Below are 106,507 nucleotides of genomic sequence, written 5' to 3'. Positions count from 1 at the left end.
GGCTCGATCGCACCTTTGCCGGCCGGGCCAGGCCATGAAGCTCGTCTTCGCCAACAGCGCCTGGGTCAACGCCGCCGAGCGGCTGATCCTGCGCGGCGGCACCTGGCAACGCGTCAGGCTGCGTGTCCGCTACGGGCTGTTCTTTCACCCCGCCGCCGGACCGGTGCTGGTCGACACCGGCTACACGCCGGAAGCGCTGAGCGGCGAGCGGCGCGGCCGGACGCTTCGGCTCTACGGCGCGCTGCTGAAACCTCAGCTCAATGCCGACGAGCAGGTTCTGTCGGTGCTGCGCCGTTTCGGCCTGTCGCCTGACGATATCCGCACAGTCATCGTCACCCATTTTCACGCCGACCACATTTCCGGCCTGTCGCTGTTCCGCAACGCGCGTTTCATCGCCAGCGACACCGCCTGGGCGCGGGTCAAGGCGCGCACGCCGGGCCAGAATTTGCACCATGGCGTCTTCACCGAATTGTTTCCCGCCGACTTCAAGTCGCGGCTCGACGGACTATCCGGCAAGCCGCGCATCGAGCCTCGCGGCGACATGCCGGGCGGCACGGATCTCTTCGGCGAGGGCAGCGTGATCGCTGTCGATCTTCCAGGCCACGCCGATGGCCAGTTCGGCCTGTTGTTCAATCGCCTCGAGCGACCGCTGCTCTATGCCGTCGACGTGCAATGGCTGCTCGCCGCTTTGATCGAGAACCGCACGCCCGGTTTCCCGGCCACCCTGATCGCCGAGGATGCGGCGGCGATCGAGCCGACCAGCGCCATGCTGCGCCGCTTCCTCAGCACGGGCGGCGAGGTGATGCTCTGCCATGATCCCGCGCCGACGCCTTATGACCTCGCGCCGGAGGTCTCATGAACGGGCTGGCGGAGGCGGCAGGGTCTTTCGCCCTGACACGCTGGGTGTCGCGCAAGAGCCGCGCGGATTTCGAGCGCTGGCAGGCAGGCGCCTTGCGCCGCTTCCTCGACCGCGACCTACCGCGCGCGCCCTTTTACGGCAAGGCGCCGGCCTGCCTCACCGACCTGCCGGTCACCGACAAGGCGCTGCTGATGGCGCGCTTCGATGAATTCAACATCCACGGCCTCACCGCCGCGCAAGCCTGGGCGACGCTGGCGCATGACGGCCGCGCCGGCGCGCTCACCGTCGGCGCCAGCGCAGGCACCTCCGGCAATCGCGGCCTGTTCGTGATTTCGGAAGCGGAGAAATACCGCTGGCTGGGAACGATCCTCGCCAAGGCGGCGCCCGACCTTGTCTGGCGCGGCATGCGCGTCGCCGTCATCCTGCCGCAGAACACTGGGCTTTACGACAGCGCCCGCACATCGCACCTGATCAAGCTTGCCTTCTTCGACCTAACGAAAGGGCCGGAAAGCTGGCGCGGTGAACTGGAGGCCTTCGACCCGACGGTCGTCATCGCGCCGCCAAAGATCCTGCGGCATTTTGCGGCCGAAGACTTCAGGCTCCGGCCCAAGCGCGTTTTTTCCGCCGCCGAGACGCTGGATCCGGTCGACCGTCCGGTTATCGAGAATTTCTTCCGGCTGCCGCTCGATCAGATCTATATGGCGACCGAAGGCCTGTTCGCGGTGACCTGCAGACAGCGCGGCCTGCATCTTGCCGAAGACTCCGTCTTCTTCGAATTCGAGCCGGCGGGCGAGGGGCTGGTGACGCCGCTGGTGACGGCCTTTCGCCGACGGACACAGATCATGGCCCGTTACAGGATGAACGACCTGTTGCGCTTGTCCAAAGAACCTTGTCGGTGTGGTTCGCCGCTGCGCTGCGTCGATGAGATCGTCGGCCGCATGGACGATGCTTTCCGATTCACGTCGCCGGACGGCCCGATCCTGGTCACGCCCGATGTGCTGCGCAATGCGGTGCTCAAAGCCGATCGCCGCATCGACGATTTCCGCCTCGTCCAGACCGGGCCGGAGAGCATCGAGTTCAGGCTTGCGCCGACGCTCCCGACCGATGCGGCGGTGGCCGCGCATCAGGCGGTTCGCGCGCTCCTGGAAATGCGAAAGGCCGCCGCCACCGTGACGCTCGTCCGCGCGCCCCTGCCGTTGGAAACAGGCCGCAAGCTGCGCCGCGTCGAATGCCGCCTGGAGCCGGCGCGATGACGGGCGCGGCGACGATGGAAAGGCCCGTGCAGCAGGCCGACCGCGTCGAGAACAAGCCGGCGAAGGTCGCGGCTTTCGTAAGCCTCTTCAACGAGGTGCCGGTGCGCGATCTCATCGCCAACCTCAAGACCAAGGTGGAGACCTTCGAAATTGCCGGCCGCGTTTTTCCGCTGACGCTGAACGACGCCGATGATGCGCCCAACTGCTATATCTGCTGCCCGACCAGCGCCTATATCGACTACGCGATCGACGAGACACGCAACTTCGCCGCCCACCCGCTGTTGCGGCGCGCGCTCAACGCGTTGATCAGGGCCTGCGCGCCCCTGGTCAGGGCAAGCGGCCTCGACCATCAGGCGCAGGTCAACAACTGGCTCTATTCGACCAATCCGATGCCGCTGCTCGACCGGCCGACAGTCGCGTCGCTGCGCTCGGCCTTGACCGCGCGTTTCCCCGATCGCGCCATCGTCATCCGTTCGTTGAACGACATCGCCGATCCGGCGACGATTGCCGTCTTGAAGGCCGAGGGGTTCCGCATGCTGGCGGCGCGTCAAATCTACATCTTCGCCGACCGCAGCGCCGCGCCCGCCATGACGCGCGACATGAAGCGCGATCGCGCCCGCCTGCGCGCGACACCGTTCGAGCGGGTCGGAAACGGCGATTTCAGCGAGGCTGACTATGCCCGCGCCGAGCAGCTCTACGATATGCTCTACCTCGACAAATACACGCCGCTCAATCCGCACTACACGGCCCGTTATATCGCCGAGATGCACCGGCGCGGCATCATCAGCCTGGCGGGATTGCGGCGGCCCGGCGGCGAGCTGGTCGCCGTCACCGGCTTGTTCGAAAACGGCCGCACGTTGACCCAGCCGATCGTCGGCTACGACACCAGCCTGCCGGTGGCCGACGGGCTTTACCGCATGATGATGGCGGTGGCGCAGGATCACGCCACGGCGCGCGGCCTGTTCTTCAACATGAGCGCGGGCGCCGCCGGTTTCAAACGCCGGCGCGGCGCGGTCGCGGCGATCGAATACAACGCCGTCTATGCCGGGCATCTCCCGCTTCGCCGGCGCATGGCGATCCGTCTCATGGAGACGGTGCTGGCGCTGATCGGCATTCCCCTGCTCAGGAGGTTCGAACTGTGAGTGAGGGCCGGCGGGAAGCCTATTGGCAGGCGGTGGCGCTGTCCGCCGATATCGGCAAGCGGCCGAAGCGTATTCTTTTCGACGGCGAGCCCCTGGTGCTGTTCCGCTCGACGCAAGGTGTCGCCGCGTTGTTCGACCGCTGCCCGCACCGGCTGGTCGAGCTGTCGACCGGCAAGGTGGTCGGCGGCGAGATCGAATGCCCTTATCACGGCTGGCGTTATGACGGCGAGGGACGCTGCACGGCGATCCCCGGCCATGTCGGCGCCATGCCGCATTACCGGGTCCGCCGCTACGCCGCGATCGAGCGCGACGGGGTGGTCTTCATCTCGTCCGGCACGCCCAAGGACGAGCCTTACCTGCATTGCATGCAAGGCAAGGATATCATCCTGCGGCGGGTGCGCTCGTCGACCCAGTCGACGGTGATCGATGCGGCGGAAAACATCCTCGACGCCACCCATACCCATTTCACCCATAAGGGCCTGCTGCGCGGCCTCACCTCGAAACGCCATCTGGTGCGGGTCGAGGTGACGGGCGGCGAGGGCTGGGTCGAGGCGAGCTACACCGGCGAGGAACGCCAGCAGGGCCTGATCAGTCGGCTGCTGGAAGGCGAGCGCGCCAAGACCATTGGCCGCTTCCGCCATCCCGGCATCGCCGAGCTTGAATATTGGGGCAAGGACGGGCTGGTTCTGGCCACCACCTTCCATCTGCGCCAGGCCGACGAGCGCACCGTCGAGGGTGTCGGCTGGTTGATCGGCCGGCGCCAGGGCCTGCTCGGCGAGCTGAAGGCGCTTGCCTTCAAACCATTATTCAATGTCGCACTTCAGCAAGACCGCCGGGTGCTGAAATCGGCGAGCGACAATGCCCGTTTCGTGCCGCAGGCCGTGCCAGTGATCGGGCCCCTGGATTTCCTGCGTCGCGATATCGCCGCGATCATGGAGGGGAAGATGCCGCCGGCGGCGAGCGGGCCGAAAGTGCATGAGATCGAGCTGTGAATTAAAGTTCACGCATCTTGATCTGAGCGTCTGCGTGAATTATAGTTCACACATGATCGAGGTCCGGCAGACGGCCGATTTCACCAACTGGCTGGACGGACTTCGCGACGCTGCGGCTCGCCTGCGCATCGCTGCCCGCATTCGTCGGGTCGAAATCGGCAACATCGGTGATGTCAAATATTTCGATGGCATCGGCGAACTTCGGATCGACCATGGCCCAGGTTACCGGCTCTACTTTGTGAAGATCGGAAACGCCGTGATCATCCTGCTCTGTGGCGGCGACAAGTCCAGCCAAAGGCGCGACATCGCCAAGGCGAAACAAATGGCAAAGGAGATATGACGATGCCTCTCGAAACCACTCGCTTCGACATCCTCGATTACCTGAAAACCCCGGAGGATCGCTTGGCCTACATCGAGGCTGCCTTCGAGGATGGTGATCCTGCGCTCATCACGCATGCGTTGGGCGATGTAGCGCGCTCCATAGGCATGACGGCTGTGGCGAAAGAAGCTGGCGTCACGCGTGAGGCGCTCTACAAGGCATTGAGCGAAAAGGGCGACCCTCGCCTCAGCACACTGCTGGGTGTCACCAAGGCGCTTGGTCTGCAACTTGACGTGAAACCTATCGGCCCTGGCTCGCTCGGGGCATGAGCATATCAGCCCGGCCCGTTCCACTCGATATCCCGCGTCGACGCCGCCTGCAGGCTGATCCGCTCACGCCACGCCATCCCGGCGATCTCCGCCAGCGCCGGCCATTGCGCCCTGACCGGGGCTGAATCGCCCGGCCAATCGAGCAGTTCCTGGCCTTCGCGTATCGCCTTGCGGAAGCGGGCGAGCCCACCTGAACGAAGCGCCACCGGCAATCCATAGATCCACATCGCGAGCCGCACCGTTTGCGGCAATGTGACGTCCGGCCTGACTTCCGGACCGTCGCCAAGCACAGCAGCGGCAAACCGCGCCGGATCGCGGAAGAAATGCAGGCCGCTGACCGCCCGCGGATTGCATTCGAGCGGCAGCACGCGGCCCCCCGGCTCGCGCATCAGGTCGAAGGAGATCTGCCCGGTCCAGGTCGTGCCCGCGACGATGCGCTCGACCAGATCGCGTGCAGCCTCGTCCTCGACCCGCTCGAAGAAGATGCCGGCGCCCTTGCCGGCGCGATAGGGAGAACGGTAGAGCGTCAGCGCCTTGAGCCGTCCCTCGCGCGCCACCGCATAGGCGCTGATCTCCTCGCCCTCGACGAAACGCTGCGCCACCCAGGGCATGGCAGGGGAGGGCGCGATCGCATCGAGGAAATCCGGTGTCGGTCGCAGCAGGACATGGCTGGCGAAGCGCGACCAGACCGGCTTGAACACCAGGTCGCGCGAGTGGCCGCGCACCGACTCCAGATCGTCGCGGGAATTGAGAAGCGTCGTCTCCGGCACCGCCAGGCCAAGCTGTTCGGCCAGCCGGATGAAGCTGTGCTTGTTGTGAACCTGCGCCAGCAACCTGATGTCGGGGGCGAACAATTTTGCCGGCATGGTCCTGCCGCGCCAGGCCAGCGCAAGGTGAAAGACTTCCTCGCAGGTCGGGATGACCAGTTGGACGTTTTCGGCTCTTGTCAGCGCTTCCACCGCATTCGCATAGGCCTGCGGCTCGAAGCGCGGCGGCGGCAGTCGATGATAGCGCGCGCAGGCCCTGCTCGCCGCCGCGACCGGCCGCGCCGGCGTGTCGGCCAGGATCACCCCGCGCCCGGCGCCGTGGACAAGGCGCGCCAGATGCAGCGCCGCCGGCGCGCGCGCGCCGGTTATCAGGATCGTTCCGTCAGCCCCCGGCATCGGTCACGCGGTCGTTTCAGCCGCGACGACCGTTGCGCGAAATCGCCGTGCTTGGCAATCGCGCTACTTCAAGTCGAGCTGCGTCCGCGACTACAGCCCCGCCTTGAATCGTTTCACCTTCTTGCTGGCATAGTCGCCATTGCGCAGGTCCGATTTGCCGCGGCGGTCCCTGAACTCATACCAGTCTCCGCTCGGAGATCTACGCTGGTAGATCACCTTGCCGGCCTGGCGATGCTCGAAGCAGCTCAAGGAGGTCTTGGCGCCCCATGAACCGCGCCAGGTAGCCCGGAAACACAGTTTGCCGCTGCCGGGCATGAACCAGATACCCTCGCCGTCGCTAGGCTTGTCCTCAGTGGACCAGGCCGTAAACTGCCGCTTGCTAACCGCAAAAAACGCGGCGCCATGGTTGCCCCAACGCCAGGAACGGTTCTTGTAGAGCTGATAGATGCCTTCTTCGGAGACGGCGGTGGCCTTCGCCGCCTTGTCGCCGATCCTGTTCGCGGCCTTGGCCATTGCGGCGTCCTGCAGGCCGATAACAAAAACGGAGCAGACCAGCGCCGCTCCGACAAACTTCCCCACTGCGCTTTTCACGATTTTACTCCGCCAACTGATTTACGCATACGCTTCACGCGCCGCCGAGCAGCTCGGCGGCAACCCCACTTCAACACCTTTAGCCGGAGCCCGTCCCGGTCTGGCCGGGACGAGCATGATCACGTCTCTTATGGCAAGACGTGCTGGGTCACCCGCCAGTCGGGCAGGCCATAGCCGCCCAGCCACGGCCAGACTTCCTTCTGGTTGAAGTAGACGACCGAGGTAAGGGCCGGAAACTCCGCATAGGACTTGCGCGAGTCGTCGGCCCATTTCGACACGTAGTCCTGCTTTCCGACATAGCCGAGTTCAGCCACGATAACCGGCTTGTTGAATTTCGCGACACGGTCATAGCCTGGCTTCAGCGTCTCTTCAAACGTCCGGTCGCGGCCGACCTCGTCATTGTCCTTCTTCTGCAGGCCGAACACCGAAAGGCCGATGACGTCGACATAGTTGTCGCCGGGATAGTATTTTTCCAGGCCTTCGACGCCCTTGGGCGACCACATGTATTTTGCCGCCGGCGCGGCCTTGCGGCAGACGTCCACCTCGCGCTTGTAGGCGGCGATCCAGTCCTTCGGCGCCCAGTTTGCCCAGGTGAAGCGGCCGTTGGTGTCTTCCATTTCCTGCGCCCAGCGGATGGTGACCGGGCTCTTCATCTGTCCGACGAGGTTGCAGATCGCCTGCATGTTGGCGTCGTACTTGCCGCTCAATATGCCATTCTTCAGCTCGGGCGGCGTGATGCGCCAGTCCTTCGACCATGTCCAAGGCTCGATGGTGATCAGCAGCGAACGGCCGCGCTGCTGGGCGTAGGCGTCGGCCAGCGGCAGTGTCGACAGGTCGACGTCTTCCCAAGGCAGGAACAGTTCCTCGATGCTGGCCGACTTGTCATTGCTGAAATCGCCATAAGGATCGTAGGAGCCGAACGCCGACGCGGCCGAGCTCGTCTTGATCGGATCCGTTCCCGTCTGCGAACCCGCCGACGCTGGCAAGGCCACGCTGAGAATAAGCGCCGACACAAGCGCGGTTGCTGTAGAGAGTTTCATACCCGCCTCCGATGGGCTTCAATGTCCCGCTGGACCTTGAAGCTTGCCACAACGTGCCGACTGAAGCCGGCACGCAAACCCAATATCGGTTTGCCGACGTGATGCGGGTTTTCTGAGCGACTAGAACTGGCACGTTCTACGCTGTGCCGTCCGTTATTGTGGTCTCTCCAACCTCTATAGCTGGATCTTGAGACGAGGTCGCCGCGATACTCACAAATTCGCGTCAACATTACGATATTAACCCTCTCTCATATGAGAGCCTATGCTCGGCGAGAGTCAAGCGCAATTAACCGTTACTTAACCTTATAGCTGCCGGTATGGTTAACGGAAGGTGGCTCGCGCTGGCCCCGTGCGTTTCACCTCAGCCGGGCGTTGCGGCCGCGCGCCGACCGTGAAGGTCGCGGAAGCCGCGGTTGGTTAACCAGTTTCCAATAAGCTTGGTTAACGAAAACCTAATTCTGTTGACACTGCATTAGCTCAAGCTGATTCTGTAGCGGGGATGAATGCGTTCGACCGGCTCAGCCGGGCGGACAGGGCGTGGGTAGTATGGGCGTATCTGGGGATGCCGGCGTTGTCGGCGGCAAAACGACGTCAATGGGCAAGGCTGGCGCGGTTTCGACCGGCCACGGCCCCAAGGGTCCTTATCTCGTGCCGGTGCTCACGCCGCGCCAGCAATTGATCTTGCGGCTTGGCCTTGCTTCCTGGTTCGTCGCGCTGGCTTTCTTCTGGTCCTGGTGGCTGCGGCCCGAGCATATCGATCATGTCGGGCCCTTTGCCTTCGCCACAATCGTGCTGGCCTGGCTGACCTTGATGCCGATGTATTTCCTGCTCAACGTCCATGCCTCGAGGAAGTCGTCGAAGCTGCACATGATCCCGAAGCATTCGCGCGTCGCCATGGTGGTCACCAAGGCGCCGTCGGAGCCTTTCGCCGTGGTGCAGCGCACATTGGAAGCGATGCTGGCGCAGGACTATCCGCACGACACCTGGCTTGCCGACGAGGATCCGACCGAGGCGACGGTTCGCTGGTGCGACGCGCATGGCGTGCTGATTTCGACCAGGCGCGGCCGCGAGGACTATCACCGCAAGACCTGGCCGCGCCGGACCCGCTGCAAGGAAGGCAATCTGGCCTTCTTTTACGACCACTACGGTTACGAGCGCTACGACTTCGTCGCCCAGATGGACGCCGATCACGTGCCGACGCCGACCTATCTGAGGGAAATCCTTTATCCCTTCGCCGATCCCGCCGTCGGCTATGTCTCGGCGCCCAGTATCTGCGACAACAATGCCAACGAAAGCTGGGCCGCGCGCGGCCGGCTGTTTGTGGAAGGTATGCTCCACGGCCCCCTGCAATCCGGCTACACCAGCAACGGCGCCCCGCTCTGCATCGGTTCGCATTATGCCGTGCGCACCATTGCGTTGCGGCAAGCTGGTGGGCTGGGTCCTGAACTGGCCGAGGACCATTCAACCTCGATGCTGATCAACGCCGCCGGATGGCGCGGCGTCCATGCCATCGATGCAATCGCGAATGGCGACGGTCCGCAGACTTTCGCCGATCTGATTACTCAGGAATTCCAATGGTCGCGTAGCTTGACGACCATCCTGCTTGAATACACGCCGACATATCTGTCCAAGCTCAGCCCGAGGCTCAGACGGCAGTTCGTATTCTGCCAGCTCTGGTATCCCATGTTCGCCTTGTTCGCGATGGCGACATATATCATGCCGATCTACGCGCTTTTGTCGGGCGACAATTTTGCCAACGTGGCGTATCCGGAATTCCTTTTCTACTATATGCCAAGCGCGGCCATCCCGATTGCTCTGGTGATCTTTCTAAAGAGGTTAGGTCTCTCGCGTCCATTCTCGGCGAAGGCTGTCAGTTGGGAAGGGACACTCTTCCATCTGTTCGCGCGCTGGCCCTGGGTGATGGCAGGAACGCTGGCATCGGTTCGCGATTATCTGACCAAGTCATTCGTCGATTTCCGCGTCACTCCAAAAGGCAGCGGCCCAAAACACCTTCTGCCCGCCCGCGTCATCGTGCCATACGCCCTGCTTGCGGTTGGTGCTTCGTTGCCGGTTCTTCTTGTGGAGCATCCTTCGAGGGCCCTCGGTTTCTACTGGTTGGCCGCGTTCAATGCGACGATCTACGGATTGCTGGTCGTGGTGATAGTTGGCAAGCATCTGACAGAGAACAAGATTTCGCTGCGGCAAAACGTAGGCAAGTTTGCCCTGCAAGGATCGCTCGCCGCCGTCGCCGTATTAATCCCGCTGGCGGGATTTTACGATCGCGGGCTGCAAGGCATATATGGACTGCAGCAGGGCGCCGGCCTACACATCGTCAAGGTCACGTATCCGGTTTCCGGTGCAGGCCGCGGCGAGCTCGGAAGCCAAAGGTTCCGCTTTGATCCCGGTTGGGGTGAATGAAGCCTCAAGAGTCGAATGAATGGTCGAATGGAATGCCCGGAGACAGCTGTCGTTCATAGTTCAAATCCTATTCGGCGGACTCGCTTCTTTGGTGGTCGTCGTCGCGCGCGAATGCGTGTGATTAGTCTGGACGCGACGACGCTAAGCCCTGGCAAGCGGGCATCTCCTGCTCACCATCATGCCTAATCCCGAGTATAGGCCGCAGATAGACTCGCTGCGAGCGGTTGCTGTATTCGCCGTCATGTACTCGCACTTCTGGGATGAAGCCTCACCCTGGGGGCATTATGGTGTTCGGCTGTTTTTTGTTATCAGCGGTTACCTGATCACGGGTATCTTGATCCGATCGAAAGAAGTGGCCCGATCGCAGGGCGCTCTCGGAGTCATCCTGGTCTTCTATCTGCGGCGGGCCCTGAGGATTTTTCCGGCATATTACGTGATGCTGACCTTGGCGGCCGCCTTCTTGCCCGAAATCCGGACATCGTTGCCCTGGCACGCTGCCTACCTCTCCAATGTCTTGTTTGCGCTAAACGGTAACTGGGACCCCTGGCAGCTCGCCCATCTGTGGAGTTTGAGCGTCGAGGAGCAGTTTTATTTGTTTTGGCCGCTGCTGATCGTACTGAGCCCTCGTCAAACACTAATCCCGACGCTGATTGGGGTCATCCTTGCGGCAGTCGCCTTTCGGGCAGCCATCATGTTCTATCTTCCGGAAGGGCCGGCCCGTTACGTGCTGACGCCGGCCGCGTTTGACGCTTTGGGCGCCGGCGCCCTTCTCGCGGCGATCGAAGCTTCCAATCGACTGACCGATGTGCTGCGGTGGAGACTGGCGATAGCAAGCGTCGCGGCCATCGCCATCGTGGCGGTTTCATTCACGCTGCAGGCGGCCATGTTCAACTTCGTCCTCGGCGACTTCCTGACGGTCGTACCTTTGGTCGCTGTCGTGTGTTGGGCGAGCGCAGGTGCCAAGGGCCTGATCAAGCGACTGGCAGAGAACTCCGTTTTGCGATATCTGGGCCGTATCAGCTACGGGATCTATCTTTATCATTTCCCCGCACTGGCCGTCGTCTTCCTGTTCTGCGAATCCTTCGAGACGCAGTTTCCTCCGCTCGGTCCGATCCGGTTCGTGATTGCGGGCCTGGTCACGGTCGCGGCTGCCGCGACCTCCTGGCACTTGTTGGAACAACCGTTGAGCCGCCTGAAGGCGAGACTGTCCTACACAGCTACGCTGGCCAGAAATTGACCGTCGGCTTGGGCGGAAAGAGCGGCTGCCGAAATAAACGTTCGCATTTTAATAATAGTCGATAGAGTCGCGAAAGACCGCGCTCATCATCTCGTTTGCACGAATTTTAATAAGTCCCCTCTAATATTGAGCCATGATGTGAATGGCGGCGAGCCGTTCGCGTGGCGCGGAAGCCAAGCAAAGAGGGAATATATCCGCGCGAAAACAACGCTTATTTCGTGGCAGGGGACGACAATGAACGATTTCATGAAGGAAGCAGCGGCCGTAGGCAAGAGATATGCTTGCGCCATTGCCGCTCTTGCACTGGTCTCGATCGGGTCCGGTTGCCAGAGCATGGACACGATGAAGACCAGCTCGATCAGCATCGACCCGGCAGCCCACACCACCACAAAGAAGATGCAATATGTCATGAAGCATCGGCTGCATCGCGTTCACCGCAAGTCGCTGACGCAGACGTCCAGCGTGACGCGCGTGAGGGAAGAGGCTTATGCCACCTTCGTCCGGCCGCAGCCTGCTCGTGTGCCACGGCCCGTCAAGATTTCCTACAGCATGGGCAGCGTCGGTCCGCTGCTTGGCCATTCGCCGTGGATCTGCGGCCCGAGTGGCTTCGGCCAGCGCTCGGCCTGCCGGGCGCGCTAACCCACCCAATCCGTCGCCGGGGGGCGTGATCGCGGGGCAAGAGGGTATTTGCGTGCTGACGGCACGCTGCCTCTTGCCCTTCGGTTGCTCGCCCGTTGCGGTTCCGGCCGACGGACGCCGGCGGGATTACTTCCGACGCGCCTTCGGCTTTTCGACAACAGCCGCCTTGCTCGGCCAGTGCCAGCCGTCACCCTCGCCATGCGCGGGCTGCGGCCGCGCCACGTAGGCGAGCGCGCCGTTGGCCTCGAGATAGACGCGTGACAGCATCTCGGCCAGCACGCCCGACGTCACCGCCTGCAGCCCGGCGATCACCAGGAAGAAGCCGGTGATCAGCATCGGCCTGGTGCCGATATCCTGCCCCCAGAAAACCTTGATCGCGAAGAGATAGGCCAGGATCAGCGAGCCGAGCACTCCGAGCACGATGCCGATGCCGCCGAAGAAATGGCCGGGCCGCGTGCGATAGCGCAGGAAGAAGAACATGAAGACGAGGTCCAGCACCACACGGAAGGTACGTGAGATACCGTATTTCGACTGGCCGTGGATGCGGGCGTGATGGGTCACCACTTCCTCGGCTATGCGTCGCGGCGTCGTCACCGTCGCGAGCCACGCCGGGATGAAGCGGTGCATCTCGCCATAGAGCCGCACGCTGCGGATGACGCTGCCGCGGAACACTTTCAGGCTGCAGCCATAGTCCTTGAGCTTAACGCCGGTGACCCGCGCGATCAGCCTGTTGGCGATGCGGGACGGCAGGCGGCGCAACCAGAACCCTTCCTTGCGGTCCTTGCGCCAGCCGGCGACGAGGTCGAGATCCTCGGTCAGCAAGCGATAGACCATGCGCGGAATGTCGAAGGGGTCGTTCTGCAGATCGCCGTCGAGCGTCGCGATGACATCGCCGCGCGCGGCGTCGAGGCCAGCCTGCATGGCGGCGGTCTGCTTGTAGTTGCGCACCAGCTCCACGCCATGCACATACGGCCCGTACTGCGCCGCCAGCCGGCGGATCTCGGCGGGGGTGGCGTCGGTGCTGCCGTCGTCGACCAGCACCACCTCCCATGGCTGGCTGTAATTCTCCATCGCCTGATGGATGCGCACAAGCAGCGGCTCGACATTGTCGGCCTCGTTATACATCGGGATGACGATGGAAAGCTTGTGCTCGGGCATGACGGCGCCCTCGGGCAATCCCGATGCGGGGATGGGAAGCACGTTCATGGCGGTCATTTCCTTGCCGGTCCCGCCGCCGGGGTTTCCGGCAGCGTCGATTTCGAGGGGAACAGCCAGGCGATCGCACCGGTTGCGACCGCCGAGCACAGGATGAAGAGATGCAGCGCGAGCGCCGCCTGCAAGCCGTCCTTCATGGCAATGCCGGAATAGAGCAGCGCCGCGGCGGCGCCCGCCTCATAGGTGCCGAAGCCGGCGACGCCCTGCACTGGCAGGATGGCGGCTGCCTCCGCGCCGACGGCGCCGGGAAAGGCGGTCTGGAACGAGGTGTTGAGCAGCATGGCGAGCAGCCAGCCCTGCACGCCGAGCTTCAGCGCCCAGTTGGCGATCGTCCACCACCAGCCATAGCGCGAGCGCCCCGTCGCCTCAGTGAAGATGTCGCGCAATTTGCCGAGCTTGGAGACGATCCTGCCGCCGGCTGTCCAGTTGTGCGGCGCGCGGGCCCAGCGCGGCAGGTACCAGGCGGCGGCGATCAGCGCCGCAATGCCGGCGGCCCGCAGCGCCAGATGGAGGCCCGGCCAAACGAGGCAGGCCAGCACGCCGACGACGAAAGCGTCCTGCAGCCTGAACCAGAGAAGAGAGGCGCTGGCGCGCACGATCGACACGCCGAACACCTGACGCAACAGGATCGGAAAGGCCGTCTCGCCGCCGCGGAAGGGAACGACGTTGATCATGGCATTGTGGATCAGGATGATACGCAGCGCGGCGCCGAAGCGGCCGTTCACATCGTCGCGGAACTCGTCGCAGACGCGCAGCGCCCTGAGCACATAGGTGACGAACAGCGCTGCCGCGACCGCCACGAAGGCGCCGGGCGTGATGGAGGCGAAGGCATCGCCAACCATCTTCCAGCGCTGATCGCTGGCAAGCCATGCCAGCAGCGCCAGTGTGACGATTATCGATATCGCTCGCTTCAACCAATTCTCCGATGGCGCCACCGCCGCGTTGGAGCGGCTTATCCGGTGGTTCGACAATTCACGCCTTTATCCGCGGGTCGCTTCGCCGACGCGGCTCGACGGGCGCGCCGTCACGGGCGGGTGATCCTATAGACCAGCATCGTATCCGAATCCACAAGCTTGGTCGCAGTCTTGTCGAGGTGGTCGATCACTGCGTCATGAGGTTCGACGAACCATTGCCAGCGGCAACAGTCTCGGCTTGCCGCCGGCCGTCGCGCCTCGCAACTCACTTGTTTCTGCGCTGTCTAACATGTGGAGCAGCCCCCTGCCGAAGCTATTCTGGCGACATCCAATCGCCCAGGCAAGGTCAGACTATACAACATTGTAATATCCCTGGTTAACTAACGGCTTGTAGTGATCACTTGGGCCTCGACTCAGTTGACATCGGGCCGCGCGCGGCTGTTAATAGGCTCAAGGGCGCTGATCGCGCCGCCATTGGGCCGACAGGCCCGGGCATCGTGACGGCTCGCGGCAGGCCCCGAAGAAACATCTTCCAGATCATGGTTCATCGGCCCCGCCGTGTCGGGGTCGAGAGGGGGTATTGATATGTGCACGCGCATCGGAACGACAGCTGAAGCCACTTCGGCATCCGAACGGAGTCGACTTGAGTTGAGCAGGGCCGATCGGCTTGCCAGAGGCGGCTGGCTGGTTCCGCTCCTGGTCGCCTGCGGCCAGCTTGCTTTTAGCGGCGCCGCCGGCGCGGCTCCGGCGAAGACCGGTGCGGCCGTCGAGGCCGCTGCCAAGCCCGACATTGCTCCGACGGCTTTCGAGCTGCAGCTTCTCTACGCCGACCGCACCTGGAACTGGAAGAACGGCGCCGCCTATTTCGGAATGGACAGGCGCCTGCATGCCTGGACGAAGGGGGAAGATTCGCCGGCCGTCGGCGAAGGCCGCTGGCTGGTAACGGAAAAGGGCAAGATGTGCATGGAACTTGCCTGGCGGTCCAAGACCTACTCCACCAAGCCGCAGCGTACCTGCTACAGCCATCGTGTCGACAAGGGCAACATCGAGCAGCGCAAGGATCCCGATGGCACGTGGTATGATTTCAAGCACGCCAAGGACGATCCCGCCGACGAGCACCAGAAGTTCGAGGCGGGCAACACCAAGGGTGCTCAATTTGAAGCTGCCCGCAAATTGATCGACACCAAGAGCTGACGCAGCGTCAATGCTCGGCCAATTTTGGGCCGAGCAAGCGTGACGCTGGATCTGGAAAGTGGAGGCTCGCTGAGCCGGCCTTAGCCGAACTCAGCGAGCCCGCGCCCCGACACATTACTCACAGGGCCGACCGCCGGCCTTGCGGGCCGGCGTTTCTGATTGACGTTCGCGCCGCGCGGCGCGCGCAATGCGCGCGGCATGGCGGCCGAAGCGCCGGAATCGCGCAAGGCCGGACCGAGCCCGAAAAAGGGTGCGGCCGTCCTGACGATAGTGTCGATGTCGGAAAGTTGCGCCACGAAGCCCAGCTGTTCGCGGGCAAGGCCGGGGTCGGCGAAAAGCCCGGCCGGATCGCCGGGGCGTCGCGCCTTGTACATGACCGGGACCGGCCGCGATGTGATCCGCTCGACCGCCTCCATGATCTGCCTGATCGAGACCCCGCGGCCGGTGCCAAGGTTGACAGCAAGGCTTTTGCCGCCGGCCTCCAGATGCATGAGGGCCTTGAGATGCGCCCGGGCGAGGTCGCCGACATGGATGTAGTCGCGCACGCAGGTGCCGTCCGCTGTCTCGTAGTCGGTGCCGAAAACCTCGATCGCCTCGATCATGCCGGACGCCGCCATCAACACCCTGGGAATGAGATGGGTTTCCGGCGTGTGCCATTCGCCAAGCTCGCCGTCGGGGTCGGCGCCGCAGGCGTTGAAGTAGCGCAGGATCGCGTATTTCATCCCATAGGCCGCGGCATGGTCCTTGATGATCTGTTCGCCCATCAGCTTGCTGCGGCCGTAAGGGCTGATCGGGTTCTGCGACGAGGTCTCGCGCACGGGCAGCGCCTCGGGCATGCCATAGGTCGCGCAGCTGGAGGAGAAGATGATGTTGCCGATGCCGTTCGCCCGCGCGGCCTCGAGCACGGCGATCGTGCCGGCGACATTGACCGAATAATAGTCCGCCGGGTCACTGACCGACTCGCCGACATAGGCGAGCGCGGCGAAGTGGACGACCGCCTGCGGCCTGTGGCTGGCGATGGCCCGCTCGAGCGCGCCGCGGTCGCGGATATCGCCGACCACCAGCGGCCCCCAGGCCACCGCTTTCTCGTTGCCGCGGCTGAGATTGTCGTAGACCACCGGCAGGTAGCCGGCCGCCGCCAGCTGCTTGCAGGTGTGGCCGCCGATGAAGCCGGCGCCGCCCGTCACCAGGATGGGGCGGGCACTCATAGCGCCAAAGCCCCGCCGGAGGACAGATGGTCGCCGCGTGAGGTCCCGGGCTGCCGGCGGCCCAGCAGGGCTTCGAAATAGGCCGTGGTGTGGGACAATCCTTCGCTGAGCGCGATTCTCGGCTCCCAGCCGAGATGCTGCCTGGCGAAGGAAATGTCGGGTTTGCGCTGCCGGGGATCGTCGACGGGCAGCGGCCTGTGCACGATCCGCGAGCGGGAATTGGTGTAATCGAGGACGAATTCGGCCAGTTCCATGACGGTGAACTCGCCGGGGTTTCCGAGGTTGACCGGATGGTTCGGCCCCGCGGGCGACCGCATCAGCCGCATAAACCCTTCGATCAAGTCTTCGACATAGCAGAAGGAGCGCGTCTGGGTGCCGTTGCCATAGACGGTGATATCGTCCCCGCGCAGTGCCTGGACGATGAAATTGGACACCACGCGACCGTCATCGGGCCGCATGCGCGGCCCATAGGTGTTGAAGATGCGCGCCACCCGGATATCGAGGCCGTAGGTTCTCGCATAGTCAAAGAACAGCGTTTCGGCCGAGCGCTTGCCTTCATCGTAGCAGGCGCGCGGGCCATGCGTGTTGACGTTGCCGAAATAGCCTTCGGGCTGCGGATGAACCAGCGGGTCGCCATAAACCTCGGAGGTCGAGGCCTGGAATATCTTGGCGTTGTGGCGCCGGGCAAGTTCCAGAAGGTTGATTGCCCCGAGCACGCTGGTCTTGAACGTGTGGATGGGATCGGCCTGGTAGTGAGGCGGGGACGCCGGGCAGGCGAGGTTGTAGATCTCGTCGACGGCGATATCCATCGGCAAGGCATCGACAACGTCGTGGCTGATGCAGGTGAAGGCGGCGTCGCGCGCGATACCGGCTAGGTTGTATCTTTTGCCGGTGTGGAAATTGTCCAGGGCGATGACTTCATAGCCGTCCGCAAGCAGCCGCTCGCACAAATGAGAACCCAGGAATCCCGCTCCGCCGGTGACCAGGGCCCGGCCGCGATCGATGCTTTTTCGACCCGATCGAACCGGCTTCAGAACTTTGATGACCCTATTCATGCCAACCTCGTACGCACACACACTACCGTTCCGGGACGGGCATTGCCCGACCAGGTCACAACGGCGATTCCTCCGCAGAGGCAGAACCGCCTGCACTGATGTGCGTCATACTTTTCTGAGTTCGCGAGGCTGTCGCTCTACGGCTTGTCTTCGCCGCATAAGCGTCCCTTCCGCCCCTAAGTCGCGATCCACGAGTCGGTTGCCACCACCGCAGACTGCTCGCCCAAATTGCACACCCAACGCATACGAAGATATACCTGTGTCGGGGGTAGTCAACTAAATTAGCGTTTTGTTAACCTCACGTCTTTGCGAATGGTTAACCAAGGAGTGGGCGCACAGGGCGCATCAGCGGTGAGACGCTGCCCCGGAAAGCTTGGTAACGGCGCCGCGTTCATCGAATTGCGGCAGCAGGCCGGGAGAGGCTCTCGGCATCATCCTTGAAGCCTCGAAGCAACGTCAGCAAGACGCCGTGTCGAGATTGCGCATCGTGGCTAGATGTTCTCGGCGACCGCCCCGGCACTTCTGGCGAAGCAATGCGATTGCTGTCCAAAGCCGCTCGGGCCGCAAATAAAGTCAGCGTTCCCAAGATAAGGATTGATCCTTACCACAGGCGCCGAGCGAGACGGGCTCTCTGTATGGATGTGTCGGGTTGGTTTCAAGTCGATCAAGGCGGCGTTGCCGCTTTGCGACACGCTGAATGAGCTCGACTGACCGAAGTTGAAGTATTGGCAACCGGAAGTTGCCAACAACGCACCCAGGACAAAAAGACGGGGCAGGGCCTTCATTGGAATGCGAAAATTTTTGTTGAGGCAGGGCCGGCTTAAGCCTCTATAGGCCATCAGCATGAAGTAAAAATCCCCTCAAGCGCGCGGCGCTTATGTTCGAATCACGATTAGCCGCCCACCCCAACTCATTATGGCAACTTGGTTAATTTAGCGATAGCTGTTTGAACGCTTGCACGGATTTTCTGTTGCCGCAAGGGGCGAGACGGCTTACCGCCGGACATCCCGCCGGTGCCGGCCGGCAAAGCGTGGCAACAAAATGGCCCGCGTCGCCGCGGGCCATTTTTTCACCTTCGGTACCTTGTGCCTGAGCCCTCATTCTCCGCCCATCTCTTTCTTGAACTGGTCGAAATCGACCTGCATGCCGTTGAAGATGGTGCTCCAGTGACGCGTCAGCGCCGCCATGGCGACGGCTTCCTGGATCTCCTGGTCGGTGGCGCCGGCGTGCCTGGCGTTCTCGGTGTCCGACCAGATGCAGTAGCTGCAGGGGATCTGCGCCGCGACCGCCAGCGAGATCAGCGACTTCTCCTTCGGCGTCAGCGCCGTCTTGTCGCTGAGCTCGATGGCCTTGACCTCGGCCCACGCGCCGGGCAGACCGGCTTTCGGGAACTGTTTGACGAAGCTCGGCACGCCGCCCATCGTCGACTGGATGTCCTTGAGGGTGGCGTCGTAGTCATCAGCCCGGGCGGGCGCGGATGCGAGCGCCACGGCAAACGCGCCCGCGATGGCGATGAGCGAGGCGGAACGAAGGCAGGAATGCACGGCTGAGGCGATGCGAATGACTGACATGATGTTCTCCTCTGGTTTTTGTTAGCCTTACGATGTAAGGTATGCGAACGATGAACCTTACAGTGTAAGTTGTCAAGCGCCGCCATGGATGCATCGAGCAAAAGAAAGCGCCCCCGCGGCAAGCTCTCCCGCGAGATGATCGAGGATGCTGCCTTCAAGGTGATCGAGCGGGAAGGGCTGTCCGGCTTTTCGATGCGCAAGCTCGCCGCCAGGCTCGGCTGCGAGGCGATGAGCATCTATCACCACTTTCCCTCGCAGGCGCATCTCTACGAGGCGCTGGTCGACCGCCAGATGAGCGGGCTCGTCATACCTGGCGCTGATCTGCCCTGGCGCGAGCGGGCCCGCATCGGCATGCAGGAGTTCCGCCGTGTCGCCACCGAGCACCCGGCCTTCGCGCCCTTCATCGTCGTCTACCGCATGAACTCGCCGCCCTGCCTTGCCAAGCTCAACGCCATCATCGGCCTGTTCGAGGATGGCGGCTTCGGCCCCGAGCTTAGCGCCCGCCTGTTCCGCGCCGCCGGCTACTATCTGATGGGCGCAATCCTCGACGAGACGGCCGGCTACGCCAAGGGGCCTTCGGCCGTCACCACGGTCAGCGACGAGGAGCTGGCGCGCGACTATCCGAGCGTTGTGAAGGCCGGCGCCTATTTCGGCAGCGCCGGCTTCGACAAGACATTCGAGCTTGGCCTGGAAATGTTTCTGGACGAGATGGAGCGAGTCCGCGAAGCTGCCCGAGGGGAAGACCGCTAGAGCAGAAAAGTGTGGGCGGTTTTCCGTCCGGAATTGCGTCAAAAAAAGATAGAGCGGACAGCCGCTAGCCGAACAAAACAGCCAAGGGTCTGAATGCGCTTCCTCTCTGTCCTTCTCCTCATCGCCGGCGCCGCCGTCGGCATCTTCTATCCTTGGGCGATGAGCAACTTTTCCGGCCATGCGATCGGCACCTACCGCGTCTATGAGGGCGGCCGCTTCCGGCCGGTCACCGTGCAACTCGCCGCGAGCGACGCGCCGGTGCGGGTGCTGGTCGACCTGACCGCGCGAGCCGAGCGCGTCGCGGGCCAGCAGCGCACGGTGCTGACGCTGACGGCGGCGAGCGGCGGCCGCACCGCCCTGGCGTCGGCGCTCTCCTTCAGCCATACCGACAATCCGCGCCAGGCCAGCCCGCAACTGCCCGACAAGATCTTTCGCGACGAGGCCGGCGTCATCGACAGGATCACGCCCGGCCCTTACGTCTTCACCGTCGGTACCGGCGATGCCGATGGCATCGACATGCGCGCGGTCGATCTTGTCCTGCGCGCCGGCACCGGCTCGATCGACGAACGCGCTGAGCCGGCCGGCTACACGCTGATGGGCGTCGGCCTTGCCGGACTGGTGCTGTCGCTCGTCTTCGGCCGCCGCGGCGGAGGCCATCCGCAGAATCCCAATTCGCAGCCGCCACCGCCGCGCTGGGGCCGCAACGGTTCGCCACGAGCATGATGCCGAAAAGTGTGAAGCGGTTTTCGGACGACATCATGCTCTCTGAAGGGAGGCCGGCATGAATTATCGCCACGCCTACCACGCCGGCAATTTCGCCGATGTCGTCAAGCATGCCGTGCTCGCGCGCCTCGTCGAATATCTCAAGCAGAAGGACAAGGCTTTTCGCGTCATCGACACCCATGCCGGCATTGGCCGCTATGATCTTGCCTCGGTCGAAGCCGGCAAGACCGGCGAGTGGCAGGGCGGCATCGGCCGGCTCACCGAGGCGACGCTCGAGCCGCAGGCGGCGGCGCTGCTTCAGCCCTATCTGGAAGCGGTGCGCGCGCAAAATCCCGACGGCGGCCTCAAGCATTATCCCGGCTCGCCGCTGATCGTTCGCCATCTCCTGCGCAGCCAGGACCGGCTGACGGCGATCGAGCTGCACCCCAAGGATGCCGTGCGGCTGAAATTGGTTTTCGCCGGCGATTTCCAGGCAAGGGTGATCGAGCTCGACGGCTGGCTGGCGCTGGGCGCGCAACTGCCGCCGAAGGAAAAGCGCGGCTTGGTGCTCATCGATCCGCCCTTCGAGGAGGAAGGCGAGTTCTCCCGTCTGGTCGATGGTCTGCGCAAGGCGCACCGGCGCTGGCCGGGTGGCATCTACGCGCTCTGGTATCCGATCAAGGATCGCAGGGCGGTGACGGCCTTCCGCGGTGCTCTGAAGGAAACCGGCATTCCGAAGCTGCTCGACATCGCCTTCGAGATACGGCCCGCCTCGGATGAGGCCAGCCTCGACGGCAGCGGGCTGGTGGTGGTCAATCCGCCCTACACGCTGGAAGGCGAATTGAAGGTCCTGTTGCCCGCCCTCCATAAGGTGCTCGCCGTCCGGCAGCCGTCGCGCTGGAGTTCTGATTGGCTGGCGGGCGAGTAGGGCGCCTGCGTTCGCTCAAGCCAACGCCGAGGGCGTCACGCCGGTCAGCCGCCGGCTTTCGCGGATCAGATGCGCCTGGTCGGCATAGCCCGCCTCGATCGCGAGCAGCGCGGTCGAGGCTTCGCCCTGCTGCCGCTGCATGCGCCGGAACCGGTGGAAGCGCAGGATGCGGTCGAGCGTCTTCGGACCATAGCCGAAAGCGTCCTCGAAACGCCGGCGCAGCGTCCGCTCGCTCATATGCAACTGGCGTTGCAGGAACGGAACCAGCGGCGTTTCCGGCGGCAAACCTTCGTGTATGACCTCGAAAGCCCGGCCCATCTGAGGGTCGAGCACAGCGCGTCCTTCCGTGTGCGCGCCGATCGTCTCCTCCAGGCGCCGAACCAGATCGGCGAGGTTGGGCGTCGCTCTGATCCGGTCTGAAAGCTCGCGGCTGCGCGTGCTCCACAGCTCGCCGAGATCAAGCCGTCCGCCGACGATTTCGCCGGCCGGCACGCCGAGCCAGCCCGCCGCCGCGCCTGGCCGGAAGCGGAAGCCCACGATCACCACCCCAGCGGCAGGCTGCTCGATCTGCGGCTCCTTGTCCGGGCCGGCGATACGGAAGCGGCCATCGATCCATTGCAGGTCGATCGTCGCGTCCGGCGTGATGACGATAGGGGGAACGGCCCGCTCGTCCATGCGATGGACCCAGACAGCGGAGAAGGCATCGGCCAGCCTGCCGGCGGCAGGCCGCTCCCGAAAAAAGCCGGTGGTCTGTGCCAGGACCGGTTCCATCTCCTCTCCGATCTGCTCCAGCGGGGTTGCCGGATCGGTGTGACGGTCATTTTGGCCGAAATGTTCAATGCCGGCCGCGTCATCCATGGCAAAACGGACGGAACTTCACGGCGCTTCACGCGCTCGCATCGGACCGCATCCGTTTGCGACTGTGGTCACGGATATAGAAAGGAGTGAGAGAAATGAAAGCTCGCATCACCGTATTGACGCTCGGCGTCGACGATCTGGAGGTCTCCCTCAAATTCTATCGCGACGGCCTCGGCCTGCCGACCGAGGGCATCATCGGCCGCGAATTCGAGCATGGCGCCGTCGCCTTCTTCGATCTCGCCGGCGGCCTGAAATTCGCCATCTACGAGCGCGCCAGCATCGCCTGGGATGCCACCGTGCCGCAAAGCGGCCGCAGCCCGACCGAATTGACCATCGGCCACAATGTCGGCAGCGAGGCTGAGGTCGACGCGGTGATGGCTGAGGCCGTCAAGGCCGGCGCGCGCGTGGTCAAGCCGGCGCAGAAGACCTTCTGGGGCGGCTATGCCGGCTATTTCCAGGATCCCGACGATCATCTGTGGGAGGTCGTCTACAACCCAGCCTTCATCCCCGAGGAGTGAACGGAGCCACGCACGTCGAGAGGAGATCGCCATGCTCGTTCAAATCGTTCAAGCGCTCGGCGCTCTCCTCATCGGCGGCGTGTTCGTCTTCGCCGGCATAGAGCATTTCCTCAAATTCGGGGCGATGCGCGACTATCTGGCCGCGCAGAAATTTCCGGCTCCGGCGCTGATGCTGGCCGCCGGTTCGACGGTCGAGATCATCGCGGGCTCGCTGCTCGCCGTTGGCGTGGCACGGCTGTTTGCCGCCGTCGCTCTGGCCATCTTCACACTGGCGACGAACCTCATGCTGCTGCGTTTCTGGGCTAGCGCGGAGCCGGAGCGCCAGGTGCTGCGCAACGCCTTCCTGATCAACATTGCCGTCATCGGCGGGCTGCTGCTTGCCGGCACTTACTGATCAACCGGCAAATCCGCAACGAAGCTTTGCGGAAACCATTGTTTTCGCGACCGCTTGACCGCCGCCAAGCGAATCCGCACAGTGCGTGCAACCGACCTCGAGAGGCTGTCATGACTCGCTTCGCCCATTCCGCTCTTGCCGCGCTGGTTGCGCTGTCCACTCCCTTTGCCGCTCCGCTGGGCTTCACCCAGGCGGCGCAGGCCGCCGACCTTTCGGTCTACAGCGGCGACGATGGCAGCGTCTGCGGCGAAAGCTGGGTGCTGAACAAGATCACCGACCGCTTCTCCTACCAGGTGCATCACGTGCCGCATCTGCCGGACGTCGCGATCACCGATTTCCGCGACATCCGCCAGCATCGCTACGAGCCGGCGAGCGAGGAATGGCCGATCGGCCGCCATTATTGCCGCGCCACCGTCAACCTGTCGGACGGCCACGACCGCTCGATCTTCTATCTGATCGAGGAAGGCCAGGGCTTTGCCTCGATCGGCGACAATGTCGAGTTCTGCGTCTTGGGCTTCGACCGCTGGCTGGTCTATAACGGCCGCTGCCGCGTGCTGCGCTGAGGCGGCGCTGACGGGCATGGATATCACGACGCTGCTTGCCTTCGCGGCGGCCTTCTTCGTGTTCGCCGCCAGTCCGGGTCCCGACAATATGACGATCGTCGCCCGCACGATCTCCAGCGGCGCCGCGTCGGGCATCGCCTATGGGGCCGGGACGGTGGTCGGTATCCTCATCTTTCTGGTGCTCGCCACCTTCGGTCTGTCGATCCTCGCCGCCAAGATGGCGGTCGTCATGACTGTGCTTCGCTATGGCGGTGCGGCCTATCTGATCTGGATTGGCATCAGGTTGTGGACCGCCATTCCCGTGGTCCCGGCATCGCAGCCGGTATCGAACCGGCGCGGCTTGCTGGCGACCTTCGCCGCCGGCATCGCGCTCAACCTCGGCAATCCGAAGATGCCGCTGTTCTATGTCGCGTTGCTGCCCAATGTGGTCGGCGCGTCGCTCAACACAGGCGATCTTGGCGTGTTGGCGACGGTGATCCTGATCGTCGAGGCCGTGGTCATCGGCGGACATGTCCTGCTCGCCGGCCGAGCCCGCGGCCTCTTGCGCACACCAGCGATCGTGCGCCGCGTCAACCGCGCCGCCGGTGGCGTGATGATCGGCGCCGGCGTGGCCGTGGTCGCCACGCGCTGAGAGACGCCGGTTCAATGGCAGGCGATAGACAGCTGAGGTAGGCGCTGTCCCGCCGGCCTATCCTGAGTTGGCTTCTCCACGACCAGCCCGCGCAAGCAACAGCGCCCGTTCCCGCTCATTGCCGGCCAACCCGGCGGCGCGGCGGAATTCGGCGCGGGCTTCGTCTATCCGTCCGAGCTTCGCCAGAAGATCGCCGCGCACCGTGGGCAACAAATGCGTATCCTTGAGCCGAGGTTCGTCCCGCAGCGCGTCGGTAATCGCCAACCCTTGCGGCGGTCCGAACGCCATGCCGGCAGCGACCGCCCGGTTGACCTCGACGATGGGCGAGGGCGCTGCAAGCGCAAGCGCCTGGTAGTATGCCGCGATGGCGATCCAGTCGGTGTCGGCCGCGCTCACGGCGCGTGCATGGCAGGCGGCGATCATCGCTTGCAGCTGATAGGGGCCAGGTGTCGGCGTCAGCGCCATCGCGCGGTTCAACCCATCGAGGCCGCGCCGGATCAGCGACCAGTCCCAGCGGCTGCGGTCCTGGTCGAGCAGAAGGACCGGGTTGCCCGCTGCGTCGATGCGGGCGCCAAAGCGCGACGCGCTGAGCTCCATCAGGGCCACCAGGCCGAGCGTCTCGGGCTCCTGCGGCACCAGGGCCGCCAGCAGACGGCCGAGGCGCATGGCCTCGCCGCAGAGATCCGTGCGCAGCCAGTCCGGTCCAGCGGAAGCGACGTAGCCTTCGTTGAAGATCAGGTAGATCACCTCCAGCACGGCGCCGAGGCGCTCGCGCCGCTCCTGCCCGCGCGGCATCTCGAAGGCAATGCCGGCTTCGCGCAGCGTTCTTTTGGCGCGCACGATACGCTGGGCGACGGTCGCCTCCGGCGCCAGGAAGGCGCGTGCGATCTGAGGCGTCGACAGGCCGCCGAGCATCCTGAGCGCAAGCGCCGCGCGCTGTTCGGGCGCCAGCACTGGATGGCAGGCGGTGAAGATCAGCCGCAACAGATCGTCGTCTATGTCCTCGTCCAGCGCCGCCTCGATGTCGGGCATCTCGCGCTCCAGCTCGGCGAGGTCGACGGCCAACTGGCGATGCTTGCCGTCGATCAGCACGGTTCGGCGCAGCCGGTCGAGCGCCCGGTTGGTGGCGACCCGGGTCAGCCAGGCGGCCGGATTGTGTGGAATGCCTTCCCCAGGCCAGCGTTCCAGCGCCAGCACGAAAGCATCCTGCACCACCTCTTCGGCCAGCCCGACATCGCGCAAAAAGCGGGTGAGCCCGGCGGCTAGCTTTGGTTGCTCTATCCGCCAGACCGCTTCGATCGCCGCCGTGGCGATCAACCCTTCAGCTCGCCGAACCCTTCGGCGGCCTTCTGGACGTCCTCGGGAAAATCGTTCATCTCAAAAACGCGCCGGATTTCGATGACGTCGTTTTCTCCGGCCGGACAGCGCCGCGCCCATTCCACGGCTTCCTCGGGCGAGCGCACGTCGATCATCCAATAGCCGCCGAGCACTTCCTTGACCTCCGCGAACGGGCCGTCGGTAACGGTGGGCTTGGCCCCCTTGAAGGAGACCCGTGCGCCCGAGGACGGCGGATGCAGCCCGTCGAGCGCGAGCAGCACGCCGGCGCGCTTTAGCTCTTCATTGTATTTCATCATCGTCGCCACGGCTTCCGCTTCGGGCCTGACGTCGGGAGCCGCGGTCGCGTAGCCGCCGGGGATCATCAGCATCATGAAACGCATCGGTGTGTCGTCCTTCGTTGTTTGGTTGCAATGATACGACGAACGGGGATCGGCGGAATCGACAGGCGATGCGAATTATTTGCCGGCGACCGTGCGAAGCGGCGTAGCGGTACGCGAGCCACCGCAGGCCTCGTCCACTGGCGCCGTCCCCGGCTGCCTTGCCGCCCGACAGGTTAGATAGCCCGGCTACCTGACAGATAGGCCGAGATCAGCTCGACGAGCTGCTTCTGCAGTTCCGGCGCGTCGAGCATGTTGCGCCGTGCCGCGTTGTGGATCACGCCCTCGACCGCCGAGGAGAGCACGCGCGCCATCGTCTCAGTGTCCTTGCGGCGCTTGCGGTACTGCGCGACGGCCGCGGCGTAATGTTCGAGATAGCGCGCCTGGAACGAGGCATGCGCGGCGCGTGAGCCGCGGTCGCCCGGCGCCTCGTCGAGCAGCACCTGGTGCAGCGTCGGATGGATCGAGTGCGCGCCGATCATGCCGCGCACCAGCTCGCGCGCGAATTGCCTGAGCGGCTTCTCCTCCGCCGACGCTTCGCGAATCACCGACAGCACATGATCGAAGTGACGGCGCCGGATCGCTTCGACCAGAGCGAGCTTGTCGGGAAAATACTGATAGAGCGAGCCGATGCTGACGCCCGCGGCCTCGGCCACCTTGTTGGTGGAGAAGCCGGCCCAGCCGAGCTCGCTCAGAACGTGAGCACCGGCTTCGATGATCGCCTCGACGGTGGCGATCGAACGCGCCTGGCGCGGCTGCTTGCGCATGCGCGCGGCCGGCTTTGCAATGCGAGTAGACATGCTGGCCCGTCTCCCGAGAATATGAAGAGGATACTCACATTCATTTCGCCAACGCAAATGGAGCCACGAAGATGAGCGCCAAGACCTTGCTGAAGGGCCTGCTTGCCTATCAGGCCTGGGCGAATGACGAGCTCTTGGAGACGCTTGCCGGATTGGATCCCTCCCGCGGCGCGGCAGAGCGACACGCCGCGATCCGCCTGATGAACCATATCCATGTCGTGTCGCGGATCTTTGCCGCGCATCTGGAGGGCGTGGCCCACGGCTATGCGGGCGACAATGCGCCGGACACGCCCGAGCCGCACGTGCTGCGCGCCAACCTCGTCGAGGTCGATCGCTGGTATCTCGACCATCTCGAAACCATTTCGGAGCAGGCACTTGCCGAGCCGATCGCCTTCACCTTCACCGATGGCGACAAGGGCTGCATGACGAGGCAGGAGATGCTGACCCATGTCGTCCTGCACGGCGGCTATCATCGCGGCGAGGTCGGCCGAATGTTGGCCGGGATCGCGGTCTCGCCGCCCTGGGACACCTACGCCGTGCACCTGCACCGGGTCGAACCGGCGCGCCGCCTGCAGGGCGGACGCAAGCCGGCAGAGATCGCCGGTGGAACTGGAATATGAGCTTTAAGCTCGCTTTCAAACGCGTAAGCTTTGACCGCCTCGCGTGGCCGATTCATCTGTAGATGTTTTCGCTGGACAAGATGAAGCCGGTGTTCAGCGGCTGGTTCTCTATTGTGAGCACTGTGCTCACATTACGATATAAGCTTATGCCGCGAATGGATGGATCATCGGGTGATAGAAGCCACGCGAAAATCTGTGCGCCGGGCCTTCACTTCGAAAGTGACAGATTCGCTCACAATTTTTCGATGAGATGCATCTTCGTGTAACCAAAATTCAATAACTGAAAATCATTGTGTTGCTTCGCTGGCTAGACAGTCGCGAGTCAGATATGCATGAGCATGCCGGGTCACTCACGACCTTAGGCAAAACGCAAGGGGCATCGCATGGCAAAGACCACAACCAAGGCGCCGGCGGCGAAAGCGCCGGCAAAGAAGCCGGCAGCTAAGGCTGCCGCGAAACCTGCAGCAGTTAAGAAGGCAGCGGCACCGAAGGCAGCCGCCAAGGCTCCGGCCAAGGCAGCAGCGAAGCCGGCCGCGAAGGCCGCGGCAAAGCCCGCCGCCAAGGCAGCAGCAAAGCCCGCCGCCAAGGCAGCAGCAAAGCCGGCCGCGAAGGCCGCGGCAAAGCCCGCCGCAAAGGCAGCAGCCAAGCCCGCCGCCAAGAAGCCGGCAGCGAAGGCCGCGGCCAAGCCCGCCGCCAAGGCTCCGCTGAAGGCCGCCGCGGCCAAGGCTCCGGCAGCCGTCAAGAAGGCAGCTCCGGCGAAGAAGCCGGCCGCCAAGAAGTAATCGCGTAGCTTCGCGCGCGAACCGCAACGGCTGAGGGCGGGTGCTATTCAGGCACCCCTCTCGCCAATTCGGTGTCTGAGCGAGCGGAGTCGGAGCGGACGCTCCTCCTAAAGCTCCCGGAAATTTGCCGTCAGGCAAAACTTTCCGGGGGCTTTTTTGTTGCCGCGTCCGCGTCGGCAAGACGTGGCTAATCCGGATCGGCTTTGCTGGGCCGTTGCCCTGGAGGTTCGATTCGGTCAACAGTGCGGCAGACAACTGGGAAATCGATCATGCCGAAACTGCTCTATGCTTCCACGTCCCCCTATAGCTCGAAGGTCCGTATGGCGGCCGTCTACGCCGGCATCGCCATCGACCTCGTGCCGGTCAAGACGGAGGACAAGCCCGCCGAACTGATCTCGGCCAATCCGCTCGGCAAGATCCCGGTGCTGGTGCTGGAGGATGGCCGCTCGATCTATGACAGCCGCACTATTACCCAGCATCTCAACCGGCTGTCGAAGAACGCGCTGTTCCCGCGCAACCCCGACAAGCGGCTCGAGGCGGAAGTTCTCGAGGCGCTGGCCGACGGCATTTGCGACTGCGCGCTGTCGATGGTCTATGAGCGGCGGACGCGGCCGGAAGAGATGGTCTACCAGCCCTGGCTCGACCGCCAGTGGGGCAAGATCACCACCGCGCTCGACCTCATCAACGCCAACCCGCCCAAGTTGCCGAAGAAGATCACCGCCGGCCACATGGCGCTGCGCGCCACCCTTGGCTATCTCGCGCTGCGCTTTTCCGGCCAATGGGAGAAGGGCCGAAGCCGGCTCGTGCGCTGGGCCGCGAGGTTTGATGAGAAGTTTCCGGAACTGAAAGCAAGCGTGCCGGGGTGAGGCGCCTTTTTCCTTCTCCCCTTGTGGGAGAAGGTGGATCGGCGCGATAGCGCCGAGACGGATGAGGGGTGTTGGACGGAGCGAGCGCTGGTGAACTTGGCGCCATCCGAGACTGACCAAGGTGTGCGTCAAGCTGGAGCACCCCTCATCCGTCCGAGCTTCGCTAGGCCACCTTCTCCCACAAGGGGAGAAGGGGAAGCGAGCTTGAAACGCCACCCGCTTCCATGCTTGCCTGACATCATCCAAGTTGGAGTGGTGAGCATGGAAAGGCCCTCTACCAGCGTCGCGCCCGACCCGATGGTCGAGCGCTTGCGCGCCGCCCTCGGCAAGCGCATCTTCACCGAGCAGAAGATGTTCGGCGGCACCTGCTTCATGATCGACGGCAACCTACTGATCGGCACCTCGAAGCGTGGGCTGTTGGTCCGCGTCGGCAAGGACGCGCATGCGGCGGCGGCTGCTCGTCCCCATGCGCGTCCGATGGAAATGGGCGGGCGCTTGATGGAAGGCTACCTCCACGTCGGGCCGGAAGGCACGGCGAGCGAGTCCGAGCTCGCCTTCTGGCTCGATCTTGCTCTGGCCTTTGTCCAGACACTGCCGCCGAAGGACAAATCCACCAAGGTCGCAAAGAAGCGCGCGTAAGCCGCTGACTCGCCATTTTCCAAGCGGCGATGTGTCAGTATCGGCTGCGCCGGCAATGATGAACGCATGGCCAAGGGGGAAGCGATGGCACTCAACGGGCACTGCATGTGCGGAGCGGTCACCTGGAGATATTCCGGCGACATCATCCGCAATCTGGTCTGTCACTGCGCCGACTGCCAGCGTGCCACCTCGTCTCCCTTCACCGCCTTCCTGGGGCTGAGGCCCGATGAGCTGAGCTGGGCCGGCGACATCAGGCACTATGAAAGCAGCACGGACACGTTTCGCGGCTTCTGTCCGTCCTGTGGCACCAGGCTTTACTTCCGCTCGACAAGATGGCCGTCGGAGATCCACGTTCACGCCGCCACCTTGACCGATCCGGGCGACTACCGGCCGGACGCCCAGGTCTTCATGCAATCGCGCTTGAAATGGCTGGACCGGCTGCCGTCGATCCCGACCCATGATGGTTTCCAGAGGCAGCCGGCGCGTCGGTCGGGCACCTGACGCCTTTCGGCCGGGCCAACAAAAAAAGCCGGGCGCAAGGCCCGGCTTTTCCGTGTCGTGGCTTCTACGACTTAGAACTTCATACCGACGCCGAAGGTGACGCGGTTGTCCTTCGACTTGACGTTGCCGAGGGCACCGAAGTCCTTGTCGCCGTAGTCGGTGTAGCGGTACTCGACACGGCCGAACACATTGTCGGTGATCTTGATGTCGGAACCGACACCAGCCGTCCAGCCGAGCATTCCCTTGCTCTCGTCGGTGGAGGTGACGCTATCCGTGATCTTCTGGTTCTTGGCGGCAAGACCGCCGGTGCCATAGAGCAGGATTTCTGGGGTCACGGCGTAGCCGAGGCGAGCGCGCAGCGACCCTTCGAGGCCGCCCTTGGCGTTGATGCCGGCGCTGTCGCCCTTGACGCCGTTGTAGCCGAGATCGGCTTCAGCGCCGTAGACGAAGTTGTCCTGCTGCCACTGGTAGCCGCCGAAGACGCCGCCGATGAAGCCCTTGGTCTTCACGTTGACGCCGGCGTCACGAGCATCGGCATGGCCGCTGAAGCCGTAGCCGAGGCTGATACCGGCATAGGGGCCGGCCCATGAAGCAACCGGAAGCTCGGCAACCGGGGCGGGAGCCGGCGGCTCTTCGGAAACGACGTCGGCCGCAAAGGCGGTACCAGCAAAGGCGAACAGCCCGAGCGCGGCGGCAAGCGGCGCGAATTTGAGATTGGTCTTCATTATATACTCCTTAAGCCACAAGACACTTAGGCTTGCTTGTTCATGAAACGCCCCGGCCCGTCCGGGGGGATAAACGAGCCTGGCGTTTAACGGTTCCGAATGTCGTGCTGAAATGCGGCTGAAGCGAACCTGAACTTGGGTCATTCCCGGGCGCGAATGAGGCCGAAAGGTGACGTTGCATCTTCGCAACAGCGAATGTCAGCAGGCTAATCATGTTGCGCTGCACATCGCTTGGTTCAAGGGGTGCAGCGACATATATTGCCGGCAATGGCTTCCCGAATCCGGCGGGGGGAAGCGCATCCGGGCCGCTTCGCCACATTCCTGCCCAAGGTGGAAATGGCATTTAACGCTTGGCCCGTCATATTGTGCCGGCTTCCCGGAATCGTGAAGCCGATTGAGGATTGACACCATGAAACAAGCCACGGCCGTCGCGCTGGTGACGGGTGGAGCAAGACGGATCGGCAAGGCGATCGTCGAGGATCTGGCCGCCAATGGCTTCGCCGTCGCCATCCATGCCAACCGTTCAGGCGCCGAGGCCGAGGCGCTGGCGGGGAAGATCACGGGCGAGGGCGGCCGCGCCGCCGTCGTCGCCGCCGACCTCACCGACATGGATGCGGTGGGTGGTCTCATCGGTCGCGCGCAAGCCGCGCTCGGGCCTGTGACGCTGCTGGTCAACAACGCGTCCCTGTTCGTCGACGACAGCGTCGATGATTTCGACTGGCAGGCCTGGGACCGCCATTTCGCCATCCACCTGAAGGCGCCCGCGCTCTTGGCGCAGAATTTCGCCCGCGCGCTGCCGCAAGGCGAGGAGGGGCTGATCGTCAACATGATCGACCAGCGCGTCTGGCGGCCTACACCGCGCTATTTCTCCTATGCGCTGTCGAAATCGGCGCTGTGGACGCAGACTGAGATGCTGGCGCAGGCGCTCGGGCCGCGCATTCGCGTTAACGCCATAGGTCCCGGCCCGACACTGAAGAACAAGCGCCAGGACGACGACGATTTCGGCAAACAGGTCGAGGGCCTGATCCTGAAGCGCGGCCCGCAATTGCCTGAATTCGGCGCCACGATTCGCTATCTCTGGCAGGCGCGCTCGGTGACCGGCCAGATGATCGCGCTCGACGGCGGCCAGCATCTTGCGTGGCAGACGCCCGATGTGACAGGCATGGTGGAATGAGTCCCGCAGTTCAAAAACACAGACGCAACGGCGCCGCCGACGACCTGCCCCCCGATGTCGATCTCGACGTCGAGGACGAGGCGGCTGAGGAGATCGTCGAACCCGAGGCTTTGCCGACTGGCCCCGATGTCGCCTTCACGGCCATCGACTGGACGCCGCATGCCGGCGATGCCGACGGCATGGTCGGCGCCGAGGTGATCCAGACCTTCGTCAAGCGGCTGCCCAACCAGCCCGGCGTCTATCGCATGATGAACGCCGCCGGCGACGTGCTCTATGTCGGCAAGGCGCGCAGCCTGAAGAAGCGCGTCACCAACTACGCGCAGGGGCGGTTCCACACCGCCCGCATCGGCCGCATGGTGCGCGAGACGGCGACAATGGAATTCGTCGTCACCCGCACCGAGATCGAGGCGCTGCTGCTCGAGGCGAACCTCATCAAGCGGCTGAGGCCTCGCTTCAACGTGCTGATGCGGGACGACAAGTCGTTCCCTTATATCCTGCTCACCGGCGACCATGTCTCGCCCGGCATCTACAAGCATCGCGGCGCGCGCTCGCGAAAAGGCGACTATTTCGGCCCCTTCGCCTCGGCCGGCGCGGTTGGCCGCACCATCAATTCGCTGCAGCGCGCCTTCCTGCTTAGAAGCTGCACCAACTCCTTCTACGAGAACCGCACGCGGCCTTGCCTGCTCTACCAGATCAAGCGCTGCGCCGGTCCCTGCACCGGCGAGATCTCGCATGAGGGCTATGCCGAGCTGGTCGCGGAGGCCAAGGATTTCCTCTCCGGCCGCAGCCAGAAGGTGAAGACCGAAATCTCGGCCGCCATGCAGCAGGCTTCGGCAGAGCTCGATTTCGAGCGCGCCGCAATCTACCGCGACCGGCTGGCCGCGCTCTCCCATGTGCAGGCGCATCAGGGCATCAACCCGCAGACGGTGGAGGAGGCCGACGTCTTCGCCATCCATCAGGAGGGCGGCCAGACCTGCATCCAGGTGTTCTTCTTCCGCACCGGCCAGAACTGGGGCAACCGCGCCTATTTCCCCAAGGCCGATCCGGCGCTGGAGCCGGCTGAGGTGCTGGGCTCGTTCCTGGCGCAGTTCTATGACGACAAGCTGCCGGCGCGCACGCTGCTTCTGTCGCAGACCGCGCAGGAGCAGGAACTGCTGGCGGAAGCGCTGTCCACCCATGCCGGCCGCAAGATTACGATCTCGGTGCCGCAGCGCGGCGAGAAGAAGGACCTGACCGATCACGCGCTGCAGAACGCCCGCGAGGCCCTCGGCCGCAGGCTGGCCGAGACCTCGACCCAGGCGCGGCTGCTGCAGGGATTCGCCGAGACCTTCGGCCTGGTAAAGCCGCCGGTGCGCATCGAGGTCTACGACAACTCGCACATCATGGGCACCAATGCGGTCGGCGCCATGGTCGTCGCCGGGCCGGAAGGGTTCGTGAAGAACCAGTACCGGAAATTCAACATCCGCTCGACCGAGATCACGCCGGGCGACGATTTCGGCATGATGCGCGAGGTGATGCAGCGGCGTTTCTCGCGGCTGCTCAAGGAGCATGGCGACGAGCAGCCTGGCGCAACCGCGGACGAAACCGGTGACGAGGATCTGGTCGCCGGCAATGGCGGTTTTCCGGCCTGGCCCGACGTCATCCTGATCGATGGCGGCCAGGGCCAGATGACGGCGGTGCGCCAGATCCTTGCCGATCTCGGCGTCGAGGATCGGGTTGTCGCCATCGGCATCGCCAAGGGCCCGGACCGCGATGCCGGCCGCGAGCGCTTCTTCGTCAAGGGCAGGGAAAGCTTCATGTTGCCGGTGCGCGACCCGGTGCTCTATTTCGTCCAGCGCCTGCGCGACGAGGTGCACCGCTTCGCCATCGGCTCGCATCGCGCGCGGCGCAAGAAGGAGATGGTGAAAAGCCCGCTCGACGAGATCGCCGGTATCGGCCCCGGCCGCAAGCGCGCCCTGCTGCTCGCCTTCGGCACCGCCAAGGCGGTCAGCCGCGCCGCGGTCGAGGACCTGGTCAAGGTCGACGGCATTTCCGAGCATGTGGCGAAGCTGGTCTACAATCATTTTCATGAGAGCTGAGGCGGTCGGGCAGGGATGTCCCGAGGGGGTACCTCACAACGCGCTTCACGCCATTTTTCCCTGTCCAATCGAATCTCGGCTGTTGACCCCCTACATTGGCTTCTGATTTGAGTACCTCTGGCGGTGGAGATTTCCCGAGACGATATGGCACAACGCGCGTTCAACCTGCCGAACATCCTCACCTACGCCCGCATCGTCGCGGTGCCGCTGGTCGTGCTGTGCTTTTTTCTCGAAGGACATCTGAAGTCGTCCGACTTCGCCCGCTGGTCGGCGCTGGTCATTTTCCTGCTCGCCTCGATCACCGATTACTTTGACGGCTATTTCGCGCGCGCCTGGCAGCAGACTTCCAACATCGGCAAGATGCTCGATCCGATAGCCGACAAATTGCTGGTCGCCACCTGTCTGCTCCTGCTTGCCGCCGACACAGACCGCCACGCCGGCATCGCCGGCTGGTCGCTCTGGGCGGCGATCATCATCCTGTGCCGCGAGATCCTGGTTTCGGGCCTGCGCGAATATCTGGCGGCCCTGAAAGTGTCGGTGCCGGTGACGCAGCTCGCCAAGTGGAAGACCACCATCCAGATGGTCGCCATCGCCTTCCTGCTGGTCGGCCCGGCCGGCGACAAGATCTTTCCGCTGACCACCCAGATCGGCCTGGTGCTGTTGTGGGTCGCGGCGCTCGTCACGCTCTACACCGGCTACGACTATTTCCGTGCCGGCCTCAAGCACATCATGGATGAGTGAGATGTCCACCAAGCTCATCTATTTCGCCTGGGTACGCGAGCGGATCGGCAAGCCGGAAGAGGACGTCGACTTGCCTTCCGGCATCGAGACGGTGGGCGACCTGCTGCGCTGGCTGAAGTCGCGCGGCGAGGAGTACGAAAACGCGCTGCAATACCCCGACGTCATCCGTGTCGCCATCAACCAGGAACATGTCGGCCACCGCGAGAAGATCGCCGGTGCGCGCGAGATCGCGCTGTTTCCGCCGATGACCGGAGGCTGACATGGCCGGCGCCGTCGTGCCCGCCATCCGCATCCAACGCGAGGATTTCGACGTCGCCGCCGAGATCGCCGGCCTGACCAAGGGCCGGACCGATATCGGCGCCGTGGTCACCTTTTCCGGCCTTTGCCGTGACGAGCAGGGCACGCTGTCGGCGCTCGAGCTCGAGCACTATCCCGGCATGGCGGAGGCCGAGATCGGCCGCATCGCGGCTGAGGCCATCGAACGCTGGCCGCTGCAGGGGCTCACCGTCATCCATCGCCACGGCAAGATAATGCCGGGCGAAAACATCGTGCTGGTGGTCGCGGCCTCATCGCACCGGCAGGCGGCCTTCGAGGCTGCTAATTTCCTGATGGACTATCTGAAGTCGCGCGCGCCCTTCTGGAAGAAAGAGCATCTTGCCGACGGCTCCGAGGGCGGCTGGGTCGAGGCCAAGGAAGCCGACGACCAAGCGGCGGACCGCTGGAAGAAACCGGGCCGATAATGCATGTCGCCCAGAAGTGAGCAGCGGTTCTGGGACAACGATATGCATCAGAGAAAACGCCTATTCGGCCATCGAACCACCGCAATCCTTCCCAAGCTTGCCAATCGGTTTGATTTGCTTGGCGGGACAATCTCATGCTGGACCGCATCGCGGAGTTCTTCATCTTCGGGCTGGTGCCGCTGGTCGTCGGCATTCTTGCCGTACCGCAAGTGACCAAGGCCGCCGAGAAGACCATCGCGGGCGAGGTGACTTATCGCGAGCGCATCGCTTTGCCGCCAGATGCCGTGCTCGTGGTCGAGCTTGCCGACGTCTCGCTGGCCGATGCGCCGGCAACCGTGATCGCAAAGCGCAGGGTAGCGCCCATCGGACGGGTGCCGATCAAGTTCGACATCGGTTTCGACCACAAAGCGATCCAGAACGGTCGGACCTATGCGCTGCAGGCGCGCATCACGGTCGGCGAGCGGCTGATGTTCATCACCGACACGAACCACCAGCTCGATCCGCTGGCCGGCACGCCGCAGACGGTGTTGGTGAAGATGCCGCGCTGACGTCGGGCGCCGACTGTACGGCCGCGACTTTTCAGCCAGGAAACCGTGCTCGCCGGAATAAACCGCCGGCGCCAGGCGTTGACCTATGCAGATGGCGGGCAGGCAAAGGGACAAACGTCCCTTCACTCAAACCGCCAGACCGAATGCGCGGGATCGATCTGGCACTCAATGGAGACCAGATATGAAAAAGCACATGCTCATTCTCGCAGCCACAAGCGTATCGCTGATCGCCTTCGCAGGTTTTGCCCGCGCGGACGACCATCTGTTCAACGCCACGCAGCATGGCCTCAGCCCCGACAGCCAGCCCTTCCAGACCAACAAGGCCGGCCATAGCGGCGACCTTGCGCCTGGGCAGGGCAGCCCGTTCACCGGCGAGGAGACGAAGACGCCGGCCACCGACACAGAGGCGGCGAACGCCCACGCCAATGTGAAGGAGCGCCAAGCAAAGTAACGTTACCCTCAGACGCTGGCGGGACAGCGCCCTCCTCTGTCCTGCCGGACATCTCCCCCACGAGGGGGGAGATCGAATGTCGCGCCGGCTTTCGCCAATCTCCAGCGTTGCAGGATTGAGTTCGGCGCCACGGCTGCCAATCTCCCCCAAGTGGGGGAGATGGCCGGCAGGCCAGAGGGGGGCGCGAAGGAACGCGGGGTAACCGTCTTTCAGCTAGCGGCCCCAATTGACCCCACCGCCTCAACCGCCTAGGCTCGCCCGAAAATGGGGATGGGGTTCCCCCGAAACCGCCCTTATGGGCTGATGACTCCTGCCAGGCGTGCTCTTGCGCGGCAGGATTTGTTTTTCCCGCTCGCATCATGCCTGATTTCGTGAAGTGATTCCCGTGCGGGAATCGCATTGGAAAGGCATTGAGACGATGACCCTTGCGGCCTGCGCCCTGGTCCTGATCGGCGGTTTCCTCGGCGGCGTATCCCGCTTCTTCCTCTCCGGCGTGATTGGCCATGGGGTCGGCGAGACCTTTCCCTGGGGCACGCTGGCGGTCAACGTCTCCGGCGCCCTTGCCATCGGCGCCTTTGCCGGTGCCGCGCGGGCGGTCGGCGGCGTCTTCGCCAGCGATCTCGTGCGCGACCTCATCGTCGTCGGCCTGTTCGGCGGCTACACCACCGTGTCGTCCTTCTGCCTGCAGACGCTCAACCTCGCGCTCGACGGGGAGGGCCGGCTCGCGGCCTTCAACGTCGTCGCCTCGTCGGTTCTGTGCGTGCTGTTCGTCGCCTTCGGCTTCTGGGCGATCGTCTGGGTGGCTGAGTCAGCAACCTGGGTGGCTGGTTCAGCTACCGGGGCAGCGGGCTGAGCGATGACGGACAGACAGGCGGCAATGCGGCTTTATCTGGCGGTCGGCTGCGGCGCGGCGATCGGCTCCCTGACCCGGTTCCTGTCGGGCTACGTCGTCGTCTCGCTGCTCGGCCTGAACGCTCTATGGTCGACCGCTTTCGTCAACGTCGTCGGCTCCTGGGTCATCATGGCTTTCGCGACGCTGACCGGACCGGATGGGCGCATGATGGTCGGACCGGTCAGCCGCAATTTCGTCATGGCCGGCTTTTGCGGCGGCCTCACCACGTTTTCGGCGATGAGCCTCGATACCTTCATCTTGCTGTTCGAGGGCGACTTGCCGCTGGCCGCGACCTATCTCATCAGTGTGGTCGGGCCGTCGCTCGTCGCGGCGTGGCTGGGTTATCTCATGGCATCCAGGCTCAACCGCTTGCCGAAAGGTAGTCAGGCAACAGGTAGCTAGAGCAATTCCAGGAAAAGTGTGAGCGGGTTTCCGTCCGGAATTGCGTCAAAACAAAGAGATAGAGCGGTTCGCCGTTTCTGTGAAACGGTGAGCCGCTCTAGGGAGGAAAACATGGAACTTCCCGCGCAATGCGCGCTGCTCAGGATCTTCTTCGGCGAGGACGACAGGGCGGCCGACGGCAAGCCGCTGCACGAGGCGATCGTCATCAAGGCCCGCGAAACCGGCATGGCCGGCGCCACGGTGCTGCGCGGGCCGCTGGGCTTCGGCCGCTCCAGCGTGCTCCACACCGCCAAGATCCTGCGCCTGTCGCAGGATCTGCCCATCGTCGTCGAGATCGTCGACGCGCCGGAGAAAATCGATGCGCTGATCCCTGCGATCAAGGCGCTGACGAGTGAGAAGAGCTGCCTGATCACCAGGGAGAAGGTCGAGGTCATCCGCTACGGCGACGGAGACTGAGCTCCAAAGCATGTCTCCCGAAAGTGGGAACCGGTTTCGGGTTAAAGACATGCGCAAATCAAAGACCAAAGCGCATAGAGCGAATCCGAAGGATCGCGACGCGCTTTAGGTACCCTCGATCAGCGGTCGCGAAGACGGCGGCCGATCGTATCCTCGTCGAAAATGCCGGCGGAAAACAGCTCCATGGCTTCGATCGCCAGGTCCGAAGCCTCGGAACTGCCGCGGGCAATGCCTCGCTCCACGCAGACCTGATCATAGATGCGCTTCAGCAGGACGAGATCGTCTGGATAAGCTATGCCGCTCTTGGAAACATGGGGGCCAATCATCGCATCCTCCATTGTTGGACGGAAGCATGACAGAAGCTCGCGGGGGCGGTGAGCCTTCTATCGCCAGACCGGCACCATAGGGTGCTGCGTCGGTCGCGCATTCACCCATGTTAAAAAGGCGGCCGACGGGCCGCCTTCTGTACCCGGAAGGTTTCAGCTGACTCAGCCGACGATCTCGGTGTCCGAGAACCAGTACTTGATCTCCTGCGCGGCGGTCTCCGGCGCGTCGGAGCCGTGCACCGAGTTCTCGCCGATCGACAGCGCATGCACCTTGCGGATGGTGCCTTCTGCGGCGTTAGCCGGGTTGGTGGCGCCCATCACTTCGCGATTCCGGGCGATGGCGTTCTCGCCTTCCAGCACCTGCACGATGGTGGGCGCCGACGACATGAATTCCACCAGCTCGCCGAAGAACGGGCGATCCTTGTGGACGGCGTAGAAACCTTCGGCCTCGCGGCGGCTCATCCACACGCGGCGCGATGCGACGACGCGCAGGCCGGCGTCTTCGAGCATCTTGGTGATGGCGCCCGTCAGGTTGCGCCTGGTCGCGTCCGGCTTGATCATGGAGAAGGTGCGTTCGATCGCCATAGGGTCGTCCTTGTTCTTGGGAATGGAAATTGGAGTGGCGGGCTCTATACAAGCCGCCCGGCGGCTTGCCAAGGGGAGGCGGCTTCTGGTCAAGGCGGGCGCTTTGCGGGATAATGAAACGGCTGCATGCGCTTCGGGCGCTTGCTCCGGAACGCTCGCGGCGGCGGAGCCGGAGGCGATGAACTGGCCTTATCTCAGACGCGGCGACATCGTGGGTATCGTCTTCATGGCGCTCATATGCGCCGTGATCGCCTTCCTCCTGCTGGTTCTGCCGCCGCCGGATCACAATTTCGGCTTCGGCCCGGAATGGCAATGTACGCGCATCGGTGAAGGCGATCCGATCTGTGTCAGGCTGATCGACAAGGACGCGCTCAAGCGGAATTAAAGCCCGATCTCAATGGTCACGATCGGCGCGTCTCCGGCCTTCAGGCTCTCAGCTTGCCGCACCGACGCCTTGACGGGCAAAAGCAGGCTGCCCGAGGCCTTGTCGGGGAAAAGCGACGTAGTCCATTTTGTCCTGCCGATGACAGCCGTCACACCAAGCGAGCCCCAGGGTCGCGCCAGCCCCGCCATGGCCGCCTTGATCCGCGCCGCGACATCCGTTGGCAGCGTGATGAAATGCCAGCCGCCCTTGCCGGGGTAGACCCAGATCCCGCCCTGCATCTCATAACGCAGCATGGCAATTCCGACGGCCGTCACGCCGCCGCCGCGACCTGCCGTCCGATACCGCCATGCAGGTCGAGGCAGCGCTCGAACCAGCGGGCGATGCTGTCGCCGTCGTCGAGCAACTGGAAAGGCGAGGCGATGCGTCCCCATTGCAGCGCGCCGAACACGATGTAATCGGCAAACAGCGGCGCCTCGCCGCCGATGAAGGGCTGGTAGGTGAGCGTCGAGCGCAGCGGCTCCAGCGCGGCGCGGAAGGCCGCGAGCCCGGCATCGCGGTTCGCCACGACCTCTTCCAGCCGCTTGCCGTACCGCTGCTCGCGGCTTTCGCGGAAATAGGCGGCGTTGGGCTCGTCTTGCATGTCATGCAGATCGGTCAGCGCCACCGTCGCGACGTAGGGATGGATGGTGAACTGCGACCAGCGCTCGATGAAGCGCGCCATCGCCTTGCCGCCATCGCCGCCGAATAGCGTCGGCCGATCCGGATAGGCTTCGTCGAGATAGAGCGCGATGGCGAAGGAATCGGCCACCACGCGCTCGCCGTCACGGATCACCGGCACCGTCTTCGACGCGCCGCTCTCGACTTCCGGCACCTCGAGGAAGCGCGTCGGCACCTTGGTGACGGCGAGCCCCTTATGAGCCAGCGCCATCTTGGTCTTCCAGCAATGCGGGCTGAACGGGCGGCCGACATCATGGCCGACGAGGTCGTAAAGCAGAATGGTCATTGGCGGGTCCGTTGCTGCGGGTTACGTAGAGCCAGGATTCGTGGCGAACCGGTGGATGATGAAACAGCATTTCATGATGTTTGCGGCCTATAATCAATGGGCCAACCAGCGTCTCTACGATGCCGCGGCACACCTCAGCGACGAGGAATTCAACCGCGACACCGGCGCCTTCTTCGGCTCGATGATGGGAACGCTCAACCATATCCTGACTGCCGATCGTATCTGGATGAAGCGTTTCACCGGCGAGGGACAGGCACCGTCTTCCCTTGACGCCATTCTTTACAAGGCGCTGCCACCCTTGCACAGCGCGCGCGAGGCGGAGGACAAGCGGATCATCAACTGGGTCGGCGGCATGAGCGAAAAGGCGCTCGCCGGCCGCTTCTCCTATATGACCCTCTCCGATATGCGAACTGTCTCGCAACGCGTGGCACCCGCGCTCAGCCATTTCTTCAACCACCAGACCCATCATCGCGGCCAGGCGCACATGGTGCTGACCGTGCTCGGCCGCCCTTCGGTGCCGCTCGATCTGGCGCTGTTCCAGCGCTCCGAGGAAGGCCGCGCCTATGCCTGAAGCATAAGCTCCGGGAACCCGCACGTTTCTGCTGCGGTTCGTTGCGAATGGCGCTTGCTGCGGGAAGTGTTTTTTGTTTGCTTTACAATTTAAATTTCGAAGAAAAGTCGAAAATTTATTTAACAATTCGATATAGCAACAAGAACAAAAAAGTATTACTGCAAATACGGTACGAAACTGAGGCGTGAATTTCGGCGTAGATATGTATGCCCACGGCGTCAGTCAAAGAACGCGGTGCCTGTATGATGCAGTGCAGCATATTCCGTCTAAGAGGAGAGTGTCATGCCAAGTATCATTCGGGAATTGCATAAAGTCCTTACTTGCGGCGCGGTCATCGCTATTTTGGCGGTTCCGGGCCATGCCGCAAGTCTTGGATTGGGTGGTGTCGGCGGCGTGTCCGTCGGTGGTAATGGCGCCAGCGCTAACGTCGGCGGCGCGAGCGGTGCCAATGCGGATGCCTCCTTTGGGGGAAGCAGCACGGCCTCCATCGGCGGCACCAACGGCGCCAACGCTGGCGTTTCGCTTGGCGGCGGCCAGGCGGCGGATGCGGCGGTGTCCCTGGGCGGGACCGATACCGGAGCCACCACCTCGATCGGCACCAGCGGCTCCAATGTCGGCATCGGGACGCTTGGAGCTTCCGCCGGTGTCGGTGTCGGCATACCGGGCACTCCAGGAGTTCCGGGCACCCCCGGCACTTCGGTCACCACCAAGCCTTCGGCCGCTGTTGCGCAGATGTCGGGTACCCAACTTGCGCGCATGAAGAAGCGCAGCGCCGACGTGCTTTCCAGCGAAGGAACCTATGATGCCGATCTGAGGGCGCTCTGCCTGATGATTTCGCGTCGCTGACATATGCTGCAAGACAGCCCGGTCGGGAGTGCCGGACCGGCCGTGAGGGCTCTGCGGCATCTCCTACCGCATCGCCGCCATTGCTGGCGGTGCGTTGACGAGAACCTCCGGCCAGTCGGGAAGCCTGCTGCTTTTGGCGGCGGGCTTTCTGCTTGCCTGCCGCCAAGGGCGGTTCCGACGGCCTGTTAACCACACTTGCATTGAAGCTAATATGTTAGGACTTCCTTTGCGCTCGCGCTCCACAATAAGCCGGTAGCAGTGGGAGCAACGGCATGCGCATCGATTTGTCCCCGACAAGCTGGGGCAGGGTCGTGGTGGTCACCGCCGCCGGCACAGCCTTTTTCATTGCCGTCGCCTTCTTCGTCGATTCCTTCAATTTTCCCTCGCTGTCGCCGCAGGCGCTGCTGTGGGCGAAACTCACGGATCTTTTCCTGCCGCTTGTCCTCGGCGGCTCCTTTCTGTTCTTCCTGATGTGGAAGATGCGCCAGCTGGCGATCACGCAAAAGGAGCTCAGCGTCATCGCCGCGACCGACAGCTTGACCGCGGTCTTCAACCGCGGCGCCTTCTCGATGCTGGTCGAGGCCTATCTCGACCAGGCCCGCGACCAGACGGTCGCCGACGCCGGCGCGCTGCTGATCGTCGATGCCGACCATTTCAAGTCGATCAATGACCGCCTGGGCCACGACTGCGGCGACCAGGCGCTGAGGTTGATCGCCGCGACGATCAAGGGGCAACTGCATGGCGCCGACATCGTCGGACGCATCGGCGGCGAAGAATTCGCGGTCTTCCTGCCCGGCGCCGATGCCACACGCTCCTTCCTGGTCGCCGAATCCATCAGGCGCCGCATTCGCGAGGCCGAATTTGCCCCCGACGGGCGGCCCTGGCCGCTTTCCGTGAGCATCGGCGGCATCGCCTTCAGCGGCCCGACCACCTACCACGACGTTTTCCAGGTCGCCGACCGCCATCTCTACAAGGCCAAGTCCAACGGCCGCGACCAGGTGAGCTTCGAGAGCCGGCGCAGCGGGACGGCTGGCAATGCCGGCGGCACCATGCACTAAAGCATGTCTCCCGAAAGTGGGAAACGGTTTCGGGATAAAGAGATAAAGACATGCGTAAAATCAAAAACCTAAAGCGCATGGAGCGAATCTGAAAGATCGCGACGCGCTTTAGGCGTCCCTTAGCACCATCAACGGTCCGTTCATCCTTTGGCGGCTAGTGTCGGCGGCTGACCTCAGCCGATCCGCGAGCGACCGTATTCGATCTCATCGACTTCAAGGCGGTGCTGATCATCGCCCCTCATCTTCATCCCGCTGGAGCAGCTCCTGCCGCTGCATGGCGAGCAGTCGGCGACGCGCCGGCATTGGCTGAACGACGTTTTCTACCTGCTCTTCAACGGCATTGTCATCAAGGCCGGCATAGTATTGGTGGTTGGCGCGGCGATGCTGCTGGCGCAGCGTTTTGTTCCCGAGGCGCTCACCGCCGCCGTCCAGTCGCAGCCTGTGTGGCTGCAGGCGATCGAGGCTCTGCTCATCGCCGACATCGGCTTCTACCTCGCCCATCGCGCCTTTCACGCGGTGCCGTTCCTGTGGCGCCTCCACGCCATCCACCACTCGATCGAGGAGATGGACCGGCTGGCCGCGCACCGCGTGCAGCCGGTGGACCAGATCCTGACCAAGTCGGCTTCGTTCTTGCCGCTGTTCGCGCTGGGTTTTTCCGCCGAGGCGGTTCTCATCTACGTGCTTGATCTACCAGTGGCAGTCGGTGTTCATCCACTCCAATACGCGCATCAAATTCGGGCCGCTGAAATGGCTGATTGCCTCGCCGCAGTTCCATCACTGGCACCACGCCAACGAACGCGACGCCTATGACAAGAACTTCGCCGGCCAATTGCCCTTTCTCGACCTGATCGGCGGCACTTTGTTCATGCCGCCGCGGATGCCAGAAAAATATGGTGTCGACGAGCCTGTGCCGCAGCTCTACCACCGGCAGCTCCTCTATCCTTTCGTCGCAGCGGCCGAACCGGCCGCGATCGCCGAAGCCTCGGCCGCCGGCAAGCCCGAATAACGGCAAGGAAAAGCCTCTCGTCAGGTGAACTGAGCCGGGGGCAGTTCATAGGCGGTGGGCCTGAGAAGATCGCCGTAAATCAGGCGGCAAAACCGCCATAGCCGCGCGCGACCGGCTTCACCGAAACGATCGGCTGGTCCGACGGCCACAGGATGCCGGCGGTCACCGCGAAGGTGATCAGCGCATCGCGCGCGGCCTCGGCCGAGATTTCTCGGGCCCGTGCCGCCTCGCAGGCCTTTACCGCGGCGCCGTAGCTCAGCCGCCGCCGCGATGGCGGAAACTCGGTCAGGAATTCATGCATGGCGGACAGCGAGGCGATCATGCGCTTATGGCCGGCGCCGACGCTGAGGGCGACCGGGGTGAAGAACATCCTGTCGTACATTGAGACCTCGTCTGTTGGCTGCGGAGGCGGCGGGCCTCCGGTCTGGGAAGGGACGCCACACAACGCGGCTTGCGGCGTGAGGTTCCGCGCACGCCGATTTTTCCGTCTTGGACCTGATCCGTCGCGTGAATCGGCAGGAGGGGGCAGGCGGCCTATTTCCATATGCCGCGCATGCGGGCGCCAAGGTCGACCTTGACGCCTGGCCGCTGGCGCGGGTCGTCCTTGAGCGCCGCACTCGCCCAGGACGACTGCTCGAATGCCGGAAGCATCGAGGCCGGGATGAAGCGGGTGCGCGAGGCATAGACATGGCGGTCGCCGCGCGCAGCTTGGTTGTGCGGATAAAAGCGCTGCGGCACCACCAGATGCAAACTGTCCTTGGCCCTGGTCATCGCCACATAGAGCAGCCGGCGTTCCTCCTCGATGTCCTCCTTGGTGCCGACCCCGAGATCGGCCGGGATGCAGCCATCGACCGTGTTCAGCACGAAGACGTTCTTCCATTCCTGGCCCTTGGCCGAATGGATGGTCGACAGGATGAGGTAATCCTCGTCGCGATGCGGCGCCCCGGCCTGGTCGCTGGTGGCGTCGGGCGGATCGAGCGTCAGCTCGGTCAGGAAGCGTTCGCGCGACGGATAGGTCGAGGCGATCTGCTCGAGCTGGATGAGATCGGCCCGGCGCGTGATCGCATCCTCATGGATGCGCTCCATATGCGGTTCGTACCAGAGCCTGATCCGTTCGAGGTCGGCCGGCCATTTGGCGCCGGCGCGTAGGCCGCTATAGATGTCGAGGAACACCGGCCAATCCTGCGCGGCGCGCTGCGGCGGCCGGAAGCGGGCAAGGCCGAGCGTCTCGTCGAGCGACGTCGCCATGGCATCCACGATCTGCGAGGCGGCGGACGGCCCGATGCCCGGCATCAGCTGCAGCACGCGGAAACCGGCGACGCGGTCGCGTGGGTTCTCGGCGAAGCGCAGCATCGCCAGCATGTCCTTGACATGCGCGGCGTCGAGGAATTTCAAGCCGCCGAACTTGACGAAGGGGATGTTGCGACGCGTCAGCTCCACCTCCAGCGGCCCGCTGTGGCTCGAGGTGCGAAACAGCACCGCCTGCGCCTTCAGCGCCGTGCCGGCCTCGCGTTCGGCCAGGATCGCCTGGCAGACATAATTCGCCTGCTCGGCCTCGTCGCGTACGCTGACCAGCTGCGGCCTGTGCGAGGAACGGCGCTCGGTCCACAGATTCTTGGTGAAGCGTTCGCTGGCCTCGCCGATCACCCTGTTGGCGGCTGCCAGGATCGTCTCGGTCGAGCGGTAGTTGCGCTCCAGCATGACGATCTCGGCGGGCTTCGCGAATTGTTTCGGGAAATCGAGGATGTTGCGCACTTCCGCGGCGCGGAAGGAATAGATCGACTGCGCGTCATCGCCCACCACCGTCAGGCCGGCGCCGTCCGGTTTCAGCGCCAGGAGGATCGAAGCCTGCAGCCGGTTGGTGTCCTGGTACTCGTCGACCAGCACGTGGTCGAAGCGGGAACCGAGATGAGCGGCGATTTCCGGCTCGGCCGCCATCTGCGCCCAGTAGAGCAGCAGGTCGTCGTAATCGAGCACGTTCTGCGCCTGCTTGGCCTCGACATACGCCGCGAAAAGCTCCTTCAGTTGCTCCGCCCATGCCGCGCACCAGGGGAAGGCGGAGCCGAGCACCTCGTCCAGTGGCGCCTGCGCGTTCACCGCCCGCGAATAGATCTGCAGGCAGGTGCCTTTGGTCGGAAAGCGGCTTTCGGTTTTCGAGAATCCCAGCTCATGCCGTGCAAGGTTCATCAGGTCGGCCGAATCCTCGCGGTCATGGATGGTGAAGGCCGGGTCGAGGCCGATCTGCTCGGCATAGTCGCGCAGCAGCCTGGCGCCGATGCCGTGGAAAGTGCCGGCCCAGGCCAGCGCGTCGCCGATGATCGCCGCGTCGCGCCCCAGCACCTCGCCGGCAATGCGCTCGACCCGCTTGGCCATCTCGGCCGCGGCACGACGGGAGAAGGTCATCAGCAGGATGCGGCGCGGATCGGCGCCCTTGACGATGAGATGGGCGACGCGATGCGCCAGCGTGTTGGTCTTGCCGGAGCCGGCGCCCGCAATCACCAGCAGCGGCGCCGCCACCTTGCCGTCGCCATGCACCACCGCCAGCCGCTGCTCATCATTCAGCCGGGCAAGATAAGCGGGCGTCTCGAAGGACGAATCACGAGCGGCGATGTTCATCGCCCATCAAGCATCGTTTCCGCTTTGTTCGCAATAATTTCCTCGCGTTGCGGGAGAGCCGGGAGGGGACCGCAGCGGCCGGAGAGGAGGCTGAGCCGGTGGTGGGTGGGCGCATGCATTCTCTATGGAGCGCTGGTCGACCCCCACTCCGTCTCGGCTTCGCCGAGCCACCTCTCCCCCGATCGACGGGGTAGAGGAAAAGCGCCGAGCTTCCAGCAACGCTCCCTTCCTTTCCCTCCGGAGGGGGAAGGTGGCGCTGCGAAGCAGCGACGGATTGGGGGAACCACGTGGCAATCAAACCTCAGGTCGATCAGTCACGCCGTCACAGACGATGTGTGCATGGCGTAGAAGAAGGTGGGCCGAGCAAGGGCGCTACCGCTTCGGCTCCACCCCCATTGCCGCCGACTGGCGCCGCAACTTGCGCCTCTCATCGCCCGGCATGTCCAGCGGCGCGACATCGCCAGGCACCTCGTTGATGATCCTCACGGCGACGCGATAGGCGGTGTAGGCGAAAAGGCCGGTAAGCAGCAGGCGGATCATCATCGTCTCCTCATGCGGTTGATTGGCTTTCAACCGGACGCGGACCGGTTGGTTCCGCCTCACGCGCAACCAAACCGCCATCGCCTCGTTTGCCCTTTATGAAAGGGGCGAACGAGAGGAGGTCGTCATGATGAAGCTTCCTGTGCTGCTGGCTCTTGCGGCAGGGCTCGTGCTCGCCGCCTGCGACAACAGTGTGCAACCCACCAAGGCGCCGGGCGACGAAGTCAACCAGAACCCTCAGGTCGACAAGAACCCGGTGCCGAAATCGACCACGGGCGGCGACCAGCCGGGCACGCCTCCGAAGCAATAGGGCAGGGCGAGTCGGGTTATCGTCGGCCCTAAAGGTCAAGTTATCGTCGGGCTGGAAGAAGGCCGGCGCTGCTTGGGAGGAAGCTGGATAGCGCCGGCCAAGCGGGAAAATCAGGCCCGCCGCGCAATCCAACATAGCTGAGTCTCGGCCTTGCGTCATGGTGCGATCGCGCTAGCCGGCTACAGTCAGTGGAAACACCCGGAAAATCCTGACGCTGCGCGAGCGGCGCTGCTTAGGCCACCGCCGCGCGTGCCGGCTGTCCGCCGGTGATCTCCATGTCGAGTTGGCGCTGCGTCAGCGCCGCTTCGGCCAGGATCCATTGCTTGAACAGTTCCACCCTGCGGGCGCCGAGCGCCTTGATGGGGCTGACGAAGTACCAGCCCGCCGTGTTGGGATGGTGGACCGCGAAGGGGGCTACCAGCCTTTCGGCACGGATGTCGCTTGCCATGTAGGCGCGGTTGGCGACGGCGAAGCCCATGCCGGCATTGGCCGCTTCGTAGGACATCATGCAGCTGTCGAAATAGACGCTTCTCGTCTCGCCAAGCACGAAGCTCGCGCCGGCGAAGCCCAGCCACGACTGCCAGTTCTGCGTGCAGGTGTCCGAATGCAGCAGCGTGAAGTAGCGCAGGTCCTCCGGCACCACCTTCGACAGCGGCTTGTCGCCCAGCACGTCGTGAAACAGCTTGCGGCTGCACACCGGCGTCAGGTCTTCCTTGAACAGCAGTTCCGAGGTGAGGCCGGGGAAATTGCCGTCGCCGTAGCGGATCTCGAGATCATATTCCGAGGTCGCGAATTCATGCGTGGCGTAGGATGTCGACACCCGCATCTCGATGTCGGGATATTGCTGCTGGAAGGTCATCAGCCTGGGAAACAGCCAGCGCGCCGCGAAGGTCGGCAGCACGCAGATCCGCAGCACATGCGCCTGCGACTGGCCGGTGGCCTCCATGCTGGCCGCCACGATCCGTTCCAGCGCCTCGCGCACGCGCGCCACATAGGTCTCGCCCTCCGGCGTCAGCGACACCGCGTTGCCGCCGCGCTCGAAGATCTTGAAGCGCAGCTGGTCCTCCAGGCTCTTCACGCGCTGGCTGACGGCGGAAGCGGTGATAAACTGCTCTTCGCCGGCGCGCGTGAAATTCCTGTGCCTCGCGGCGCTTTCCACGATTTTCAGCGAGTTGAGGTTGACCTGACTGAGCAGACGCACGGGGTTTCGACCTTAAGCTGGGCTTACGCTACCACCAGCATTCCTAAATTTACAGGGGTAGGCGTTTAAATGACTGTTAACCAAGTGTTGCCCCCATCTTGGAGAAAGTACAATGAACGCCCATACAATTCCCGAACTGCGCTGTGCAATGAGCCGCGAGGCCATCATTGGTCATGAGACGGCCTGGAAAGTGTCGGGCTTCGGCGTCGCCCAGTATCGTCACGGTTACGACCCGGCTCTGCTTGCCGCGATCGAGGAAGCCGCCCTGAAGCTGAAGGCCAGCCATGCCGTTCACAAACATCTCGACCTCACCTTTATCACCGGCGCGGACCGCTATATTCCCGAGATCAAGGAGCTTTTACACGACAAGCTGCGCTTGGAAAGGCTGTCCGACATGATGGGCACCAAGCTCGAACCCTATCCGCTGTCGATCGTCGGCTCGACCGTCACCTTCATGAACCCCAGGGACGGCGCCGTCGAATGGCATTGCGACGGCGTTCCGGTGACGGAGCTCATCCCGCTGTCGATCAGCGACCCTCTCATCGGCGGTCATCTCGAGATCTATTGCGACGATTCCGAGACCGGCCGCTCGATCCTGGAATCCGGCCGCGACCTGCCGCGCAACAAGATCATGCGCATCGACCACAAGATGAACTACGCCACGCTCGGCCAGTTCCTGGGCGTGCTCCACCGCACCGCGCCGATCCAGCTCGGCGAGCGCGTCACGCTGGTGCTCAACCAGCGCTCGGCGACCAAGCCCTATGTCGACGATAACCGCATGTTTTACCTCGCCGCCGACAATGACCATGACCGTGCCTGGGTGAACGAGCTGGCCGAGGATGTCTGGACCAACCAGCTGCCCGCCTATCGCCGCCATGCCGAGGAGCATCCCATGCCGCAGCCCGCCGCGGAGCCGGTTTCCGGCGGAGCAAGGGAGTCTTGGTAGTGACCAACGATCCGGTCGAGCGCCAGCCGCGCCCAGCGTCGCTGAGCCTCGGCCCGGCCGTGGCGGACTGTCGAGACCATCCCAGCGCCGCCCCGGCGGCGGCGCTGGCCTTCGCCCTCGGCGCCGTGGCGCTGTGGGCGACCAACGCCCTGGTCGGCAAGACGCTGCTTGCCCTCTATCCGGTATCGCAAGTGCAGTTCCTCCAATTTTGCGGGGCGGCCGCCGTGTTTGCGCTGATCCGACTTTTCCCTTCTCCCCTTGTGGGAGAAGGTGGCCTCGCGAAGCGAGGTCGGATGAGGGGTGCTGGACGGATCGCCGACGCTGGAGTTTCTTCCAACACCCCTCATCCGTCTCGGCGCTCTGCGCCGATCCACCTTCTCCCACAAGGGGAGAAAGAAGGAGTCTCGCTTGCCGCCTATGCCGTCGGCTTCCTGGGGCTGGTCGGCACCATGGTGTTGCAATATATCGGCTTCGCCTCGATGCCGGTCATCGAGGCGAACCTCGTCGCCTATACTTGGCCGCTGATGACCGCCGCGGCCGCTATTCTGCTGGGCCGGCCGCGCCGTCCACTGTTGCTTGGCCTGGCCGCGGCTGTCGGCTTCGCCGGCGTGGCGCTGGTCATTTCCGGAGGGCGCGCGCAGACCTGGTTCGAAGGCGGCAGCGTTGTCGGTTATCTCGCCGCTTTCGGCTCGGCGCTCTGCATGGCCTTCTACTCGCTTACCGTCGGCCGCCTTGGCGTGCCGCCGGAACGTCTGCTTTTGCCCTCGGCGCTGATCGGCGTCGCGCTCACCTTTGCCTGGTGCCTGCATGACGGCGCCGGACGCCTGACCGGTGGGCATCTCCTGCTCGGCCTCTATCTCGGCGCCGGCCCGATGGGGCTCGGCTACTATTTCTGGTCGCGCGCGGCAAAGCTCGATCACGGCGGCAGGATTGCGGTCGTCGCCTATCTGACGCCAATCGCTTCCACGTTTCTGCTGACCCTGTCGGGCGAAAGCCTGTCGATGACGGCTGTTGCCGGCGCCGTCCTCGTCATTGGCAGCTGCCTCGCGGTCGGCATCGAAGGTACGGAGACCACGCACAATGTCCAGAATGCCCGTTGACGAGGACGAACGCCGCGCCAGACAGGAGGCGCACTGGCTGGTCAGGGAATTTGGCGCGGAAGCGCCGCTCTATGCGGCCATGAAGGCGGAAAAGGCTATTGAGCAAAAGGACTTTGGCCGCTGCGCGCGCTGGAAACGCGTGCTGGAAATCCTGTCGGACAGCCCTTCGGCGGATGTCAGGCGCGGCGTCGCCGTCAAATGAGCAATTTGCCCTGGCGCCGGCGAATCGCGAAAGGCCCACATCCAGCCGGCGGATTGTCATTGCCGTGGCCGGACTTGGCCTGAACTTCGATTTTTCAGCAACTTCCTTGGCCGACCCAGTGCAACCGGAGGTTCTACGTATCCTGCCGGACCGTCGGTTCTATAAAGCATCTGTTATAGCTATTAGAAATCCTAACTTGCGCCTTCGCAGCTCGCGTAGAAACATAACCCGGTATTGAGTCGCGTAGCTTTACTGACTCTGGACGGTCCGTTGGGGGACAGGTCCAATTCGATACACCGACAAAAGTCTTAAAAACGAGCTGGCGATTTGAGGGCCGGCAGAAGGTGAAAAAATTGTCCAACATCGACGATAAGACCGCAATTGAACTGACCGCCGACATTGTCTCCGCCTATGTCGGCAACAATCCGCTCCCTGCTTCCGGCCTGCCTGATCTGATCGCCAGCGTCAGCGCGTCGGTGCGCAAGCTCGCCGGCGGCAGTGTCGTCAAGGAGGCGGTGGCGCTGACGCCCGCCGTAAACCCGAAGCGTTCCGTCTTCCCGGATCACATCGTCTGCCTGGAAGACGGAAAGAAGTTCAAGTCGTTGAAACGCCACCTTGCGACCGATCACAACCTGACGCCGGACGAATACCGCGCCAAATGGGGCCTGCCTGCCGATTATCCGATGGTGGCGCCCAGCTATTCGGCGACCCGCTCGGCGCTGGCCAAATCTTCCGGCCTCGGCCGCAAGCCGGCCAGCGGTGACGCGGGCAAAGGCAAGCGCAAGGGCAAGGCCTGAGGCCGGACCTAAAGCATGTCTCCCGAAAGTGGGAACCGGTTTCGGGATCAAGACATGCGACGCGCTTTAGCTGCTGCCTGAGGCAATGAGTGACGCCGCGCCATCGTCATGGCGCGGCCGTCGGACCGCTCTCGGCATGTTGCGTCGCCGCGTGACTGGTTTCCGTAAACGCGCCGAACACCCGGCATCAGTTACGGGGCGGCTTGCTCTCGTCGTGGCGGTCGGGGTCCCGCTCGGCGGCGAGGCTGTCCGCTTCGACGGCGGTCATTTCAAGAAGATAGACGAGCATCTGGTAGCGCGTGCGCGAGAGCATCTTCGCCAGCCTGCGCGCGATCTCCGCCACATATTTCAGCGTTCGCAGATCGTTGACCGCTTCGCCCATCGTGAGCTCCTGACATAGCCGAGTTATCGTTGGGGCCGAGTTATTGTTGTGGCCAAGTTCTTCATTGGCGCTCACGCACGACTCACGGCGCGCTCACAGATTTGCAGTTCGCAACGAAAACTGAAATCGATTTTCGACAAGCACAACGGCCGGCCCCGCAGATTCTGGCCCTTTCTTCATGGTAACGCCGCGCAACGCTTAAATATAAGCCGAAGCTGAACTTGTGGTTCGTCCGCTTGGCCTGGCTGATTTCCCCGCCGGGAAAGCCGGTGCCGAGCGGCAGCCCGGCAGGGCGGGCGCTTCTCTCACCCCTTATACGCGGAACAGAAGGCCGGCGGATTGTCGTTGCCGATCATGGCGCAGCCGCGCTCGATCTCGTCGATCATCATGCTGCATGCGTTCTGGCCATTGCAGGGCGGGTTGGTCGCTGGCGAAACCTGGACGCATTGCGAGACATATTGGTCCGACTTCGCCTTGCCGGCGGATTGCACGCATGGCCGCGTGTCGTTCTGGCTTGCCTGGGCAGGGGCGGGTTTCGCAGGCGCGGCCTTGGCCGTCGCAGGCGCGGCCTTCGCAGGCGCGGCATTGCCGCTGCTTTGCGGCACGCAGGAGAGATCGCCCTCCGGGCATTGCAACTGGTGCTGCAACTGCGCCAGTCGCGCCTTGGTCAACTCCGCCTTGCAAACCCCGACCAGGCTCGAATAGACCGAGCCATCGGCATAGGGCTGGGTGCGGAAGGCGCATTCCTTGTCGCGGAAGGGGATCCAGGCGCGCTGCGCGTCACGCAGGCGCTTCAGGTCGGCGGGAGCGAGACGTGCCGCCAGTGCCTTGTAGACAGCGTTGAGCCCTGCGTCGGCCGAAGCGGCATTCGCGGTCGTGCAGGTGGCAAGGTCGGCCTGCGTCTTCGCCGCCGAGCAGTCGACGGCTGCCGCGCGGGCGGCGGGCATGGTGAGAAACAGGCCGGCCGCGATCGCGAAAATCGCGACCGCGAGCGAGGCCGAAAGGAGCGAGGTCTTGCCCGACATATCGTCTGCCCTCTGTTTGAAACGGCCCCGGCGCCTGTGCCAGCATAGGTTGAGGCAATAGCGGCGATCAACGCCAAATCTGTGACGTGGCAAGCAATGTATGACCGGCGGGCGAAAGCCGGGAGTGTACGATTTCACTGCTTGTGTGGAGATGCCCGGCGCGGCGGTGGGCGCTGCCCAGCCAGCCTCTCAGTCATTCAAGGGGCGACGGCCGGAGTTCCCGCTTTCGATCTGGATCAGCAGGTGTTCCGTCGCGCGCCTCACCACGGGGGAGATTGGCTGTGTCGGTGCCCCGCTTGTCGATTCAACTGGAAGAGCAATCGGAGCGGTCTCGCTCTCGAACAGAACCACCTGCGTCGCCAGCGCGGTTGTCGTGGCGACCTGGAAGAAGATGAAGGCGAGGGCGAGATAGCGGATCACGGGCTTCCCAACGCTTTGGCCGGCGACTGGTTCCAGTCCATCGGGCTTTTTGTTGAACGGGTCGCGGAGCGCGGCAGGCCTCGTCCGGGCGCTGGCTCTTGCGAAGCGCCGATCTCCCGTGCAAAAGCCCGCTATGCTTATCATCAACGACCTTACGCTGCGCATGGCGGGGCGGCTGCTTCTCGATCATGCCTCATTGACCCTGCCGGCCGGCACCAAGGCCGGCCTTGTCGGCCGCAACGGCACCGGCAAGACCACGCTGTTCAAGGCGATAACCGGCGATTTCCCGTCGGAGACCGGCTCGATCAGCCTGCCGAAGAACACGCGCATCGGCCAGGTGGCGCAGGAGGCGCCTGCCACTGAGGAACCGCTGATCGAGATCGTGCTGAAAGCCGATGTCGAGCGCCAGGCTTTGCTCGAGGAAGAGAAGACCGCGACCGATCCGCACCGCATCGCCGAGATCCACACCCGGCTGGCCGACATCGACGCGCATTCGGCCGAATCCCGCGCCGCCACGATCCTGGCCGGCCTCGGCTTCGACGATGCCGCGCAACGGCGGCCGGCTTCGTCCTTCTCCGGCGGCTGGCGCATGCGCGTGGCTCTGGCCGCCGTGCTCTTCTCCGAGCCCGACCTTCTGCTGCTCGACGAGCCGACCAATTATCTCGACCTCGAAGGCACGCTGTGGCTGGAAAACTACGTCTCCAAATATCCGCACACGGTGTTGCTGATCTCGCATGATCGCGACCTGCTCAACCGCGCCGTCAACTCGATCGTTCACCTCGATCAGAAGAAGCTCACCTTCTGGCGCGGCGGTTATGACCAGTTCGAGCGCCAGCTGACCGAACAGCGCGAGCTGCAGGAAAAAAGCCGCGTCAAGCAGGAAGCGCAGCGCAAGCATATGGAATCCTTCGTCGAGCGTTTTCGCGCCAAGGCTTCCAAGGCGAGGCAGGCGCAGTCGCGCCTGAAGGCGCTGGAGAAGCTAAAGCCGATCGCCGCGGTGGTGAACGACACGGTGCGGCCGTTCTCCTTCCCCGAGCCGGTCAAGACGGTGGCCTCGCCGATCGTGGCGCTGAACGGCGTCAATGTCGGCTATACCGAGGGCAATCCGATCCTGAAGAAGATGACGCTGCGCATCGATGCCGACGACCGCATCGCGCTGCTCGGCGCCAACGGCAACGGCAAGTCGACCTTCGCCAAACTGCTCGCCGGCCGGCTGAAGGCCGAGACCGGCTCGATGACGATCGCGCCGGGCCTGAAGGTGGCGATCTTCGCCCAGCACCAGCTCGACGATCTGCGCCCGGAGGAAAGCGCCTATGAGCATGTGCGCCGGCTGATGCCGGACGCGCCGGAAGCCAAAGTGCGCGCCCGCGTCGCCCAGTTCGGCCTCTCGACCGAGAAGATGAACACGGCCGCCAAGGACCTGTCCGGCGGCGAGAAGGCGCGGCTCTTGATGGGGCTATCGGCCTTTGAGGGACCGAACCTCTTCATCCTCGACGAGCCAACCAACCATCTCGATATCGACAGCCGTGAATCGCTGATCCATGCGCTGAACGACTTCCCGGGCGCCGTGATCCTGATCTCGCACGACAGGCATCTGCTCGAAGCCACGGCCGACCGGCTGTGGCTGGTCAAGGACGGCGCGGTCAATCCCTATGACGGCGACCTCGAGGACTACAAAACCCTGGTCACCGGCGTCTCGTCCAACCGTCGCGAGCAGAAGGAAGCCGACAAGGCCTCCAAGGCAGACCGCCGTCGCGAAGCCGCACAGCGCCGCGCGGCACTCGAACCCCTGGCCAAGGAGATCCGCGCCACCGAGGCGCTAATGGACCGCATCCGCAAGCGCATCGACCTCATCGAGGACGAGCTCGCCAACCCGGCGATCTACGAGAAGGACCCTTCGACCGCGACGCGTCTGGCCAAGGAGCGCTCGCAACTGGCGCACACGCTGGCGCAAAACGAGGACAAGTGGCTGACGATGTCGGCGGAATATGAGGAAGGGATCGCGGAGTGATTAGCCAATCTCCCCCCTTGTGGGGGAGATGCCCGGCAGGGCAGAGGGGGGCGCTGTCCCGCCAGCCTGTCAGCTTGTTACGCGATCAACTGCCGTCGGCCAGAGTAGGCATCTCCAAGGCCGCGTTCCTTCGCGCCCCCCTCTGGCCTGCCGGCCATCTCCCCCACAAGGGGGGAGATTGGCTAATTGTCTCTGGCCCTACACCTCTCCGGCAAAACCCGCTACACACGCGCCATGAACCAGCACGCCAAGCTCCGGATCGGTCATTCGGCCTGCCCGCATGACTGCCCCTCCACCTGCGCGCTCGAGGTCGAGCTGCTCGACAACAACCGCATCGGCCGCGTCCATGGCGCCAAGGCGAACAGCTATACGGCGGGCGTCGTCTGCGCCAAGGTCGCGCGCTATGCCGACCGCGTGCATCACCCGGACCGGCTGCTGAAGCCGCTGGTGCGCGCGGGCGCCAAGGGCGAGGGCGCCTGGAAGGAAGCCAGCTGGGAAGCGGCGCTCGATCTCGTGGCGGAAAAATTCATCGCGGCGGAAGCGAAATACGGCTCGGAGACGGTCTGGCCCTATTTCTACGCCGGCACGATGGGGCTGGTGCAGCGCGACGGCATCGAGCGGCTGCGCCACGCGAAAAAATACTCAGGCTTCTTCAGCTCGATCTGCACCAATCTCGCCTGGACCGGCTGGATGATGGGTGTGGGCGCCTTGCGCGGGCCCGACCCGCGCGAGATGGCGAAGGCCGATTGCGTGGTGATCTGGGGCACCAATGCGGTGGTCACGCAGGTCAACGTCATGACCCACGCGACGAGAGCGAGGAAAGAACGCGGCGCGAAGATCGTCGTCATCGACATCTACGACAACGCCACGATGAAGCAGGCCGATCTCGGCCTGGTCTTGAAACCCGGCACCGACGGCGCGCTCGCCTGCGCGGTCATGCATGTGCTGTTCCGCGATGGGCTCGCCGACCGCGCCTATCTCGAAAAATACACCGACGATCCGCGTGGGCTGGAAGAACACCTTCGCACCCGCACGCCCGAATGGGCGGCCGCCATTACGGGCCTGAGCGTCGCCGAGATCGAGGCCTTCGCAAAGCTCGTCGGCACGACCAAGAAAACCTATTTCCGCCTTGGCTATGGCTTTGCGCGCCAGCGCAACGGCTCGATCAACATGCACGCCGCCTCCTCGATCGCCGCAGTCACCGGCGCCTGGCAATATGAGGGCGGCGGCGCCTTCCATTCCAATTCCGGCATCTTCAAGCTGAACCAGGACGTGCTCGAAGGCACCGCGATGCGCGATCCGAACATCCGCTATCTCGACCATTCGCGCATCGGCCCGGTGCTGACCGGAGCCGAAGACGCGCTCTATGGCGGACCGCCGGTGACGGCGATGCTGATCCAGAACACCAATCCGGCCAATGTCGCGCCGGAGCAGCGGCTGGTGAAGCAGGGTTTCCTGCGCGAGGACCTGTTCACCTGCGTGCACGAGCAGTTCATGACCGATACGGCCAAGCTCGCCGACGTCGTGCTGCCGGCGACGATGTTTTTGGAGCATGACGACCTCTACAAGGGCGGCGGCAACCAGCACATCACGCTCGGCCCCAAGCTGATCGAACCGCCGGAAGGGCCGCGCACCAACCACTACGTCAATGAAGAGCTCGGCAAGCGGCTGGGCGTCGGCGATCGTCCAGGCTTCGGCCTGACCGAGCGCGAGCATATCGACATCATCCTCGGCAAGCGCGGGCTCGGCAGCTTCGACAGCTTGAAGGCTGAGAAGTGGGTCGACCTGCAGCCCGACTTCGACGACGCGCATTTCATCAACGGCTTCGGCCATGCCGACAGGAAATTCCACTTCCGGCCAAACTGGACAGGGCAGTCGGCGCCCAACCGGCCGCCGAAAAGCATGGGTCTGTTCGGCCCGGTCGATCGGCTGCCGGAATTCCCCGACCATGTCGAGCTGATCGAGGTGGCGGATGAGGAGCATCAGTTCCGGCTGGCGACCTCGCCGGCGCGCAACTTCCTCAATTCGAGTTTTGCCGAGACGCCGGTGTCCAAGGCAAAGGAAGGCAGACCCGAACTGCTCATCCACCGCGAAGATGCCGCCGCGCTCGGCATCGAGGATGGCGGCCGCGTCGAGGTCGGCAACCGGCGCGGCGACCTTGTACTGCACGCAAGATTCTTCGACGGCGTGAAGCGCGGTGTGGTCATCGCCGAAGGCATCTGGCCGAACAGCGCGCATGAGCGCGGCGAGGGCATCAACGTGCTGACCGGCGCCGACGCGCCCGCACCCTATGGCGGCGCCGCCGTCCACGACAACAAGGTGTGGCTCAGGGCGCTCTGATCACTTCGCGGTCTGCCATGGCCTGACAGCTCACCAACTGGGATCTCGGCCTTCCAGCTCATCGTCCGGGGCGACTTGCGGTTGGCGAGCGAGACTGGCGTAAGGGTCCACGTAAGCCATCTTGAGCGCGTCGCCCACCAACCGGGATATACCGTTGAGCGATGCGCCGATTGCAAGCCTCGCAAAGCTTCGCCGCGGCAGTTTGAGGGGTCGGCCGGTAATCGGGGCTGTGGTGAGGATGTCAGCCATGATGTCCTCCTGTGACGGGCACAATGGCAGCGCTTCCCGCCCAGGTCCTTGGCTTGAACCTGAAGAGTCCTGAACGGCTCTGAAATTGCTTGAAGCGAAGAATTCCGAACGGCCCTGACGTTCGCCTCAAAGGTCATCTTGGATTATCCTGCCCGGGAGGGTGGGTTCTTGGCGATGGACTTGGAGTTTGGGAACTATCGTTTGAGACGAGCCGAACGGCAGTTGCTAGGCCCGAAAGGGCCTGTGGAGCTTTCGGCTCGTTCCTTCGACATCCTCGCGATGTTGCTCGACAGGCCCGACGAGGTGGTCGGCAAGGCCGAACTTCTAGATGCGGTCTGGGCCGGCGTGGTGGTGGAGGAGAACACGCTTCAGGTTCACATTTCGGCGCTGCGAAAGCTGCTGCCTGCCGAGATGATCGCAACTGTGCATGGTCGCGGCTACAAATATGCAGGCCCGAGGCCCTTCGCGGTAACGGCAGATGGTATGCCGTCCAGACCGTCCATCGCCATACTTCCCTTCGACAACATGAGCGGCGACCCGGAGCAAGACTATTTCAGCGACGGGATCACCGAAGACATCATCGTCGAGCTCGGCAAATACAAGGAGTTCCTGGTCATTGCACGGAACTCTTCCTTCCAGTTCCGCGGCAAGGCGCATGACCCGGCGGAAGTGGCAAGCAAGCTTGGCGTCCAATATGTCGTCGAAGGCAGCGTCCGCAAGATCGGCAACCGGGTGCGGGTCACCGTGCAACTGACCGATGCGTCGTCGATGGCTCATATCTGGGGCGAACACTACGACCGGGAACTCGACGATATTTTCGCGATCCAGGACGAAATCACCCGGATGATCGCGGCGCGTCTGGCCCGGCAGGCCAGGACCGCGATCGCGTCGCGCGCCAGGGCCCGGCCGACCAACAACATGTCGGCCTATGAGTCCTACCTGCGGGCGCTGCAACTGGCAGCCGTCTACGACACGGTGCTCGAAGCGGAGCCATTTCTGTGCCAGGCGGTAACGCTCGATCCGCAGTTTGCGGCCGCCCACGCCATGTTGAGCTTCGTGGAATCCATCAAATACTATTGGGACTACAACAATCCCGGCCATCTGCATTCCGGACTGGAGATCGCGCGGACGGCATTGGGCCTTGATCCCGACGAAGCCTATGGGCATCTCGCCACCGGCTTCGCTCACTTGTACCTGCGCCAATTCAGGCAAGCTGAAATCAGCCTTGACCGGGCGGTTGCGCTCAATCCGAACGATCCCTTCATTCTCAGCATCCGCGCTATTTTCCTCAATCACACCAACAGGCCGGAGCAAGGGCTCGAAGAAATTGCCGAAGCCCAGCGCCGCGATCCTTATGCCGTAGGATGGTATGACGACTTCCGGGGCGTCCTGCTGACAACGGCGGGGCGATATCGCGAGGCGGCTGCCTGCTACGCGAAAATGGCGACCGTGACACCGTGGTCGCTCATTCGCCTTATCATCTGCCATTTCGAGCTCGGCGAAATCAGCCAAGCGCAAGACGTCCTGGCGAAGGTCAAGGCGCATTATCGCGGAATGAGCCTTGATCAGATCGTCGATACCGAAGTGGACTTTTATCAGGACGCCGCCATATGCGGCCGCTACCGCGAGATCCTCGATCGTGTCGACAAGGCGCAATAGGTCCGTCGCGGCTCATAGCCCGGCTACTTCGCCGCCTGCGCGTCCAGCGTCTTGATCTCTTCGGCCGCAGCCTTGCGCGCCGCCGCCTCGACACCGGACCCGCCCTTCGCCTTAGCGAAGGCGATGATGGCCGTGCGCGTGTCCTCGTCGCATCCCTCCGAGCCGACGCCGTCGACACCGGCTTTCTTCGCAGCAGCAAGCACGGAGTCGCAGGCGTCCGGCGCAAAGGCGAACTGGCCCATCATGGCGCCGAGCGTCAGCGGGTCTTGCAGGCGCGGATCGTCGCGGATCGCCTGCAGAGTGGCGCCGCCGACCGCCTTCGATTTCCGGTCCTGCGCAATCTGTGTCAGGTCGAAGATGAACTCGAATTCCGGCTTCTCGACGCCCTCGGGTTTCGACACCAGTATGTCCAGCGCGTAGCGGGTGATCTCATCCGGCATGACGACCGAGCGAATGGCCCTTGCCTGATGGTAGTTGCGCACCAGTACCCAGCGCGAGGGCAGGTCGCCGTAGCGGGCGAGAATGCCGAGCTGCTTGATGGCAGCAAGTTTCTGCTTGTCGGTCTTGGCGGCCTGCGCCTGGGCGAAGACCTTGTCGCGGATGCGGTTGACGACGTCCGGGTCGAGACCGCCGGGAGCCGGTGCGGCCTGCTGCTCCGCCGTGGTTTGCGGGCGGGGAGGGTCGCCAAGCGGACCCTTCGCATCGACCCAGGCGGCGAGCGCCTTGCGCGCGTCGGGGCCGAAATAGCCCTTCGGCTCGCCCGTATAGAAACCTTCGCTCTTCAGCGTCGTCTCGATGGCGACGCGGATCTCGTCGGGCAGCGCCTTGCCGATGCCGACAAGGTTCTGGTCGTCGAGGCCGGCCGGCGCCTCGCGAAATGCATCCATCACCGCGCCCGCGATCGCCGCGTTTCCGGCGCTGGAGGCCGGTCCGGAAAAGAGGCCGCTCAGCTCAATGCCGGCGTCGTTGGCGCCGAACACACCAACGCCCATCCTGCCGATGCCGTCATTGTAAAGGGCGATGCGATCGGTGATGCCTTCGCGCAGCGTCATCAGATGGTCGAAACTGTCGAAGGTGAACGCGTTGGCGAGCTTGCTCTTGGCCTTGAGCGAGCCGAGCCGCGCCGCCTCGCGCCAGGCATGCAGCCGCTCGCGCGGGTTCTTGTCGACGCCGAGACCATCGTCATAGGCATCGCCCAGCAGCACCATCGCTTCGACGCTGCCGAGATTGGCGGCGTTGATCAGCATGGTCGTCGCCCTCTGGTCGTCCTGCGGATAGACCACGCCCTTGCGCAAAAGATTCGCGTGCAGGAGATAGGCCTGCTGTTGCTTCTTGGCCTCGCCTTCGTCGATCAGGACCTTCAGTTGATCGTCGCTCAGGCCGTCGTCGCGGCGCGACGGGCGATAGCTGGTCGAATCGAGGTTGGCATATTGCGTCGAGGCGTAGAGCCAGAGCGCGTCGCGGTCGCCCGCGTCCGCCAGCGGCTTCAGCATGGCGCGCGCCACATCCTCGTTCTTGAACCGCTGATCGTCCGACAGCTGCAGCCGCGCCAGCGCCAGCGCAGCACCTGGTTCGCCGGCCTCGGCGGCGTCGCTCAGGCGCTCGACGAGCTGGTCCGGATGGTCGATCTGAAAGCCGTCATAGTCGGGAAGCAGCTTCGCCAGCCTGATGCTGGCGTCGAGGTCCCACGGGGCATTGAGCAACCGGATCGCCTCGCGCGGCTGGCGGCCGACGAATTTGCCGTCGAGCAGCAGGCCGGCGAGCATTGGCCCGGCGCCGGCGACGTTTTTGGAGGGGGCACGCAGCATGGCGATAGCGCGCTTGCCGTCGGCTGGCCCGCCTTCGCCCTTGGCCAGCATGTCGGCCAGCATCGGTATGGCATATTGATCGTTGGCGACGCGCGCTTCCAGCAATTGCCTTGCCTTCGCCGCGTCCTGCTGTGTGCCTCGGCCGAGCCGCAGCGCTTTGATATAAGCGAGCACCGACGCTTCGGGCCCGCCAGTGCCGGCCTTGGTATCCGCAGCAACGGCCTGAAAAGCCTTGTGCTGCTCCTCGGCGGCAAAGCCGTCGTTCTCCAGCGTCGTCCGCGCAATCAGCAGCGGCATGGCGGCACGGAACTGGCTGTCCCATTCGCCGGGCGATTGGCCCTGGGCCGGCGCGTCGATGACGCGTTGCGCGGTCTCGACCACCTTGTGCGCATCGCGGCGCAGCAGCGGCCCATCGATATACTGACGCAGCAGCGTCTCGAGCGCCGTGAGATGGCCGGCAGCGCCTGCCTTCTGCAAGGCTTCGAGCGCCATGTCGCGCGAGACAGGTAGCGGACCGGCGTCGGCGCCGTCGCGCCGATGCACCGAGTAGACCTCGTAGAGCAGATAATTCGCCTCGGGACTGCCGCCTTCGGCGATGAGCTTGATCTGCGGCAGGAGAAAGGCAAGCCCCGGCTGATTGAGCGCGACCTGGACCCGCAGCCATTCAAGCGTCAGCCGCTTTTCCTGTGGCGCGCCGAGCATCGCCGCCTGGCATTTGTCGGCCAGGGTTTTGAGCTTGGTGAGATCGAAGTCTTGCGGAAAGAGCGCGCCATATTGGACAGGCGGCGCCTTGGCTTCAGGATCGAGCGGCACGGAAGCGCCACGGTCGCAGACGCTGATCGCTTCGGCAAGCGCGGCTTTCTTCGCCGCATCGTCCGCAGCCTTTTTGGCCGCGTCGTCGGATTTTTCGGAAGACGCCTGCGCTCCCAGGGCCGCCCCGGCGATGGGCGTCAAGGCGAGGCAGGAAAGAACCAGGGCGTGCACTGGCCGCAGCATGAGCGTCCCCCTCGGACTTGGTCCGGGCGCAGCCGGACACAGGCGCTAAATTAGCATGTCGCGTCAGCGATGATGAGTGTGGCGCTTCACATTCGCGTATAGTTCGCCCTCGTATCGCCCGCATGTCGCGGCCCGCAGTCGTTTGAATCAATTTGCCAAGGCGGCGTGCTAGAGGATTGTCACGACTCGGATTTTCGACAGGATCGCCATGCCGCAGCCGCTGAAAATCGCCATCGCCGGCGCGCTCGGTCGCATGGGCAGGCAGATGGCGGAGACCGTCGCCGCCGATCCGCGGCTGCAGCTCGTCGCGCGCTTCCATCGGCCGGGCAGCGCGGGCGAGGGATTGGTCGAGCGCGACGAAGCGCTGGCGCTTGCCGACGTGGTGATCGACTTCACCACGCCCGCGGCGTCCGCCGAACTGGCCAAAGCCTGCGCGGCGCGCGGCGGTCCGCCGCTGGTGATCGGCTCAACCGGTTTCACCGCCTCGGAGTTGGCCGCAATCGCCGAGGCGGCAAAGACAATCGCCATCGTGCGCTCCGGCAGCTATTCGCTCGGCCTCAACATGCTGACCGGCCTGGTCGAGCAGGCCGCGAGGGCGCTTGGGCATGATGACTGCGACATCGAAATCCTCGAAGCGCATCATCGCTTCAAGGTCGACGCGCCGTCGGGCACGGCGCTGATGCTGGGCGAAGCGGCTGCGCGCGGACGTGGCATTGAACTGGACGATGTGGCCAGGCGCGCCCGCGACGGCCTCGTTGGTCCGCGCGGTGCCGGCGAGATCGGCTTTGCCGTGCTGCGCGGCGGCGGCATCGTCGGCGAGCACAGCGTGAGCTTCCTTGCCGAAGGCGAGACGCTCACGCTTTCGCATGCCGCGGGCGATCGCTCGATGTTCGCGCGCGGCGCCATCGCGGCGGCGCTCTGGGTCGCCCGGCGGCCGCCCGGCGAATACGATATGCGCCATGTGCTGGGCTTTGGCGCCGTCTGACCCGCTCGTATTGCAGGATTTCGTTTCAGCAGCCGTCAAAACGGCTGAAAGCCAGCTGAAAGCTTGGCCATGCCATGACAGTTTTGTGGCGTTCGCCACATGAGCGGCTGGGAGTGGCCGCGAGGAGGAAATGCGGCGCGCTGCGTCGCCCAGTGGAGGAAGTTACGTGACCCGTCTCATCTCTAAACGCGTCCTGCGGTCGGCGCTGCTGACGCTTGCCATGGTTGGCGCTGGCGCATCGGCGGCCTCGGCTGCCGACAAGATCACCATCATCGTCGGCGGCATGGAAAAGCAGATCTATCTGCCGGCCGTGCTTACCCAGCAGCTCGGCTACTTCAAGGATGAGGGGCTTGACGTGGAGTTGGTGAACTCCCGCGCCGGCGTCGAGGCCGAGAACGAATTGCTGGCCGGCGCGGTGCAGGGCGTCGTCGGCTTCTACGACCACACCGTCGACCTGCAGTCGAAGGGCAAATACATCCAGTCGATCGTGCAGTTCAGCCAGGCGCCGGGCGAGGTCGAGCTGGTCTCGGCAAAGCACCCCGAGATCAAGTCGCCGGCCGACTTCAAGGGCGCGACGCTCGGCGTCACCGGCCTCGGCTCCTCGACAGATTTCCTCACCCAGTATCTCGCCGTTCGCAACGGCCTGAAGCCCGGCGACTACACGCTGCTTCCGGTCGGCGCCGGCAACACTTTCATCGCCGCGGTCAAGCAGGACCAGATCCAGGCCGGCATGACCACCGAGCCGACCATTGCCAAGCTGCTCCAGACCGGCGAGGCCAAGGTGTTGGTCGACATGCGCACGCCCGAGAAGACCAAAGAAGCGCTGGGTGGCGACTATCCGGCGGCCTCCTTCTACGTGCAGTCGAGCTGGCTTGAGGGTCACAAGGACGAGGCGCAGAAGCTCGCCAACGCCTTCGTCAAGACGATGAAGTTCATCGCCGGCCATTCGGCCGAGGAGATCGCCGACAAGATGCCGAAGGACTATTACGCCGGCAACAAGGACCTTTACGTGCAGGGCCTCGCCGGCGGCAAGGCGCAGTTCACGCCAGACGGCCGCATGCCTGCCGATGGTCCTCAGACGGTGCTCAAGGTTCTGTCGACCTTCTCCAAGAGCCTGCAGGGCAAGCAGATCGACCTGTCGAAGACCTACACGACCGAGTTCGTCGACGCGGCCAAGTAGGCGCCGGCAGGCGAGGGCGGACGGATCCGTCCGCCCTGAAAAACAAGGACTTGCGCCGGCTGCCTGATTCAATCCGGCAGCTGCGCCTTGAGATGCCGGCGAGCAGGCCACCGGCCCGAGCCGCCATTCTCGCATCACCACCACAGGAGTGTGCCATGCAATCGCAGACCATGGCTGCGGAGAAATTGTCTCCCGCCGCGCCGCCGGCCGATGCCGCTATAGCCATTGACGATGTGACGCTGCGCTTCGTCACGCCGGACGGCCACATGATGACGGCGATCCGCGATTTCACCATGACGGTGGCGCGAGGCGAGTTCGCCTGCGTCGTCGGCCCGACCGGCTGCGGCAAGTCGACCACGCTTAACCTCGTCACCGGTCTCTTGCGTCCAACGACCGGCAATGTCCGCGTCATGGGCAATCCGGTCACCGACATCAGCCGCGACATCGGCTTCGTCTTCCAGGCCGATGCACTGTTTCCCTGGCGCAGCGTCATCGACAATGTCGCTGCCGGTCCGCTCTTCCGTGGCACGCCGAAGGCGCAAGCCTATGAGAAGGCGCGCGACTGGATCGGCCGCGTCGGACTTTCGCGCTTTGAGAAGCATTACCCGCACCAGCTCTCGGGCGGCATGCGCAAGCGCGTGGCGCTGGCCCAGACCTTCATCAACCAGCCCAAGATCCTGCTGATGGACGAGCCGTTCAGCGCGCTCGACATGCAGACCCGCACCGCCATGCAGGACGAGTTGCTGGGCCTGTGGTCGGGACTCAAATCCTCCGTCGTCTTCGTCACGCATGATCTGGAGGAAGCGGTGGCGCTGGCCGACAAGGTCTATGTGCTGACCGCCGGTCCGGGCACGGTGAAGAGCGTCTACCGTATCGACCTGCCGCGCCCCCGCGTCATGGCCGACATCCGTTACGACCCGAAATTCATCGAGATCGCCAAGGTGATCTGGAACGATCTGCGCGAGGAAGTGCAGCTCGGCCAGAGCCGTGGCTTTCAGACCGGCCATTGAAAGGGGAAGCAGCATGACCGCCATCTCTCCTACCGAACAGGCTGCCATCCGCGCGACCTCGATCGTCGCCGCCGAAGCGCAGGCGAGGGTGCGGCTGCGCAAGCGCCATGCCTTGGTTATCGGCCTGCGGCTTGCGATCCTCGTCGTCTTCCTTGGCCTGTGGGAACTTTGCGCCGATTACAGCATCATCGACCCGTTCTTCTTCTCCAGCCCGTCGGGGATATGGGAGCAGATCTGGTCCTGGGTCACCGAGGGCACTTCTCAGGGGCCGCTCTGGCTGCAGATCTATGTGACGCTGGAGGAAACGTTCCTCGGCTTTGCCATCGGCGCGGTCGGCGGCATCGTGGCGGGCATCATCCTCGGCCGCAACAAGCTGCTGGCGGATGTCTTCTCGATCTACATCAAGATCGCCAACTCGGTGCCGCGCGTGGTGCTGGGCTCGGTCTTCATCATCGCGCTTGGCCTCGGCATGGCGTCCAAGGTGGCGCTGGCCGTCGTCATGGTGTTCTTCGTCGTCTTCGCCAACGCCTTTCAGGGTGTGCGCGAGGCCGACAGGGCGATGATCGCCAACGCCCAGATCCTCGGCGCCTCGCCGATGCAGATCACGAGATCGGTCATCATTCCTTCGGCGATGAGCTGGATCCTCGCCAGCCTGCATGTCTCGTTCGGCTTCGCCCTTGTCGGCGCGGTCGTCGGCGAGTTCCTCGGCGCCAAGCAGGGCATGGGCCTCCTGATCTCCACCGCGCAGGGCGCCTTCAACGCCAATGGCGTCTTCGCGGCCATGATCATCCTGGCGGTGATGGCGCTGGTGGTGGAGTTCCTGATCACCCGCTTCGAGAACTATGTGGTGAAGTGGCGCCCGGCGCCATTCAACGAGCAGGGGACGTGATCGATCGCCGCACACCATCATGGTTCGATGTTTGGTGTGCGGCCTTGCCTAAAGTGTATGACAAAGTCATGCACCAGTGCTATATCAAGGGGCATCGAGGAGACGGTCATGCGAAACTCCCAACCCCTGACGATCACACTGCCGCTCGAAATGGCGCAGATGGTGAAAGACAAGGTGGCCTCGGGCGAATACGCCACCGAAAGCGAGGTCATCCGTGATGGCTTGCGCACGCTTGCGGCGCGTGATGCGGCGGTTGAACCTTGGCTGCGCGAGGAAGTCGTGCCGATAATGCGGGATGCGCGCGCCCGTCCCGAGAAGCTGTTGACGGCCGAACAGCTGCGCCGCAATCTCTCTGAGCACATCAACGCGATCGCCGCTAAACCGCGCTCCGGTGCATGAAGTACCAGGTCAGGTTCCACGCTGCCGCCGAGCGAGACATTGCCGAACTGCTGAACCAATTGGCGCCTAAAGCCGGCGTGGAAACGGCATTGCGCTTTGTCGGAGGTCTCATCGACTATTGCCTCGACGTCGCGACATTTCCGGAGCGTGGCATGCGTCATGACGAGATCGCCCCGGGGTTTGCGTACGGTGGGGTGGCGCCGGCGCGCGACGATCGCGTTTGAAATCGTGGATGACAAAGTGATCATCCTGCGGATTCTTTATGCGGGTCGTACGCTCGAACTGCCGGACGAAGAATCGGAACACTGACGCGGCCAGTGGCCTCACGCCAGCGGCAGCCGCACCTCGACCTTGAGCCCGCCGCCGACGGCGTCGCCAAGCGTGACGCTGCCGCCGGCATTCTCGACCACCTCGCGCACAATGGCGAGGCCGAGGCCGCTGCCTTCCTCGGTCGCGCCGGCGAGGCGGTAGAAGCGCTCGAAGACATGCTCCCGCTCTTCAGGTGGGATTCCCGGACCGGCATCGCTCACCATGAGCACCGCCTCGCCATCCAAGGCGGCGAGCCTCACAGTGACGCTGCCGCCTGGCCTGGAATAGCGCAGAGCATTGTCGACCAGGTTGACGATCATCTCGCGCAGCATCGTGCCGTCGCCGATCACCGGCACCGGTCCGTTCTCATCGAGGCCGAGGTCGATATCGCGCTTGATCGCCGCCGGCGCCTGCGCTTCCAGCACCTGGCGGGCGGCTTCGGTGAGGTCGATACGGTCGGCGCGCGGCCGCCGGCTGCCGGGTTCCGCTCTCGACAGCGTAAGCAGCTGTTCGGCCAACCGCGCCAATTTGCCGGAACTCGTCTGCAGCGCCACCAGCGCCTCCTGGCGCCGGTCGGCCTTGGTCTCCCGCAACGCATAGCTTGCCTGTGTCGACAAGAGCGCCAGCGGCGTGCGCAGCTGGTGCGCGGCATTGGCGATGAAGCGCCGCTGCGCCGCCATCTGCGCCCGCACGCGCTGCATATAGGCGTTGAGCGCTTCGATCAGCGGCCGGATCTCGCTCTGCGCGCCCGGAACCTCGACCGGCTCGAGATCGCTGCGGCTGCGCGAACGCACGGCGTCGCGCAGCCGGATCAGCGGCGCCAGCCCGCGGCGCAGGCCGAGCAGCACGAACACGCCGGCAATAGCCACCAAGGCAAGCTGCTGGGCGAAGGCGCTGAGCCACAGCCGCTTCACCATCGCGTCATGGCCGGCGAGCGTGACGCCGACCGTGACCTTGATGGGCGAATCCGCGCCGGCGCCGATCACCGCATGGCTGAGCGTTGCCAGGCGCAGCGGATGATCGCGATAGGAGGCTTCGATGCTGTTCCGCTCCGACGCCACGGGCAGGTCGGGGTAGCCGGTCAGCAACCGTCCGCCGGCGGTCTCGACGCGATAATAGACGCTGTCGCGGTCGCCTGTGTCGAACATCTCGATCGCCGCCGGCGGCACGATGGCGTCGAGCACGCCGTCGGCCATCGCCACCTGCTCTGCGATGGCGCGCGCCGAGCCTACCAGCATGCGGTCGGTGACGAGGTCCGCCGTCGCCAGGGCGTTGCGCTGGCTGGTCCACAGATTGATGGCGGCCAAACCGGCCAGCGGCAGCACCACCCAAGCCAGCAATTGGATCCGAAGGCTGCCGATCCGAAGACTGCCGATTCTCATGGCGCCGGATCGTCGTGACGCAAGAGGTAGCCGAGGCCGCGCAAGGTGGCGATCTGGACGCGCGATCCCTCGAGCTTCTTGCGCAGCCGGTGCACGTAGATCTCGATGGCGCTTGGGTCGGCGTCGGTGTCGAAGTCGTAGATCGCCGCCGAGAGCGCCGCCTTGCTCGCCGTGCGTCCGGCCTTGACGACCAACTGTTCCAGCACCGCGTGCTCGCGCGGCGTCAGCGACAGCGTCGCGCCGGCAAGCGAGAACAGGCGGGTGTTGGTGTCGAAGACGAGGTCGCCGCAGGAAATGACCGGCGCGGTGCGGTCGTTGGCGCGGCGCAGCTGCACGCGGATGCGCGCCTCCAGCTCCTCGATCTGGAAGGGTTTGGCCAGATAGTCATCGGCGCCTTCGTTGAGGCCCTTGACCCGGCCGTCGAGGCTGGCATTGGCTGTGAGCACGATCACCGGCACCGGGTTGCCGCGCGCCCGCAGCCTTTTCAGCACTTCCATTCCGCCCATGCGGGGCAAGGCAAGGTCGAGGATGATCAGAGCGTGATCGCCGGCGGCCAAGGCATGCTCGACATCCTCGCCGTCATGCACGACGTCGACGACATAGCTCGCCTGGCGCAGCGTCTTGCTCAGCCAATCGGCCAGTTCGCGATTGTCCTCGACAAGCAGCAGCCGCATCGTTCGTTCGCTGTTTCCTCCCAACGGCGCCGACCTTCGCCGAGGGTGGCGGGCGGCGTCCGAATTGGTTCCCTGAGGCAACCGATAGTATCGATCCGCCCGCAAGGCAAACGCGGTTTCCCGGCGGCCGCCATCCCGGTCATGATGCCTGCGGGGCCGCTTGCCCGGTCGTGCAAGTGATAAAACCGAACCGTTCGGTTCAATTAATGTTGACGGTTCGTGTAGCCATGGTGAACGCTGGCAGGTCCCGTCAGATTGGCATCTCGACGGGTGATCGCCGTAACCTATTGATACAAACGATAAGAGTCTGGCCGCTTAGCCTTCCATGCAATTTCAAGATCGAACCGAACGGTTCGGTTCACAACTTTACGTGATTGGAAATGGCAACGGGGCCGACCCATTTCGGGGTGGTCCGAGCGACGCGAATTTCCATCACGGCACGCCACTAGACGGACACGACTTTTGAGATCTGGAGTACCTGAAATGAACAAGATTGCTTTTGCCGCTGCTGCCCTCCTCATCGCCACGAGCGGCGCTTTTGCCGGCAGCGACCATTACGGTTCCGACAACGTCAATCAGCCGGCCGTGACCGCTCCTGCGGGCAAGGTCGACAACACCATCACGGGTTCGATCCGCAAGTTCGAGCAGCGCGACCTCCACATCACGCCTGATCAGAACCAGCCGGAATCCGGCCAGGGCATCTGGGGCCGCTAAGCGGCTCCCGTCCCCATCAATCCCAACCTCAATTCTTAAATCTGGAGTAACTCAAATGACCAAGATCGCTCTTACCGCTGCCGCCCTTCTCGTTGCCACCGGCGCCGCTTTCGCCGGCTCGGACAACTATGGTTCGGCCAACGCCAACCAGCCGGCCGCTTCGGTCGACACCTCGTTCACCGCTTCGGTCAAGAAGTCGGACGCGGATGCCCAGAAGCCGATCGTCACGGGCGCCAACCACGACCTGTTCGGCAGCCATTAAACGGATCTGTCCTCGACAGACCTCAAAGCGGCGGGCTTGTCCCGCCGCTCTGTTTTTGTGGAGCCGGCTATCCGTTGGCCCGGGCTTTTCCGTGCGTCGACCAGGCAATTTGCGCGATCCCCGTCGCGGAAGCCGAAATCTTGATCGGGAATAAATCCGGACTGTTCCGGGTCTTGTCGGCAGCGGGCCATCCTCCCAAGGCGCCGCCGATGAAACGACAGGACAAGGAACATTGAGATGAACAGGACCGCATTCGTCGCGGCTGCCATGCTCGCCGCTGCCATGGGCAGCGCCTCTGCCGGCAGCGACCATTACGGCGCCGACGGCGCCAAGCAGCCGGCCGCCAGCGCCGATCACATGATGACCAGCTCGATCCGTGAGCGCGGCACGGCGGATCACCAGGCTCCGGTGACGGCCGCAACCAGCCGGACCGTCGTCGACATCATTGCCCGGCACAACGACGACGGCCTGTGGGGCCGCTGACGCCGCTTCGATCCCCCAAAGACCTCCACATTTTTAACGAAAGGAACTTTTGCAATGACCAGGATCGTCCTTACCACCGCAGCCATACTTCTCGCCATGGGTTCTGCCTTCGCCGGCAGCGATCATTACGGCGCGGACAACGTCAACCAGCCGACCGCCGGCGTCGATCGCGGGCTCACCGCCTCGGTACGCAAGCACGAGCCCGCCAAGCCTACCAATGTCGACACCTCGATGACCACCGGATCGGCGCCGTCGCAGGCCTGGCATGATCCGGGCCAGGGCATCTGGGGCAATTGAGGTTTAACGTCTCAGGCTTTGCCAAAGGCGGCGGGCTTGCTCCGCCGCCTTTGTTTGCGGCGGGAGATTGGCAGCTTCGGGGTCTACTCCAAATCCCTCGGCCTGACGAGATGCGTCAGCCGAGCGCCGCCGAAATCCAGATTCGCCCAGTTGCCCTTTACTGTAAACCGCGCGAGCGCCGCCGTCGGAAACTTCGCTTCGATCTTCTTGAAAACGCTCTCATCCGACCCGGCGCCGGCCAGCCGCAACACAAACTGCTGGAGGCCGGGGTTGTGGCCGATCACGAGCAGGTTGGTCGCCTTGACCTGCCGCACGTGCGCCAGGATAGCGCCGGCCTCCGCCTCGTAGAGCTCTTCCGCGAAATCCGCGGACACATGCTTCGGCAGCTCCTGGGCGACCAACCGCCAAGTATCGCGGGCGCGCAGCGCCGGCGAGACCAGAGCCAGATCCGGCAGCCAGCCACGCCGCGAAAGCTCGCGCCCGATCAGCGGCGCGGTCTTTTGCCCGCGCGGGGCGAGCGGCCGGTCGAAATCGGCAAGCTTGGGGTCATCCCAGCTCGACTTGGCGTGGCGTAAGATAAGCAATTGTCTCGCGGGCATTGTTCAGGACCACGATTGCTTGTCCAGTCGGGCGCGGGCCTTCTGCTTGATCTCGTCGATGTAGAAGGGGGCAAACGGGCCGCTGCCTAATCTGTCGATCCAAGCCTTACGCAGCCGGTCCGTTTCGGTTTGACCCAGGGGTTGGCTCCGCAGTTCAGGGGTAAGCGCCATGCTGCAATTCCCGGCCAGGGCCCTACGGCGTGATCCGCGCCAGATGCTCGAGGTCGGTCTCCTCGCGCAGCGGGTCCGGCGCCATCACGACCGAGCTTGCGTTCTCTGCATCGTCGGCGAAATGGGCAAGCACGGTGTGGCCCTTTTCCATGCTCGCCTTGCCCTCGGCGACGAGGCCTAGCGCCAGCGGATAGAGCCGATGCTCGGCCTTCAGCACGCGCGCGGCAAGCGTGTCCTCATTGTCGCCGACCATCACCGGCACGGCGGCCTGCGCGATGATCGGGCCGTCATCCATCTCCGGCGTGACGAAATGCACCGAGCAGCCATGGATGCGCACGCCCGCGCGGATCGCCCGCGCGTGCGTGTCCAGCCCCTTGAAGGCGGGCAGCAAAGCAGGGTGGACGTTGACCATGCGCCCCTGCCATTTCTCGACGAGGCCGCGGCCGAGGATGCGCATATAGCCGGCAAGCGCCACGATCTCGGCGCCGAAGCCGGTGAGCGCGGCGTCGAGCGCGGCGTCATAGGCATCCTTGCTCGCATGGTCGGCGCGCTGGATCACCTTGGTGGCGATGCCGCGCGACTGGGCGATGCCGAGGCCGGCGGCGTTCGCGCGGTCGGAGATCACGCCGACGATCTCGGCCGGATAGCTTGGATCGGCGGCGGCCGCGATCAGCGCCGTCATGTTGGAGCCGCGCCCTGAGATCAGGACGACCGTGCGTTTCCTGCTCATAGGCCGATCGAGCCCCTGTAGATGACGCCGGCGTCGCGGCGCGGCACGATCCGGCCGATCGGCGTCACCGTCTCGCCGGCTTCCTGCAGCACCGCCGCCACCTGCGCCGCCTGGCCGGAGGCGACGGCGAGGATCATGCCGATGCCGCAATTGAAGGTGCGCATCATTTCTTCCGGCGCGACGCCGCCGGTCTTTGCCAGCCACGAGAACACCGGCGGCGCGTCGATCGCCTCGAGGTCGAGCTCGGCCGAAAAATCCTTGGGCAGCACGCGCGGGATGTTTTCCGGGAAACCGCCGCCGGTGATGTGGGCCAGCGCCTTGATGCCATGCGTGTTGCGGATAGCCTTCAGGATCGACTTCACATAGATGCGCGTCGGCTCGAGCAGCGCCTCGGCGAGGCTGAGCTCTTCGTTGAACGGCGCCGGATCGCTCCAGGCAAGACCGCTCGCCGCCACGATGCGGCGCACCAGCGAAAAACCGTTGGAGTGCAGGCCGGAGGAGGAAAGGCCAAGCAGCACGTCGCCTTCGACGATGTCGTCTGTGGGAAGCAACTGGCCGCGCTCGGCCGCGCCGACCGCGAAACCGGCAAGGTCGTAGTCCTTGTCGTGATACATGCCGGGCATTTCGGCCGTTTCGCCGCCGATCAGCGCGCAGCCGGCTTGCTGGCAGCCCTCGGCGATGCCGCCGACGATCGCGGCGCCCTGGTCCGGATCGAGCTTGCCGGTGGCGAAATAGTCGAGGAAGAACAGCGGCTCGGCGCCCTGCACGACGATGTCGTTGACGCACATGGCGACGAGGTCGATGCCGATCGTGTCATGCTTGCCGGCATCGATGGCGATCTTGAGCTTGGTGCCGACGCCGTCATTGGCCGCGACCAGCACCGGATCGGTGAAGCCTGCGGCCTTGAGGTCGAACAGGCCGCCGAAGCCGCCGATCTCGCCATCCGCGCCCGGCCGGCGCGTCGCGCGCACCAGCGGCTTGATCTTCTCGACCATCAGATTGCCAGCATCGATATCGACGCCCGCCTCGGCATAGGTGAGCCCGTTCTTGCGCTTGGCCGGATCGCCCTTGCTCATCGTCGGCTCGTCCCTGTTTGTCATTGCGGGCTCTTCGCATGAATGGTTTCGGGGAGCAAGGATGACGCGCAGGTGAGTGATGTTGTTTCCGAGGAAAGTGCGGGGTTGATTGGCGAAAGCCGAGACCAGTGCCAATCTCCCGGGGAGATGTCCGGTAGGTCAAAGGCGTGTCCGCCAACTCTGCGATTATGGCAGTCAAACTTCCTCTAGAATGGGTGCTGCCGTTTCATCCACCCACATACGCCCCTGGGGAACACCAACCTCCTTTCCCACGGTTCGTCCTTGCGATGCCAAGCCCTGCTGTTGGTAAAACGCATATTGAACGCGCGTTGGATGCTCGCGGCTGCTGGCCGGATGTCCTTCCTGGACATCGCGCCAAATCGAACCCCAGTCGGGTTTCCAGATTTCGACGAATCTATGGAATAGGGCGAGCAGGACTTCCGCCCCAAAAGGCTCGGCCCCTGCCATGCAGTTAAGCTCCAGACAAGCATTGTTCTGACTGTCTCGTGACAGATACTCGGAATACGCCCCGCAATGGATCGACGTTGACGCTTCCACGTTTCCCCGGCGCTGGTTCCAGAGGGAGACGCGGTAACCCAATTCCGGAATGGGTTGGCGCGGGGCGATGTCCGTCTTGTTCTGGCCTTTCTCCAGCAGGTGCTGCAGGTTACTGGCTGCCGATGTGTCGATAGGTTCGGACGCCATCGCCTTTTTAAGAGACCTTCCCAGCGGAGCCCAGCTAGCGAGTCTTTCGTCGGCAATAGCCAATGCTCGGAAATGCGCTTGAAGTTGTGGGATCGAATCCTTGGCTGTCCGTTTCCTTGGACCCCAGTAAACGTTGATGTTGACCGCCATGTGCGCCTCCCGTGGCATGCAGCCTATCAGCTTCCCTGCAGGTCTGTTGGTCCAAAAGTCGGCGTTCCTTCGCGCCCCCTCTGGCCTGCCGGCCATCTCCCCACGAGGGGAAGATCGGCAGTTCCTCACTTGCGCCAATCTCCCATCTCCCTCATCTTTTTCCCAACAAAAGACACGACGGGACATCACGTGACCCTTCCCAACATGATCACGATCATGCGGCTGCTGCTCGTGCCCGCCGTGGTGCTGGCCATGCTGCAGTCGCTTTGGGGCTGGGCTTTCGCCGGCTTTCTCGTCGCCGGCATCTCCGACGGCGTCGACGGCTTCATCGCGCGCCGCTGGAACCAGTCGTCCCGCCTGGGCGCCTATCTCGATCCGATCGCCGACAAGCTCCTGCTTGTCTCGGTCTTCGTCGTCATGGGCTTCGCCGGCGAACTGCCGCTCTGGCTGGTGGTCATGATGGTTTCGCGTGACGGGCTCATCGTCTGCGCCGTGCTCCTGTCCAGCGTGATGAGCAATCCGGTCGAGGTGAAGCCGCTCTTCGTTTCGAAGGCCAACACCGCCGCCCAGATCGTGCTGGCGGCGCTGGTGCTGGGCGAGCTGGCCTTTGCCGTGCAACTCGGCCCACTGCGGACCGCGCTCATATTGCTGACCGGGGTCTTGACCGTGGCTTCGGCCGCGGCCTATCTCGTGGCTTGGCTAAGGCATATGAGCGGCTATGGCGAAGGCTCCCGAACGAGCAACTCCCAGAACGACGTCACTAAGTCGGGCAACACCAAGTCGGGCATCGGCAGATCGGGCGGCTCCGGCACGGACGCCTGACCACGATGGCGCCGTGATCGCCGCGGACGATAGCTCCGGCGCGCTTCGTCGCCAGGTCTTATTCTGGCTCGCGACGGCGGTTCTGCTGGCGCTGTTCCTCTATGTCTTCTCGGGCATCCTCCTGCCTTTCGTCGCCGGCATGGTGCTCGCCTATTTCCTCGATCCGGTTGCCGACTGGCTGCAGCGGCTCGGCCTCTCGCGCCTTATGGCGACGGTGGTCATCCTGATCGCCTTCATCGTCGTCGTGGTGCTGGCCTTCGTCATCCTGGTGCCGGTGCTGGCCACCCAGATGGCCGATTTCGCCCGCAAGCTGCCGGAATATCTCACGCGCCTGCAGTCGCTGCTCACCAGCTTCGACCCGAAATGGCTGGAGCAGCGTTTTGGCGTCAACGCCGCCGGCCTGCGCGACGGGCTGAACTCGCTGTTGACCTCCGGTTTCAGCCTGCTCACCACCGTCTTCACCTCGATCTGGAGCTCCGGCGTGGCGCTGGTCTCGGTGGTCAGCCTGTTCGTCGTCACCCCGGTCGTGGCCTTCTACATGCTGCTCGACTGGGACCGCATGGTGGCCGAGGTCGACGGCTGGGTGCCGCGCGACCATGTCGAGACGGTGCGCGCGCTTGCCCGCGACATCAACACCGCCACGGCCGGCTTCGTGCGCGGGCAGGGCACGCTATGCCTTGTGCTCGGCGCCATGTATGCCACCGGGCTGACGCTGACCGGATTGAACTTCGCCATCCTCATCGGCTTCTTCGCCGGGGTGATCTCCTTCATCCCCTATGTCGGCTCGCTGACCGGGCTGGTGCTGGCCATCGGCGTCGCCTTCGTCCAGTTCTGGCCGGACTGGACCATGGTGGTGCTGGTTGCCTGCGTGTTCTTCGTCGGCCAGTTCATCGAGGGCAACATCCTGCAGCCCCGACTGGTCGGAAAGAGCGTCGGCCTGCATCCGGTGTGGCTGATGTTCGCGCTGTTTGCCTTCGGCGCGCTGTTCGGCTTCGTCGGCCTGTTGATTGCCGTGCCGGCCTCGGCGGCGATTGCCGTGCTGGTGCGCTTCGCCATCGCCCGCTATCTCGAATCGCCGCTCTACAAGGGTCACGCCACAGGGCCCGTGCCGCCATTGCCGGCCGATCGCGGCGGCGGCCACCGTTCGAAGCGGGGCTGACATGGCTGCTCAGCCAGCAGATACGCCGCGTCAGCTGCCGCTCGATCTCGGCCACGGCACCGGCTATTCGCGCGACGAGCTCGTCGTGTCGGGCACCAACGCGCAAGCCGCATCGCTGATCGACCGCTGGCCGGACTGGCCGTCGCCGGTGGTCGTGCTGGCCGGGCCGCCCGGCTCGGGCAAGACGCATCTCGCCCGGATATGGCAGGAGCGGGCGCATGCCGTCGCCATCGAGCCGGGCCGGATCGGCGAGCACATCGCCGGCCTGGGCATGAGGCCGGCGCTCATCGACGACGTCGACAAGACGGCGATCGATGAGCAGGGCCTGTTTCACCTGATCAACGAAGTGCGCGGCGCGGGCTCGACGCTGCTGCTTACGGCGCGGCGTTTCCCCTCGGCCTGGCGCGTCACGCTCCCCGACCTCGTCTCGCGGCTGAAAGCGGCGGCGACGATCGAGATCCACGAGCCCGACGATCTGCTGCTTGCCGGCGTCATCACAAAGCTGTTCGCCGACCGCCAGGTCGAGGTCGAGCCGCATGTGGTGCAATATCTGGTGCGCCGCATCGAGCGTTCGCTCGGCACCGCCATGCGTGTCGTCGAGCGCCTCGACCGCGCCGCGCTTGAGCGCAAGACGCCGATCACCCGGGCGCTCGCGGCGGAGACGGTCAGCGCTATGGACGAGGGGCAGGGCGAGTTCGATATCTAGGCCTTTCCCTTCTCCCCTTGCGGGAGAAGGTGGCCGCTAAGCGGCCGGATGAGGGGTGCTCCAGGGAAAGCCGACGTCTCACTCCGCTGGAATACCCCTCATCCGTCTCGGCGCTGCGCACCGATCCACCTTCTCCCACAAGGGGAGAAGGGAAAAATTACGCCCATAGCCCGGCCAGATGCCGAGCCAAAAGATACACGCCCGTATGCGCCGCGATGTAACAGGCGGCGACAAGGACGAAGACCATCAGGCCGGCGGACCGCGACCGGGCGACGCCGCTCTGCCGCTTGCTCGGCCGGTTGTTCCAGACCCACAGAGCGGCGCACAGGATTGCCCAGGCGACCATGACCGGAACCGCGAAGCCGTAATAGGCCAGGTAGGCCGGACCGATCAGCGACAGCAGCGCCTCGAGCACGGGCATCGACAATCCCCCTTTGTCCGAAGTCTAGACCGGTGACAAAGTTGGGAGCGAGGGGGATTGTTCGAGCCGCGTCCCGGCTTGTGCGGCATCTGTGGGAGCGTGCGGCGTAGCCGTCCCATTCCGGAACAGTCTTTCCGGCATCAGTCTTGCAACACCGACAGTGCCGGTTGATCCCGGCCCCGGTCGCGTTCCAGATCGGGTTGTAGGCTCGCCGGGCTTGAGGTTGTTGGGGACTCGCCCGGCGGGTTTACCCGTCTCCGTGTTCACACCACAGGTTTGATTTCAACCCGGACGGGACTGTTGGGGATCGGCACTCAGCCCGTGCTGCCGTGTCTGGCGAGCAGGCGTAGCACCTGAACGCTGTTGGGCAACTCGATGAGAAATTCCTCGTCACGGTCTAGATGGTGGATCTTGGTGGGATCGCCGCCGGTGAAGCGCGCCATTGCCTCGTTATTCTCCCAATAGGAGATTGTCATGAACTCCGAATAGGTCGGCGTGTCCTCGCGGAAGGTCTGGACACCGAGCGCCTTCTCGATCAGCGGCTTGATGCCGACCTCGTAGTTGTAGGCCTCATATGCGTCGGCTTTGTCGGGCAAGGTTCTGCCGCGCCAGATGCGCGCGATGGTCGGAGTTTTCGCATTGCCGGTCATGGCAACCGAAACTTGCGAAGGCTGACATGGTTCCAGGAGAGTGAGGCCAAGAGCCCTTCTGGTCAGGCCCTGGGCCGCTAGACCGGCACGGCAATTTTTTGGGGGAAAGCGATGGTCGGAGTGGCGTGATTCGAACACGCGACCCCCTGATCCCAAATCAGGTGCGCTACCAGGCTGCGCTACACTCCGACGTCCCGCGGCGTATAGGGGGCGCACGCCCGGAAGGCAACACAAAAACAGAGCGCGGTTCGATCCGGCCGATGATGCTGTCCAGGCAGCCTAGAGATCGACCTTGGCGACGTTGTCCTTGTACTCCTCCTTCGGATCGTAGCCGAGCAGCATCTTGATACCGGAGACGACGCTGGAGGCGTCGAGCCAAATCTCGGCCTGTTCAGCCTCGAAGCGAAGCAGCGTCAGCTTCGGATCGTCCCTGCCGCCTTCGAACCACGCTTCCACGTAGCGGTTCCACAGCCGGTCGATCACGACCCGGTCGTTATCGATCTGCAACCGGCCTTGCACCGTTGCAAAAAGGTCATGACCCTTGGATACAAACGTCGCCGTTGCCTGGCTGCCGGAGGAAAGTCCAAGCACAAGCTCGGTTTCCCTGGCGGTGAAGAACCAGATCGGGCCCCTGGCCTCGGCTTCCAGTTGCGCCGTCATGGGGCGCGGGATGATGTTCGAGCCGTCAAGCCCGATCATCATTGTCATATCCGATTTCAGGGCTTTCCAGAATTTTGCTTCGAGCTCATCGGGCGTCGGCATCTCGCTTCCTTTCATCAGAGAAAGGCAAACGACCGACCGTCTTGTCTGTTCCTTGTAGCGCGCTCAGCTCTTCAGGCCAGTGATCTTCCTGGCGATCGCCGCGGCCTGGATTGTTGAGTTGGCGAAGCAGCCGCGAATGCTGGGCCGCATGCCGGTGAACCAGAGCCCGGGCAGCTTCGGGTCGTTTGCGGCGCCGTTGAACAGCGGCACGCCCTTGGCGTCGAGCACGCCGAGCTTGCCCAGCATCGGTTCCAGTCCAGTGCGGTAGCCGGTGGCGGCGATGACGATGTCGGGCGCTATTCGCTGGCCATTGTCGAGCACGACGCCGTCGCGCCTGAATGCGCGCAACTGCGGCACGACGATGATGCGCCCGGCCTTGATGGCCTCGACCGCGCCGTCGTCGGCCGCGATCGCGGTATAGTCGGAGCCGAGCCGGCTGGCGCCGCCCGACGGGGCAGGGGGCAGGCCGTATTTCGTCAGATCTCCGAACACCAGGCGCTGCGTTGCCGCCATGACCGCGTCGGCGAGCCATGTGGGCAGGTTGGCCATGAGCGGCGATATGCGGTGCACCGCGATCTTGCCGATGCGCTTGGGCAGCAGCGAAGGTCCGTTGCGCGCCGAAAGCCAGATCTGGCCGGTCTCGACACGGGAAAGATGGTTGAGCGCATCGAAGCCGGAATTGCCGGCGCCGACCACCAGCACCTTCTTGCCGGCATAGTCGCTTGCCTTTCCGAAATCGGCCGAATGGATGATCCTGCCGGAAAAATCGTCCATGCCTGTCCAGGCCGGGATGAAGGGCTGCCGGTCCCGTCCGGTGGCGATCACCACATATCGCGCCGCCTTCAAGCCCTCGCTTGTCCGCAGCAGCCAATGGTCGCCTCGGAATTCGATCTCGTCGACCTCGACCCCGAAGGCGACGGGCAGCCGGTGCGTTTCGGCGAACTCATTGAGATGGCGCGCGACGGCGCTGCGGTGCGGGAACGCCGGTGTCCCCGCCGGATAGGACACGCCTGGCAATGAGGAGAGGTCGCGATGCGTGTTGAGGTGCAGATTGTCGTGGCGGCGGTGCCAGGGTTCGGCCAGCCTCTGCTCGCGCTCCAGGATCCGCGTCGTCACGCCGGCCATGGTCAACGCATGCGCGGCGGCAAGCCCGGCGGCGCCCCCGCCGACGACAATCGTACCGTCCAATATCGCTGGCTTGCCGGCCCCCGACGGCGAGACTTCCGTATCCGCGCTCATTCGTATCTTTGTCGTCGCCATCATGCCATCAAGTGGCACGACCATGTATCCGATGTATGCCGCTCGCAGGCCAAAAGGAATAGGTGCGTGTTGCAAAGCCCCCCGGCATTGTGTCGCGGATTTTGCAAGCGCCGGCTAATGAACCGGGTCGGCATGGCGATGCACCAGCTTGAACGCGCCATCCTCCAGCCGAAACACTTCCGTCACCCGCAAGGTCATCTCGGTCGCCTCGCCGTTCTTGCCGATGCGCGCCTTGGCATGCTGCAAGCCGCTCCAGAACGCCAGATCGCCGCTCGCCGACGCTTGCAGCACCTCGAGGTCGGTGTTGCCGCCTTTGTGGAAGCTTGCGGCATCGCGTTCGTAACGGCCGGCAACCGCTTCGGCGCCTTCGAGATGGTCGCCGCGCGGTGAGAAGAACGTCGCCGGCCCGGCACGGGTGACGATCGCCTTCAGCGAGGCGGCATCGCCATTGACATAGTCTTCGGCGATCTTCTCGCGCTGCTTCATGAAGGCATCGAAGGACGAGCCGGCAGGATGCACCGTCCTGATCCAGCTTTCCAGGCTGGCCATGAAATTTTCGAGGAAGGTGGCGGTATCGGCATTGGTCACCGCGCCTTTGCCGTCCAGGATTTCCGCGACATTGCCGATATAGGCCTCCGGCTGCTGCATCACTGGCATGTCGAGGAAGGCGAAGGTTTGTCTCAGCGCATGATTGGCGCCGAAAGCGCCAAGCTTATGCGGTGTGACACTGACGACCCCTGCGGGCAGTCCCTTGAACACGCTCTTGCCCGATGGGCGCGAGCCGACATCAAGCGCGTTCTTCAGGCAGCCGGGGATCGAGCGGTTGTATTCCGGGGTGACGAACAGCACCGCGTCGCATTCGCGCATCGCCGCACGGAAGGCCGACCACGCCGCTGGCGGGTCGTCACCGTCCAGATCCTCGTTGTAGAGCGGCAGGTCGCCGATCTCGATGAAGCGGCAGCGCACCGAATCCGGCGCGCGGGCGGCCAGGGCCTTGGCGATCTTGCGGCTGAAGGACTGGGCGCGCAGGCTGCCGACAAGCACGGCGAGCTGCAGGACGGCATGTTCGGTTGCATTGGTCATGGCGAAACGTCCGCTTCTGATTGAGGCTGACAGGGAAGGCTTGCCCGGCCCGGCCGCCCGACCTTTCGATAATGTCGCCGGCGCGGCGAGGTTCCCCTGCGCCTTGGGAGCGCAGGGGCGCTTGCGGCCTTGCCGCCGCGGCCATTGCACAGTAATGACGGGGTTGGCGCGAGATTTCGGGCTCCCGATGGGACCCGGGAATGGCGCCGAACAACGGTGCCCGATTTCCGGGCGGCAAAGAGGTGGTCATGTCCGCGCGCATTTTCAGTCCAGCCAAAACCGCGATGCAGTCCGGCAAGGCCAAGACCGGACATTGGGTGCTGGAGTTCGATCCCGCGCAGCGCAAGAAGATCGACCCGCTGATGGGCTACACCACCTCCGGCGACATGCTGAGCCAGGTGAAGCTCACCTTCGACACGAAGGAAGAAGCGGTGGCCTATGCCGAGAAGGAAAAGATCGCCTATCGCGTCGAAGAGCCGAAGGAAGCCAAGCGCCGGCAGATTTCCTATTCGGACAATTTCCGCTATGACCGCAGGACGCCCTGGACGCACTGACTTCCCGAGTCTTGCATCGCTTGGCGTAACGCAGCAGCCGGCCCGGCCGGCCGACGGTCCCGTAGCTCAGCTGGATAGAGCACCGGCCTTCTAAGCCGATGGTCGCAGGTTCGAATCCTGCCGGGATCGCCATTCCCTTGGCGCGGTTCGTGTGCGGACCTCACTTCCGCATCAGTTTAGGGGAGGGTTCGGCTAGCCATTGCTTGCCGTCTTTCTCGCTGGCCCATGGATTGCCGAAAGCCTTGGTCGGCAACGGTTCTTCGTCAAATTCGAGCCGTGCCTTCACGGCCCGCCGCTCGCGCCGATGCTCGGCTTGCTTGAATGCCTTGTCGCTGTCGACTGTGGTCATGCCGACGATCGGGGGTATTCCTTCGGGATCGGCTCATAGGCGTCACTTATCACAGAATGTGCGAAATAGGGCAGCGGGCGGGCCCGCTGCGCCGGTCATCGATCTAAACCTCAGCCAGCAACTCCATCACGAACTCCACGAACGCCCGCACCTTGGCCGTGCGGTATTGTCGCGAAGGGTAGATCGCGTGGAGCGGGAAGAGCTCGTCGGACCAATCCGGAAACAGGTCGATCAGCCGGCCGTCGCGCACCTGCTCGCGCGTGGCGAATTCCAGCACCTGCGCGATGCCGGCACCGGACAGGCAGGCGTTGAGCATGGTCGGCGCGTCGGAGGTCATCAGCCTGGTCCGAACGCTGACCGGCAGCGCCTCGTTGCCGCGGCGAAATTCCCACTCATAGGCGCGGCCATGCGCGGCGTCCCAGAAATCGATGGCGTAGTGGTCGGGCAGGTCGGCAGGGTGCCGCGGACGCCCTCGGCGCTCGACATAGGCGGGCGCCGCGACGGTGAGTACGCGCGTCTCGAACAGTTTGCGCGCGGTGAATGAGCCGGCCGGCGGATCGCCGAAGCGCAAGGCAAGATCGAACCCGTCCGCCACCAGGTCGCCCACCGCGTCGCGCATGATGAGCTCGAGGCGAAGCTCCGGATAGAGCGCCAGGAACCGGCCCGCGTGCCCGGCCAGCACCAGCTGCGAGAAGAACGGGTCGACATTGACGCGCAGCCTGCCGCGAACCACCGAGGTGGCGCCGGTGGCCTCGACCGCCGCCTCCTCGATGCCGTCGAGGTGAGGGCCGACCCGCTCGTGGAAGCGCCGCCCTTCGTCCGTCAGGTGCATGGTGCGGGTCGTGCGGTCGAGCAGCCGCACCCCGATGCGGGCTTCCAGCCGCTGGATGGCGCGGCCGACGCCTGAGGCGGTCATGCCGAGCGAGTCCGCTGCCCGCGCCATCGAGCCGGCTTCGACCACCGCCATCAGCACCGTCACGCCGGACAGCAATCTTCCGTCATAAGACATGCGCTATTCCCAACCTGGAGTCCGGATTATGATGACATATCGGCGCTGTGATCAGCAAGCCAAGGGTGTGAAAAGACCGGCCAGAGACCGCCGGCCCGTCGTGGCCGCCGGCCGTGATCCCGTTCAACCACCACAAACGAAGGAAAGATCATGTACGCAGTTACCGCCATTACCGGCCGCATCGGCGGGGTTCTTGCCGAAACGCTGCTGGCATCGGGCCACAAGGTTCGGGCCGTTGTCCGCGACGAAGCCAAGGGCGCGCGGTGGCTGGCCAAAGGCTGCGAGGTCGCCGTCGCCGATCTCGGCGATCCCGGGCCTCTGGCCGCGGCGCTTTCGGGCGGCGAGGGCGCGTTCATCCTGTTGCCGCCGGTCTATGATTCCGAACCCGATTTCCCGGACGTGCTGCCGAAGATCGCCGTCGTCCGCGAGGCGCTGCACAGGGCGCTGCCGCCCAAGGTGGTCGTGCTGTCGACGATCGGCGCGGACGCCACGCAGCCCAATCTGCTCAATGTGTTGCGCCTGCTGGAAGAGGCGCTCGCCGATCTGCCCGTGGCCGTGACGTTCCTGCGCGCCGCCTGGTTCATGGAAAATGCCCAGTGGGACCTCGCCTCGGCGCGCGATCAGGGCGTGATCGACAGCTACCTCCAGCCGCTCGATCGGCCGGTCGCGATGATCTCGGCCGCCGATGTCGGCAGAACCGCTGCGGAACTCTTGCCTGAGGATTGGAGCGGCCACCGGGTGATCGAACTGGAAGCGCGACACAGGGTGTCGCCGAACCAAATCGCCGCCGCCCTTGCCAAGGCGCTCGGCCGCGAGGTCGAGGCACGCACAGTCCCGCGCGAGCGCTGGGAGACGATCTTCCGCGAGCAGGGCATGCGCCATCCCGAAATGCGCATGCGCATGCTGGACGGCTTCAACGAAGGCTGGATCGACTTTCGCGATCCGGATACGCTGGGACGTCAAGGAAGGATTGGGATCGACGAGGCGATTGCGAAGCTCGTCGGCCCGCCTGACCGTATCTAGAAACAACCAGATCCGAGCGTCGCTGCGCGCTCTGAAGGACTGGAACGAGGGCGGTCGGCCTTCAGAAATCGCTCACGGCCTGCCCGGCCGGGCCGCCCAGATAAGTGTTCCACACATAATCCCGGAGCATTTCCCGGTGCTCCGCCGTTCGATGGTGATAGCCCGGTCTTTCGGGGTAGGACACGCCGGCGAGGTGAAAGAAGGCGCCGTCGATGAACTCGTGGTGCCCGACCGCGCCGGCCATCGTCATTGGCCGCTGTTCCACGGTTGCCACGGCGACATCCGCCTCGGCAAGTTTCGAATAGAGGATCGCCCAGTTGGCTGCGCCGGTGTCGAGGCCGAGATTTATGCGGGGTTCGAAATTCAGTTTATAGGCGGCCACGGCGGAGAACCGGTAGAAGCAGTAGCCTGCCCACAAATTCCAGTGCCGATCGTCCGGCTTGGCCTTGTAGACGTGATTTTCGGTACCGTATGCCCTGCGGCCATACACGACTTTGCCGGCCAGATTGGACGGGATATCGAACGGCACGACCGGGAAGCAGTCGTGATCGATGAAGCCGAAGAACTCCGGCTTCAGATGGCGCACGATGTTGTGAAACGCCCAGGTGATCGCCGTTCCATGCGATCTCGACAGGTGTTTTTCGACCCGCATCGGCAAGGCAAGGTAGGGCACGCCGCGCATCTTGCAGATCTGTGCGATGGCCGCTCTCGCCTGGGCCTTCGTAGAATTGTCGACGACGACCAGCGTCATCCCTGGCGAATGCATCTCCCACGCCTTCGTCAAAGCATCGATCACCCAGGGTACGTTGAAGGCGACCGTGATGCACACGCGCGACACCCCGGCGTCGTGCAACTGTTTTGCAAGCAGGCGCCCAGACGCACGCCCTCGATATTCGAAGCTTTTATAGGCGAACTCGTTTCTGAGCGCCTTTAGCTGGATGACCAATCGATTTTTGCTTAGTCCGTCGGCTATTAGTTTGAGTGCCATGCTGGTTCTCGTAGGCAGCCGGCAATCGGCGGGCCTTCGCATGCCCCTTTGCTCGAAGCCGCCGAGAAATCAAGCAACTCGAGTTTCGCTGACCTAGCGACGTTAGGTCAACCTCGGGGTTTTAGCTTTTGCGAAGATCGGCCAGCGGGATGTGCGTCAGGCGTCCAGCCTAGACTCAAATCGACCCGCTGGGTTCGCCAAAAGGTTCCGTTTCGGCAATGGGCGAACAGCCGCGACAATTCCCCACGAACTTTCGTGGTTACGCTTTTGGGGCGATGCGGTGCCGTTTGGATGATCGTCGGCATCGTATTTCGTTCAGAAAGAAAACGGTGCTGTGCGCAAAGGGCCGGTGTCACCTGATAGGTTGTATTGCGGGCGCACATCAGCGAATTCGGGCTGAACAATGCGAGATCGACCGGTTCCTTCAGGCGTTTTGTCCGCTGAAGCAGCTTTTCAGCCGCAGCCTTGGAAATGACATAGCCGGCCGTACCGAGATGCTCGCCGACCAGCCGGCCAATCGAATGGCCGTTCCCAATGGACGCAAGGCGCGCCAATCTGACCTGACCGAAGAACGTCTCGAGCTTGACGATGTCGGCATCGCGCGGGACCCAACTGTCATCGGACAGGAATGGTCCGGCATCGCTCCTGAAAACGACGTCATCCTCAAAGATTGCGGTATATTGCTCGGCGCCATCTGCGATCATTTGCCAGCACTTACGATGGCTGAGAAAGCATGCAATCTCTGGCTTGGTGAGGCGGCGAGCGGCAGGAAAATTCGAGGGCTCGCTGGACGTATCGACCGCCGCAACGCGCTCAAAAGCGATGCCGATCTTCGCGAATTCGGAGGTTGCCTGGTTCAACCTGTCAGGTGATCGATCAAGGTTGATTACCAAGCATTTCATGTGTCATCCGTTCTCTCAAATCGCCTTACGAATTCCTCAGCAGGTAAATCGAACGCAGCCTTTTCCTCCATGATCTTCTCACTCGGCAGTACCACCGGATGTTGGGCATCGCTGTCAGTAGCTGACTGCGACTTGCATTCCAAGAGGTCTCATTGCCGGAACTACCTTCCCGCCTGACAGCCTCGCGATTCGGCCAAGGTGCGTACAGCCAGTTCCCTGGGCTTGTAGGTTATATCTAACAGCGGCTATGTCGCTGCACGGCTGCCGCTGAGGTTTGCAGATGTCGACGATTTCCAGATGGTTCAAGGACGCGCGTTCCAAGTTGCCGGAGCATGTGACGGTTGGCCGCCACACCTATGGCGTGACATGGCGAAAGGTCCTGTTTCCCGCAAAGGAAGCCCCGCTGCGGGTCGGGGCCTTCTGCTCGGTTGCCGGCCGGGTGCTTTTCATTTGCTCCGGCCATCATCCGACCGCGAGCGCTACCACGTTTCCGATTTACAGCCGGCTGCTGAAGCAGCCGGAGCCGATCGCGGAAGACAGCAAGCCGGCTGGCATCACCGTGGGCAATGACGTCTGGATCGGCAACGGCGCCATGATTTTGCCGGGCGTCGAGATCGGCGACGGCGCTGTCGTCGGGGCAGGGGCGGTGGTCACGAAGAACGTGCCGCCTTACGCGATTGTCGGCGGCTCGCCGGCAAGGCTGATCAGATATCGCTTTTCGCAGGACGTCATCTCAAAGCTGCTCGCCATCCAATGGTGGCGTTGGGACGATGGCAAGGTCAAACGCGAGGCGGATCTGCTTACCGGCCCGATCGAGGCTTTTATCGAGAGGCATTCTGTGGCAGGCACCGCAACGAAATGACGGGCGGCGGTTAGCGGAACGATGAAGTCGTGTTTCTTCCTGGCGACGGATGCCGGCTACTTCCCATACGCCTGCCTGACGGCGCGCCGGATACTGGATGTCTCCACCCCAATCGACGGCTTTCTGCTCTACACCGGCGCGAGCCAGGCGGATCTTGAAGTCGCCCGGCATCTGCTGGAAGGCAAGGTCGAACTGGTCGATGTCGCCGAGTTCATGACGAATTTCGGCTTTCGCTTCGGAACCTACAGCATTGCCGCTTACATTCGGCTTTTCGCCGATCGGCTTCCGGTTTTCGAGCCGTATGACCGCATCGCATACACGGACTGCGACGTTCTCTTCAACCGGGACATCAATGACCTTGCCAGGCAGCGGCTGCGCGCCCCGCTGCTCGCCGCCCACGACGACTACATGTATTTCCGGCCCTCTTACCGGCAGAAGCTCAAGCTGGCGCCAGGCGCGCCATATTTCAATTCGGGCGTCGTCGTCTTCGATATGAACGCTGTCCGGGAGAATGCGCTGCTGGAGCGCACGCGAAAGACCGCTATTGACGGAAGCATGAACGACCAAAATGCCCTGAACGTCGTCTTCGAGGGCAAATGGCAGACGATGCATCCAAACTGGAACCTGCAGTCGCTCGGAGAATTGGGGGGCTTCTCGCAAGCCTGGGCCAGGCATTTCGCGGGCGGCAAGCCGTGGGGCAATCAGGTCGGGGTCGAGTTGGAAGCGCTGCGCATCTGGCGGGATCTGGCAAGGGACACGCCCTGGGGCAGGCCTTTCGAGCAGCGCATACCCTTCGAACGCGGCGTGGTGAAGCGCTTCCTCCGGCGGTTCGACGCGGTTGCCGGCCTGTTCGGCAAGGACGTGCAGCGCCGCAGGGCCAGATATGACGGCAGCAGGATGCACGCGATCTATGCCAGGCAGGCGGATGAAGGCGCAATGGCCGTGCAGTTTCCAGAAGTGCTTGGCGGTTTCGCCTGAAAAGGCCGCAGTCTGCCTGCCTGGCCCCGTTGACCATGCCCTGTGGATAGTAACCGCTCGTTCACCATGCTCCGGCGCTTGCGTTGCGGCCCGGCGCCCGACTCGCCGAAATGGAAAGGCCTGAACCCGTCAGGCAGCCCCTAGGCCGAGCGGCCGGCGTTTTCATGTACCCCACGGGATGCGTGCTTTAACGCGTTCCGCAGTATGCGCCGGCCGTAACTTCCCTTGTATGGAAAGGAAAGCCCGCGCGAAACCGCAACGGGCATGGAGAAATCGAGGCTACGCCAGCAGTCCGGCGATCTTCGCCGCCTTGCGCAGCGTCTTGCGGGCTTCCACCGGGCTGCGCAGCCCGTCAAGCGCGTCACGGCAGACGCGGCTCGCCGAGCGCCAGGCGCCGTCGCGCGCCTGTCCCGGCCAACGTAGGTCGAGGCATTCCATCGCCTCGAAGCAGCTCGATACCTTGCGTTGGCCGTTTGGCTGGAAATCGATCACGACTGGTTCGGAAAACCAGACATCGTTCATCACTTCCTCCGTTTCTTATGATTGTCTTTTTGAGCAAGCAATCGGTGCCGGATGGCGTCCGATGCAGGTCCGTGAGGCGATTGCGGACCCGCGCATTAACCAACCACCGCGCATTAGGTTCCGAAGAATTTCGAGGCGACGATGGGCAGCGTCGGGACGGGCTCTTCAGCGATTCCGGACGGCTGAAAATCGTGTGACCAAAGTCACTGCAGCACCCTCGCAGGCTGCGCTAATGAATCCGCCAGGCTGATGAAACGCGGGAAAACCTCTCATGATTATCGCCGTGCTTGCACTCGCCATGACCGCCGCGACATTGATGGCGACCGCTTTCGGGCTCTACGACGAGGTCCGGCAAAACCGCGCGCATGCTGAAGCGGATCGTTTGCGCGCGTTTCGAACAGCGTGTCGCCTTCCCGTCAACGCGCGCAACCGATAGGGATCGGCGCGGCCAGGCATGCTCACGCCGCTTTCCCTGGCCATGTGCATTTTTCGGCCTGGAATCCTGCTCTCTCCGGCAGTGTTCGCGGTGCTGGTGCTTTTGTGGCTTTTCTATCGATAGGCAGGCGCGTGTAATAAGGCGCTGCCATGCCCTATTCGACCAGTACATGCGCTTCGCGCGCGGCGGCGATGAAGGCCTCCCTGGCGGCATCGGCCGTGACGTCGCCGCGGATCGCGCGGCGGCAGGCCCGCAGCGCCTCGCCATGCAGCGCACTGCCGGCATCGCGCCATTGGCCGGTCAGCAGCTCGGCGGCTTGTTCGGCGTTGGAGATGTGGCGGATCGACCCGGAAAGGCCGACGGCGACTTCAACCGGCTTGGAGAACCATCCCTGGATCATCGCGAAACCTCCCGAACATGTCGGAACACGATATTCTGCCGTTGCGTTCCGTGCCGGAACGTCAACTCACCGTGAAGCCGCCTCGCGTGGGCGGACCACGTTGCTCATCTTCCAAGCGGCCTGCGCGAAAGCTCGATCAACTCCGCCTCGTCGGTGATGCCGGCCATGTAATTGGCCAGGATGCGCGAGGCGCGTGCTTCCTTCTGCTCGGTAGTCTCGCCCTCGACGCTGCCATTCTCATAGACACGGCCAAGCATGGCCGTCTCGTCGGGAGTGAATGTGTTGCGGGCATTGGACGCGATGGACATGGCTTCCTCCTTGCGCCGGGCTCCTTTTTTGCCCGGCTAATATTAGCATGTTTGAAGGTTGAGCGTGAGTCGCTGCAAGGTATCCTTGCCATGCGCTTCGGCTGACGCCGCTCTTGCCCTGAGGCTGGCCGCTGTTTTGCCGGCCTCGTTATATTCTTGCCGAACGAGCGCTGCGCTGATACGTATTAGCAGCGCGGAATTTTTCCGAGTCTGCATTGACTTGAGCCCGAAAAAGCGCCGCGCGTTCTGTCCGAGACCAGCAACCTCGACGTGGTGGCAACCGGGTTACGAAGGGGTTCTGGTCGAAAAGAAGCAGGGCAGGTCCCGCGTCCAAACCGGGGCAGGCTCATCAACGCTCTGGAATTCTGAAGCCATTGCCCCCATGGCCTTCGGAAGAGCATGAAGCATGGGGAAATCGATGGTTACCAAGAAACTTACCGCCAACGCAGAAAGCGCGGCAGCCTTTCTTGCGGTGATGGGCAACGAAAAGCGTTTGCTCATCATGAACTACCTCGCCGAGGGCGAACTCTCTGTCGGCGTGCTCGCCGACAAGGTCGAACTCAGCCAATCAGCGCTGTCGCAACACCTGGCCAAACTGCGCAGGTTTGGCCTTGTAGAAACCCGCCGTGATCGTCAAATGGTCTATTATTCCTGCAAGTCTTCGGCAGCGCGCGAACTTCTGGCGTTGCTCGATGGCCTGCTGACCACGGACAAGCCGCTTGCCGGACCGGCAAGGCAGGCCTTCGTCGAGAGGATGCGGCGGCCGCAGGCCGCCTGAACGGACTGCTACGCACGGGCGAGGCCGGGGGGCCTTCGTCCGGCGCGGCGCCTTGATGGCGCAGACTGCAATGAAGCGGGCCGTGTCGGGACGCCGCCCGGTTCCCCTGCATTTCCAAGCCGCTCCGCCGTCCCGCCGGCCGGACAGACGGTTCATCACGTTTCTTTGACAAGCGCTGTCTCGATGTCGGATGCTCTCCGCAAGCCGCTGATAGAACAGGCTTTTCTTGGCCGGTTGGGCACACAGACCGACCGCAGGTTACGGATTTGTAAGTCGCCCGGCTGAGCCCTGTTGGCTAGACTTCGAGTCGATCCACACCCCCGGATCATCACGGTGCCGAGCTTCCACTTCGGCTCCGTAAAGAGGCTCGCCGCTCCTGGCGGGCCTCTTTCGTTTCTGGACCGGGGCAGTTCCCAGGGCAATTCAAGGGAGGTGTGGGCGGGTTCCCGCATGGGCCGCGTCAAGAGAGAGAACGGTCCGCTGTTTCCGTGAACGCAACCGCTCTACGGCGACGCCTTCTGTCTGGCGATCACGCTCCTCACCGCCAGCACCAGCACCGTGATGACGATCAGGATCACCGAAAGCGCCGCGATCGCCGGATCGATGTTGTCGCGCAGGCCCATCCACATCAGGCGCGGCAGCGTGATCGCATTCACCGAGGTGATGAACAGCGTCACGCCGATCTCTTCCCAGGAAAGCACGAAGGAGAGCAGCGCGGCGGTGACGATGCCGAATTTGATGTTGGGTATGATGACGCGCGTCGCGCGCTCCCACACGCTGGCGCCAAGGCCGCGCGCGGCAAGATCGATGCGCCGGTCGAGCTGGCTGAGCGACACCAGGATGAGCACCGTGGCGAAAGGCACAGTCATCACCGAATGCGCCATGGCGACACCGAGCCATGTATCGTAGCCGAAGAACGAGGTGAGGCCGGAGACCGAGGTGAGCAGGAAATAGAGCGTCACCGCCGAGACCACCGGCGGCACCACCATGGGCAGCAGCACGAAGCCGACAAGGGCCGCGGTGAAGCGCGGCTGGAACATCCAGACGCCGAGGCTGAAGGTGAGGGCAAGCACCGTGGAGAGCGCGCTGCTCACCACGCCGATCCGGATCGACAGCAGGATGGACTCCAGCCAGCGCGGATCCTCGATCAGCGAGTGGTAGTGGCGCAGCGACAGTTCACCCGTCGGCATGGTCAGCATGCGGCTCGGCGTCAGCGACACCGGGATGACGGCAAGCAGCGGCATCAGGAGGAACAGCGCCACCAGCACGGCGAGGGCGAGCGAGACGGGGCCGGGACGATAGGTCGGCATCTTGGCTACACCAGCTGCTTCGGTTTGACGTAGCGGAAAAGCAGCGCCATCAGCGCGCCGACGAACACCACCAGCACGACGCTGATCGCCGCCCCCAGCCCCCAGTCCGGGCTCTGGAAGATGCGCAGATAGATCAGCTCCGCGATCATCACGCTGCGGCCGCCGCCGAGGATTGCCGGCGTGACGAAGAAGCCCAGCGAGAACACGAAGGTGATCATCGCCGAGCCGATGATGCCGGAGCGCGTCATCGGCACGAACACGGTCCAGAAGGTGCGCATGCGGCTGGAGCCGAGCCCGCGCGCCGCGAGCAGCACGCGCTCGTCCAGGCTGCGCATGGCGGACGCCAGCGGGAACACCGCGAAGGGGATCAAAAAATGCGACATGCCGACGATGACGCCGAATTCGTTGCGCACCAGTGTCAGCGGCTCGGAGATGAAGCCGATCGATTGCAGCCAGGTGTTGATCAGGCCGCGATTGGAGAGCAGCGCCACCCAGCCGAAGGCGCGGGTGAGTACGGAGATCCAAAATGGCACCAGGATGCAGAATTCGGCCAGCACGCGCTGCAGCGGACTGCCGCGCACCCACACCACGGTGATGGCGTAAGCGGCGGTGACGGAGATGAGAGTGACGATCGCCGCGATGCGCAGCGTGCGGATGAATACCGACTGCACCAGGTCGTCGGTGAGCAAAGCATGGTACTGGCCGAGCCCGGGCGTGGGAAGCGTAAAACTCCACTTCACCACGCCGAGGAACGGCCAGGCATAGGCAAGGACCAGGAACAGAAGCAGCGGCGCCATCAGCAGCGCCGCGCCCATCCTGTCGGAGAGGGTGCCTCTCATCAGTGAGAAAGTCTCCGCCCTGATCAGGCGGAGATGATCTTGGTGTATTCGTCGAGCGCGGCGCCGTAATTCTTGGCGTACCACTCCATGTCGAGCGCGATCTGCTTCTTCATGTTGTCCGGATCGACGGGATTGATGCGCTTTTTGTCGGCGGGGATCAGCGCGTCGGCCGCCGGATTGGCCGGACCCTGGCCGAGCTTGTCGAACATCACCAACTCCTTCTGCGGATCCTGCGTGCTGGCGATGAACTTCATCGCCGCGTCCTTGCCGCCGGGGTTGTTCTTGAGCACCGCCAGCGCGCCGGGCGAGATCAGGCCCTGGTCCCAGATGAACTTGATCTGGCCGCCGGAGTCCTGCTCGATCAGCGAGGCGCGCGTCGACCAGACGATCGCCATCGAGGCCTCGCCGTTGAGCAGCACGCTCTGACTTTCGGCGCCGCCGCCCCAATAGGAGACGACGTTTTCCTTGAAGGCGGCGATCTTGTCATGCGCGCGCTTCAGATCGAGCGGATAGAGCGAGGCAGGCGCGACGCCGTCGGCCAGAAGTGCGGCTTCCCAGCTCGACACGCCCCATTTGTAGAGCGAGCGCTTGCCTGGGAATTTCTTGACGTCGAAGAAGTCGGCCATGCCGGTCGGCGCGTTGGAGCCGAACTTCTGCGAGTCGTAAGCGATCACATAGGAGAAGAAGTAGGTGGAGGCTGCATACTCCCAGCCGAAGCCCGGCCGCATCTTGCTCTTGTCGACGATCTTGTAGTCGATCGGCTCGAGCATGCCTTGGCCGCCCAGCGTGATCGCCGAGAACGGGTCGACGTCGACCAGGTCCCAGGTCGGCGCGCCGCTCTTGAACTGCGCGGCGATGGCGCCTTCCGTCGGGCCCGAGCCGTCCATCTTGACCGGGATGCCGGTGTCTTTGGTGAAGGCCTGGCCGTAAGCGGCGTCGTAAGCCGTGATGGCGTCGCCGCCCCAGTTCACCAGCACCAGCCCTTTGGTCTCGGCGAAGGCGCCGGTCGAGCGCAACAACAGCGGCGTGCCGGCGAGCGCCAAGCCCGCTAGTTGCGCAAACTGGCGGCGTGAGATCTCGCCGCGCTTGGTCCGCTCGGCGAGGGATTCGATCGTCTGTTTCTTTGTATCGCTCATGTCAGTTCCCCTTTTTTGTCGTTGATTTGAACCGGAAGCCGCCGCGGTGATGTGTCTGGCCGCGACGGCGGTGCTTACTGTCCTCCATCCGGAAGGAGGAAACCCTTTTCCGCTGGCCATGTAAGCCAGACCGAATTGCCTTTGCTGAGCGCCGCCGCAGCCACTTCGTTCGGCACCGAAACGGTGACCCTGGCGCCCTGGCGCGTGGTGAGGTCGAGCTTGGTCGCCGCGCCCAGATAGGTCGAGGCGACGGCCGTCGCGGCAATGCCGTTCTGGTTGACCGACGCTTCCGGCGCGATCGACATGTCCTCGGGGCGGATGGCGAGGATGGCGTCGCCTTTGATCGCCTCCGCCTTGCAGCGCATGTTGACCGCGCGGTCCTCGCAGAGCCCCGTGGCGCCATTGTCGGCGGGGCGCACGCCCTTCACCGGCAGCATGTTGATCTCGCCCAGGAACTCGGCGACGAAGCGGTTCGCCGGCCGGTCGTAGACCTCATCCGGCCGGCCCACCTGCAAGAGCTTGCCGTGGTTGAAGATGGCGACGCGCGAGGACAGCGCCAGCGCTTCGCTCTGGTCGTGGGTGACGAAGACGAAGGTTGTGCCGGTCTCTTGGTGCAGCCGCTTCATCTCGGCCTGCATCTGGCCGCGCAGGCTCTTGTCCAGCGCCGAGAACGGCTCGTCGAGCAGCAGCACGCCCGGCTCGAACACCAGCGCACGGGCCAGCGCCACGCGCTGCTGCTGGCCGCCGGAAAGCTGTGCCGGCAGTTTCTTCTCGTGCCCCTTGAGGCCGACGCGCTCGACCATCTCGCCGACACGGCTCTTGATTTCCGAGGCGGATTTCTTGCGCACTCTGAGCGGGAAGGCGATGTTCTGCTCCACGCTCATATGCGGGAACAACGCATAGCCCTGGAACACCATCCCGGCGGCGCGCTGCTCCGCCGGGCGGTTGGTGATGTCGACACCGTCGCTGAAAAGCCTGCCCTCGCTCGGCTGCACGAAGCCAGCTAGGATCATCAGGAAAGTGGTCTTGCCGGAGCCGGAAGGGCCAAGCAGCGTCAGGAACTCGCCGCGGCCGATATCGAGCGACAGGTTATCGAGCGCCCGGAACGAGCCGAAGCTCTTGCCGATCCCGTTCGCTTTGATTTCTGCGGCCCGGCCGGGTTGCTGCATCCTGGCTCTTTCCTCAGTTCCCAATGAAATCGTAGGCATGGCTGCGGCTCACCGCAACCGAATAGTTTTCGCCTGATCGGCAAATTTGATTCACGGGTGACCCGTATTGGCAGGTGGCAACAGCGTGTGCAGACGCGGGCGTTCGGCGCTCACTAACGTTCGCGATTGGCGAAAGCCTTCATGCCCTCGTCATTCCAGGGCGGAGCAAGGAGCGAAGCGACGCGCGCAGACCCTGGAATCCACACCGTTACACACGAGCGTTGCAACGGTCCAGAATTCTCGCCCGCCGCACACTTCGGCCAACGTCACGGCATGGATCCTCGGGTCAAGCCCGAGGATGACGACCGGAGAGGGCGGCAGCACTCAATCTAAACCCTGCTCTCCGACAGCTTCGCCCTCAGCCAGTCGCCGAAGGCGTTGAGCACCGGGTGCCCCGCCTTGGCGTGCTCGAAGACAAGGAAATAGGAGCGCGGCGAGGGGATGGTCGCCTCGAAAGGCTTGACCAGCCGGCCTTCGCTCAGCGCCTGGCGGCCGGTCAGCTCGTCGCCCAGCGCAATGCCCTGGCCGGCGATCGCCGCCGAGAAGACGAGGTTCATGTCGGAAAAGAAGATGCCGCCTTCGGTATCGGGATTTTCCACCTTGGACAGCGCCAGCCAGCGCGCCCAGTCCTCGGTGTCGCTGAGATGGAGCAGGCTGGCGCGCAGCACGTCGGCGGGTTTGGAAAAGCCGCCGACCTTGTTGAGCAGCCTTGGACTGCAGAGCGGCGTGAAGGAGACTTCGCAGAGCAGTTCCACGGCCCGGTTCGGCCAGTTGCCGACCCCGAAGGCGATGAAGGCGTCGGCGTCCGGATTTGAGACGTCGTCGAGCCGCCGCGGCGTGAGCACCGACAGCGCCACATCCGGATACATTTGCTGGAACTCGCCGATATGCGTGCACAGGAACATCGAGGCGAAGCCCGGCGGGCAGGAGATGGCGAAGGAGCCGCCGACGCCGGCACCGTTGTTGTGCGTCCCCGCGTCGCCGAGCACGGTCAGCGCCTTCCTGACGTCGGCCGCGTAGCGCTGGCCGCGCGGCGTCAGCGCCACGCCCTTGCCGATGCGCTGCAGGAGATCGAAGCCGAGGTCGCGCTCAAGCAGCCGTAGCTGATGCGAGACGGCGCTGCGGGTGAGGTGAAGCTCGTCGGCGGCGCGCCATACGCTGCCGTGACGGGCAAAACTGTCGAGGGCGCGCAGCGCCTGCGTGGAGGGTATTCGCAAGAGGCCTCAGGTGAACCGAATTTGCACGAGCCGGGAAAACATATCACTTTTTGATGAGCCGCTTCACTGCTTTTCTTGCACCATGGACAAACCGGTGACGAGTTCAGCGCAGGAAACCGCGCTTGCCTGCATCGACGGCATCCAGCCGCTGCTGTCGGCCTGGACGCGCACCATCTTCGATTTCGGCGAGACCGCCTGGCGCGAATATCAATCGGCGGCCTGGTATGTCGAGCGGCTGAAGCGCGAAGGCTTCTCGGTCGAGGAAGGCTCCGGCGGCATGCCGACGGCCTTCTGCGCCCACTGGACGAATGGCGACGGCCCGGTGATCGGCATGTATGGCGAGTATGACGCCGTGCCCGGCAACTGCCAGGACGCCGCGACGGTGAAGCGGCCGCGAGAAGGCTTGGGATTTCAGGCCGGCGGCCACACCGATCCGCATTCGGGCCTCGGCATCGGCAGCCTCGGCGGGTTGCTCGCGACTAAGGCGGCGATGCTGGAGCATGGCATCAAGGGCACGCTGCGCTTCACCGGCGAGCCGGCCGAGAAGGTGCGGGGCTCGAAACCGATCCATGCGGCAAAAGGCTATTATGACGGCCTTGCCGGCATGATCTCCTTCCATCCCTTCTACATGCTGCCGCTCTGCAACACCGCGCGCTGGGACACGCATTGCGGCGCCGCCTATTCGATGATCTACCGCTTCGTCTGCGACGAGCCCGAGAATTGGGGCCGCGCGGCAAGCGACGCAGCACCCATCCCGCAGGCGCATTCGGCGGTGCGGGCGCCCGGCGCCAATGACGCGCTGATGATGATGTACATGGCCTCCAAGGCGCTGCGCGATTCCATGCTCACCCATCAGGGCGGCTGGTCGATCAGCGAGGCGATCCTGACGGCAGGGCAGGCGACCGCCGACAATCTGCCGGCCGGCCTTGCCGAGATCCAGTACATGATCCGCGTGCCGACCATCGCCATGGCCGAACAGGTGACCGCGGTGCTCGACCGTAACGCCGAAGCCGCTGCCAGGATGAGCGGCTGCCGCTACGAGCGTCATTGGGTCTCGAAGTCGCGGCCGGGGCTCGCCAACCACGCCATGGCCGATATCACCTATCAGGCGCTCTCCACTGTCGGCGCGCCGCAATGGAACGAAGAGGCGAGGGCGATCGGGCGCGAGGTCCAGGTCAATGCCGGCGGCGAGGCGACCGAAAACCCGTTCATCGACGAGCTGGAGCGGCTTATCGCGCCGCAGGAGGCCGAGGCGATCCTGCGCCGCGACCTGCCGCCCTCGCAGGTGAACTCCACCTCCGACGACTACACCGACATGAGCTGGCACGCGCCGACATCGCGTTTCTACATCGCCCGCCCGGCGCTGCGCGCGGCCAAGGGCCATGTCTATCCATCCTGGGCGATGAACGCGCTGGGCGGCATCTCCGCCACCATCGATCCGATGGTCACCTGCGCCGCCAAGACGGTCGCGCTGACGGCACTGCGCCTGCTGGAGGACAAGGCCGCGCGCGATGCCGCGATGGACGAGTTCGTCAGGCGGACCGGCGGCGGCATCGGCGGCTCGAACTGGATCGCGCCGCTCTGCGACTATGAACCGCCGATCAACTTCCGCTGGCCGGAATATGTCACCACCGCGCGCGGGCGCGACTGGTGGATCCCGGCCGCTTCCACCGCATGACCGATCAACAAAACAGTCCAAGGAGAACCCCATGACCGTCCATGACCGCATCGTCGCCGAGCCCTTCTCGCTGCAGCGCCGCAACCCCAATGGCGGCACCAAGCCGCTGACCGCCTGGGGCTTCGCCAACGAGACCGATGTGCTGACTGACGTGCTGCTCGGCTCGCCGAACTTCCTGCGCCACCTGTCGACCAGCTCGCTATCCAGGAAACATCTGCGCGAGGCGCCCTGCAACATCCAGATCGCTCAGGCGCAGCATAAGGACCTCGTCGCAGCCTACGAGCATTTCGGCGTCAATATCCACTGGCACGAGCCGACGCCGGAACTGCCGATGCAGGTCTATTCGCGCGACTCCAGCGTCATGACGCCCTACGGCGCCTTCATCACCGCCATGGCCAACTGGTGGCGGCGCGGCGAGAACTACGCCGCCATCCGCACCTATGAGAAGCTCGGCATCCCGATCTACGACATGGTGACGGCCGGCACCTTCGAAGGTGGCGACTTCAACGTCATCGAGGAGGGCGTCGTGCTGATCGGCTGCGGCGGCGCCCGCACCCAGGAAGAAGGCGCCCGCCAGGTGAAGGAATGGTTCGACAAGGAAGGCTGGGAGACGCGTCTTGCCTTCATCGACGAATATTATGTCCACATCGATCTGATGGTGGTGCCGATCGCCGAAAAGCTCACCGCCGTCTGCCTCGCCTGCACCGAGCCCGGCATCGTCGACTGGCTGAAAGGCAAGGGCCATGAGATCATCGACGTGCCCTTCCAGGACACGATGGCGCTCGGCTGCAACTTCATGTCGCTCGGCAAGGACAGGGTGATCGCGCCCACGTCGAGCAAGACGCTGATTGGCCAGCTGAAGGCGCGCGGCATCGAGGTCGCGGCCGTCGACATGAGCGAGATCTCCAAGACCGGCGGCGGCATCCACTGCATGGCGCAGGCGCTGAAGCGCGTGCCGGCGTAACGGGCTTTCAAGGTCCGAAACCACCAAGGGGAATGCTTATCCCCTGGCTGTCGGGCCAGGGGATTTCTCTTTTGTTGGCCGGCCTGTCAGGAGACTTCGCCATATCCGTTCCGATCATCCCGGCCCTGCGCTAGGCTTCCGCCAGCCGAAACAGGATTGCCGCAAAGATGATCGTCCAGGCTTGCATCAACGGCGCCCGTCCCGCCGATTTCCATCCCGCATTGCCGCTCGATCCTGAGGCGATGGCGCGCGACGCTGCGGCCTCGATTGCTGCGGGTGCCGCCGAACTGCATGTCCATGCGCGTGGCGCCGACAGCCGAGAGAGCCTGGCGCCGGAGGCGATGGATAGGACGGTCGCGGCGCTCCGCAGAGCCTGTCCGGGCACGTTGATCGGCGTCTCCACCGGCGCCTGGATCGAGAAGGACGATCTTCGCACGCTGGTCGCCATCTCCGGCTGGCGCGAGCTGCCCGACTACGCGTCGGTCAATCTCAGCGAGGCGGCGGCGCCTGAAGTGATGGAGGCCCTGCGCGGCCGCGGCGTCGGCATCGAGGCCGGGCTGGCCTCGATCGGCGACGCGCTCAGGCTTGCCAGTCTCGACCATGGCGGGCGGGTGCTGCGCGTGCTGATCGAGATTTCCGAACAGGCGCTGGACGAGGCCTTTGCCGTCGCCAACGGCATCCAAAAGGTGCTGCAGCGCGAGGGTATCCGCCGCTCGATCCTGCTGCATGGCGAGAACGCGACCGTGTGGCCTTTTGTTCAGCGGGCGGCGCTGCGGAAATTCTCGACGCGGGTTGGGCTGGAGGACGGGAAGGAGTTGCCGGACGGCAGCGTGGCCGAAAGCAATGCGGCACTGGTAGCGGCGGCTGTGGGGATTTATCGCGGAGCGTGACCCGTTCCTCCCCCCACGAAGTGGGGAGAGGTGGCTCGGCGAAGCCGAGACGGAGAGGGGAGCGCCCTACGAAGGCCCCTCTCCGTCCGCTTCGCGGACACCTGTCCCCGCCTTTGGCGGGGCGAGGAAACGCCCTCACTGCATATCCGCGTCGGCCCTCAACTCCGCCCGCTTCTCGTCCGACACCACGGCAAGGTCCAGCACTTTCTGCAGGCCAGCCGCGTGGCGGAAGGTGGGCTCGGTCTGCGCGCCGCTCTTCACCGCTTCGACGAAGCGCTGGTAGTTGGTCGGCACGGAGCCTGCGTCGAGTTCCTCCCATTTGGCGTTCTCGACATTGGGGCCGATGCAAGCCTTCAGCATCGAGCCGTCGAGATTGTGCACGACCTCGAGGGCGCCCTTGTCGCCATGGATGCGCAGGCGCAATTCGTTGATATGGCCGGTGGCCCAGCGGCTGGCATGCACCACGCCGAAGGCGCCGTTGGAAAAATCGAGCGTCATGGCGAAGCTGTCATTGGCGTCGAACTGGTATTCGCCGATGCGGTTGCCCGGCGCCTTGTCGAAGGCCCGCAGCCGGCAGAAGACATGGTCGATGTCAAGCGCGGCGCCATAGCTGGCGAAATCGAGGATATGGATGCCGACGTCTCCCAGCACGCCGTTCGACCCGTGGCCGCGCGACAGCCGCCACAGCCATTTCGGATCCGTGCGCCAGTCGCCCCAGAATTTCGACACCAGCCAGCTCTGCAGATAGGACGCCTCGACATGGTGCACCGTGCCGATCTCGCCGGCCCGGACCATCTGGCGCGCCTTCTGCAGCGCGGCCACGTTGCGATAGGTGAGGTTGACCATGTTGACGATGCCGGCGGCCTCCGCGGCGTCGGCCATCTCGTTCGCCTTGCCGAAATTCTCGGCCAGCGGCTTCTCGCACAGCACCGGCTTGCCGGCGGCGACCAGCGCCATGGTGGTCGGATGATGGATGCGGTCGGGCGTGACATTGGCGACCGCGTCGAAGTCGCCCCAGTCGAGCGCCGCCTCAAGCGAGGTGAAGCGCTTCGGGATCTTGTAGGCGTCGGCGTACTCGCCGACGCGAGCCGCATCGACGTCAACCGCGCCGACGATGTCGACGCACTCGATGGCGCCGAAGCGGCGGGCATGTTCCTGCGCCATCCAGCCGGTTCCGAGTATCAAAAGCCGCATTTCTTGCTCCTCCGAGCGATTTGGTTCGATTCAATCATGCGAGGCGAATGTGGCCCAGGCGCTGTTTCCGCGCAATCCCGAGCAAAGAGGAAGCGCTTTAGCGGAAACCGGCCTCGCCATGCGCGTGCAGCTTGCCGCCGCGCTCCTCGATCGGCTCCAGCGCCCTCTCGACCGGCACGTTCGGCGCATCGAGGATGGCGGGCTTCGACCCTTGCGGGTTATGTGCCCACTTCACCGCGTTGCGCAGCACCTTTTGGACCGTCGCATCGTGGTAGGTCGGATAAGTCTCGTGCCCGGGCCGGAAGTAGAAGACATTGCCGGCGCCGCGCCGGTAGGTGAGGCCCGAGCGGAACACCTCGCCGCCCTGGAACCAGGAGATGAAGACGGTTTCCAGCGGCTCCGGCACGGCGAACTGCTCGCCATACATCTCCTCGTTCTCGAGTTCGAAGAACTCGCCCAGGCCTTCGGCAATCGGGTGGCTGGGGCTGGTCACCCAGAGCCGCTCGCGCTCGCCGGCCTCGCGCCATTTCAGCGTGCAGGGCGTGCCCATCAGCCGCTTGAAGATCTTGGAGAAATGGCCGGAATGCAGCACGATCAGGCCCATTCCTTCCCAGACGCGCTTTGCAACGCCCTCGACCACCTCGTCGGCGACGGCGCCATGGTCCTTGTGGCCCCACCAGACAAGCACGTCGGTCTCGGCGAGGCGGGATTCCGGCAGGCCGTGCTCCGGCTGCTCCAGCGTCGCGGTCGAGGCGGAGATCGCCTTGTCCGCATTCAGCGCCTTGGCGATGGTCGCATGCATGCCTTCCGGATAGATGGAGGCCACCACCTCATTGGTCCGCTCATGGATGTTCTCGCCCCAGACGACAGCGCGAATTGTCATGGATTGCCTCGTGAGTGATTGGGAGCCGCCCCGCGCCATAGATAGCGTCTTCGCCCGGTATTGGAAGCGGGTTCGTGACGTAGCCCCGCCTATGGCGTCTTCGCGCGCCCGCTTGGCAAGCACGCTTCGGCTTCCGGGCGCCGCGCAACACCATCGTGATCGGCAGGTTCGTCATGTCGGCGGCGCTGGTCGCCACCGCCATCTATTTGATCATGGAAATGGATCAGCCCTTTTCCGGCCCGATCCAGATCTCGCCAGCGCCGTCCCAAAAGGCGCTGGCGGAGTTGAAGCAGTAAGATCACTGCCGGCCCAACCACTCGATCAGCCACTTGGCTGCGGCTTCGGCGCCGTCGGCGCGGATCTCGCTGGCCACTTCTCCAGCGCGAATCCTGACCTTTGGCGCCAGCGCCACTTCCAACGCAGCCGACAACGACTCCACCGTAGGCATCGGGCCGTCATGCGCGGCGCCGATACCGAGCTCGGCCACGCGCTTGGCCCAGTAAGGCTGGTCGCCGATCTGCGGCGCGATCACCTGCGGCGCTCCCACCCGCGCGGCGGCGACCGTGGTGCCGGCGCCGCCGTGATGGATGACCGCGGCGACGCGGCCGAACAGCGCCTGCTGGTTGACCTCGCCCACTTCGAAGCAGTCGTCGCGATCATCGATGAGGCCGAGCCCGGCCCAGCCCTGTGCGAGGACCGCGCGAAGGCCCCTGGCGCGGATCGCTTCGATGGCCGCGCGGCCGGTTTCGCTGGCGACCGATATCGAGCCGAAGCCGACATAGACCGGCGGCGGGCCGGCATCGAGGAACGCGTCGAGCCGATCGGGGAGGGGCCGTTCGTCCGGCAGGATGAAGGCGCCGGTCTGCACGGCGTCGATCAGGTCCGAGGGCAGCCATGGCCCCAGCACCGGGTCGCAGGCGAGCAGGACGGGATTGCCGTAGACATAGTTCCGGACATTTTGCACCGGCGGCAATCCGAGCGATGCGCGCTGGCCGTTGACCGCCTCGCCGAAGAGCGCGTTCTTGGTCCGGATGTCTGTTTCCCACAGCAGCCGGTTGTCGGTCACGCCGGCCGGCAGCGGATATCCAGGATATTCGTGCGGCCGGTTGTGCTGCGACGGCAGCCAGATGGGGCAGAACGTGCCGAGCATGTAACGGATGCCGCGTTGTTCCGCGACCAGCCGCGCGGCGGCGTAGGATGGGAAAAGGCCGAACGCCACCACCGCGTCGCAGCCTTCGGCGGCCGCGCTCAGCGCCTCATATTGCCTGGCGGCGATCTCGGCCGCCTGGCCGGAGATGAGCCTCGCCCGGTCCTCGGGCGACGCCGATCGCGACCGGTTGACCATTTCCTTCGCCCATTCGCGCACCGGTGCGAAGGCCGGCGCAAAAGCCACGCCGGCGCGAGCGGCCAGCGCCGCAAACTCCGCGTCGCCCGGCGCGCTCACCCGGGCATCGACGCCATGCGCCTGCAAGGCCGCGCCCAGCGCCGCCAAAGGCTCGACGTCGCCGCGCGAGCCGTAAGTTGATAACAAGATCCGCATTCCGTGCTCCGTTTTCTTTTTTCGGAGCAGCGTTGATACGCCATGCCCGGGGGCTTGCCGCAAGCCCGGGCTGCGCCATATCTACATCCTGGGAAGGTCGTTATCGCTTCCCAGGTGAGATTGCCGTCACGGCGGCAAGCCCGACGGCATGGCGGCCCGAGCGCATTTTTGGCGCGAGGCCCTTCGGACCAGCAAGTGGGGACTGACAAATGCCGGCGACACGTTCGCCGGCAGCGGCATGCTTAACCCTCGCGGCCCTCCTGGGCGACCCGGGTGGGGGAGCTTGTCAGGCGCGGGACGACGACAAGGCGCTTGATCTTGCCGCTTTTGTAGGCGGCAAGGAAGCGGTGATAGTCCTTGAAGACGACGCAGCCATTGGATTCCGCACGGCCGCCGCGCAGCATGTAGGTGTGGGCAAGCAAGCCGTTGCGGCCGTATTTGTTGCTGCCGCTGGCCGGCGTGAGCCTGATCGCCTCTACGCCATGGAAGCGCGATTCACGCATCGACAGATTGTAGGTGTCCGGCGGCGTCGGGCCGACATTCTTGCGGTTGACGAAGCGCGGCTGGTCGACCATCGAGCCGTAGCCCGAATGCGCCTCCAGCTTCGAGCCGTCGGGCATGTAAACGGTCCTCGCCGAAATATCGTAGACGGCGACGCCATTGCCCGTCGAGGGGCCGTTGAACAGGCTGCGGAAGGCGCCACCAAGGTTGCCGCGCTCCGGCGTGTCCGGCTTGGCATAGGCGAGCATCTCCGACGCCTGCGCCTTGCGCTTGCCGGGCTTGGTGTCGGCCACTATCGGCTTCGAATTCGCCACGCCGGGCAGGGCCTGGTCGCCGCTTCTCGGTGAAACCGCCGTCGGCGCGCTTTGCGCGGTGTCGGCCGTGGTCGGCTGCGGCTTGGCCTTGGCGGCCTGCGGCTTCACGGCCTCCGGCTTCTGCGGCTTGGCCGCGTTCTGTTCGGGCGCTTCTGTGGCGCGCTCCAGCGAGGTGCGGGGGCGAAGGCCGGGCACGGCAATGGCATCGGGCAAATCGTCCTGCGGCGGCAGCGAGGCGATCTGATACGCGCCGTCCTGGCCATTGTCCGCATTGTTAGCAGCATCGGGGCCGGCGACATCGGGCGCGTCGCTGTTTTGCAGCGCGACGGCGGTCGGAACATCCGCCGTATCCTCGGGCGCGACGTTGGCAAGCGCCAGCGCCAGTTCGGAAGCGCCTGGGGTCTCGGCCGGCTGCAAACCGAAGCGCGCTTCGATCGGGGCGTCCGGCTGTGCGCCGCCGAAGCGGCTTGCCGAAGGCAGGCTGGCCAGCAGGAACGGCGCCTTCTCGGCACGGGCAAAGGCGTCGGCAAGCTTCTGCGGCGAAAGCGCCGCGCGCTTCACAACGCCATCGAAGCGGTCGGCGGCTCCGGCGGCCGAAGCCACCACCACGACCTTTTCATGCGCCACGCTGTCGGGCGACGGCAGCTTGAGCCGCGCCATTTTGCTGTCACCGCCATTATTCTTCAGTTTTTCAACCGCTTGGCCGCCCTGCCTGAAGCTTGTCGCGAGGCTGAAGCAGCCGGCATCGCAGCCGCTGGTGAGCGAGCCCGCCTTGTAGCCGCCATAGACGCCAAGATGCGGCGCCCAGGTATTGGCGATCTGCCGGCGCTGGTCGCCAAGCGCGATGGTGCGCATGCCCTGCGGCAATCCGTTGGAAGCGGCGGTCAGCGAGGTCCTCACCGAATAGAGCCCCGCCAAGGTGGCGGCGGACCATAAAGCGAGGGCGGCGCCGACAGCAGGCACCAGGACCCAACGATGACCAGACTTTTTCGAAGTTACCTCCCCATGAGGAGCGTCACCCCGGTTTTTCAAACGCAAAAACGCCATACGACCACTCTCAATCGGCATGCCGGTTTTCGCACCTGGCACCCGTCACGATCACAGTTCGCCGGTGCCCCCTGCACCTTCACGCGTCTGTTGCCGATTGATTCAAAAGATGGACAAAGATGGTTAACCAATCCCTCCACCAATCGCCGATTTGGCGACGGTTCACACGAAAAAAGAGCCCTCCATGGTTCTTCGCCACGGTAAAAATGCTCTCCCTCACCCGCTTTGCTGCCCGTTTTTCCGGCCCCTGTCAAGAAACCGTGAACAACGGAAACGACATCTTCAGCCGGCTAGAGGCCGATTGGGGTCAAAATGCGACTATTCGGCAAACCTCGAAACAGGCAGGCCGGAAATGTTGTGGACCAGCCGATCGGCCGGCGGCCCAGGATCGCTTTTTGCGCCATCCGGACAAAAACACTAAAAAAAGTCACCGCGGTCGGGGCAGCTTCCGCCCGCGAATATCCCTCTTGACCTTCCAGTTACTGGAACCCGTAGCGTTCGCAAAGGATCGTCCCCGCGGCGTCCTTCCCAATCGCGATCCAGGAGAAAAAGATGCTGACGGTCGATGTTTCCGAAACGCCGGCCGAGGCGATGCCGCCGCTGCCCGGACGACTGAGGCCGATCGCGCCGCTTGGGGCTCCCACCGTCAGCCGCCGCCTCTTCCTCACCGAGGCCATGACGATGAATGCCGCGAGCACGGGGATGGACTTCCTGATCAACGGCAAGGCGTTCGATATGGGGCGTGTCGACACCGTTGCCCAGGCCGGCGATACCGAGCTTTGGGAAATCGTCAACCCGGCCGAC

126 protein-coding genes, 2 tRNA genes, 1 pseudogene and 1 riboswitch (2 of these 130 only partly in view) are annotated in these 106,507 nt (G+C 64.1%); of the genes and pseudogenes, 72 read left to right on the top strand and 57 right to left on the bottom strand.

Annotation, left to right across the window (positions count from 1 at the left end; all coding sequences use genetic code 11):
• The 7 genes in view from EJ072_RS01275 to EJ072_RS01245 are tightly spaced (at most 52 nt apart) and all read left to right on the top strand, a layout consistent with a single transcriptional unit that may run on beyond the window.
• Positions 1–38 carry the end of an NAD(P)-dependent oxidoreductase gene (locus EJ072_RS01275; RefSeq protein ID WP_126078234.1) on the top strand. 946 nt of this gene lie to the left of the window's left edge, so only the last 38 of its 984 coding nucleotides appear in the window; its start codon lies beyond the left edge, outside the window; it ends in the stop codon at positions 36–38.
• Positions 35–859 carry an MBL fold metallo-hydrolase gene (locus tag EJ072_RS01270; protein WP_126078233.1) on the top strand — a complete coding sequence of 275 codons (825 nt, stop codon included), beginning with the start codon at positions 35–37 and terminating at the stop codon, positions 857–859. Before EJ072_RS01275 ends, EJ072_RS01270 begins: the two co-directional genes overlap by 4 nt.
• The gene (locus EJ072_RS01265) at positions 856–2,112 is read left to right on the top strand and encodes a F390 synthetase-related protein (RefSeq protein ID WP_126078232.1); all 1,257 of its coding nucleotides are present in this window, start codon (positions 856–858) and stop codon (positions 2,110–2,112) included. The genes EJ072_RS01270 and EJ072_RS01265 overlap by 4 nt, the downstream gene beginning before the upstream one ends.
• Positions 2,109–3,254: a GNAT family N-acetyltransferase gene (locus EJ072_RS01260; RefSeq protein ID WP_245467152.1), complete on the top strand. Its 1,146-nt coding sequence runs from the start codon at positions 2,109–2,111 to the stop codon at positions 3,252–3,254. Before EJ072_RS01265 ends, EJ072_RS01260 begins: the two co-directional genes overlap by 4 nt.
• Entirely contained in the window at positions 3,251–4,246 is a 996-nt protein-coding gene (locus EJ072_RS01255; protein ID WP_126078230.1) for a Rieske 2Fe-2S domain-containing protein, read from the top strand. The genes EJ072_RS01260 and EJ072_RS01255 overlap by 4 nt, the downstream gene beginning before the upstream one ends.
• A 52-nt stretch (positions 4,247–4,298) precedes the next feature.
• Positions 4,299–4,586 carry a type II toxin-antitoxin system RelE/ParE family toxin gene (locus EJ072_RS01250; protein WP_126078229.1) on the top strand — a complete coding sequence of 96 codons (288 nt, stop codon included), beginning with the start codon at positions 4,299–4,301 and terminating at the stop codon, positions 4,584–4,586.
• Positions 4,587–4,588: 2 nt separating this feature from the next.
• Positions 4,589–4,894 carry an addiction module antidote protein gene (locus EJ072_RS01245; protein WP_042637981.1) on the top strand — a complete coding sequence of 102 codons (306 nt, stop codon included), beginning with the start codon at positions 4,589–4,591 and terminating at the stop codon, positions 4,892–4,894.
• A 5-nt stretch (positions 4,895–4,899) separates the two neighbouring features.
• Here EJ072_RS01245 and EJ072_RS01240 read toward each other — a convergent pair whose 3' ends face one another.
• From EJ072_RS01240 to EJ072_RS01230, 3 genes are all read right to left on the bottom strand, one after another.
• Positions 4,900–6,057: a hypothetical protein gene (locus tag EJ072_RS01240; protein ID WP_126078228.1), complete on the bottom strand. Its 1,158-nt coding sequence runs from the start codon at positions 6,055–6,057 to the stop codon at positions 4,900–4,902.
• Between the two features lie 90 nt (positions 6,058–6,147).
• The gene (locus tag EJ072_RS01235) at positions 6,148–6,648 is read right to left on the bottom strand and encodes a DUF995 domain-containing protein (RefSeq protein ID WP_126078227.1); all 501 of its coding nucleotides are present in this window, start codon (positions 6,646–6,648) and stop codon (positions 6,148–6,150) included.
• Between the two features lie 128 nt (positions 6,649–6,776).
• Positions 6,777–7,688 carry a glycoside hydrolase family 26 protein gene (locus tag EJ072_RS01230; RefSeq protein ID WP_126078226.1) on the bottom strand — a complete coding sequence of 304 codons (912 nt, stop codon included), beginning with the start codon at positions 7,686–7,688 and terminating at the stop codon, positions 6,777–6,779.
• Positions 7,689–8,234: 546 nt separating this feature from the next.
• Between EJ072_RS01230 and EJ072_RS01225 the strand changes: the two genes are divergently transcribed.
• The 3 genes from EJ072_RS01225 to EJ072_RS01215 all read left to right on the top strand — a co-directional run bounded on the left by EJ072_RS01225 (position 8,235) and on the right by EJ072_RS01215 (position 11,982).
• Positions 8,235–10,106, top strand: coding sequence for a cellulose synthase catalytic subunit (locus tag EJ072_RS01225; RefSeq protein WP_126078225.1), 1,872 nt, complete (start codon positions 8,235–8,237; stop codon positions 10,104–10,106).
• A gap of 178 nt (positions 10,107–10,284) precedes the next feature.
• The gene (locus tag EJ072_RS01220) at positions 10,285–11,343 is read left to right on the top strand and encodes an acyltransferase (RefSeq protein ID WP_126078224.1); all 1,059 of its coding nucleotides are present in this window, start codon (positions 10,285–10,287) and stop codon (positions 11,341–11,343) included.
• Positions 11,344–11,577: 234 nt separating this feature from the next.
• Positions 11,578–11,982, top strand: a complete 405-nt coding sequence (locus EJ072_RS01215) for a hypothetical protein (RefSeq protein ID WP_126078223.1) — start codon at positions 11,578–11,580, stop codon at positions 11,980–11,982.
• A gap of 126 nt (positions 11,983–12,108) precedes the next feature.
• On the opposite strand, the gene EJ072_RS01210 is transcribed toward EJ072_RS01215, so the two are convergent.
• Together EJ072_RS01210 and EJ072_RS01205 are read right to left on the bottom strand one after the other, a co-directional pair.
• Positions 12,109–13,188, bottom strand: coding sequence for a glycosyltransferase family 2 protein (locus tag EJ072_RS01210; protein WP_126078222.1), 1,080 nt, complete (start codon positions 13,186–13,188; stop codon positions 12,109–12,111).
• A 5-nt stretch (positions 13,189–13,193) separates the two neighbouring features.
• Positions 13,194–14,111 carry a lysylphosphatidylglycerol synthase domain-containing protein gene (locus EJ072_RS01205; protein ID WP_126078221.1) on the bottom strand — a complete coding sequence of 306 codons (918 nt, stop codon included), beginning with the start codon at positions 14,109–14,111 and terminating at the stop codon, positions 13,194–13,196.
• Between the two features lie 648 nt (positions 14,112–14,759).
• Here EJ072_RS01205 and EJ072_RS01200 point away from each other — a divergent pair.
• Positions 14,760–15,305, top strand: coding sequence for a DUF995 domain-containing protein (locus EJ072_RS01200; protein WP_245463232.1), 546 nt, complete (start codon positions 14,760–14,762; stop codon positions 15,303–15,305).
• 80 nt (positions 15,306–15,385) lie between these two features.
• Here the strand turns inward: EJ072_RS01200 and galE are convergent, their stop codons facing one another.
• The 4 genes from galE to EJ072_RS01180 all read right to left on the bottom strand — a co-directional run bounded on the left by galE (position 15,386) and on the right by EJ072_RS01180 (position 19,139).
• Positions 15,386–16,513 carry a UDP-glucose 4-epimerase GalE gene (galE, locus tag EJ072_RS01195; protein WP_126078219.1) on the bottom strand — a complete coding sequence of 376 codons (1,128 nt, stop codon included), beginning with the start codon at positions 16,511–16,513 and terminating at the stop codon, positions 15,386–15,388.
• Positions 16,510–17,568: a UDP-glucuronic acid decarboxylase family protein gene (locus tag EJ072_RS01190; protein ID WP_126078218.1), complete on the bottom strand. Its 1,059-nt coding sequence runs from the start codon at positions 17,566–17,568 to the stop codon at positions 16,510–16,512. The genes galE and EJ072_RS01190 overlap by 4 nt, the downstream gene beginning before the upstream one ends.
• A gap of 491 nt (positions 17,569–18,059) precedes the next feature.
• On the bottom strand, positions 18,060–18,413 hold the full coding sequence (locus tag EJ072_RS01185; RefSeq protein WP_126078217.1) for a hypothetical protein: 354 nt from the start codon (positions 18,411–18,413) through the stop codon (positions 18,060–18,062).
• Positions 18,414–18,665: 252 nt separating this feature from the next.
• Positions 18,666–19,139, bottom strand: coding sequence for a carboxymuconolactone decarboxylase family protein (locus EJ072_RS01180; protein WP_126061808.1), 474 nt, complete (start codon positions 19,137–19,139; stop codon positions 18,666–18,668).
• A gap of 84 nt (positions 19,140–19,223) precedes the next feature.
• On the opposite strand from EJ072_RS01180, the gene EJ072_RS01175 reads away from it, so the two are divergent.
• The 3 genes from EJ072_RS01175 to EJ072_RS01165 all read left to right on the top strand — a co-directional run bounded on the left by EJ072_RS01175 (position 19,224) and on the right by EJ072_RS01165 (position 21,519).
• Positions 19,224–19,889, top strand: coding sequence for a TetR/AcrR family transcriptional regulator (locus EJ072_RS01175; RefSeq protein ID WP_126078216.1), 666 nt, complete (start codon positions 19,224–19,226; stop codon positions 19,887–19,889).
• 93 nt (positions 19,890–19,982) lie between these two features.
• Positions 19,983–20,612, top strand: a complete 630-nt coding sequence (locus tag EJ072_RS01170; protein WP_126078215.1) for a hypothetical protein — start codon at positions 19,983–19,985, stop codon at positions 20,610–20,612.
• Between the two features lie 58 nt (positions 20,613–20,670).
• The gene (locus tag EJ072_RS01165) at positions 20,671–21,519 is read left to right on the top strand and encodes a 23S rRNA (adenine(2030)-N(6))-methyltransferase RlmJ (protein ID WP_126078214.1); all 849 of its coding nucleotides are present in this window, start codon (positions 20,671–20,673) and stop codon (positions 21,517–21,519) included.
• A 15-nt stretch (positions 21,520–21,534) separates the two neighbouring features.
• Here EJ072_RS01165 and EJ072_RS01160 read toward each other — a convergent pair whose 3' ends face one another.
• Positions 21,535–22,290: a helix-turn-helix domain-containing protein gene (locus EJ072_RS01160; protein WP_126078213.1), complete on the bottom strand. Its 756-nt coding sequence runs from the start codon at positions 22,288–22,290 to the stop codon at positions 21,535–21,537.
• A 182-nt stretch (positions 22,291–22,472) separates the two neighbouring features.
• On the opposite strand from EJ072_RS01160, the gene EJ072_RS01155 reads away from it, so the two are divergent.
• The 4 genes from EJ072_RS01155 (at position 22,473) to EJ072_RS01140 (ending at position 24,483) form a co-directional block, all read left to right on the top strand.
• A complete protein-coding gene (locus EJ072_RS01155; RefSeq protein WP_126078212.1) occupies positions 22,473–22,895 on the top strand; it encodes a VOC family protein in 423 nt (140 codons plus the stop codon).
• Positions 22,896–22,926: 31 nt separating this feature from the next.
• Positions 22,927–23,289, top strand: a complete 363-nt coding sequence (locus tag EJ072_RS01150) for a DoxX family protein (protein ID WP_126078211.1) — start codon at positions 22,927–22,929, stop codon at positions 23,287–23,289.
• 110 nt (positions 23,290–23,399) lie between these two features.
• Entirely contained in the window at positions 23,400–23,852 is a 453-nt protein-coding gene (locus EJ072_RS01145; RefSeq protein WP_126078210.1) for a hypothetical protein, read from the top strand.
• Between the two features lie 16 nt (positions 23,853–23,868).
• Positions 23,869–24,483: a LysE family translocator gene (locus EJ072_RS01140; RefSeq protein WP_126078209.1), complete on the top strand. Its 615-nt coding sequence runs from the start codon at positions 23,869–23,871 to the stop codon at positions 24,481–24,483.
• Positions 24,484–24,540: 57 nt separating this feature from the next.
• On the opposite strand, the gene EJ072_RS01135 is transcribed toward EJ072_RS01140, so the two are convergent.
• The 3 genes from EJ072_RS01135 to EJ072_RS01125 form a co-directional block, all read right to left on the bottom strand.
• On the bottom strand, positions 24,541–25,800 hold the full coding sequence (locus tag EJ072_RS01135; RefSeq protein ID WP_126078208.1) for an RNA polymerase sigma factor: 1,260 nt from the start codon (positions 25,798–25,800) through the stop codon (positions 24,541–24,543).
• The gene (locus EJ072_RS01130) at positions 25,797–26,201 is read right to left on the bottom strand and encodes a YciI family protein (protein ID WP_126078207.1); all 405 of its coding nucleotides are present in this window, start codon (positions 26,199–26,201) and stop codon (positions 25,797–25,799) included. The genes EJ072_RS01135 and EJ072_RS01130 overlap by 4 nt, the downstream gene beginning before the upstream one ends.
• Positions 26,202–26,374: 173 nt before the next feature.
• Positions 26,375–26,965, bottom strand: a complete 591-nt coding sequence (locus EJ072_RS01125; RefSeq protein ID WP_126083454.1) for a TetR/AcrR family transcriptional regulator — start codon at positions 26,963–26,965, stop codon at positions 26,375–26,377.
• Positions 26,966–27,069: 104 nt separating this feature from the next.
• Between EJ072_RS01125 and EJ072_RS01120 the strand changes: the two genes are divergently transcribed.
• The 5 genes from EJ072_RS01120 to EJ072_RS01100 all read left to right on the top strand — a co-directional run bounded on the left by EJ072_RS01120 (position 27,070) and on the right by EJ072_RS01100 (position 30,406).
• A complete protein-coding gene (locus EJ072_RS01120; protein WP_126078206.1) occupies positions 27,070–27,618 on the top strand; it encodes a DinB family protein in 549 nt (182 codons plus the stop codon).
• A 383-nt stretch (positions 27,619–28,001) separates the two neighbouring features.
• Entirely contained in the window at positions 28,002–28,400 is a 399-nt protein-coding gene (locus EJ072_RS01115; protein ID WP_189342178.1) for a hypothetical protein, read from the top strand.
• A gap of 269 nt (positions 28,401–28,669) precedes the next feature.
• A complete protein-coding gene (locus tag EJ072_RS01110; RefSeq protein WP_126078205.1) occupies positions 28,670–29,266 on the top strand; it encodes a glutathione S-transferase family protein in 597 nt (198 codons plus the stop codon).
• 261 nt (positions 29,267–29,527) lie between these two features.
• Entirely contained in the window at positions 29,528–29,905 is a 378-nt protein-coding gene (locus tag EJ072_RS01105) for a TfoX/Sxy family protein (RefSeq protein WP_126078204.1), read from the top strand.
• Between the two features lie 66 nt (positions 29,906–29,971).
• A complete protein-coding gene (locus EJ072_RS01100; RefSeq protein WP_245467149.1) occupies positions 29,972–30,406 on the top strand; it encodes a GFA family protein in 435 nt (144 codons plus the stop codon).
• A 71-nt stretch (positions 30,407–30,477) separates the two neighbouring features.
• Here the strand turns inward: EJ072_RS01100 and EJ072_RS01095 are convergent, their stop codons facing one another.
• The gene (locus EJ072_RS01095) at positions 30,478–31,131 is read right to left on the bottom strand and encodes an outer membrane protein (RefSeq protein WP_126078203.1); all 654 of its coding nucleotides are present in this window, start codon (positions 31,129–31,131) and stop codon (positions 30,478–30,480) included.
• Positions 31,132–31,540: 409 nt separating this feature from the next.
• Between EJ072_RS01095 and EJ072_RS01090 the strand changes: the two genes are divergently transcribed.
• The 10 genes from EJ072_RS01090 to EJ072_RS01040 all read left to right on the top strand — a co-directional run bounded on the left by EJ072_RS01090 (position 31,541) and on the right by EJ072_RS01040 (position 38,613).
• The gene (locus EJ072_RS01090; RefSeq protein WP_126078202.1) at positions 31,541–32,305 is read left to right on the top strand and encodes an SDR family oxidoreductase; all 765 of its coding nucleotides are present in this window, start codon (positions 31,541–31,543) and stop codon (positions 32,303–32,305) included.
• A complete protein-coding gene (gene uvrC, locus EJ072_RS01085) occupies positions 32,302–34,383 on the top strand; it encodes an excinuclease ABC subunit UvrC (protein WP_126078201.1) in 2,082 nt (693 codons plus the stop codon). Before EJ072_RS01090 ends, uvrC begins: the two co-directional genes overlap by 4 nt.
• A gap of 144 nt (positions 34,384–34,527) precedes the next feature.
• Positions 34,528–35,124 (top strand): CDP-diacylglycerol--glycerol-3-phosphate 3-phosphatidyltransferase, encoded by a 597-nt coding sequence (gene pgsA, locus EJ072_RS01080; RefSeq protein ID WP_027165584.1) that lies wholly within the window; start codon positions 34,528–34,530, stop codon positions 35,122–35,124.
• A 1-nt stretch (position 35,125) separates the two neighbouring features.
• Positions 35,126–35,383 carry a molybdopterin converting factor subunit 1 gene (gene moaD, locus EJ072_RS01075; RefSeq protein ID WP_042638004.1) on the top strand — a complete coding sequence of 86 codons (258 nt, stop codon included), beginning with the start codon at positions 35,126–35,128 and terminating at the stop codon, positions 35,381–35,383.
• Position 35,384: 1 nt separating this feature from the next.
• Complete coding sequence (locus EJ072_RS01070; RefSeq protein ID WP_126078200.1) at positions 35,385–35,864, top strand: molybdenum cofactor biosynthesis protein MoaE; 480 nt, start codon at positions 35,385–35,387, stop codon at positions 35,862–35,864.
• 134 nt (positions 35,865–35,998) lie between these two features.
• Entirely contained in the window at positions 35,999–36,412 is a 414-nt protein-coding gene (locus EJ072_RS01065; protein WP_126078199.1) for a YbaY family lipoprotein, read from the top strand.
• A 181-nt stretch (positions 36,413–36,593) separates the two neighbouring features.
• Positions 36,594–36,863: a hypothetical protein gene (locus EJ072_RS01060; protein WP_126061785.1), complete on the top strand. Its 270-nt coding sequence runs from the start codon at positions 36,594–36,596 to the stop codon at positions 36,861–36,863.
• Positions 36,864–37,120: 257 nt separating this feature from the next.
• A riboswitch (Fluoride riboswitch) is annotated at positions 37,121–37,183 on the top strand.
• Positions 37,184–37,281: 98 nt separating this feature from the next.
• Complete coding sequence (gene crcB / locus EJ072_RS01050) at positions 37,282–37,716, top strand: fluoride efflux transporter CrcB (protein ID WP_126078198.1); 435 nt, start codon at positions 37,282–37,284, stop codon at positions 37,714–37,716.
• Between the two features lie 3 nt (positions 37,717–37,719).
• Positions 37,720–38,157 carry a fluoride efflux transporter CrcB gene (gene crcB, locus EJ072_RS01045; protein ID WP_126078197.1) on the top strand — a complete coding sequence of 146 codons (438 nt, stop codon included), beginning with the start codon at positions 37,720–37,722 and terminating at the stop codon, positions 38,155–38,157.
• A gap of 111 nt (positions 38,158–38,268) precedes the next feature.
• The gene (locus EJ072_RS01040) at positions 38,269–38,613 is read left to right on the top strand and encodes a DUF190 domain-containing protein (RefSeq protein WP_095816023.1); all 345 of its coding nucleotides are present in this window, start codon (positions 38,269–38,271) and stop codon (positions 38,611–38,613) included.
• A gap of 119 nt (positions 38,614–38,732) precedes the next feature.
• Here EJ072_RS01040 and EJ072_RS01035 read toward each other — a convergent pair whose 3' ends face one another.
• Complete coding sequence (locus EJ072_RS01035) at positions 38,733–38,939, bottom strand: hypothetical protein (RefSeq protein ID WP_126078196.1); 207 nt, start codon at positions 38,937–38,939, stop codon at positions 38,733–38,735.
• Positions 38,940–39,101: 162 nt separating this feature from the next.
• The gene (gene ndk, locus EJ072_RS01030) at positions 39,102–39,524 is read right to left on the bottom strand and encodes a nucleoside-diphosphate kinase (RefSeq protein ID WP_040984737.1); all 423 of its coding nucleotides are present in this window, start codon (positions 39,522–39,524) and stop codon (positions 39,102–39,104) included.
• Positions 39,525–39,702: 178 nt separating this feature from the next.
• Between ndk and EJ072_RS01025 the strand changes: the two genes are divergently transcribed.
• Positions 39,703–39,909, top strand: a complete 207-nt coding sequence (locus EJ072_RS01025; protein WP_126078195.1) for a hypothetical protein — start codon at positions 39,703–39,705, stop codon at positions 39,907–39,909.
• Here the strand turns inward: EJ072_RS01025 and EJ072_RS01020 are convergent.
• Entirely contained in the window at positions 39,906–40,202 is a 297-nt protein-coding gene (locus EJ072_RS01020) for a DUF1905 domain-containing protein (protein WP_126078194.1), read from the bottom strand. The two genes, EJ072_RS01025 and EJ072_RS01020, sit on opposite strands and share 4 nt — an antisense overlap.
• A 17-nt stretch (positions 40,203–40,219) precedes the next feature.
• Positions 40,220–40,912 carry a glutathione S-transferase family protein gene (locus EJ072_RS01015; RefSeq protein ID WP_126078193.1) on the bottom strand — a complete coding sequence of 231 codons (693 nt, stop codon included), beginning with the start codon at positions 40,910–40,912 and terminating at the stop codon, positions 40,220–40,222.
• A 58-nt stretch (positions 40,913–40,970) separates the two neighbouring features.
• Here EJ072_RS01015 and EJ072_RS01010 point away from each other — a divergent pair, with 58 nt between their 5' ends.
• The 3 genes from EJ072_RS01010 (at position 40,971) to EJ072_RS01000 (ending at position 43,387) form a co-directional block, all read left to right on the top strand.
• Entirely contained in the window at positions 40,971–41,483 is a 513-nt protein-coding gene (locus EJ072_RS01010) for a DinB family protein (RefSeq protein ID WP_126083451.1), read from the top strand.
• A gap of 282 nt (positions 41,484–41,765) precedes the next feature.
• A complete protein-coding gene (locus EJ072_RS01005) occupies positions 41,766–42,329 on the top strand; it encodes a hypothetical protein (RefSeq protein ID WP_126078192.1) in 564 nt (187 codons plus the stop codon).
• A gap of 272 nt (positions 42,330–42,601) precedes the next feature.
• Positions 42,602–43,387, top strand: a complete 786-nt coding sequence (locus tag EJ072_RS01000) for a GGDEF domain-containing protein (RefSeq protein ID WP_126078191.1) — start codon at positions 42,602–42,604, stop codon at positions 43,385–43,387.
• Positions 43,388–43,615: 228 nt separating this feature from the next.
• On the opposite strand, the gene EJ072_RS36475 is transcribed toward EJ072_RS01000, so the two are convergent.
• Entirely contained in the window at positions 43,616–43,900 is a 285-nt protein-coding gene (locus EJ072_RS36475) for a hypothetical protein (protein ID WP_245467401.1), read from the bottom strand.
• On the opposite strand from EJ072_RS36475, the pseudogene EJ072_RS36470 reads away from it, so the two are divergent.
• Positions 43,829–44,011: pseudogene (locus EJ072_RS36470) on the top strand (sterol desaturase family protein); the annotation flags it as partial. The gene EJ072_RS36475 and the pseudogene EJ072_RS36470 overlap by 72 nt on opposite strands.
• Positions 44,012–44,069: 58 nt before the next feature.
• Positions 44,070–44,393 (top strand): sterol desaturase family protein, encoded by a 324-nt coding sequence (locus EJ072_RS36465; RefSeq protein WP_245467147.1) that lies wholly within the window; start codon positions 44,070–44,072, stop codon positions 44,391–44,393.
• A gap of 79 nt (positions 44,394–44,472) precedes the next feature.
• Here EJ072_RS36465 and EJ072_RS00990 read toward each other — a convergent pair whose 3' ends face one another.
• From EJ072_RS00990 to EJ072_RS35790, 3 genes are all read right to left on the bottom strand, one after another.
• A complete protein-coding gene (locus EJ072_RS00990) occupies positions 44,473–44,775 on the bottom strand; it encodes a DUF982 domain-containing protein (protein ID WP_126078190.1) in 303 nt (100 codons plus the stop codon).
• Positions 44,776–44,927: 152 nt separating this feature from the next.
• A complete protein-coding gene (locus tag EJ072_RS00985; protein WP_126078189.1) occupies positions 44,928–47,009 on the bottom strand; it encodes an ATP-dependent helicase in 2,082 nt (693 codons plus the stop codon).
• A gap of 372 nt (positions 47,010–47,381) precedes the next feature.
• Entirely contained in the window at positions 47,382–47,552 is a 171-nt protein-coding gene (locus tag EJ072_RS35790) for a hypothetical protein (RefSeq protein ID WP_189342025.1), read from the bottom strand.
• A 124-nt stretch (positions 47,553–47,676) separates the two neighbouring features.
• Here EJ072_RS35790 and EJ072_RS00980 point away from each other — a divergent pair, with 124 nt between their 5' ends.
• Positions 47,677–47,859, top strand: a complete 183-nt coding sequence (locus EJ072_RS00980; RefSeq protein ID WP_095816012.1) for a hypothetical protein — start codon at positions 47,677–47,679, stop codon at positions 47,857–47,859.
• A gap of 232 nt (positions 47,860–48,091) precedes the next feature.
• Here the strand turns inward: EJ072_RS00980 and EJ072_RS00975 are convergent, their stop codons facing one another.
• On the bottom strand, positions 48,092–49,060 hold the full coding sequence (locus EJ072_RS00975) for a LysR substrate-binding domain-containing protein (RefSeq protein WP_126078188.1): 969 nt from the start codon (positions 49,058–49,060) through the stop codon (positions 48,092–48,094).
• 112 nt (positions 49,061–49,172) lie between these two features.
• On the opposite strand from EJ072_RS00975, the gene EJ072_RS35785 reads away from it, so the two are divergent.
• The 4 genes from EJ072_RS35785 (at position 49,173) to EJ072_RS00945 (ending at position 52,105) form a co-directional block, all read left to right on the top strand.
• Positions 49,173–50,006, top strand: a complete 834-nt coding sequence (locus EJ072_RS35785) for a hypothetical protein (protein WP_189343186.1) — start codon at positions 49,173–49,175, stop codon at positions 50,004–50,006.
• A 41-nt stretch (positions 50,007–50,047) separates the two neighbouring features.
• Positions 50,048–51,106 (top strand): DMT family transporter, encoded by a 1,059-nt coding sequence (locus EJ072_RS00955; protein ID WP_245467329.1) that lies wholly within the window; start codon positions 50,048–50,050, stop codon positions 51,104–51,106.
• Positions 51,087–51,308 carry a hypothetical protein gene (locus tag EJ072_RS00950; protein ID WP_245463237.1) on the top strand — a complete coding sequence of 74 codons (222 nt, stop codon included), beginning with the start codon at positions 51,087–51,089 and terminating at the stop codon, positions 51,306–51,308. Before EJ072_RS00955 ends, EJ072_RS00950 begins: the two co-directional genes overlap by 20 nt.
• Before the next feature lie 353 nt (positions 51,309–51,661).
• Complete coding sequence (locus EJ072_RS00945; protein WP_126078187.1) at positions 51,662–52,105, top strand: MucR family transcriptional regulator; 444 nt, start codon at positions 51,662–51,664, stop codon at positions 52,103–52,105.
• A 187-nt stretch (positions 52,106–52,292) separates the two neighbouring features.
• Here EJ072_RS00945 and EJ072_RS00940 read toward each other — a convergent pair whose 3' ends face one another.
• The 3 genes from EJ072_RS00940 to EJ072_RS00930 form a co-directional block, all read right to left on the bottom strand.
• Positions 52,293–52,487, bottom strand: a complete 195-nt coding sequence (locus tag EJ072_RS00940) for a hypothetical protein (RefSeq protein ID WP_126078186.1) — start codon at positions 52,485–52,487, stop codon at positions 52,293–52,295.
• A gap of 305 nt (positions 52,488–52,792) precedes the next feature.
• Positions 52,793–53,512, bottom strand: a complete 720-nt coding sequence (locus EJ072_RS00935; RefSeq protein WP_126078185.1) for a lysozyme inhibitor LprI family protein — start codon at positions 53,510–53,512, stop codon at positions 52,793–52,795.
• 189 nt (positions 53,513–53,701) lie between these two features.
• The gene (locus EJ072_RS00930; protein ID WP_126078184.1) at positions 53,702–53,932 is read right to left on the bottom strand and encodes a hypothetical protein; all 231 of its coding nucleotides are present in this window, start codon (positions 53,930–53,932) and stop codon (positions 53,702–53,704) included.
• A 133-nt stretch (positions 53,933–54,065) separates the two neighbouring features.
• On the opposite strand from EJ072_RS00930, the gene EJ072_RS00925 reads away from it, so the two are divergent.
• Together EJ072_RS00925 and EJ072_RS00920 are read left to right on the top strand one after the other, a co-directional pair.
• Positions 54,066–55,943, top strand: coding sequence for an ABC-F family ATP-binding cassette domain-containing protein (locus tag EJ072_RS00925; protein ID WP_126078183.1), 1,878 nt, complete (start codon positions 54,066–54,068; stop codon positions 55,941–55,943).
• A gap of 234 nt (positions 55,944–56,177) precedes the next feature.
• Positions 56,178–58,283, top strand: coding sequence for a molybdopterin oxidoreductase family protein (locus tag EJ072_RS00920; protein WP_126083448.1), 2,106 nt, complete (start codon positions 56,178–56,180; stop codon positions 58,281–58,283).
• Positions 58,284–58,313: 30 nt separating this feature from the next.
• Here the strand turns inward: EJ072_RS00920 and EJ072_RS00915 are convergent, their stop codons facing one another.
• The gene (locus tag EJ072_RS00915; protein ID WP_126078182.1) at positions 58,314–58,532 is read right to left on the bottom strand and encodes a hypothetical protein; all 219 of its coding nucleotides are present in this window, start codon (positions 58,530–58,532) and stop codon (positions 58,314–58,316) included.
• A 174-nt stretch (positions 58,533–58,706) separates the two neighbouring features.
• Between EJ072_RS00915 and EJ072_RS00910 the strand changes: the two genes are divergently transcribed.
• A complete protein-coding gene (locus EJ072_RS00910; protein ID WP_126083447.1) occupies positions 58,707–60,191 on the top strand; it encodes a winged helix-turn-helix domain-containing protein in 1,485 nt (494 codons plus the stop codon).
• A 23-nt stretch (positions 60,192–60,214) separates the two neighbouring features.
• Here EJ072_RS00910 and EJ072_RS00905 read toward each other — a convergent pair whose 3' ends face one another.
• Positions 60,215–62,995 carry a sel1 repeat family protein gene (locus tag EJ072_RS00905; RefSeq protein WP_126078181.1) on the bottom strand — a complete coding sequence of 927 codons (2,781 nt, stop codon included), beginning with the start codon at positions 62,993–62,995 and terminating at the stop codon, positions 60,215–60,217.
• 208 nt (positions 62,996–63,203) lie between these two features.
• Between EJ072_RS00905 and dapB the strand changes: the two genes are divergently transcribed.
• From dapB to EJ072_RS00875, 6 genes are all read left to right on the top strand, one after another.
• Complete coding sequence (dapB, locus tag EJ072_RS00900) at positions 63,204–63,980, top strand: 4-hydroxy-tetrahydrodipicolinate reductase (protein WP_126078180.1); 777 nt, start codon at positions 63,204–63,206, stop codon at positions 63,978–63,980.
• A 220-nt stretch (positions 63,981–64,200) separates the two neighbouring features.
• The gene (locus EJ072_RS00895) at positions 64,201–65,160 is read left to right on the top strand and encodes an ABC transporter substrate-binding protein (RefSeq protein ID WP_189343322.1); all 960 of its coding nucleotides are present in this window, start codon (positions 64,201–64,203) and stop codon (positions 65,158–65,160) included.
• Positions 65,161–65,315: 155 nt separating this feature from the next.
• Positions 65,316–66,170: an ABC transporter ATP-binding protein gene (locus tag EJ072_RS00890; protein ID WP_126078179.1), complete on the top strand. Its 855-nt coding sequence runs from the start codon at positions 65,316–65,318 to the stop codon at positions 66,168–66,170.
• Positions 66,171–66,183: 13 nt separating this feature from the next.
• On the top strand, positions 66,184–67,059 hold the full coding sequence (locus EJ072_RS00885; RefSeq protein ID WP_126078178.1) for an ABC transporter permease: 876 nt from the start codon (positions 66,184–66,186) through the stop codon (positions 67,057–67,059).
• A gap of 108 nt (positions 67,060–67,167) precedes the next feature.
• Positions 67,168–67,458: a type II toxin-antitoxin system ParD family antitoxin gene (locus EJ072_RS00880; protein WP_126078177.1), complete on the top strand. Its 291-nt coding sequence runs from the start codon at positions 67,168–67,170 to the stop codon at positions 67,456–67,458.
• Complete coding sequence (locus EJ072_RS00875; RefSeq protein ID WP_126078176.1) at positions 67,455–67,682, top strand: type II toxin-antitoxin system RelE/ParE family toxin; 228 nt, start codon at positions 67,455–67,457, stop codon at positions 67,680–67,682. Before EJ072_RS00880 ends, EJ072_RS00875 begins: the two co-directional genes overlap by 4 nt.
• A 99-nt stretch (positions 67,683–67,781) precedes the next feature.
• Here EJ072_RS00875 and EJ072_RS00870 read toward each other — a convergent pair whose 3' ends face one another.
• A complete protein-coding gene (locus EJ072_RS00870) occupies positions 67,782–69,149 on the bottom strand; it encodes a sensor histidine kinase (protein WP_126078175.1) in 1,368 nt (455 codons plus the stop codon).
• Positions 69,146–69,823, bottom strand: coding sequence for a response regulator (locus EJ072_RS00865; protein WP_126078174.1), 678 nt, complete (start codon positions 69,821–69,823; stop codon positions 69,146–69,148). Before EJ072_RS00865 ends, EJ072_RS00870 begins: the two co-directional genes overlap by 4 nt.
• Positions 69,824–70,306: 483 nt before the next feature.
• Here EJ072_RS00865 and EJ072_RS00860 point away from each other — a divergent pair, with 483 nt between their 5' ends.
• The 4 genes from EJ072_RS00860 (at position 70,307) to EJ072_RS00845 (ending at position 71,579) form a co-directional block, all read left to right on the top strand.
• Positions 70,307–70,537: a DUF680 domain-containing protein gene (locus EJ072_RS00860; RefSeq protein ID WP_126078173.1), complete on the top strand. Its 231-nt coding sequence runs from the start codon at positions 70,307–70,309 to the stop codon at positions 70,535–70,537.
• A 55-nt stretch (positions 70,538–70,592) separates the two neighbouring features.
• Complete coding sequence (locus tag EJ072_RS00855) at positions 70,593–70,799, top strand: DUF680 domain-containing protein (protein WP_126078172.1); 207 nt, start codon at positions 70,593–70,595, stop codon at positions 70,797–70,799.
• 237 nt (positions 70,800–71,036) lie between these two features.
• Positions 71,037–71,282 carry a DUF680 domain-containing protein gene (locus EJ072_RS00850; RefSeq protein WP_126078171.1) on the top strand — a complete coding sequence of 82 codons (246 nt, stop codon included), beginning with the start codon at positions 71,037–71,039 and terminating at the stop codon, positions 71,280–71,282.
• Between the two features lie 54 nt (positions 71,283–71,336).
• Positions 71,337–71,579: a DUF680 domain-containing protein gene (locus EJ072_RS00845; protein WP_126078170.1), complete on the top strand. Its 243-nt coding sequence runs from the start codon at positions 71,337–71,339 to the stop codon at positions 71,577–71,579.
• An 83-nt stretch (positions 71,580–71,662) separates the two neighbouring features.
• Here EJ072_RS00845 and EJ072_RS00840 read toward each other — a convergent pair whose 3' ends face one another.
• The 5 genes from EJ072_RS00840 to EJ072_RS00820 form a co-directional block, all read right to left on the bottom strand.
• Positions 71,663–72,178: a histidine phosphatase family protein gene (locus EJ072_RS00840; protein ID WP_126078169.1), complete on the bottom strand. Its 516-nt coding sequence runs from the start codon at positions 72,176–72,178 to the stop codon at positions 71,663–71,665.
• Positions 72,179–72,181: 3 nt separating this feature from the next.
• Positions 72,182–72,349, bottom strand: a complete 168-nt coding sequence (locus EJ072_RS00835; RefSeq protein ID WP_189343185.1) for a hypothetical protein — start codon at positions 72,347–72,349, stop codon at positions 72,182–72,184.
• A gap of 22 nt (positions 72,350–72,371) precedes the next feature.
• Positions 72,372–73,079 carry a phosphoribosylglycinamide formyltransferase gene (purN, locus tag EJ072_RS00830; protein ID WP_126078168.1) on the bottom strand — a complete coding sequence of 236 codons (708 nt, stop codon included), beginning with the start codon at positions 73,077–73,079 and terminating at the stop codon, positions 72,372–72,374.
• A complete protein-coding gene (gene purM / locus EJ072_RS00825) occupies positions 73,076–74,155 on the bottom strand; it encodes a phosphoribosylformylglycinamidine cyclo-ligase (protein WP_126083446.1) in 1,080 nt (359 codons plus the stop codon). The genes purN and purM overlap by 4 nt, the downstream gene beginning before the upstream one ends.
• A gap of 195 nt (positions 74,156–74,350) precedes the next feature.
• Positions 74,351–75,010, bottom strand: coding sequence for an Imm52 family immunity protein (locus EJ072_RS00820; RefSeq protein WP_126078167.1), 660 nt, complete (start codon positions 75,008–75,010; stop codon positions 74,351–74,353).
• A gap of 189 nt (positions 75,011–75,199) precedes the next feature.
• Between EJ072_RS00820 and EJ072_RS00815 the strand changes: the two genes are divergently transcribed.
• The 3 genes from EJ072_RS00815 to hdaA are packed head-to-tail and all read left to right on the top strand — an operon-like array spanning position 75,200 to position 77,697.
• Entirely contained in the window at positions 75,200–75,832 is a 633-nt protein-coding gene (locus EJ072_RS00815) for a CDP-alcohol phosphatidyltransferase family protein (protein WP_126078166.1), read from the top strand.
• Between the two features lie 13 nt (positions 75,833–75,845).
• Entirely contained in the window at positions 75,846–76,991 is a 1,146-nt protein-coding gene (locus tag EJ072_RS00810) for an AI-2E family transporter (protein ID WP_126078165.1), read from the top strand.
• A 1-nt stretch (position 76,992) separates the two neighbouring features.
• Positions 76,993–77,697 (top strand): DnaA regulatory inactivator HdaA, encoded by a 705-nt coding sequence (gene hdaA, locus EJ072_RS00805; RefSeq protein ID WP_126078164.1) that lies wholly within the window; start codon positions 76,993–76,995, stop codon positions 77,695–77,697.
• A gap of 157 nt (positions 77,698–77,854) precedes the next feature.
• Here the strand turns inward: hdaA and EJ072_RS00800 are convergent, their stop codons facing one another.
• From EJ072_RS00800 to EJ072_RS35780, 6 genes are all read right to left on the bottom strand, one after another.
• Positions 77,855–78,118, bottom strand: a complete 264-nt coding sequence (locus EJ072_RS00800; RefSeq protein WP_126078163.1) for a hypothetical protein — start codon at positions 78,116–78,118, stop codon at positions 77,855–77,857.
• 314 nt (positions 78,119–78,432) lie between these two features.
• Positions 78,433–78,768 carry a hypothetical protein gene (locus tag EJ072_RS00795; protein WP_126078162.1) on the bottom strand — a complete coding sequence of 112 codons (336 nt, stop codon included), beginning with the start codon at positions 78,766–78,768 and terminating at the stop codon, positions 78,433–78,435.
• A 112-nt stretch (positions 78,769–78,880) separates the two neighbouring features.
• A tRNA-Pro gene (locus EJ072_RS00790) sits at positions 78,881–78,957 on the bottom strand.
• Between the two features lie 90 nt (positions 78,958–79,047).
• Positions 79,048–79,530 carry a pyridoxamine 5'-phosphate oxidase family protein gene (locus EJ072_RS00785; protein WP_126078161.1) on the bottom strand — a complete coding sequence of 161 codons (483 nt, stop codon included), beginning with the start codon at positions 79,528–79,530 and terminating at the stop codon, positions 79,048–79,050.
• A 63-nt stretch (positions 79,531–79,593) separates the two neighbouring features.
• The gene (locus EJ072_RS00780) at positions 79,594–80,769 is read right to left on the bottom strand and encodes an NAD(P)/FAD-dependent oxidoreductase (protein WP_126078160.1); all 1,176 of its coding nucleotides are present in this window, start codon (positions 80,767–80,769) and stop codon (positions 79,594–79,596) included.
• 135 nt (positions 80,770–80,904) lie between these two features.
• Positions 80,905–81,873 (bottom strand): NAD(P)H-dependent oxidoreductase, encoded by a 969-nt coding sequence (locus EJ072_RS35780; RefSeq protein WP_128298208.1) that lies wholly within the window; start codon positions 81,871–81,873, stop codon positions 80,905–80,907.
• Positions 81,874–82,121: 248 nt separating this feature from the next.
• Between EJ072_RS35780 and EJ072_RS00770 the strand changes: the two genes are divergently transcribed.
• Positions 82,122–82,427 carry an ETC complex I subunit gene (locus EJ072_RS00770; RefSeq protein ID WP_112101520.1) on the top strand — a complete coding sequence of 102 codons (306 nt, stop codon included), beginning with the start codon at positions 82,122–82,124 and terminating at the stop codon, positions 82,425–82,427.
• A 55-nt stretch (positions 82,428–82,482) separates the two neighbouring features.
• Positions 82,483–82,559: transfer RNA gene (locus EJ072_RS00765), tRNA-Arg, on the top strand.
• 28 nt (positions 82,560–82,587) lie between these two features.
• On the opposite strand, the gene EJ072_RS00760 is transcribed toward EJ072_RS00765, so the two are convergent.
• Together EJ072_RS00760 and EJ072_RS00755 are read right to left on the bottom strand one after the other, a co-directional pair.
• Positions 82,588–82,776, bottom strand: coding sequence for a hypothetical protein (locus EJ072_RS00760; protein WP_126078159.1), 189 nt, complete (start codon positions 82,774–82,776; stop codon positions 82,588–82,590).
• Positions 82,777–82,879: 103 nt separating this feature from the next.
• Positions 82,880–83,785, bottom strand: a complete 906-nt coding sequence (locus tag EJ072_RS00755; protein WP_126078158.1) for a LysR family transcriptional regulator — start codon at positions 83,783–83,785, stop codon at positions 82,880–82,882.
• 150 nt (positions 83,786–83,935) lie between these two features.
• Here EJ072_RS00755 and EJ072_RS00750 point away from each other — a divergent pair, with 150 nt between their 5' ends.
• On the top strand, positions 83,936–84,808 hold the full coding sequence (locus tag EJ072_RS00750) for an NmrA family NAD(P)-binding protein (protein WP_126078157.1): 873 nt from the start codon (positions 83,936–83,938) through the stop codon (positions 84,806–84,808).
• 61 nt (positions 84,809–84,869) lie between these two features.
• Here EJ072_RS00750 and EJ072_RS00745 read toward each other — a convergent pair whose 3' ends face one another.
• Both EJ072_RS00745 and EJ072_RS00740 read right to left on the bottom strand, forming a co-directional pair.
• Entirely contained in the window at positions 84,870–85,796 is a 927-nt protein-coding gene (locus tag EJ072_RS00745) for a hypothetical protein (RefSeq protein ID WP_126078156.1), read from the bottom strand.
• Between the two features lie 107 nt (positions 85,797–85,903).
• Positions 85,904–86,698 carry a glycosyltransferase family 25 protein gene (locus EJ072_RS00740; RefSeq protein WP_126078155.1) on the bottom strand — a complete coding sequence of 265 codons (795 nt, stop codon included), beginning with the start codon at positions 86,696–86,698 and terminating at the stop codon, positions 85,904–85,906.
• Positions 86,699–86,978: 280 nt separating this feature from the next.
• Between EJ072_RS00740 and EJ072_RS37235 the strand changes: the two genes are divergently transcribed.
• Complete coding sequence (locus EJ072_RS37235; protein ID WP_126078154.1) at positions 86,979–87,560, top strand: CatB-related O-acetyltransferase; 582 nt, start codon at positions 86,979–86,981, stop codon at positions 87,558–87,560.
• Positions 87,561–87,581: 21 nt separating this feature from the next.
• Positions 87,582–88,538 (top strand): glycosyltransferase, encoded by a 957-nt coding sequence (locus EJ072_RS00730; protein ID WP_126078153.1) that lies wholly within the window; start codon positions 87,582–87,584, stop codon positions 88,536–88,538.
• Positions 88,539–88,817: 279 nt separating this feature from the next.
• On the opposite strand, the gene EJ072_RS00725 is transcribed toward EJ072_RS00730, so the two are convergent.
• The gene (locus tag EJ072_RS00725; protein WP_042638153.1) at positions 88,818–89,060 is read right to left on the bottom strand and encodes a DUF982 domain-containing protein; all 243 of its coding nucleotides are present in this window, start codon (positions 89,058–89,060) and stop codon (positions 88,818–88,820) included.
• 271 nt (positions 89,061–89,331) lie between these two features.
• Here EJ072_RS00725 and EJ072_RS35775 point away from each other — a divergent pair, with 271 nt between their 5' ends.
• Entirely contained in the window at positions 89,332–89,496 is a 165-nt protein-coding gene (locus EJ072_RS35775; protein WP_189343184.1) for a hypothetical protein, read from the top strand.
• Between the two features lie 154 nt (positions 89,497–89,650).
• Here the strand turns inward: EJ072_RS35775 and EJ072_RS00720 are convergent, their stop codons facing one another.
• Complete coding sequence (locus tag EJ072_RS00720) at positions 89,651–89,896, bottom strand: DUF982 domain-containing protein (protein WP_126078152.1); 246 nt, start codon at positions 89,894–89,896, stop codon at positions 89,651–89,653.
• Between the two features lie 104 nt (positions 89,897–90,000).
• Entirely contained in the window at positions 90,001–90,204 is a 204-nt protein-coding gene (locus tag EJ072_RS00715) for a hypothetical protein (protein ID WP_126078151.1), read from the bottom strand.
• Positions 90,205–90,622: 418 nt separating this feature from the next.
• Here EJ072_RS00715 and EJ072_RS00710 point away from each other — a divergent pair, with 418 nt between their 5' ends.
• On the top strand, positions 90,623–90,982 hold the full coding sequence (locus EJ072_RS00710) for a metalloregulator ArsR/SmtB family transcription factor (protein ID WP_126078150.1): 360 nt from the start codon (positions 90,623–90,625) through the stop codon (positions 90,980–90,982).
• A 503-nt stretch (positions 90,983–91,485) separates the two neighbouring features.
• Here EJ072_RS00710 and EJ072_RS00705 read toward each other — a convergent pair.
• The 5 genes from EJ072_RS00705 to EJ072_RS00685 form a co-directional block, all read right to left on the bottom strand.
• A complete protein-coding gene (locus EJ072_RS00705) occupies positions 91,486–92,292 on the bottom strand; it encodes an ABC transporter permease (protein ID WP_126078149.1) in 807 nt (268 codons plus the stop codon).
• A 5-nt stretch (positions 92,293–92,297) separates the two neighbouring features.
• Positions 92,298–93,131: an ABC transporter permease gene (locus EJ072_RS00700; protein WP_126078148.1), complete on the bottom strand. Its 834-nt coding sequence runs from the start codon at positions 93,129–93,131 to the stop codon at positions 92,298–92,300.
• Positions 93,132–93,154: 23 nt separating this feature from the next.
• Positions 93,155–94,267 carry an ABC transporter substrate-binding protein gene (locus tag EJ072_RS00695; protein ID WP_126078147.1) on the bottom strand — a complete coding sequence of 371 codons (1,113 nt, stop codon included), beginning with the start codon at positions 94,265–94,267 and terminating at the stop codon, positions 93,155–93,157.
• Between the two features lie 74 nt (positions 94,268–94,341).
• Positions 94,342–95,436: an ABC transporter ATP-binding protein gene (locus EJ072_RS00690; RefSeq protein ID WP_126078146.1), complete on the bottom strand. Its 1,095-nt coding sequence runs from the start codon at positions 95,434–95,436 to the stop codon at positions 94,342–94,344.
• 368 nt (positions 95,437–95,804) lie between these two features.
• Positions 95,805–96,692, bottom strand: coding sequence for a LysR substrate-binding domain-containing protein (locus EJ072_RS00685; protein WP_126078145.1), 888 nt, complete (start codon positions 96,690–96,692; stop codon positions 95,805–95,807).
• Positions 96,693–96,774: 82 nt separating this feature from the next.
• Here EJ072_RS00685 and EJ072_RS00680 point away from each other — a divergent pair, with 82 nt between their 5' ends.
• From EJ072_RS00680 to EJ072_RS00670, 3 genes are all read left to right on the top strand, one after another.
• A complete protein-coding gene (locus EJ072_RS00680) occupies positions 96,775–98,370 on the top strand; it encodes an amidohydrolase (protein WP_189343183.1) in 1,596 nt (531 codons plus the stop codon).
• Positions 98,371–98,401: 31 nt separating this feature from the next.
• On the top strand, positions 98,402–99,334 hold the full coding sequence (locus EJ072_RS00675; RefSeq protein ID WP_126078143.1) for a dimethylarginine dimethylaminohydrolase family protein: 933 nt from the start codon (positions 98,402–98,404) through the stop codon (positions 99,332–99,334).
• A gap of 167 nt (positions 99,335–99,501) precedes the next feature.
• Positions 99,502–100,224, top strand: coding sequence for a 3-keto-5-aminohexanoate cleavage protein (locus EJ072_RS00670; protein ID WP_126078142.1), 723 nt, complete (start codon positions 99,502–99,504; stop codon positions 100,222–100,224).
• Positions 100,225–100,359: 135 nt separating this feature from the next.
• On the opposite strand, the gene EJ072_RS00665 is transcribed toward EJ072_RS00670, so the two are convergent.
• A complete protein-coding gene (locus EJ072_RS00665; RefSeq protein ID WP_126078141.1) occupies positions 100,360–101,418 on the bottom strand; it encodes a Gfo/Idh/MocA family oxidoreductase in 1,059 nt (352 codons plus the stop codon).
• A gap of 97 nt (positions 101,419–101,515) precedes the next feature.
• Entirely contained in the window at positions 101,516–102,301 is a 786-nt protein-coding gene (locus EJ072_RS00660; RefSeq protein ID WP_126078140.1) for a ThuA domain-containing protein, read from the bottom strand.
• 155 nt (positions 102,302–102,456) lie between these two features.
• Between EJ072_RS00660 and EJ072_RS00655 the strand changes: the two genes are divergently transcribed.
• A complete protein-coding gene (locus EJ072_RS00655) occupies positions 102,457–102,597 on the top strand; it encodes a hypothetical protein (RefSeq protein ID WP_189343182.1) in 141 nt (46 codons plus the stop codon).
• Between the two features lie 2 nt (positions 102,598–102,599).
• Here the strand turns inward: EJ072_RS00655 and EJ072_RS00650 are convergent, their stop codons facing one another.
• Positions 102,600–103,841 (bottom strand): glycosyltransferase, encoded by a 1,242-nt coding sequence (locus tag EJ072_RS00650; RefSeq protein WP_126078139.1) that lies wholly within the window; start codon positions 103,839–103,841, stop codon positions 102,600–102,602.
• 242 nt (positions 103,842–104,083) lie between these two features.
• Entirely contained in the window at positions 104,084–105,619 is a 1,536-nt protein-coding gene (locus EJ072_RS00645; protein WP_245467145.1) for a tlde1 domain-containing protein, read from the bottom strand.
• Between the two features lie 636 nt (positions 105,620–106,255).
• Here EJ072_RS00645 and EJ072_RS37455 point away from each other — a divergent pair.
• On the top strand, positions 106,256–106,507 hold the 5' portion of the coding sequence (locus EJ072_RS37455; RefSeq protein ID WP_292281143.1) for a multicopper oxidase domain-containing protein. 186 nt of this gene lie beyond the right edge of the window; only the first 252 of its 438 coding nucleotides appear in the window; its start codon is at positions 106,256–106,258; its stop codon lies off the right edge, out of view.

The sequence above is a fragment of the Mesorhizobium sp. M2A.F.Ca.ET.046.03.2.1 genome, from assembly GCF_003952425.1.
GTDB lineage: Bacteria > Pseudomonadota > Alphaproteobacteria > Rhizobiales > Rhizobiaceae > Mesorhizobium.
Note: the sequence above shows the minus strand (reverse complement) of the source record. Positions and strands in the feature narration are given on the sequence as shown.

Excerpts from the sequence above, each read along its gene's own strand:
- EJ072_RS00690 (WP_126078146.1), bottom strand. The coding sequence starts at position 95,436 with ATGCAGCAACCCGGCCGGGCCGCAGAAATCAAAGCGAACGGGATCGGC.
- EJ072_RS01140 (WP_126078209.1), top strand. The coding sequence starts at position 23,869 with ATGGATATCACGACGCTGCTTGCCTTCGCGGCGGCCTTCTTCGTGTTC.
- EJ072_RS01240 (WP_126078228.1), bottom strand. The coding sequence starts at position 6,057 with ATGCCGGGGGCTGACGGAACGATCCTGATAACCGGCGCGCGCGCGCCG.
- EJ072_RS00840 (WP_126078169.1), bottom strand. The coding sequence starts at position 72,178 with ATGCCCGCGAGACAATTGCTTATCTTACGCCACGCCAAGTCGAGCTGG.
- EJ072_RS01000 (WP_126078191.1), top strand. The coding sequence starts at position 42,602 with ATGCGCATCGATTTGTCCCCGACAAGCTGGGGCAGGGTCGTGGTGGTC.
- EJ072_RS00680 (WP_189343183.1), top strand. The coding sequence starts at position 96,775 with ATGGACAAACCGGTGACGAGTTCAGCGCAGGAAACCGCGCTTGCCTGC.
- EJ072_RS01260 (WP_245467152.1), top strand. The coding sequence starts at position 2,109 with ATGACGGGCGCGGCGACGATGGAAAGGCCCGTGCAGCAGGCCGACCGC.
- EJ072_RS01025 (WP_126078195.1), top strand. The coding sequence starts at position 39,703 with ATGAACTGGCCTTATCTCAGACGCGGCGACATCGTGGGTATCGTCTTC.
- EJ072_RS00720 (WP_126078152.1), bottom strand. The coding sequence starts at position 89,896 with ATGATCCAGGGATGGTTCTCCAAGCCGGTTGAAGTCGCCGTCGGCCTT.
- EJ072_RS01040 (WP_095816023.1), top strand. The coding sequence starts at position 38,269 with ATGGAACTTCCCGCGCAATGCGCGCTGCTCAGGATCTTCTTCGGCGAG.
- EJ072_RS01270 (WP_126078233.1), top strand. The coding sequence starts at position 35 with ATGAAGCTCGTCTTCGCCAACAGCGCCTGGGTCAACGCCGCCGAGCGG.
- EJ072_RS00885 (WP_126078178.1), top strand. The coding sequence starts at position 66,184 with ATGACCGCCATCTCTCCTACCGAACAGGCTGCCATCCGCGCGACCTCG.
- EJ072_RS00665 (WP_126078141.1), bottom strand. The coding sequence starts at position 101,418 with ATGCGGCTTTTGATACTCGGAACCGGCTGGATGGCGCAGGAACATGCC.
- EJ072_RS00700 (WP_126078148.1), bottom strand. The coding sequence starts at position 93,131 with ATGAGAGGCACCCTCTCCGACAGGATGGGCGCGGCGCTGCTGATGGCG.
- EJ072_RS00925 (WP_126078183.1), top strand. The coding sequence starts at position 54,066 with ATGCTTATCATCAACGACCTTACGCTGCGCATGGCGGGGCGGCTGCTT.
- EJ072_RS01170 (WP_126078215.1), top strand. The coding sequence starts at position 19,983 with ATGCGCTTCCTCTCTGTCCTTCTCCTCATCGCCGGCGCCGCCGTCGGC.
- EJ072_RS00915 (WP_126078182.1), bottom strand. The coding sequence starts at position 58,532 with ATGGCTGACATCCTCACCACAGCCCCGATTACCGGCCGACCCCTCAAA.
- EJ072_RS00990 (WP_126078190.1), bottom strand. The coding sequence starts at position 44,775 with ATGTACGACAGGATGTTCTTCACCCCGGTCGCCCTCAGCGTCGGCGCC.
- EJ072_RS01230 (WP_126078226.1), bottom strand. The coding sequence starts at position 7,688 with ATGAAACTCTCTACAGCAACCGCGCTTGTGTCGGCGCTTATTCTCAGC.
- EJ072_RS01185 (WP_126078217.1), bottom strand. The coding sequence starts at position 18,413 with ATGCTGATGGCCTATAGAGGCTTAAGCCGGCCCTGCCTCAACAAAAAT.
- EJ072_RS01180 (WP_126061808.1), bottom strand. The coding sequence starts at position 19,139 with ATGTCAGTCATTCGCATCGCCTCAGCCGTGCATTCCTGCCTTCGTTCC.
- EJ072_RS01175 (WP_126078216.1), top strand. The coding sequence starts at position 19,224 with ATGGATGCATCGAGCAAAAGAAAGCGCCCCCGCGGCAAGCTCTCCCGC.
- EJ072_RS00855 (WP_126078172.1), top strand. The coding sequence starts at position 70,593 with ATGACCAAGATCGCTCTTACCGCTGCCGCCCTTCTCGTTGCCACCGGC.
- uvrC (WP_126078201.1), top strand. The coding sequence starts at position 32,302 with ATGAGTCCCGCAGTTCAAAAACACAGACGCAACGGCGCCGCCGACGAC.
- EJ072_RS01215 (WP_126078223.1), top strand. The coding sequence starts at position 11,578 with ATGAACGATTTCATGAAGGAAGCAGCGGCCGTAGGCAAGAGATATGCT.
- purM (WP_126083446.1), bottom strand. The coding sequence starts at position 74,155 with ATGAGCAAGGGCGATCCGGCCAAGCGCAAGAACGGGCTCACCTATGCC.
- EJ072_RS00755 (WP_126078158.1), bottom strand. The coding sequence starts at position 83,785 with ATGTCTTATGACGGAAGATTGCTGTCCGGCGTGACGGTGCTGATGGCG.
- EJ072_RS01095 (WP_126078203.1), bottom strand. The coding sequence starts at position 31,131 with ATGAAGACCAATCTCAAATTCGCGCCGCTTGCCGCCGCGCTCGGGCTG.
- EJ072_RS00800 (WP_126078163.1), bottom strand. The coding sequence starts at position 78,118 with ATGCCCGTGCTCGAGGCGCTGCTGTCGCTGATCGGTCCGGCCTACCTG.
- EJ072_RS35785 (WP_189343186.1), top strand. The coding sequence starts at position 49,173 with ATGAACGCCCATACAATTCCCGAACTGCGCTGTGCAATGAGCCGCGAG.
- EJ072_RS01115 (WP_189342178.1), top strand. The coding sequence starts at position 28,002 with ATGGCAAAGACCACAACCAAGGCGCCGGCGGCGAAAGCGCCGGCAAAG.
- EJ072_RS00650 (WP_126078139.1), bottom strand. The coding sequence starts at position 103,841 with ATGCGGATCTTGTTATCAACTTACGGCTCGCGCGGCGACGTCGAGCCT.
- EJ072_RS00895 (WP_189343322.1), top strand. The coding sequence starts at position 64,201 with ATGGTTGGCGCTGGCGCATCGGCGGCCTCGGCTGCCGACAAGATCACC.
- EJ072_RS00935 (WP_126078185.1), bottom strand. The coding sequence starts at position 53,512 with ATGTCGGGCAAGACCTCGCTCCTTTCGGCCTCGCTCGCGGTCGCGATT.
- EJ072_RS00750 (WP_126078157.1), top strand. The coding sequence starts at position 83,936 with ATGTACGCAGTTACCGCCATTACCGGCCGCATCGGCGGGGTTCTTGCC.
- EJ072_RS00695 (WP_126078147.1), bottom strand. The coding sequence starts at position 94,267 with ATGAGCGATACAAAGAAACAGACGATCGAATCCCTCGCCGAGCGGACC.
- EJ072_RS01090 (WP_126078202.1), top strand. The coding sequence starts at position 31,541 with ATGAAACAAGCCACGGCCGTCGCGCTGGTGACGGGTGGAGCAAGACGG.
- EJ072_RS01165 (WP_126078214.1), top strand. The coding sequence starts at position 20,671 with ATGAATTATCGCCACGCCTACCACGCCGGCAATTTCGCCGATGTCGTC.
- EJ072_RS00675 (WP_126078143.1), top strand. The coding sequence starts at position 98,402 with ATGACCGTCCATGACCGCATCGTCGCCGAGCCCTTCTCGCTGCAGCGC.
- EJ072_RS01070 (WP_126078200.1), top strand. The coding sequence starts at position 35,385 with ATGGCCGGCGCCGTCGTGCCCGCCATCCGCATCCAACGCGAGGATTTC.
- EJ072_RS01220 (WP_126078224.1), top strand. The coding sequence starts at position 10,285 with ATGCCTAATCCCGAGTATAGGCCGCAGATAGACTCGCTGCGAGCGGTT.
- EJ072_RS00730 (WP_126078153.1), top strand. The coding sequence starts at position 87,582 with ATGAAGTCGTGTTTCTTCCTGGCGACGGATGCCGGCTACTTCCCATAC.
- EJ072_RS00845 (WP_126078170.1), top strand. The coding sequence starts at position 71,337 with ATGACCAGGATCGTCCTTACCACCGCAGCCATACTTCTCGCCATGGGT.
- EJ072_RS00820 (WP_126078167.1), bottom strand. The coding sequence starts at position 75,010 with ATGGCGGTCAACATCAACGTTTACTGGGGTCCAAGGAAACGGACAGCC.
- EJ072_RS01120 (WP_126078206.1), top strand. The coding sequence starts at position 27,070 with ATGAGCGCCAAGACCTTGCTGAAGGGCCTGCTTGCCTATCAGGCCTGG.
- EJ072_RS01265 (WP_126078232.1), top strand. The coding sequence starts at position 856 with ATGAACGGGCTGGCGGAGGCGGCAGGGTCTTTCGCCCTGACACGCTGG.
- pgsA (WP_027165584.1), top strand. The coding sequence starts at position 34,528 with ATGGCACAACGCGCGTTCAACCTGCCGAACATCCTCACCTACGCCCGC.
- EJ072_RS00715 (WP_126078151.1), bottom strand. The coding sequence starts at position 90,204 with ATGTCCATCGCGTCCAATGCCCGCAACACATTCACTCCCGACGAGACG.
- EJ072_RS01155 (WP_126078212.1), top strand. The coding sequence starts at position 22,473 with ATGAAAGCTCGCATCACCGTATTGACGCTCGGCGTCGACGATCTGGAG.
- EJ072_RS00985 (WP_126078189.1), bottom strand. The coding sequence starts at position 47,009 with ATGAACATCGCCGCTCGTGATTCGTCCTTCGAGACGCCCGCTTATCTT.
- EJ072_RS00950 (WP_245463237.1), top strand. The coding sequence starts at position 51,087 with ATGTCCAGAATGCCCGTTGACGAGGACGAACGCCGCGCCAGACAGGAG.
- EJ072_RS01210 (WP_126078222.1), bottom strand. The coding sequence starts at position 13,188 with ATGAACGTGCTTCCCATCCCCGCATCGGGATTGCCCGAGGGCGCCGTC.
- EJ072_RS37235 (WP_126078154.1), top strand. The coding sequence starts at position 86,979 with ATGTCGACGATTTCCAGATGGTTCAAGGACGCGCGTTCCAAGTTGCCG.
- dapB (WP_126078180.1), top strand. The coding sequence starts at position 63,204 with ATGCCGCAGCCGCTGAAAATCGCCATCGCCGGCGCGCTCGGTCGCATG.
- galE (WP_126078219.1), bottom strand. The coding sequence starts at position 16,513 with ATGAGTGCCCGCCCCATCCTGGTGACGGGCGGCGCCGGCTTCATCGGC.
- EJ072_RS01130 (WP_126078207.1), bottom strand. The coding sequence starts at position 26,201 with ATGCGTTTCATGATGCTGATGATCCCCGGCGGCTACGCGACCGCGGCT.
- EJ072_RS01225 (WP_126078225.1), top strand. The coding sequence starts at position 8,235 with ATGGGCGTATCTGGGGATGCCGGCGTTGTCGGCGGCAAAACGACGTCA.
- EJ072_RS01010 (WP_126083451.1), top strand. The coding sequence starts at position 40,971 with ATGAAACAGCATTTCATGATGTTTGCGGCCTATAATCAATGGGCCAAC.
- EJ072_RS00740 (WP_126078155.1), bottom strand. The coding sequence starts at position 86,698 with ATGAAATGCTTGGTAATCAACCTTGATCGATCACCTGACAGGTTGAAC.
- EJ072_RS00980 (WP_095816012.1), top strand. The coding sequence starts at position 47,677 with ATGATGAAGCTTCCTGTGCTGCTGGCTCTTGCGGCAGGGCTCGTGCTC.
- EJ072_RS00940 (WP_126078186.1), bottom strand. The coding sequence starts at position 52,487 with ATGGGCGAAGCGGTCAACGATCTGCGAACGCTGAAATATGTGGCGGAG.
- EJ072_RS00725 (WP_042638153.1), bottom strand. The coding sequence starts at position 89,060 with ATGAACGATGTCTGGTTTTCCGAACCAGTCGTGATCGATTTCCAGCCA.
- EJ072_RS01065 (WP_126078199.1), top strand. The coding sequence starts at position 35,999 with ATGCTGGACCGCATCGCGGAGTTCTTCATCTTCGGGCTGGTGCCGCTG.
- crcB (WP_126078197.1), top strand. The coding sequence starts at position 37,720 with ATGACGGACAGACAGGCGGCAATGCGGCTTTATCTGGCGGTCGGCTGC.
- EJ072_RS00760 (WP_126078159.1), bottom strand. The coding sequence starts at position 82,776 with ATGACCACAGTCGACAGCGACAAGGCATTCAAGCAAGCCGAGCATCGG.
- EJ072_RS35790 (WP_189342025.1), bottom strand. The coding sequence starts at position 47,552 with ATGATGATCCGCCTGCTGCTTACCGGCCTTTTCGCCTACACCGCCTAT.
- EJ072_RS00880 (WP_126078177.1), top strand. The coding sequence starts at position 67,168 with ATGCGAAACTCCCAACCCCTGACGATCACACTGCCGCTCGAAATGGCG.
- EJ072_RS01150 (WP_126078211.1), top strand. The coding sequence starts at position 22,927 with ATGCTCGTTCAAATCGTTCAAGCGCTCGGCGCTCTCCTCATCGGCGGC.
- moaD (WP_042638004.1), top strand. The coding sequence starts at position 35,126 with ATGTCCACCAAGCTCATCTATTTCGCCTGGGTACGCGAGCGGATCGGC.
- hdaA (WP_126078164.1), top strand. The coding sequence starts at position 76,993 with ATGGCTGCTCAGCCAGCAGATACGCCGCGTCAGCTGCCGCTCGATCTC.
- EJ072_RS00670 (WP_126078142.1), top strand. The coding sequence starts at position 99,502 with ATGATCGTCCAGGCTTGCATCAACGGCGCCCGTCCCGCCGATTTCCAT.
- EJ072_RS01160 (WP_126078213.1), bottom strand. The coding sequence starts at position 22,290 with ATGGAACCGGTCCTGGCACAGACCACCGGCTTTTTTCGGGAGCGGCCT.
- EJ072_RS01100 (WP_245467149.1), top strand. The coding sequence starts at position 29,972 with ATGGCCAAGGGGGAAGCGATGGCACTCAACGGGCACTGCATGTGCGGA.
- EJ072_RS00860 (WP_126078173.1), top strand. The coding sequence starts at position 70,307 with ATGAACAAGATTGCTTTTGCCGCTGCTGCCCTCCTCATCGCCACGAGC.
- EJ072_RS00780 (WP_126078160.1), bottom strand. The coding sequence starts at position 80,769 with ATGAGCGCGGATACGGAAGTCTCGCCGTCGGGGGCCGGCAAGCCAGCG.
- purN (WP_126078168.1), bottom strand. The coding sequence starts at position 73,079 with ATGAGCAGGAAACGCACGGTCGTCCTGATCTCAGGGCGCGGCTCCAAC.
- EJ072_RS01015 (WP_126078193.1), bottom strand. The coding sequence starts at position 40,912 with ATGACCATTCTGCTTTACGACCTCGTCGGCCATGATGTCGGCCGCCCG.
- EJ072_RS01110 (WP_126078205.1), top strand. The coding sequence starts at position 28,670 with ATGCCGAAACTGCTCTATGCTTCCACGTCCCCCTATAGCTCGAAGGTC.
- EJ072_RS01035 (WP_126078196.1), bottom strand. The coding sequence starts at position 38,939 with ATGATTGGCCCCCATGTTTCCAAGAGCGGCATAGCTTATCCAGACGAT.
- EJ072_RS00850 (WP_126078171.1), top strand. The coding sequence starts at position 71,037 with ATGAACAGGACCGCATTCGTCGCGGCTGCCATGCTCGCCGCTGCCATG.
- EJ072_RS00905 (WP_126078181.1), bottom strand. The coding sequence starts at position 62,995 with ATGCTGCGGCCAGTGCACGCCCTGGTTCTTTCCTGCCTCGCCTTGACG.
- EJ072_RS01105 (WP_126078204.1), top strand. The coding sequence starts at position 29,528 with ATGGAAAGGCCCTCTACCAGCGTCGCGCCCGACCCGATGGTCGAGCGC.
- EJ072_RS00660 (WP_126078140.1), bottom strand. The coding sequence starts at position 102,301 with ATGACAATTCGCGCTGTCGTCTGGGGCGAGAACATCCATGAGCGGACC.
- EJ072_RS01020 (WP_126078194.1), bottom strand. The coding sequence starts at position 40,202 with ATGCTGCGTTATGAGATGCAGGGCGGGATCTGGGTCTACCCCGGCAAG.
- EJ072_RS35780 (WP_128298208.1), bottom strand. The coding sequence starts at position 81,873 with ATGACCAATGCAACCGAACATGCCGTCCTGCAGCTCGCCGTGCTTGTC.
- EJ072_RS00795 (WP_126078162.1), bottom strand. The coding sequence starts at position 78,768 with ATGACCGGCAATGCGAAAACTCCGACCATCGCGCGCATCTGGCGCGGC.
- EJ072_RS01190 (WP_126078218.1), bottom strand. The coding sequence starts at position 17,568 with ATGAATAGGGTCATCAAAGTTCTGAAGCCGGTTCGATCGGGTCGAAAA.
- EJ072_RS00710 (WP_126078150.1), top strand. The coding sequence starts at position 90,623 with ATGGTTACCAAGAAACTTACCGCCAACGCAGAAAGCGCGGCAGCCTTT.
- EJ072_RS00705 (WP_126078149.1), bottom strand. The coding sequence starts at position 92,292 with ATGCCGACCTATCGTCCCGGCCCCGTCTCGCTCGCCCTCGCCGTGCTG.
- crcB (WP_126078198.1), top strand. The coding sequence starts at position 37,282 with ATGACCCTTGCGGCCTGCGCCCTGGTCCTGATCGGCGGTTTCCTCGGC.
- EJ072_RS00875 (WP_126078176.1), top strand. The coding sequence starts at position 67,455 with ATGAAGTACCAGGTCAGGTTCCACGCTGCCGCCGAGCGAGACATTGCC.
- EJ072_RS01005 (WP_126078192.1), top strand. The coding sequence starts at position 41,766 with ATGCCAAGTATCATTCGGGAATTGCATAAAGTCCTTACTTGCGGCGCG.
- EJ072_RS00745 (WP_126078156.1), bottom strand. The coding sequence starts at position 85,796 with ATGGCACTCAAACTAATAGCCGACGGACTAAGCAAAAATCGATTGGTC.
- EJ072_RS00770 (WP_112101520.1), top strand. The coding sequence starts at position 82,122 with ATGTCCGCGCGCATTTTCAGTCCAGCCAAAACCGCGATGCAGTCCGGC.
- EJ072_RS35775 (WP_189343184.1), top strand. The coding sequence starts at position 89,332 with ATGATTATCGCCGTGCTTGCACTCGCCATGACCGCCGCGACATTGATG.
- EJ072_RS01250 (WP_126078229.1), top strand. The coding sequence starts at position 4,299 with ATGATCGAGGTCCGGCAGACGGCCGATTTCACCAACTGGCTGGACGGA.
- ndk (WP_040984737.1), bottom strand. The coding sequence starts at position 39,524 with ATGGCGATCGAACGCACCTTCTCCATGATCAAGCCGGACGCGACCAGG.
- EJ072_RS01060 (WP_126061785.1), top strand. The coding sequence starts at position 36,594 with ATGAAAAAGCACATGCTCATTCTCGCAGCCACAAGCGTATCGCTGATC.
- EJ072_RS00865 (WP_126078174.1), bottom strand. The coding sequence starts at position 69,823 with ATGCGGCTGCTGCTTGTCGAGGACAATCGCGAACTGGCCGATTGGCTG.
- EJ072_RS00890 (WP_126078179.1), top strand. The coding sequence starts at position 65,316 with ATGCAATCGCAGACCATGGCTGCGGAGAAATTGTCTCCCGCCGCGCCG.
- EJ072_RS01145 (WP_126078210.1), top strand. The coding sequence starts at position 23,400 with ATGACTCGCTTCGCCCATTCCGCTCTTGCCGCGCTGGTTGCGCTGTCC.
- EJ072_RS01125 (WP_126083454.1), bottom strand. The coding sequence starts at position 26,965 with ATGCGCAAGCAGCCGCGCCAGGCGCGTTCGATCGCCACCGTCGAGGCG.
- EJ072_RS00910 (WP_126083447.1), top strand. The coding sequence starts at position 58,707 with ATGGACTTGGAGTTTGGGAACTATCGTTTGAGACGAGCCGAACGGCAG.
- EJ072_RS00785 (WP_126078161.1), bottom strand. The coding sequence starts at position 79,530 with ATGCCGACGCCCGATGAGCTCGAAGCAAAATTCTGGAAAGCCCTGAAA.
- EJ072_RS01245 (WP_042637981.1), top strand. The coding sequence starts at position 4,589 with ATGCCTCTCGAAACCACTCGCTTCGACATCCTCGATTACCTGAAAACC.
- EJ072_RS00920 (WP_126083448.1), top strand. The coding sequence starts at position 56,178 with ATGAACCAGCACGCCAAGCTCCGGATCGGTCATTCGGCCTGCCCGCAT.
- EJ072_RS00835 (WP_189343185.1), bottom strand. The coding sequence starts at position 72,349 with ATGGCGCTTACCCCTGAACTGCGGAGCCAACCCCTGGGTCAAACCGAA.
- EJ072_RS00870 (WP_126078175.1), bottom strand. The coding sequence starts at position 69,149 with ATGAGAATCGGCAGTCTTCGGATCGGCAGCCTTCGGATCCAATTGCTG.